Genomic DNA, 114,248 nt, shown 5'->3' on the forward strand with positions numbered 1-114,248 from the left:
CGGCTGAAATGGCTATCTCTTCTCCGCTGCTGGAAGATATCGATCTGTCCGGCGCACGCGGCGTGCTGGTTAACATTACTGCGGGCTTCGACCTGCGTCTGGATGAGTTCGAAACCGTGGGTAACACGATTCGTGCCTTTGCATCGGATAACGCAACTGTGGTTATCGGTACCTCTCTGGACCCGGATATGAACGACGAACTGCGCGTGACCGTTGTTGCGACTGGAATTGGTATGGACAAGCGTCCTGAAATCACTCTGGTGACCAACAAACAGGTACAGCAGCCGGTAATGGATCGTTACCAGCAGCACGGTATGGCGCCGTTGACGCAAGAGCAGAAACCGGTAGCGAAAGTGGTTAACGACAATACGCCGCAAACCACGAAAGAGCCGGATTATCTGGATATCCCTGCATTCCTGCGTAAGCAAGCTGATTAAGAATTAGCTGGAATTTGGGAATTGTGGCTCTTTGTGCTAAACTGGCCCACCGAATGTATAGTACACTTCGGTTGGATAGGTAATTTGGCGAGATTATACGATGATCAAACAAAGGACTCTTAAACGTATCGTTCAGGCGACTGGCGTCGGTTTGCATACCGGCAAAAAAGTCACCCTGACATTACGCCCTGCGCCGGCCAACACCGGGGTCATCTATCGTCGCACCGACTTGAATCCTCCGGTAGATTTCCCGGCCGATGCCAAATCTGTGCGTGATACCATGCTCTGTACGTGTCTGGTCAATGAGCATGATGTGCGGATTTCAACCGTAGAGCACCTTAATGCTGCTCTGGCGGGCTTAGGTATCGATAACATCGTTATTGAAGTTAACGCCCCGGAAATCCCGATTATGGATGGCAGTGCCGCTCCGTTCGTTTACCTGCTGCTTGATGCAGGTATTGAAGAACTGAGCAGCGCCAAAAAATTTGTTCGCATCAAAGAGACCGTTCGTGTCGAAGATGGCGATAAGTGGGCTGAGTTTAAGCCGTATAATGGTTTTACGTTGGATTTCACCATCGACTTTAACCATCCGGCGATCGACTCCAGCACGCAGCGCTACGCGATGAACTTCTCTGCGGATGCGTTCATGCGCCAGATCAGCCGCGCGCGTACTTTCGGCTTCATGCGTGATATCGAATATCTGCAGTCCCGCGGCCTGTGCCTGGGCGGCAGCTTCGATTGTGCCATCGTTGTTGACGATTATCGCGTATTGAACGAAGACGGCCTGCGTTTTGAAGACGAATTCGTTCGTCACAAAATGCTCGACGCGATTGGTGACTTGTTCATGTGTGGTCACAACATTATTGGTGCATTCACCGCGTATAAATCCGGTCATGCACTGAATAACAAACTGTTGCAGGCAGTCCTGGCAAAACAGGAAGCCTGGGAATATGTGACCTTCCAGGACGATGCAGAACTGCCGTTGGCGTTCAAAGCACCTTCGACTGTACTGGCATAACGACATACGCTGTCGCATAAATTCGACTGGTAAATCTGGCACTCTCTCCGGCCAGGTGAGCCAGTCGTTTTTTTATCTTCCGATTGCAAAACCACCTTATCTGAAGCGACTTTTTCCCCACCGACAGATTAAAACACCGTTCGATCGCTGCTTTCTTAAGCATATTTACCCGCGACTTGCTGTCATTACTGCTGTGGAGCGTACGCTTTAATGGTAATATTTATGCGCAAAAAAATGGTTTTGCATTTGTAACCCCAAACGCAGGGTATATCAGGTGGCAATAACGTGAGTGGAATACTGACGCGCTGGCGACAGTTAGGCAGACGGTACTTCTGGCCGCATCTCCTGTTGGGGATGGTCGCGGCTAGCTTTGGCCTGCCTGCGCTCGGTAATGCTGCTGAACCTAATACTCCCGCGAAGGCGACCGCCAGCAATCACGATCAATCTGCCAAAGTTAACTTTAGCCAGCTTGCTTTGCTGGAGGCGACCAATCGCCGCCCGAATTTTACCGTTGACTACTGGCACCAGCATGCCATTCGTACGGTCATTCGCCATCTTTCTTTTGCTATGGCTCCTCAGGCGCTGCCTGTTGCCGAAGAGCCGTTGCCAATCCAGGCGCACCATCTTGCGTTACTGAATACGCTCAGCGCGATGCTGACGCAAGAAGGCAGACCGCCCGCGACCGTGAGTCGCGTGACATATGCCCATTTTACCTCTCAGGCCGCATTTAGCGTTCCGGTCTGGATCAGCCAGCTGCAGGGTATCCGCGCTGGCCCTCAACGCCTCAGCTAAAAAAGAACCTTCCAACTTATAATTTTTGACTCCGCATCGCGGGGCGTTTGAGATTTTATTATGCTAATCAAATTATTAACAAAAGTATTCGGTAGCCGTAACGAGCGTACGCTGCGTCGTATGCGTAAAGTAGTCAATGTCATCAATGCAATGGAACCGGAGATGGAAAAACTCTCCGATGATGAACTGAAAGCGAAGACCGCTGAATTCCGCGCCCGTCTGGAAAAAGGCGCCAGCGTTGAAAGCCTGATCCCGGAAGCGTTCGCGGTGGTCCGCGAAGCGAGTAAGCGTGTGTTCGGCATGCGTCATTTCGACGTACAGCTGCTGGGTGGTATGGTGCTTAACGATCGCTGCATCGCAGAAATGCGTACCGGTGAAGGTAAAACCCTGACCGCAACGCTGCCAGCCTACCTGAACGCATTAAGCGGGAAAGGTGTACACGTGGTTACCGTGAACGACTACCTGGCTCAGCGTGACGCCGAAAATAACCGCCCGCTGTTTGAATTCCTCGGCATGACCGTGGGTATCAACATGTCTGGCCTGCCTGCGCCAGCCAAGCGTGAAGCCTACAATGCCGATATTACTTACGGTACCAACAACGAATACGGCTTTGACTACCTGCGCGACAACATGGCGTTTAGCCCGGAAGAGCGCGTTCAGCGTAAACTGCACTATGCGCTGGTCGATGAAGTCGACTCCATCCTGATCGATGAAGCGCGTACGCCGCTGATCATTTCCGGTCCGGCTGAAGACAGCTCGGAAATGTATAAAAAAGTGAACAAAATCATCCCGCACCTGATTCGTCAGGAGAAGGACGATTCCGACACGTTCCAGGGGGAAGGCCACTTCTCTGTTGATGAGAAAGCGCGCCAGGTCAACCTGACCGAACGTGGTCTGGTACTGATTGAAGAGCTGTTGGTTAACGAAGGCATTATGGATGAGGGCGAGTCGCTGTACTCTCCGGGCAACATTATGCTGATGCACCACGTGACTGCTGCACTGCGCGCGCACGTGCTGTTTACCCGCGACGTTGACTATATCGTGAAAGACGGCGAAGTTATCATCGTCGACGAACACACCGGTCGTACCATGCAGGGCCGCCGCTGGTCCGATGGTCTGCACCAGGCTGTTGAAGCCAAAGAAGGCGTAGATATCCAAAACGAGAACCAGACGCTGGCATCCATTACCTTCCAGAACTACTTCCGTTTGTACGAAAAACTGGCCGGTATGACCGGTACAGCAGATACTGAAGCCTTTGAATTCAGCTCCATCTACAAACTGGATACCGTTGTTGTGCCGACCAACCGCCCGATGATCCGTAAGGATTTACCGGATCTGGTGTACATGACTGAAGCGGAAAAAATTCAGGCGATCATTGAAGATATTAAAGAGCGTACCGCAAATGGCCAGCCGGTGCTGGTTGGTACTATCTCTATTGAAAAATCGGAAGTGGTTTCTAACGAGCTGAACAAGGCGGGTATCAAACACAACGTTCTGAACGCCAAGTTCCACGCCAACGAAGCCGCAATCGTCGCCCAGGCGGGTTATCCGTCCGCAGTGACTATCGCGACAAACATGGCGGGTCGTGGTACCGATATCGTGCTGGGTGGTAGCTGGCAGGCGGAAATTGCCGAGCTGGAGGACCCGACTCCAGAACAAATCGCGCAGATCAAAGCCGAGTGGCAGGTTCGCCATGATGCGGTGTTAGCTGCAGGCGGTTTACATATTATCGGTACCGAGCGTCACGAATCTCGTCGTATAGATAACCAGCTGCGTGGTCGTTCTGGTCGTCAGGGGGATGCGGGGTCTTCTCGTTTCTATCTGTCGATGGAAGATGCGCTGATGCGTATTTTTGCTTCTGACCGCGTGTCCGGCATGATGCGTAAACTGGGCATGAAGCCTGGTGAAGCGATTGAACACCCGTGGGTGACTAAAGCGATTGCAAACGCGCAGCGTAAAGTAGAAAGCCGCAACTTCGATATTCGTAAGCAACTGCTGGAATATGATGACGTTGCCAATGACCAGCGTCGCGCAATCTACACCCAGCGTAACGAACTGCTGGACGTAACTGACGTTAGCGAAACCATTAATAGCATCCGTGAGGATGTCTTCAAAGCGACGATTGACGCCTATATTCCGCCGCAGTCTCTGGAAGAAATGTGGGATATCCCGGGTCTGCAGGAACGTCTGAAAAACGACTTCGATCTGGAAATGCCTATTTCAGAGTGGCTGGATAAAGAGCCTGAGCTGCATGAGGAAACGCTGCGCGAACGTATTCTGGCAAACGCCATCGAAGTTTATCAGCGTAAAGAAGAAGTTGTGGGCGCGGAGATGATGCGTCACTTCGAAAAAGGCGTGATGCTGCAAACTCTCGATTCTCTGTGGAAAGAGCACCTTGCGGCGATGGACTACCTGCGTCAAGGTATCCACCTGCGTGGTTATGCGCAAAAAGATCCGAAGCAGGAATACAAGCGTGAATCCTTCTCTATGTTTGCATCAATGCTGGAATCACTGAAGTACGAAGTGATCAGTACCCTGAGCAAAGTTCAGGTACGTATGCCTGAAGAAGTAGAAGCGATGGAGCAGCAACGTCGTGAAGACGCTGAACGTTTAGCGCAGATGCAGCAGTTGAGCCATAAAGGTGACGATTCTGCCGCGGCAGAAGAGCTGGCAGCACAAACTGGCGATCGTAAAGTGGGTCGTAACGATCCGTGTCCTTGCGGTTCCGGGAAAAAGTACAAACAGTGCCATGGCCGTCTGAGCTAAGAAAGTAACTTACTGAAAAGGCGCAGAATTCTGCGCCTTTTTTATGGACTATAAAGATGAAAATACTGCAGATCGCCGTCGGGATTATTCGCAACCAGCACCATGAAATTTTTATAACCCAGCGTGCGGCTGATGCCCACATGGCAAATAAGCTGGAGTTCCCCGGCGGGAAAATTGAAGCAGGCGAAACGCCGGAGCAGGCGCTGATTCGCGAGTTACAGGAAGAAGTAGGCATTACGCCGACTCAAAGCTCACTGTTCGAAAAGCTGGAGTACCAGTTTCCGGACCGGCATATCACTCTGTGGTTCTGGCTGGTTGAAAGCTGGGAAGGCGAACCGTGGGGGAAAGAGGGGCAACCGGCGCAGTGGATTGCGCAAGATGCTCTGAATGCAGAAGATTTTCCGCCTGCGAATGCGCCGGTAATTGAAAAGCTGATTGCTGGATAAAGGTGTTCGTAGGCCGGATTAGGCAACCCCACCATCCGGCAAATTAGGGCGGGGTCGCTACGCTTGCCCGCCCTACGTTTTAGCTGAATTACTTCTGCTCTTCACTCCAGTCGTCGTTTTCCGACAGATCACCAGAGCTTGGGATACGTTTCTCTTCTGCGGCCCACTCACCCAGATCGATTAACTGGCAGCGCTTGCTGCAGAATGGGCGAAACGGGCTGACTTCACCCCACACTACGGGTTTGCCGCAGGTTGGGCAGTTGACGATGGTTTGTTCAGACATGTTGACTCCTTAACAGCACGCCAGATCAAAATCGAGACGCTCAGGCACCTGGCCATTCTCGCTATCCAGCGGCATAAAGCGAATAGCAAAGCGGCTCTTATGACCAGAAATTTGCGGATAAAGCTGCGAATCAAGCGGCAGCTGCAAGCGAAGCAGATCGGCATCTTCGCCGTTGTCCTGATAAAAACCATTCAAGCTGGTTTGCTTACGGAATGGCGCAGAGTTGCGAATTAAATCCAGCACCAGCGACAGTGCCTGATTGAGCGGATTCAGACTTGCAAGCCAGGTTTCAACCTGCGCGTCGCGATGCGACTGCGGTAGATGTAACCAAATATGCAGGGTCGGCAGATCGAAACTGCAGCATCCGCCAGGAATGCTTAAACGCTGACGTACAAGGCCAATCAGACGATCTTCGCGCAGCGTCTGTCCAATACGCGGAGCCGAAATCAGAATGCTGCCCGCGCTTTTTAACTGCTGGCGCAATGCGTCGATCCTGTTTTGATCGACGCCGGGAACTTCAACCCAGGCCTGGAGTTTACGCTGTTGTCTTTCCAGCTCTTTGAGGAGTTCGGTACGAACTTCGCCGCGTTCAAAGACATCCAGTAAGTCTCCGATGTTGCGGAAAAAATGCAGTGCGCCTGCATGGTCCGCTATGGGTACATTAACGGAGAGCTGTTGGATTAAAAACTCTATGCGCAGCCATGTACGCATCTTCTCATTGAGAGGGTGTTCAAAAAGGACCTGGGTGTGCATTACGGTTTTTCCTGTGAGACAAACTGCAACGCGCATTGCAAATAGAGCGCGTGCAGGCGGGCGACATCCGAGGCGATGGCCTCCGGTGCGCCATTATTATCAATAACATCGTCTGCCACGGCCAGACGCGCTTCGCGCGTTGCCTGGGCAGCAAGAATTTGTTCAACATGCTCACGCGTGACGTCATCGCGCTGCATAGTGCGTCTGAGCTGTGTCTCGGGGGTAACATCCACCACGAGTATGCGGTTGGCTTTTTTATACAGCGAATTTTCCACCAGCAAAGGTACAACCCACAACAGATAAGGGGAGGTTGCTTGCTGAAACTGGCGCTGCGTTTCCTGCTGAATAAGCGGATGGAGCAGGGCATTCAGCCAGCTTTTCTCCTCAGGACTGGAAAAAATGCGTTCGCGTAAAATGCGTCGCTGCAACGATCCGTCGGCAGCTATAACTTCGGTACCAAAATGTTCTTCGATCGTCTTAAGGGCTGGGGTGCCGGGTTCAACCACCTGGCGCGCAATAATATCTGCATCAATGACGTTTATTCCGAGGTCAGCGAACGCATTTGCAACGGTACTTTTACCACTGCCAATGCCGCCGGTTAAGGCTACCGTATACCTCATAGATGCAGATCCTGGAGTTTAAGTTTGATTATCAAACAGTTAAAAGTTAAGCGTGCGACGGCGAGGCTGCTGCAGGATTAACCTACTATTCGCCAGGTAAATTTATGGGATTGTAGCGTAAAAAAAGAGAATTTCGCAGTCTTGCGCGGCATTGATTAGTGCGTATGATAGCGTCACTGGAGTTGTGAGTTTCGATTTTTCGCCATTAACCCCAGGAATCCGCACATGCGTATCGAAGAAGATCTGAAGTTAGGTTTCAAAGACGTTCTTATCCGCCCTAAGCGTTCTACTCTCAAAAGCCGTTCCGATGTTGAGCTGGAACGTCAATTTACCTTTAAGCACTCAGGTCAGACCTGGTCCGGCGTACCGATTATTGCCGCGAACATGGACACTGTCGGGACGTTTGCCATGGCAACGGCGCTGGCATCCTTCGACATCCTGACTGCGGTACACAAACACTATTCTGTTGAAGACTGGGCTGCTTTCATCGCAGAGAGCTCTGCTGATGTGCTCAAACATGTAATGGTTTCAACCGGTACCTCTGATGCCGATTTCGAAAAAACCAAACAGATTCTGGCGCTCAACCCGGCGCTGAACTTTATCTGCATTGATGTGGCAAATGGCTACTCAGAGCATTTTGTTCAGTTTGTGTCGAAAGCGCGTGAAGCATGGCCGACAAAAACAATTTGTGCGGGCAATGTGGTTACTGGAGAAATGTGTGAAGAGCTGGTACTTTCCGGCGCGGACATTGTTAAAGTCGGCATTGGCCCGGGTTCTGTATGTACCACACGTGTAAAAACCGGCGTTGGCTACCCACAGCTTTCTGCGGTTATTGAATGTGCCGATGCAGCTCACGGTCTGGGCGGCATGATTGTCAGTGACGGCGGCTGCACAATGCCGGGTGACGTGGCAAAAGCGTTCGGCGGTGGCGCGGACTTCGTTATGCTCGGCGGTATGTTGGCCGGTCATGAAGAAAGCGGCGGCAAAATTGTTGAAGAGAACGGTGAGAAATTCATGCTGTTCTACGGCATGAGCTCTGAATCAGCCATGACGCGTCACGTCGGTGGTGTTGCACAATACCGCGCTGCGGAAGGTAAAACAGTTAAGTTGCCTCTGCGTGGCCCGGTTGATAACACTGCACGCGATATCCTTGGCGGCCTGCGTTCTGCCTGTACCTATGTCGGTGCATCTCGCCTGAAAGAACTGACCAAACGTACAACGTTTATTCGTGTACAGGAACAAGAAAACCGCGTTTTCAATAGCCTGTAAGAACAGGTAGGACTATGACATGCCGGATAAGCTGTGCGCCATCCGGCATTTGAATTTATCCCACCCCGCTCATCGCATCTCCTAAATGAAAAATCGGCAAATACATCGCAACGACCAGCGTACCGATTATCAGCCCCGTAATGACCAGTAACGCAGGCTCGAGTAGCGCAGCCAGATTCTCTGCCTGAGACAATGTTTTCTCGCCGTGGTGATGTGCGAGATTACGCAGCATTGTATCCAGCGAGCCGGAAGCCTCACCTGTTCTGACCAACTGTATGCACAATGGGCTGAATTCACCGCAATTTTTTAGCGCTAACCAGACCGGTTTTCCGGCGCTGATGTCGTGATGTACCTGCGCTAAGCGTTGCGACCAGAAAGGGTTGGCCAGCGTTTCAGTGACGCTCTCAAGGCCTTGCAGAAAAGGAATACCTGCATTTTGCGTTAACGCCAGAACAGTGAAGATCTGCGTGAGCTTTTGCCCTCTCACCATCGGCCCTATGACCGGGAAGCCGAGCAGCAATTTCTGGCGCAGAGTGAGCCAGTATGGCTTCTGCTTCATCAGGTGATATGCCGCACCCGCTATCAGGCTGAATGCTCCCGCCAGCCATCCCCATTGGCTGCTAAAATGCGCGATGGCAATAATCCACTGAGTGAGTACTGGTAGCGGGGTGTTAAACGTCTGGTAAATGGCGGCAAACTCAGGGAGTACAAACTGCAGCATCGCGAATACCACCATCACTGCCATCGTGATGATGAATATCGGATAGCGTAGGGCTTTTTTAACTTTATCCGCCAGCTGCTGTTGATTCTTCTGCTGGCGGGCGAGTTCAAAGCAGCAGTCGTCCAGCTTACCCGTAAGCTCTCCGGTACGGATCATTGCCTGATAAAGAGGCGGAAAAACGTGTTGCCACTGAGATAGCGAGGTGGAGAGAGAAATACCCTGTTCCATATCGTGAGCCAGCGTGCGCAGTAGCGCTTGCCATTGGCTGCTGGGATGCTGTTCAGCCAGCAAAGCTAAACTTGCCGAGAGTGTTAGCCCTGCTTTCAGCAACGTCGCCAGTTGATGTATGGTTTCAGCGCTTTTTTCACGGCTCCAGAGTGAGGCTTTGACACGCATACGATTAATGCGCAGCGGCGTAATATGCCGTTGCTCGAGAGCAAGCATCAATGAGGGGCGGGTATCGGCCCAAAGTACGCCTTCCAGTGGATTACCTTCGTTGCTAATACCTTGCCAGCGCCAAAGCAGTTTAGCTGACATGGGGCATGCCCAGTACGCGTACCAACTCTTCAAATGTTGTTAACCCTTGTTCGACGGCCTTGCAACCATTTTCGAAAAGCGTGCTCATCCCCAGTTGCTGAGCATTCGATTCCACTCCGTCTACGGACGTACCGTTGGCGATGCTCTGGCGCAATGCAGGTGTCACGGGGAGAACTTCAAACAATGCCGTACGGCCATAAAATCCGTGATAGCAATGTTGGCAGCCCGGAGCCTGCCAACGAGGCAGTGGCGTAGGCCAGATCGCTTCCGGGAGCATGATCGGCGTTTCCAGACGTTGTCGGCAATGGGGACACAATTTTCTCACCAACCGCTGCGCAATAACGAGCGTCAGCGCGGAGGCGATCATCCAGCGTGCAACCCCCATTTGCTGCAAGCGTATTAGTGTTTCTGTGGTGGAATTGGTATGCAGTGTTGATAGAACCAGATGACCGGTTTGTGCGGCTTTAAGGGCTATTTCAGCCGTTTCGCCATCACGGATTTCACCCACCATGATAATGTCGGGATCCTGGCGCAGCAGCGCGCGCAATACTCCCTGAAAAGTGAGACCGGCACGTGGATGAATTTGTGTTTGGTTAAGACCTGCGATCGGGATCTCGACTGGATCTTCCACGCTACAGAGGTTAACGTCCGGAGTGTTTCGGGTCTGCAGCGCACTGTACAGCGTGACCGTTTTACCGCTTCCGGTCGGTCCGGTGACCAGAATCAGCCCCTGAGGCTGCTGCAACGCTTGTGAAAATGCTGCCAGCTGCGTGTCCTGCATTCCCAGCGCGGTGATTTCCAGCGCTTGATCGACCTGATGCAGTAGCCGTAGCACCACTTTTTCGCCAAAGCGACAGGGCAGGGTGGCGATGCGAAACGAGACCGGCTCTCCTGAAATCTCAACGGTAAACTGGCCGTCTTGCGCAAGTCGGTGCTCGGCAATATCCAGACTGCCTAAAACTTTTAGTCTGGCAGTGATGGCGATACCCATCTCGGTCGTGACGTCCGGTAAAGCATGCAGTACGCCATCCACACGTAATCTGATGCGATAGTGATTTTCCGCAGGTTCAAAATGAATATCAGAAGCCCGTTGCACCAGAGCGGATTGAAACGTCTGATTCAGCAAATCTGCTGCGCTGGCGCTGCTTTTCGTGACCACTGCCGGGAGCATTTTCTGTGGCGTATGCGTGTGGCCTTCCATTTGTTGACGCGTCCAGCAGACGATGTCGATACGTCGGGTGGTGGCAAAATGCAGTGCGTCCAGCAATTCGTGGGACGGAGCGTCCACGACGGCGATGTGCACCACTTCATTGTCTGCATCCAGTAATATTCCCTGATGACGTTGGCACAGCGCCGTAAGTTGGGTGGTATTCATCTCTTTTCCTTAATTAATATCGAAACGGAAAACATCTTCACAGGCCTGTTGCAATGCGCTGTCATTCTGGATAACGCAGTTACGGCTCCAGCCGGTAATACCGTTGGCATTGTCCCAACCCGGCGTCATGGTGATGCTTAACCCGTTCAGGCTTTCTTGTCCGCTGAGGCTGACCACTCCTTTTTCAACGCTCATGGCGGAGACATAACGGGTGGTGGCTGGAGAAGGGATGCCATTCGTTCCGGCATCACAGGTTGTTGTTCCGCCATGCTCCAGCGCACAGAGCTCAACCGCCGTGCGATAGGGAACAAAGGTTTGCAGCATGTCTGTTAACGCGGCTTTGCGCAGATAGTTTTGATAAGCCGGAATACCGATGGCGCTAAGGATGGCAATAATGCCAATGACCACCATGAGTTCGATAAGTGTGAAGCCTCGTTGCTTGTCCATCGTTCGCTCCTTGAGTTAGCTGGCGCTACTTTGGCAAACGCTCGGGGTCACGGCGAGAGGCAAAAAACAGAACGGGAAGGCGGGTTCCGAGGATTTTTATGAAATTACAGAGTCAGACACCGTAGTTGCGAAGAGGCTCGAAGAAACAGCCGTATGGCGGCGTAAACGCTTATCCGGCCGATAGAAAAACCGGCGTGATGGGCCCGATAAGTGAAAGTACTATCGGGCTAAACCATCAGTAATTAGCGAAAACGCATAGAGAGATCGAGCGCGCGAACATGCTTGGTCAGCGCGCCAACAGAGATGAAATCCACGCCGGTTTCAGCAAATTCGCGCAGAGTTTCATGAGTGACGTTACCCGACACTTCCAGACGCGCCTGGCCGTTGGTGCGTTTTACCGCTTCCCGCATTTGGTCAGTTTCGAAGTTATCGAGCATGATGATGTCGGCCCCTGCTTTCAGCGCGTCATCCAGTTCATCCAGGCTTTCTACTTCGACTTCAACCGGCACATCCGGGTGCAGCCAGAAGGCTTTTTCAACGGCCTGACGTACCGAACCTGAAGCAATAATGTGGTTTTCTTTAATCAGGAAAGCGTCAGAAAGGCCCAGACGATGATTCGCGCCGCCGCCGCATAATACGGCGTATTTCAGCGCGGTACGTAGCCCCGGCAGAGTTTTACGTGTATCCAGCAGTTGGGTTTTTGTTCCCGCCAGCAGGTCGACATATTTACGCACCTCGCTTGCTACACCCGAAAGCGTCTGTACAAAATTAAGCGCGGTACGTTCGCCGGTTAGCAGCACGCGGGAAGGGCCGTCCAGTTCAAATAGCGGCTGATTGGCCTTAATGCTGTCGCCATCTTCGACATGCCAGGTGATGTTGACATCATCGCCAGCCAGTTGAATAAAGACCTCTTCCACCCAACGTTTTCCACAAAAAACGCCATCTTCGCGGGTGATCACGGTGGCGTGGGAGCGCATCTCCGCGGGTAAAAGCTGTGCGGTGATATCGTTATTGGCATCAACTTCTCCGCCTAAATCTTCACGCAGCGCCTGAGCTACAGCGGCAGGGATATCCAGATTTATGCGTTCCAACAGCGCGTCACGTCGGTAGTCAGGGTTATAGCGGCGAGGCGGCATGATAAAACTCCAAATTGCTAACGAATCATAAGGTGGAAACATGCTACCCTGAACCTGATATGAGCACCACCAATAAGGAGATTCTGCATGTTGTTAGACGAGGGCTGGCTGGCAGAGGCGCGACGCGTTCCCTCTCCTCATTACGATTGCCGCCCAGATGACGAAAACCCTTCTCTGCTGGTGGTGCATAATATCAGCCTGCCGCCCGGCGAGTTTGGCGGCCCGTGGATCGATGCGCTGTTTACGGGCACGATTGATCCCAATGCCCATCCTTATTTTGCCGGGATCTCCCATTTGCGCGTTTCGGCACATTGTTTAATTCGCCGTGACGGTGAAATTGTGCAGTATGTCCCCTTTGATAAACGCGCCTGGCATGCTGGCGTGTCGAACTATCAAGGCCGCGAACGCTGTAATGATTTCTCAATTGGTATTGAGCTGGAAGGGACGGATACGCTGGCCTATACCGATGCGCAGTATCAGCAACTGGCAGCCGTGACGAATGCCCTGATTACGCGTTATCCGGCCATTGCCAACAACATGACAGGACATTGCAATATTGCGCCCGAGCGTAAGACCGATCCCGGGCCCTCTTTTGACTGGGCAAGGTTTCGCGCCCTGGTCACCCCCTCGTCGCACAAGGAGATGACATGACGCTGTTTACAACATTACTGGTGTTGATTGTTGAACGCCTGTTTAAGCTGGGTGAGCACTGGCAGCTTGATCACCGGGTTGAAGCTTTTTTCCGCCGGGTGAAGCATTTTTCGATGATGCGTACGGTAGGCATGGCCCTTATTGCGATGGGGGTGACGTTCCTGCTGCTGCGCGCACTTCAAGGCCTGTTGTTTAACGTGCCTTTGCTGGTGGCGTGGATCTTAATTGGTTTGCTGTGCATCGGCGCTGGCAAGACGCGTCTTCATTATCATGCCTATCTGAACGCAGCTGCTCGCGATGACGCTCACGCCCGTGAAGCGATGGCCAGCGAGCTGACCCTGATTCATGGGATTCCGCCTGAGTGCGATGAGCGTGAGTTCTTGCGCGAACTGCAGAACGCGCTGTTATGGAACAACTTTCGCTTTTATCTGGCGCCGTTATTCTGGCTGATTGTCGGTGGCCCGTGGGGACCGGTGACGCTGGTGGGTTATGCCTTTCTACGTGCCTGGCAGTCCTGGCTGGCGCGCTATCAGACGCCACACCAGCGTTTGCAATCAGGTATCGATGCGATCCTGCATGTGCTGGACTGGATCCCGGTGCGCCTGGCGGGTGTCGTCTATGCGCTGCTGGGGCACGGCGAGAAGGCGTTGCCTGCCTGGTTTGCGTCGCTGGCGGATCTGCATACTTCGCAATATCAGGTGCTTACTCGCCTTGCGCAGTTTTCTTTGGCGCGTGAACCACATACCGATAAAGTCGCAACGCCAAAAGCCGCGGTTTCGATGGCGAAGAAGACCTCGTTTGTGGTGGTGGTGGTCATTGCCGTGCTGACCATTTATGGAACATTAATTTAAGCCATTATTAGTGGATGGCGCTGCGCTTATCCGTCGAGGAAAAAAGATTGGCCCGGTCACTTTGTGCTTGCGGGCCAATCTTTCAAAACGTATCAGCAGGTGGGATGCCAAAATCTGGCATCCCGTTTTCGTTCCAGCGCACCAGCTTCAGACGAGTGTGGCGGTTTGGGTCGTACAGCGGATCGCCCTCGATTTCAGTGTAATTTCTCGCGTGGTACACCAGCACATCTTCACCTTCCGGCGTTTGCGTAAAGCTGTTGTGCCCCGGCCCGTATTGGCGGTTTTCGTAGCTGGTGGTAAAGACCGGGCGCGGCGATTTGTGCCAGTTCTGCGGGTTGAGCGGATCGGCATTGAGATCAATCCACAATAATCCCATACAGTAGTTCTCATCGGTGGCGCTGGCGGAATAGCTGATAAACAGCTTGTCGCCGTGAACCATGACGGCCGGGCCTTCGTTGACCCAAAAACCCCGGCATTCCCAGTCATACTCTGGATGACTGAGCATTACCGGCTCGCTTTTAATCGTCCATGGATTTTCCAGTTCGGCGAGATAGATATTGGAGTTTCCGGCGATATCGGGGGATTTCTGCGCCCACAGATACCACTGTTTTCCCTGATGGTTAAAGGTAGTGGCATCAAGCGCGAAGGTATCAAACTGTGTTTTAATCTGTCCTTTCTCTGTCCATTGACCGGTCAGCGGATCGGCGTCTGCACATTCGAGCGCAAACATACGGTGCTGGAACATCCCCAGCTTGTCGAGCGCCTGTGTGTGGGCGGCGGCAAAATAGATGTACCACTTGCCTGCCAGATGATGGATCTCAGGTGCCCAGATCAGTTGGCTCATGGGGCCGTTTTCTGGTTTGCGCCAGACGACAACCGGGATAGCGGTGCGTAACCCTTCCAGCGAGTCCGCCCGGCGGATCTCCAGACGATCGTATTCGGGCACTGAAGCAATGAAATAGTAGTGGCTACCGTCACGTAAAATAAACGGGTCGGCACGCTGTTCAATAAAGGGATTTGGCCACTGATTCATTAGGCTTTCCTTACGTTTTCAGTCGTTTTTATATCGTGGTACTCATTCAGTTCACGGTAGTTGGCGCGGCGCTTTTCTAAATCTGTCTGGATTTGTTGCATAAACTCGCGGTCAACTTTCAGCAGACGAACTACGCCTGCGGTAATCAGATAGCCTACACCCGGTATGATGGTAAACAGCAGCATAATACCGTTAATGGCGGAGTCGCTTTGCGCTTTCGCCCCTGCGTCGTAGCCATACCAGGAGAGCAGGAAACCAACCATCGCTCCGGCAATCGCCAGGCCCAGTTTCAGGAAGAACAGGTTGCCGGAGAAGCTGATTCCGGTGATACGTTTACCGGTTTTCCACTCGCCGTAATCATCGACATCCGCCATCAGCGACCAGTGCAGTGGGGATGGGATCTGATGCAGAATGTTGAGCAGGAAGTAAAGCACCATAATCATCATGGTGGCTTTAGGATCGAAGAAGTAAAACGCGCCGGAGAAAATCGCCAGGATGATATTGGTCCAGAAGAAGACTTTCAGTTTGCACCAGCGATCGGTTAACACCTTCGCCAGCATGCTGCCGATCATCATGCCCACAACGCCAAGGCTGATAAACAGCGTTGCGAACTGCGTGCTTTGCTGCATAACCCAGGTTACGTAGTACATGGTGGCAGCCATGCGAATAAAGCCCGGACAGACGTTGCACAGGGTTAACAGCAGGATTTTTACCCACTGATCGTTCTTCCATACGTCTTTCAGGTCGGCTTTTAAATCGTCGTTAGTCGGGACGGCAGGACGTACGCGCTCACGGACGGTTGCAAAGCAAAACAGGAACATACACATGCCGATGAAGGCCAGCACTGCCATCGCCATCTGATAGCCTTTAGCTTTATCTTCCCCGCCAAACCAGTCCGCCATTGGCAGCAAGGTGAGGGAGAGCAGCAGGGTTGCAATTCCTACCAACACAAAGCGATATGACTGGCAGGCGACACGTTCCTTTGGATCGTTAGTGATGACGCTGCCGAGCGAGCAGTAAGGGATATTGATCGCCGTATAGGTGATAGAGAGCAGGAAGTAGGTGACGAACGCATAGATTACTTTGCTGTTATATGTCCACTCAGGGGTGGTAAACATGAGTACGCTAAATAATGCGTATGGGAAAGCCATCCACAAAAGCCATGGACGAAATCGACCATATTTGCTGCGGGTGCGGTCGGCCATCGCGCCCATAATAGGGTCGGTAACGGCATCTATAACGCGTACTGAGAGCAGTAACACGCCGACCAGGGCCGGTGCCAGGCCAAAAATATCTGTGTAAAAATAGTTAACAAACAACATGATGGCGCCAAAGATGATGTTGCATCCGGCGTCGCCCATTCCATAGCCGATCTTTTCTTTCACCGTGAGCTTACTGGTTTCCATCAACTGCACTCCATTAATAAGATATGGAGATAATTATTGTCTGGCAGAGGTGTTTTTGCGTTGCAGGATAACGCCAGTGATATGGACGAAACAGTCGTGAGTGGGAAAGTGTGAGGCAGGTAACAACCCCCACCTGATGCAGGTGGGGGGAGGGAGAATTAATGCGCTTTAGCTACTTTGGCGGTTTTCTGTTTGCACAAATAGCCGATGCCAAGAATGGCAATCCATACCGGGATTAAGTACACCGAAATCGCCATGCCCGGCGTCATCAGCATAATCACCAGCACTGCAGCCATGAAAATCAGACATACCCAGTTCCCAAGCGGATAGAGCAGCGCCGGGAAACGGGTGGTAACGCCTTGCTGCTGTTTGGCTTTGCGGAACTTCATGTGCGCCAGGCTAATCATTGCCCAGTTGATCACCAGTGCGGAAACCACTAGCGCCATCAGCAGGCCAAAGGCGGATTCCGGTGCCAGATAGTTGATCAGTACACACAGAGCCGTAACCAGCGCGGAGACCAGAATGGTGTTCACCGGTACGCCGCGTTTGTCGACGTTCATCAGCGCTTTTGGCGCGTTGCCCTGCTGTGCCAGACCGAACAGCATACGGCTGTTGCAGTATACGCAGCTGTTATAGACAGAAAGGGCAGCGGTCAGCACTACGATGTTCAGAGCATTGGCAACAAAGGTGTCGCCCAGCTCGTGGAAAATAAGGACAAACGGGCTGGTATCAGCCGTGACGCGCGTCCACGGCATCAGGGAAAGCAGAACAGCCAGCGAACCTACATAGAAAATCAGGATACGGTAGATAACCTGGTTGGTTGCTTTGGGAATGCTTTGCTCCGGGTTATCGGCTTCTGCTGCGGTGATCCCGACCAGCTCCAGCCCACCGAAAGAGAACATAATAATAGCCATCATCATCACCAGACCGGTGAAGCCGTGCGGCAGGAAGCCACCCTGACTCCACAGGTTACTGACGCTGGCCTGCGGGCCGCCGTTGCCGCTAAACAGCAACCAGCCGCCGAACAGAATCATCGCAACCACGGCAATGACTTTAATAATGGCGAACCAGAACTCCATTTCCCCAAACACTTTCACGTTGGTCAGGTTGATGGCGTTGATCAGCACGAAGAAGGCTGCAGCAGAAACCCAGGTGGGGATATCCGGATACCAGAACTGGATGTATTTACCTACGGCAGTCAGTTCAGCCATGGCAACCAGGACGTACAGTACCCAATAGTTCCAGCCAGAAGAGAAACCCGCGAAACCGCCCCAGTATTTATAAGCAAAGTGGCTAAAGGAGCCTGCAACCGGCTCTTCAACTACCATTTCACCTAATTGACGCATAATCAGAAAGGCGATAAAGCCGGCAATTGCGTAACCCAGAATAATACCCGGTCCTGCAGACTGGATAACGGATGCGCTACCGAGGAATAACCCGGTACCAATCGCGCCACCCAGCGCGATTAGCTGTATATGGCGGTTCTTAAGACCGCGCTTGAGCTGATCGCCATGCTGTTGACTTTCCATCATTAAACCTCGTGTGTGGTTTTACTCTTCATATTTCGAGTACTTATTTTTTGAACTACGCAGCAATGCGTGTGTAAGTTTGCAATTCCGTTTGTTGTATTTATTTGTTTACAGATGCTTTATTTAAAATGTTGCCTCAATGCTTTTGTCTTGATCAGAATAATGATATGCGAGCGCGAATGCACCTGCTTTATGCGGGCAAGATGACGAGTTGAATAAAAAGAAACCATTTGTAAATGCGAGTTTATCTACCACAAAATTTCCATTTTGAATTTTTATTCACTAATTGTGGCTAATGTGTCGATAAATAATCAGGTGAATCGGTTCAGATGAGATATTTTTTCGTTTCAATTCCGTTAAAACTACCCCGTGGTGGGTAAATTTAACATTTGTGCATAGTTACATGTTTGAAACGTTATTTCTGTAATGTTGTTAAAATATGCCCCCTTTACTGATTTCAATCAAAACCTGTATGGACAGAAGGTGAATACTTTGTTACTTTAGCGTCAAGAACATGAAATTGGTAAGACCAATTGACTCCGGGCAAATGGCTTAAGACAGGAAATCATGGCCTACAGCAAAATCCGCCAACCAAAACTCTCCGATGTGATTGAGCAGCAGCTGGAGTTTTTAATTCTTGAGGGGACACTTCGCCCCGGAGAAAAACTCCCACCGGAACGCGAGCTGGCAAAACAGTTCGACGTCTCCCGCCCCTCCTTACGCGAGGCGATCCAACGCCTTGAAGCGAAGGGGTTACTGCTTCGTCGTCAGGGCGGTGGCACTTTTGTTCAGAGCAGCCTGTGGCAGAGCTTTAGCGACCCACTGGTAGAGCTGCTCTCCGACCATCCTGAATCCCAGTTTGACCTGCTTGAGACGCGCCATGCGCTGGAAGGTATTGCAGCCTATTACGCTGCACTGCGCAGCACGGATGAAGACAAAACGCGTATCCGTGAACTCCACCATGCGATCGAGCTTGCTCAACAGTCCGGCGATCTTGACGGCGAATCTGACGCGGTACTCCAGTATCAAATTGCTGTCACCGAAGCGGCACATAATGTGGTGCTGCTCCATTTGCTAAGGTGTATGGAGCCGATGCTGGCCCAGAACGTTCGGCAAAACTTCGAATTGCTGTATGCGCGTCGCGAGATGCTGCCGCTGGTGAGCAGTCACCGTACCCGCATCTTTGAAGCAATTATCGCCGGGAAGCCTGAAGAAGCGCGTGAAGCGTCTCACCGTCACCTGGCGTTTATCGAAGAGATTCTGCTGGACAGGAGCCGTGAGGAAAGCCGTCGTGAACGCGCCTTACGCCGTCTGGAGCAACGAAAGAATTAGTGATTTTTCTGGCAGAACGTTAACCAGAAGATGTTGTAAATCAAGCGCTATCGAAAGGCGCGGCAACTAAACGCAGAACCTGTCTTATTACGCTCTCTGGTGAGAACGTAATGGGACAGGTTCCAGATAACTCAACGTATTAGATAGATAAGGAATACCCCCATGTCAGAACGTTTCCCAAATGACGTGGATCCGATCGAAACTCGCGACTGGCTACAGGCGATCGAATCGGTCATCCGTGAAGAAGGTGTTGAGCGTGCTCAGTATCTGATCGACCAACTGCTTTCAGAAGCTCGCAAAGGCGGCGTGAAAGTAGCGGCAGGTGCTGGGGCCAGCAATTATGTAAACACTATTGCCGTTGAAGATGAACCGGAATACCCGGGCAATCTGGAGCTGGAGCGTCGTATTCGTTCTGCTATCCGCTGGAACGCCATCATGACCGTACTGCGCGCGTCTAAAAAGGACCTCGAGCTGGGTGGCCACATGGCATCCTTCCAGTCCTCCGCAACGGTGTATGATGTTTGCTTCAACCACTTCTTCCGTGCACGCAACGAGCAGGATGGCGGCGATCTGGTTTACTTCCAGGGCCACATCTCTCCGGGCATCTACGCTCGCGCATTCCTGGAAGGTCGTCTGACTGAAGAGCAGATGAACAACTTCCGTCAGGAAGTACATGGCAAAGGCCTGTCTTCCTACCCGCACCCGAAACTGATGCCGGAATTCTGGCAGTTCCCGACCGTATCTATGGGTCTGGGCCCAATCGGTGCAATCTACCAGGCTAAATTCCTGAAATATCTGGAACACCGTGGCCTGAAAGATACCTCTAAACAAACCGTTTACGCCTTCCTGGGCGACGGCGAAATGGATGAGCCAGAATCTAAGGGTGCTATCACCATCGCGACCCGTGAGAAACTGGACAACCTGGTCTTTGTTATCAACTGTAACCTGCAGCGTCTTGACGGTCCGGTCACCGGTAACGGCAAGATTGTTAACGAACTGGAAGGCATCTTCGCGGGCGCTGGCTGGAACGTTATCAAAGTCATGTGGGGCGGTCGTTGGGATGAGCTGCTGCGTAAAGATACCAGCGGTAAACTGATCCAACTGATGAACGAAACCGTTGACGGCGACTACCAGACCTTTAAATCCAAAGATGGCGCATACGTACGTGAGCACTTCTTCGGTAAATACCCGGAAACCGCAGCTCTGGTTGCTGACTGGACTGACGAGCAGATTTGGGCTCTGAACCGTGGTGGTCACGATCCGAAGAAAGTCTACGCTGCACTGAAGAAAGCGCAGGAAACCAAAGGCAAAGCAACTGTAATCCTGGCCCATACCATCAAAGGTTACGGCATGGGTGACACCGCCGAAGGTAAAAACATCGCTCACCAGGTTAAGAAAATGAACATGGATGGCGTGCGTTATATCCGCGACCGTTTCAACGTTCCTGTGACCGATGAGCAGGTTGAAAACCTGTCTTACATCACCTTCCCGGAAGGTTCTGAAGAGCACACTTATCTGCACGCTCAGCGTCAGAAACTGCACGGCTATCTGCCTGCTCGTCAGCCGAACTTCACCGAGAAGCTGGAACTGCCTGCTCTGGAAGACTTCGGTGCGCTGCTGGAAGAGCAGAACAAAGAAATCTCCACCACTATCGCTTTCGTTCGTGCCCTGAACGTGATGCTGAAGAACAAGTCGATCAAAGATCGTCTGGTTCCGATCATCGCTGACGAAGCGCGTACTTTCGGTATGGAAGGTCTGTTCCGTCAGATCGGTATCTACAGCCCGAACGGTCAGCAGTACACCCCGCAGGACCGTGAGCAGGTTGCTTACTATAAAGAAGACGAGAAAGGTCAGATCCTGCAGGAAGGCATCAACGAACTGGGTGCTGGCGCATCCTGGCTGGCTGCTGCGACCTCCTACAGCACCAACGATCTGCCGATGATTCCGTTCTACATCTACTACTCCATGTTCGGGTTCCAGCGTATCGGTGACCTGTGCTGGCAGGCAGGCGACCAACAGGCTCGCGGCTTCCTGGTAGGGGGAACTTCTGGTCGTACGACGCTGAACGGCGAAGGTCTGCAGCACGAAGATGGTCACAGCCATATTCAGTCTCTGACTATCCCGAACTGTATCTCTTACGATCCGTCTTACGCGTACGAAGTTGCGGTCATCATGCACGATGGTCTGGAGCGTATGTACGGTGAGAAACAAGAGAACGTTTATTACTACATCACCACGCTGAACGAAAACTACCACATGCCGGCAATGCCAGCAGGTGCCGAGGAAGGTATCCGTAAAGGTATCTACAAACTCGAAACCCTCGAAGGTAAGAAAGGTAAAGTTCAGCTGCTGGGCTCCGGTTCTATCCTGCGTCACGTGCGTGAAGCAGCACAGATCCTGGCGAACGACTACGGTGTAGGTTCTGACGTTTACAGCGTAACCTCCTTCACTGAACTGGCGCGTGATGGCCAGGATTGTGAACGCTGGAACATGCTGCACCCGATGGAAACTCCGCGCGTTCCGTACATCGCTCAGGTGATGAACGACGCTCCGGCAGTGGCATCTACTGACTATATGAAACTGTTTGCCGAACAGGTTCGTACTTATGTACCGGCTGATGATTATCGCGTACTGGGTACTGACGGCTTCGGTCGCTCTGACAGCCGTGAAAACCTGCGTCACCACTTCGAAGTTGATGCTTCTTATGTGGTTGTAGCGGCCCTGGGCGAACTGGCTAAACGTGGCGAAATCGATAAGAAAGTGGTTGCTGACGCAATCATCAAATTCAACATCGATGCAGATAAAGTTAACCCGCGTCTGGCGTAAGAGGTAAAAGAATAATGGCTATCGAAATCAATGTACCGGACATCGGGGCTGATGAAGTTGAAATCACCGAGATCCTGGTCAAAGTGGGCGACAAAGTTGAAGCTGAACAGTCGCTGATCACCGTAGAAGGCGACAAAGCCTCTATGGAAGTTCCGTCTCCTCAGGCAGGTATCGTTAAAGAGATCAAAGTCTCTGTTGGCGACAAAACTGAGACCGGCAAACTGATCATGATTTTCGATTCCGCCGATGGTGCAGCAGCCGCTGCACCTGCTCCGGCAGAAGAGAAGAAAGAAGCAGCTCCGGCAGCAGCACCTGCTGCGGCAGCGGCGAAAGAAGTACACGTACCGGACATCGGCGGTGACGAAGTCGAAGTTACCGAGGTTATGGTTAAAGTGGGCGACACCGTTGCGGCTGAACAGTCTCTGATCACCGTTGAAGGCGATAAAGCGTCGATGGAAGTTCCGGCGCCGTTCGCGGGCACCGTTAAAGAGATCAAAATCAACACGGGCGATAAAGTGTCTACCGGTTCTCTGATTATGGTCTTCGAAGTTGCAGGCGCAGCGCCTGCTGCAGCACCGGCTCAGGCGGCAGCTCCAGCAGCAGCGGCGGCTCCGGCAGCTTCTGGCTCGAAAGAGGTTAACGTTCCGGATATCGGCGGTGACGAAGTTGAAGTCACTGAAGTGATGGTTAAAGTGGGCGATAAAATTGCCGCTGAGCAGTCACTGATTACCGTTGAAGGCGATAAAGCGTCGATGGAAGTTCCGGCACCGTTCGCGGGCACCGTGAAAGAAATCAAAATCAGCACCGGTGACAAAGTCAAAACCGGTTCTCTGATTATGATCTTCGAAGTTGAAGGCGCAGCACCTGCTGCCGCTCCAGCTGCCGCGGCTGCTCCAGCCTCTGCAGCTGCACCGGCTCAGGCTGCTAAACCAGCCGCAGCTCCGGCCGCGAAAGCGGAAGGTAAATCTGAGTTCGCTGAGAACGACGCTTATGTTCATGCAACGCCGCTGATTCGTCGCCTGGCGCGCGAGTTCGGTGTAAACCTGGCGAAAGTGAAAGGTTCTGGCCGTAAAGGTCGTATCCTGCGTGAAGACGTTCAGGCTTACGTGAAAGACGCTATCAAGCGTGCTGAAGCTGCTCCGGCAGCAGCAGGCGGCGGTATTCCGGGCATGCTGCCTTGGCCGAAAGTGGACTTCAGCAAGTTTGGTGAAATCGAAGAAGTGGAACTGGGCCGTATCCAGAAAATCTCTGGTGCTAACCTGAGCCGTAACTGGGTGATGATCCCGCACGTTACTCACTTCGACAAGACCGATATCACCGATCTGGAAGCGTTCCGTAAACAGCAGAACGCCGAAGCTGAAAAACGTAAACTGGATGTGAAATTCACGCCAGTGGTCTTCATCATGAAAGCCGTTGCCGCCGCTCTGGAACAGATGCCGCGCTTCAACAGCTCTCTGTCTGAAGACGGTCAGCGTCTGACCCTGAAAAAATACATCAACATCGGTGTCGCGGTAGATACGCCGAATGGTCTGGTTGTTCCGGTCTTCAAAGACGTGAACAAGAAGAGCATTACCGAGCTGTCTCGTGAACTGACCACCATCTCCAAGAAAGCGCGTGATGGCAAGCTGACCGCTGGCGAAATGCAGGGCGGTTGCTTCACCATCTCCAGCATCGGTGGCCTGGGTACGACCCACTTCGCGCCGATTGTGAACGCGCCGGAAGTGGCTATCCTCGGTGTCTCCAAGTCCTCTATGGAGCCAGTGTGGAACGGTAAAGAGTTTATGCCGCGTCTGATGATGCCGATTTCGCTCTCCTTCGACCACCGCGTAATCGACGGTGCTGATGGTGCGCGCTTTATCACCATCATCAACAACATGCTGTCTGACATTCGCCGCCTGGTGATGTAAGCGAAAAAGCCGGCCCGACGGCCGGCTTTTTTCTGGTAATCTCATGAAGTCAGTGAGGTTATTGTGCGAAAGACAAATCGGTTGCCGTTTGTTGTTTCAAAATTGTTAACAATTTTGTAAAATACGGGCGGATAGAACGACCCGGTGGACGACGGGTATAAATTAAGAGGTCATGATGAGCACTGAAATCAAAACTCAGGTCGTGGTACTTGGGGCAGGCCCTGCAGGTTACTCTGCTGCCTTCCGTTGCGCAGATTTAGGTCTGGAGACCGTCATCGTAGAACGTTACAGCACCCTCGGTGGTGTTTGTCTGAACGTCGGCTGTATCCCTTCTAAAGCGCTGCTGCACGTAGCAAAAGTTATCGAAGAAGCCAAAGCGCTGGCTGAACACGGTATCGTTTTTGGCGAGCCGAAAACCGATATCGACAAGATTCGTACCTGGAAAGAAAAAGTTATCACTCAACTGACCGGCGGTCTGGCGGGTATGGCCAAAGGCCGTAAAGTGAAAGTGGTTAACGGTCTGGGTAAATTTACCGGGGCAAACACCCTGGAAGTTGAAGGTGAAAACGGCAAAACCGTGATCAACTTTGACAACGCGATCATCGCGGCGGGTTCCCGTCCGATCGAACTGCCATTCATTCCGCATGAAGATCCGCGCGTGTGGGATTCCACCGATGCACTGGAACTGAAAACTGTTCCTAAGCGCCTGCTGGTAATGGGCGGCGGTATCATCGGTCTGGAAATGGGTACCGTGTACCATGCGCTGGGTTCAGAGATCGACGTGGTTGAAATGTTCGACCAGGTTATCCCGGCTGCCGATAAAGACGTGGTTAAAGTCTTTACCAAACGCATCAGCAAGAAATTCAACCTGATGCTGGAAACCAAAGTAACCGCCGTTGAAGCGAAAGAAGACGGTATCTACGTTTCTATGGAAGGCAAAAAAGCGCCTGCTGAAGCTCAGCGTTACGATGCAGTGCTGGTGGCTATCGGTCGTGTACCGAACGGCAAAAACCTCGACGCGGGCAAAGCTGGCGTGGAAGTTGATGACCGTGGCTTCATCCGCGTTGACAAACAGCTGCGTACCAACGTGCCGCACATCTTTGCTATCGGCGATATCGTCGGTCAGCCGATGCTGGCGCACAAAGGTGTTCACGAAGGTCACGTTGCCGCTGAAGTTATCGCCGGTAAGAAACACTACTTCGATCCGAAAGTTATCCCATCCATCGCATACACTGAACCAGAAGTTGCATGGGTTGGCCTGACTGAGAAAGAAGCGAAAGAGAAAGGCATCAGCTTTGAGACCGCCACCTTCCCGTGGGCTGCTTCTGGTCGTGCTATCGCTTCCGACTGCGCAGACGGTATGACTAAACTGATTTTCGACAAAGAATCTCACCGTGTTATCGGTGGTGCGATTGTCGGTACCAACGGCGGCGAGCTGCTGGGTGAAATCGGTCTGGCGATCGAAATGGGTTGTGATGCTGAAGACATTGCGCTGACCATCCACGCGCACCCGACTCTGCACGAGTCTGTGGGCCTGGCGGCAGAAGTGTTCGAAGGTAGCATCACCGACCTGCCAAACCCGAAAGCGAAGAAAAAGTAATCTTCCCGCTTTTGTGAAAACGCCTCTTCGGAGGCGTTTTTTTTGCCTGAAAGCTACCAGTTCTGGTAGTCATCTTATTGATATTTCCACTAAAAAAAATTGCGCAACTGCCGATACTTTTTTCGCCATTGTGTGGCTACTGGCCGCGCGGTTAAGAGGCTCTGGATTCTCTATTACACGAAAAAAGGAAATAACATGTCTTTAAAAAAAATCGCGGTTGTTGGCATGGTTGTCGCGACAATGACGCTGACTGGTTGTGGCGCGATGACCACCGCCGTTAAAAAACGTAATCTCGAAGTGAAAACGCAGATGAGTGAAACCATCTGGCTGGAGCCTTCCAGCGAGAAGACCGTCTACATTCAGGTAAAAAACACTTCTGATAAAGACATGAGCAACCTGCAAACCCTGCTGGCAAACGACCTGTCTGCGAAGGGCTATAAAGTGACCAGTTCACCAGACAGCGCTTACTACTGGGTACAGGCGAACGTACTGAAAGCGGACAAAATGGATCTGCGTGAAGCTCAGGGCTTCCTGAAGACCGGCTATGAAGGGGCAGCGGTGGGTGCTGCGTTGGGAGCGGGCATCACCGCCTATAACAGCAACTCCTCCGGCGCGGCGCTGGGCGTTGGCCTGGCGGCGGGGCTGATCGGTATGGCCGCGGATGCCATGGTAGAAGACGTGAACTACACCATGGTCACTGACCTGCAAATCTCTGAGCGCAGCAAAGCGAAAGTGACAACGGATAACGTTGCCGCACTGCGCCAGGGCACGTCCGGTATCAAGCTGCAAACCAGCAGCGCGCAGGGCGATCGCGCAAAATACCAGACCCGCGTCGTGTCTAATGCCAACAAAGTGAACCTGAAGTTCGAAGAAGCGAAACCGGTTCTGGAAGCGCAGCTGGCGAAATCCGTCGCTAACATCCTGTAATCTCTCGTGAGTTGGCCGGAGGGGGGGCGCTTCCCCGGCCAACTCACTATTTGACTGGCTTTCAGGGCGCTACGGGCTGCCAGTTTTTATCCAGATGATATGCGGTTAACGCCTCGGCTTTCTGCTGTGCATCAGCGCCGAGATCGGCCTGATAGACTTTATCATCACCGTTAATCATAAAACTCATAACGCCAGTGTGATCGTAGCTGACGGGCCAGGCAACCATCGCAAAGCCGCTGGTTTTATCGGGAAGGATACGGAAACGATAGCCGTGATAGCCCGTGCCAGGCTCTTGCGGACTAAAGGCCGGGCCAAGCGGGCTTGGCGCTTCGCCGGGCGAAACAGGCCAGTACAGACCATCTTTTTTCCCTTCAGAACTGACAATCTTTTGCGCGTATTTTTGGTTCATCGCAAAGTAGCTTTGCTGAGCATCTACATAGGCGTGTAATGCTTCAATAGCGGCAAGTTCGTTGCGCCCAATCTCACGGGTCAGGATCTCTTCAGCCGCTTCCTTGATATCAAATTGCCAGCCGGAAGCGGTTTTAACAACCGGGATCGGCAGTTGCCAGTCGCTGTCCCCGACCACCAGGTGCGCGGTATTGCCGTCGATGACAGTATTATGGCGGACCTTCCAGTCGCGCAGGAAGCGATCAACCGCATCAGGATCGACGCCTTCCGGTGGCAGAAACTCGCGCCAGTTTTCCCCGAGCAGGTTGTTCATCGCGCTTTCATTCTGCTCGCTTATCGCGGTTGCCAGGGCATCGGTCGCCTGGTCTGGTGTGCTGAAGGATTGCTGTGCCATCGCGGTGGTCGAAACCATGAATAACACCATTCCACTGAGTAGTTTATTTTTCATGTCGCTTCCCTTAACGATGACGGAATTCACGGTGTTCAGCACGGTCGCCGGATAGCTGGCGAGATGGCTGGTTGCGGGCGACCTGCCTGCTTTGAGCCCCTCGCTGCTGCTGCGCCTGCCAACTGGCGGAGCGACTGTCGTTGCCGCTCAGCGCATTGGCCCGCGGCTGGCTGGTCCGCTGTTGAAGATTGCGCTGCTGCACGTTGCGTTGCTGCGCTGGTTGCGTGACCCGTTTCTCTTGTCGCTGAGTGGCGGCCTGGCGATGTTCATGTTGCTGAGCGTTTGCCCGTTTTGCCGTTTGCGGTTTGGTATCGTAACCACGGTAGTTATTACGCTGGGAAATTTGCTTTAGCTGTTGGCTGGATGCCTGACGCTGGGCGTCTTTCGTTCCCGTACGCGCCGTCTGGGGGAAGGTTTTCCCCGTTGATTTTTCCATCTGGCTCAACGCTGCCTGACGCTGGCTATCACGGTTGACCGGTCTTTGCTGGGTTGAGCTTAGGCCCGTAGCCGTGTTAGTGGAGTGGAAGCGGTTATTGAGCTGGCTATTAGGGTACGGCACCCCTTCGCGATAGGCCGGGTTGTGCTGCCAGGTACGGTTGGCATCCGTCAGACGCTGTCCACTGATTTTATTGAAGTTATCAACGTTGATATTGATGTTGTTATCACCGTTGCGGTTATAGCCGCCATGGTTATCCCAGTCATCGTTATGATGGTGATCCCAGTCATCGTCGTCATCCCAGTCAATATTGCTGAAGATGGCATAAGTTGTGGCGACGCCGAGGCTGAAGCCTAAACCGTTAACGAAGCTGTTGCCAAACTGCTCGCCGGGCGTTGGCGGTAGATAGGTTGGCGGATAGGCGGTGTTCGGCCAGGTACCGTAAACCGTATTTGGGTTATAGGTGGGAACGTAAATTACCTGCGGGTCGGCGGATTCAATTTTGATTACCGTTGGGCTTGCTGAGGCGGCGGTCGTGGCTGTTGTGGTCGTTGACTCGCTGGTAACGGTTTTAGCCGGAGCTGCTTTGGCCACGGTGGTAACGGTCTGCTGCGGTGTAGATTGCAACGCTCCGGTCTGTTGCGCCAGCGCACGCAGGCGTTGAACGGAATCCATAACCTCTTTCGGCTGCGCAAGGAATGCATCGCCCAGGCTCTGTACCCACGGCGGATTTTCACCCATCAGCGACATCAACTGCGGAAACGCCACCAGCGATTTTACGCTGGGATCCCAGGGTTGGCTGGCAACGGCCTGAATGGCGGCATCACCCTGCATTTTGGGATTGTCTTTTGACCACTGCGCGGCCTGGATGACGTTGGCCGGGTAGGTTGAGGCCATCAAAATTTGCGACAGCAGTGAATCCGGATAGAGCGCGATAGGCGCAACCCACTGATCGATTTGTGCCGATGTGTACGTAGGGGCTGCGGTGGGCGCTGGTTGATCGGCCGGGGCAGGGGCCGCTACGGGAGCTGGAGCCGGTGCGGACGGTTGCTGTGCGACGGGGGCTGGAGTTACTGGCTCCGTTGCGCGACTTTTAACGAACATCACGCCAGAGGCGGCAAACAGCCCGGCACTGCACAGAAGGACAAGCAGATGTGGCTTAAAGGGCAACTTCATAAAATGACTCCAACGAGACAAGCGCTGTGCCGTGAGGCGTTCTGTTGCCGCGAGTATTATTCACCCGTGTTAGATAGTTTTGACTTTTATTGGGGATTCACCCGGCAGGTCCGGAAAAAGAGTGTGAAGATTTATTACACAATTATATCTGATGGCTGAAAAATCGCTGGAATATTCAGCATGTCGCGCTTGAAAATCAACCGTTTTACATCGTTTTTAGGGAGCCTAAATTACGCCCCGCCTTGTCGCTACACTATTCTTAACGATTCAGCCAATTTTTTATGTTGCTTTTTTGTAAACGGATTAACACTTAATGAAAATCCTGTTATTGTGCCTTACGCGGTACCGGGCATTTACCCTACTAACTACTGTCTCACAGGAGCGTGAAGAGAATCGCCCATCTACAAAAGCGCCGCATTATGACAATGAGAGCGAGGAGATATCGTCGTGCTAGAAGAATACCGTAAGCACGTAGCTGAGCGTGCTGCCCAGGGGATTGTGCCAAAACCGTTAGACGCAACCCAAATGGCCGCACTTGTCGAGCTGCTGAAGACCCCGCCTGTGGGCGAAGAAGAATTCCTGTTAGACCTGTTGATCAACCGCGTTCCTCCTGGCGTAGATGAAGCCGCTTATGTTAAAGCGGGTTTTCTCGCTGCCGTCGCGAAAGGCGACACCACCTCCCCGCTGGTGACTCCAGAAAAAGCCATTGAACTGCTGGGCACCATGCAGGGTGGTTACAACATTCATCCGCTGATCGACGCGCTTGACGACGCGAAACTGGCGCCGATTGCCGCCAAAGCGCTCTCTTCAACGCTGCTGATGTTCGATAACTTCTACGATGTAGAAGAAAAAGCCAAAGCGGGCAACGAATATGCGAAGCAGGTAATGCAGTCCTGGGCCGATGCCGAATGGTTCCTGAACCGTCCTGCTCTGGCTGAAAAAATCACCGTTACCGTGTTTAAAGTGACGGGTGAAACCAACACCGATGACCTCTCTCCGGCACCGGACGCATGGTCTCGCCCGGATATCCCTCTGCACGCGCTGGCGATGCTGAAAAACGCCCGTGAAGGTATCGAACCGGACCAGCCGGGCGCGGTAGGTCCGATCAAACAGATTGAAGAACTGCAGAAAAAAGGCTACCCGCTGGCGTATGTGGGTGACGTTGTTGGTACCGGCTCTTCGCGTAAATCTGCAACCAACTCCGTACTGTGGTTCATGGGCGATGATATCCCTCATGTACCGAACAAGCGCGGCGGCGGTCTGTGTCTCGGCGGCAAAATTGCACCTATCTTCTTCAATACCATGGAAGATGCGGGCGCACTGCCAATCGAAGTGGACGTTTCGAACATGAACATGGGCGACGTGATTGACGTTTACCCGTTCAAAGGAGAAGTGCGTAACCATGAAACCGGCGAATTGCTGGCAAGCTTTGAGCTGAAAACTGATGTGCTGATCGACGAAGTGCGCGCTGGTGGCCGTATTCCGCTGATCATCGGTCGTGGCCTGACCACCAAAGCGCGCGAAGCGCTGGGACTGCCGCACAGCGACGTATTCCGTCAGGCGAAAGACGTGGCGGAAAGCAGCCGCGGCTTCTCTCTGGCGCAGAAAATGGTGGGCCGCGCCTGCGGTGTGAAAGGTATCCGTCCGGGCGCGTACTGCGAACCGAAGATGACCTCCGTGGGTTCTCAGGATACCACCGGCCCGATGACCCGTGATGAACTGAAAGACCTGGCGTGCCTGGGCTTCTCTGCTGACCTGGTGATGCAGTCCTTCTGTCACACTGCCGCGTATCCAAAGCCGGTTGACGTGACCACGCACCACACTCTGCCGGACTTCATCATGAACCGTGGCGGCGTGTCGCTGCGTCCGGGCGATGGCGTAATCCACTCCTGGCTGAACCGCATGCTGTTGCCGGATACCGTCGGCACCGGCGGTGACTCCCATACTCGTTTCCCGATTGGCATCTCCTTCCCGGCGGGTTCTGGCCTGGTGGCGTTTGCTGCTGCGACCGGCGTGATGCCGCTGGATATGCCGGAATCCGTTCTGGTGCGTTTCAAAGGCAAAATGCAGCCGGGGATTACCCTGCGCGATCTGGTACACGCCATTCCGCTGTACGCGATCAAACAGGGTCTGCTGACCGTTGAGAAGAAAGGTAAGAAAAACATCTTCTCTGGCCGCATCCTCGAAATCGAAGGTCTGCCGGATCTGAAAGTGGAGCAGGCGTTCGAACTGACCGATGCCTCCGCTGAACGTTCCGCTGCCGGTTGTACCATCAAACTGAACAAAGAGCCGATCGTTGAGTATCTGAACTCTAACATCGTTCTGCTGAAGTGGATGATCGCTGAAGGTTACGGCGATCGCCGTACGCTGGAGCGCCGTGTGCAGGGGATGGAAAAATGGCTGGCGGATCCGCAATTGCTGGAAGCCGACGCTGACGCAGAATACGCGGCGGTGATCGACATCGATCTGGCGGATATCAAAGAGCCAATCCTGTGTGCACCGAACGATCCGGACGATGCGCGTCTGCTGTCTGACGTGCAGGGCGAGAAGATCGATGAAGTCTTCATTGGCTCCTGCATGACTAACATCGGCCACTTCCGTGCGGCGGGTAAACTGCTGGATGCACACAAAGGCCAGTTGCCGACGCGTCTGTGGGTGGCTCCGCCAACCCGTATGGATGCGGCGCAGCTGACCGAAGAAGGCTACTACAGCGTGTTTGGTAAGAGCGGTGCGCGTATTGAGATCCCAGGCTGTTCCCTGTGCATGGGTAACCAGGCGCGTGTGGCTGACGGCGCAACGGTGGTTTCGACCTCTACCCGTAACTTCCCGAACCGTTTAGGTACCGGGGCGAACGTCTACCTGGCTTCTGCGGAGCTGGCGGCGGTTGCGGCGCTGATTGGCAAACTGCCGACGGCGGAAGAGTATCAGACCTATGTGGCGCAGGTTGATAAGACGGCGGTGGATACTTACCGTTATCTGAACTTCGACCAGCTGTCTCAGTATACTGAGAAAGCCGATGGTGTGATTTTCCAGACCGCGGTGTAATACGCTAACGCGATTTGTGTAAAAACGCATCAATGCCCGGAGAAGTCTGCTTCTCCGGGCATTTTTATTTCTATTCCTTATACCCGCTACGCTTTTTTTCTGCCGCGCTGCTGCGATAATTACAGCAAGGTGCAATGCGGTATTGGCGCATTGCCGGGAGCAGAGGAAGACATTATGGATTACGAATTTCTGCGCGATATTACCGGAGTGGTAAAAGTGCGTATGTCTATGGGCCACGAGGTGGTGGGGCACTGGTTTAACGAAGAAGTGAAAGAGAACCTGGCCTTACTTGATGAAGTGGAACAGGCGGCGCATGCGGTGAAGGGCAGTGAGCGCTCCTGGCAGCGAGCAGGGCATGAATACACGCTCTGGCTGGATGGTGAAGAGGTGATGGTGCGCGCCAATCAACTGGAATTCTCCGGAGATGAAATGGAAGAGGGGATGAGCTACTACGACGAAGAGAGCTTTTCACTTTGCGGCGTAGAGGACTTTCTTCAGGTCGTGGCGGCTTATCGTGAATTTTTAAAGCAAAAATGATCTTCTTAGGGTTGTGTAATTAACTGGGAGGTTTTAAATTTAGACATCTTGTGAATTAACAAGATGTCTAAATTTTATGGATGAAAGTAAATCAGAAACAGGGATTATCAATCATGAGTTATCTAAAGATAAGTGGGTTTAAAAATAGTAAATGGGCTGTTACTGCGGTTCTTGTTTTTGTTAATTTTGTTTTCTTTGTTTTTTCGGCTTATTTGGATTCGCGGGCGTTTAATTTATATCAAGCATCCTCATTCATCATTGCATGGGGAGGGAATGCGTCTCCGTTAACCCTATCAGGTGAATACTGGAGACTTTTAAGTAGCATGTTTATGCATTTAAGTATTTTTCATTTTTTCTCTAATATGATTGCACTACTTGGGGTTGGTTTTTTGTTTGAAAACATGTTTTCACGTAGAGTTTTTATTGCTGTCTATATGTTATCTGGTATCGCTGGAGGGATATTAAGTGCTGTAGTTCATCGATATGAGTTGATAGTTAGTTGTGGAGCATCAGGAGCCATTCTTGGTATTACCGGCTATTTGCTAGCTTTTGGATTGTGTAACAAGATCGACCTTCCATTTTCTAAAATTTTCACCAATGTTATTATTGTAATATGTTTAGGATTATTTCTGCCTGTAGATAATATGGCACATTTGGGTGGTTTTGTTACTGGGTTCGTCTTAGGTGCCCTAAGTGTAGATGGGAAGACCCATTTTTTTAAAAAACCAGGCAAGGTTTCAATAATTCTGATCATGACAGTGTGTATAATTGAAGGTGCTGTGCTTGCTAAATATTCAATTCCTGAGAATATTAAGTTCGTTCGACTTTCTAGATTAGAGTTTATTGTGAAAGACATGCGAGAGGGCGCCCCAGACCAACCGATAGATTTTAGATTTTTTAACCAATGTGTTGATGCTAGTGTTGAAAGCGGAAGTATTGTTCGATCTGAACTAATCGACTGTGAAAAAATGAGGGGGTTGTTTTATAAATATGGCTTAAGAATTAAAGAGCGTATTGAAGAGGATTTGAATAATTGTATAAATATTACAGAGGATCTGCGTTCTGAAAAGATAAGTGAAACTGAAAAACATAGTATAGAAATAATTAGTAATTATTGCGTGGCCCGACAAAAACTTGTTAATATTTCTTTTAAAAATTATCCAAATTCATCTGTAGATATCAAAAAATATTTTGAAGCTGAACATCAATTTAACGAATCAGTGATCGTGAATGATAACTCTAGTAAAATATTTGAGAATATCCCTGAATTAATATTTAATGCTGTTTCTTTAGAGCGGTGCAGAACTACAATTTGTCGTCGGTGGTAATAAACAATTTTTGTCACAAGACCTGTGTTGAAAATCGGTATCTGAATGTGAAGTTAGATAAAATCACTTGTATATTATGGGGAGAGTAGATTTCGCGTATCTCTCTCCAGAGCAGACCGGTGATGACATTAGGTTCCTCTTCTCTAAACTCTTTCGGTTCAGTATGGGACGTGCAGTGCTGAAGGTAGATTTCTTTCAGTAAAATCTTAGTATGAAAGATATTTTCCTTGTTCACGTCGTAGGTGAAGTCGCGAACGTGGTACTTCACTCGGTATAGCGTCGTCCCCCCTCCTGATAATCAGCATATTCCTGGCATGGCTATGGGCCAATACAGGAACGTGGGCCATCATTTCATGATTCATAAACTCATCGCGCTCGGTGATTTGCACCACGCCATCCAGCAGCCAAAATCTTCGTTTTCAAAAATGATGTGATCTTGGTGATCCAAAGTAAACAATGACAGGGAATGCCCAGTCATTGTTTAAATAGACGTTTCAGTGGATAGAGGCTATTTAACGTAAGCCAACAGGCTCAGGGAGTCACGTGCCAGCGCTTTGCATTTCTTGGCCGTTGGGATGCCAATACCGCTGAGGTCGCGGTAGCTGTCTTCACCCAACGCTTTCATATTGAAGGTGTCGTAATTACTCAGGTCCCACTGGTTTTGCTGGGCAAAAAAGACCAGTGCGCGACGAATCTGCCCATTTGGCAAATTCTGGTATCCACAGTCATTTTTCAGAAAAACAAAAACTGCCGTTAAATCGGCCATATCTTCGGCTTCGGACTCACTAAGCGCGTAGCTGTTTGCGCATACGGCCATCAGGCTGCCGAACAAAACGGTTCTGAAAAACGTCTTCATTGCTTCTACCACTGCATCACGGAATTTAAACGTTAGCACACTGCGAGCGAAGCGACGACCTTTATTATTAGCCGTTTACTTGACCTTCCCGTAAGGGGAGGGCTTATGCTTAAAAGATAGCCTGCTTAAGCTGCTGAATATAAGGAAGTGATTATGCAACGTCGTGACTTTTTAAAGTACTCCGTGGCGCTGGGCGTCGCGTCAGCGTTACCTCTGTGGAGCCGGAGCGTATTTGCTGCAGACCGTCCCGCATTACCCATTCCAGACCTGTTAACCGCAGATGCCTCTAACCGTATGCAGCTGATCGTGCAAGCCGGACAGTCGAGTTTTACAGGTAAAACAGCCACGACCTGGGGATATAACGGCAGTTTGCTCGGGCCGGCGGTCAAGCTGAGTAAAGGGCAATCGGTGACGGTGGATATCCATAACCAACTTGCCGAAGAGACGACGTTGCACTGGCACGGGCTGGAAATCCCCGGTGAAGTCGACGGTGGCCCTCAAGGTATTATTCCGGCAGGTGGGAAACGTTCTGTGACCTTCACACCGGATCAGCGCGCGGCAACCTGCTGGTTCCACCCGCATCAGCATGGGAAGACCGGTCGTCAGGTGGCGATGGGCCTGGCCGGACTGGTGCTGATTGAAGATGAAGAGATTCGCAAGCTGCTGCTGCCTAAGCAGTGGGGCATTGATGATGTGCCGGTGATTATTCAGGATAAACAGTTCTCTGCTGATGGTCAGGTTAACTATCAACTGGACATCATGACCGCTGCCGTCGGTTGGTTTGGCGATACGCTGCTAACCAATGGGGCGATTTATCCTCAGCATGCTGCACCGCGCGGTTGGCTACGCCTGCGTCTGCTAAATGGTTGTAACGCACGCTCACTGAATATCGCGGCCAGCGACAATCGTCCTTTGTACGTTATTGCCAGCGACGGCGGACTGTTGGCGGAGCCAGTAAAAGTGACCGAACTTCCTATGTTGATGGGCGAACGCTTTGAAGTGCTGGTGGATGTGAGCGACGGTAAAGCGTTTGATCTGGTCACTCTGCCTGTGGGTCAGATGGGCATGGCGATTGCGCCATTTGATAAGCCGCATCCGGTGATGCGCGTTCAGCCGCTGCTGATTACCGCTTCCGGCACGTTGCCGGATACGCTGACATCCATGCCGGCGCTGCCATCGCTTGAGGGGCTGACGGTGCGCAAACTGCAATTATCGATGGACCCAATGCTCGACATGATGGGCATGCAAATGTTGATGAAGAAGTACGGCGCTCAGGCTATGGCGGGTATGGATCATGGCAAGATGATGGGCCATATGAATAATGACAATATGGGCCACGGGAACATGAAGCATGGCAATATGAACCACGGTGAGATGGGGAATATGCAACATGGCGACATGGGCAACATGAAGCATGGAACATTCGATTTCCATAATGCCAACCGGATTAATGGTCAGGCGTTTGATATGAATAAACCGATGTTTGCCGCGGCGAAAGGTCAACACGAACGCTGGGTGATTTCCGGTCAGGGCGACATGATGCTGCATCCGTTCCACATTCACGGCACGCAGTTCCGTATTCTGTCTGAAAATGGCAAAGCGCCTGCTGCGCACCGCGCGGGATGGAAAGATACGGTGCGGGTAGAGGGCGGCGTGAGCGAGGTGCTGGTGAAATTTGACCACGACGCGCCAAAGGAACATGCCTATATGGCGCACTGCCATTTGTTAGAGCATGAGGATACCGGGATGATGCTCGGTTTTACCGTATAAACAGCGGCGGATAGCGGTGGCGCTATCCGCTAAATGTTTATTCCAAAAACGGATTATTACTCTATCGTCGAGTAAAAGCATTCATATACTGATGAGGTTAATCACTCATCACGAGGTATTCATGACCCTTTTGCGTAAAGTACTGACGGCATCTTTTATTATGCTTCTGGCGGTTTCGGCACAGGCTGCGATGAAGATGGAACGTCAACAGATTTCAAAACTGAATTTAAGTCTCGAAATTCCGCAGACACTCACGCCGATGCCGGACGAAATGGCAAAAATCAAATACCCTTCTGAAAACCGTCCACAGGTGATTTACGGTGACGAACGCGGTAAAGCGTCTCTAGGTATTACCGCCGGGCGCAACGCGTTGCCTGCCGCTCAGTTGGATATGGCAAAGGATGCGACGCTGAAGATGCTGACCAACTTCAAGCCGCAGGCGGAACCTGTCACGGTTGATGGACATAAAGCGTGGCTGATTACTTTCCGTTCTCAAGCGCCGGATACTGAAATTCTCAATATGCTGCTGATTTCCTCGCAAAACGAGAAAGCGGTGCAGGTCTCCTTCAATATGACCAAAGATCTGGTGGCTCAGTATCAGGAAGCCGCAAAAGCGTCGTTACTGTCACTGAAGTTTGAATAAAAAAACGCCCGCTGATTAGCGGGCGTTGTCCATTTTACTTCGCGTCGTCCGGCAACGCATATGCCACAATATAATCGCCCATCTTGGTGCCAAATGAGCCGTGGCCCCCGGCGGATATCACCACATACTGCTTACCGTTAACTTCATACGTCATCGGCGTTGCCTGGCCGCCTGCCGGAAGCCGACCCTGCCACAGTTTTTCACCGTTGCTCATGTTGTATGCGCGCAGATAGTTATCGGCAGTCGCAGCTATAAACAGCACATTACCCGCGGTGGAGATAGGTCCACCCAGCATCGGCATCCCCATATTGAACGGCACCGGAACCGGCATTGGGAATGGCATGCTGTCCTGTGGCGTGCCAATGCGTTTTTTCCATACCACTTGATTGGTTTTCAGATCTACGGCGGAAATGTAGCCCCATGCTGGCTGTTTACACGGCAGGCCAAATGGTGAAAGGAATGGATTAAGCGTTACGCCGAACGGTACGCCGTACTGCGGCTGAATCCCGGACTCCGTGCCAGTACCTTTGGCATCTTTCGGCGGCTCCATCGGATTGCCGGGACCGCGTGGGATCAGCTTAGAAACGAACGGCAGCGCCATCGGGTTGGCAATGGCTACCTGACGGTTGGGATCAACGGAAATACCGCCCCATTCGAACATGCCGAGGTTACCCGGGAACACCAGAGTGCCTTGCTCTGAAGGCGGGGTAAAAATGCCTTCATAGCGCAGCTGGTGGAACATTACGCGGCACACCAACTGGTCAAACATGGTTGCGCCCCACATATCCGCACCACTGAGATCTTTTTGCGGACGGAAACTGAGATCGGAGAACGGCTGGGTTTTGCTGACATAATCACCTTTGGCTGCACCTTGCGGCACCGGTTTTTCCGGGGCAGGCACCACCAGTTCACCATTACGGCGATCGAGCACAAAGATATTACCGGTTTTTGCCGGGGCATAAATGACCGGGATTTTCTCTCCATTGACGTTGATATCCGCCAGGGTTGGCTGTGCCGGTAAATCCATATCCCACAGATCGTGGTGAACGGTCTGATAGCTCCAGGCCAATTTCCCGGTCGTGGCATTTAACGCCAGAATGGCGCTGGCGTAACGTTCCTGTTCCGGTGTGCGGTTACCGCCCCAGATATCCGGCGTGGTAACGCCCATGGGCAGATACACCAGATCCAGCTTAGCGTCGTAGGCCGCAGGCGCCCAAGAGTTGGGTGAGTTAAAGGTGAAGGTATGTTCATCTGACGGGATGAAATTAGGATCCTTGGCACCGGGATCAAACGCCCACAGAAGCTTGCCGTTATTGACGTCAAAACCACGTATCACCCCGGATGTTTCGCGGGTTGAGTAGTTATCGGTTACCGACCCGGCAATAACGATAGTTTTATCGGTGATTATCGGGGGAGACGTCGGTTCGTACAGGCCCGGTGAGGTATCCGGCATATTGGTCTGCAGATTCAAAATACCTTTATTGGCGAAGGTTTCGCACAGCTTGCCGGTCTCGGCATTCAAGGCAAACAGTCGACCATCATTGACCGGCAAAAGGATGCGGCGCGGACAGTCGGCCATCACCTCTGCAGAAGCTGTATCCGGTCTGGCTTCATGATAAGAAACGCCGCGACAGGTTACGTGCTGGAAGCTGGTATTGGTATTGAGTTGGGGATCGAAATGCCACTTCTCTTTCCCGCTGGCCGCATCCAGGGCGAACAGCCGCTGATGGGCGGTACACAGATAAAGAGTATCCCCCACTTTTATTGGCGTGACTTCATTGGTGATTTCACCGGGATCGTTGGGTTGTTTTAAATCCCCGGTACGAAATACCCAGGCTTCTTTCAACTGATGAACGTTGTCAGCGTTAATTTGTTTTAACGGTGAGTAGCGCTGACCTTCCTGATTGCGACCGTAAGCCGGCCAATCCTCGTCGGCAACCGCTGAGATTGCATCGGCCTGAGAGGTATCTGCACTCAGCGTGCCGTGAACCTCTTGTGGATCGTTGAAGCCAGCCCAGGTCAGGATACCGCCGCTAATCAGCAGGGCCACCACCAGCGCCGCTACTGCGCCACTGGAAGGGATAATCAGGCGATGCCAGACGAAAGGCAGGATAAGCCAGATACCAAAGAAGACCAGGATGTCGCTACGCGGCGTCAGCGCCCAGAAATCAAAGCCGACTTCCCAGACGCCCCAAATCATGGTGGCGAGAAGCAGGGCGGCATACAGCCAAAGGGCGGATCGGTTACTGCGCCACAGCAGGAGAGCCACACCGAGCATGGCAAGGCCCGCGATCGGGTAATACCAGGAGCCACCGATGGCGACCAGCCAGCCTCCACCTATCAGGAGATATAGTCCACAAAGTGCCGCAAACAGGGCGCTCAGGGTCACGATAAGCTGTTGAGAACGTACGTTGTTATTTGCCATAAAAAATACCATCACAGGTGTTATTTCTTTAATAGCAGTTAATTATAGGAGCTAAAACGCGTGATAAACGTCACATTATGAACTTTATCAACAGATGCCGCGTATGAATGCTTTTGCTGGTATACTGCGTGCCTTGCGCTTAGATGCTGACTTATTAAAAGTTAGCATTGAGTGATTTGTTTTTAAATCATATGGTTAGAGATATGAAACATACTGTTGAAGTCATGATCCCGGAAGCGGAGATCAAAGCGCGTATTGCTGAACTGGGACGCCAGATTAACGAACGTTACAAGGACAGCGGCAGCGATATGGTGCTGGTTGGTCTGTTACGCGGCTCATTTATGTTTATGGCCGACCTGTGCCGTGAAGTGCATGTCTCCCACGAAGTCGATTTCATGACTGCTTCCAGCTATGGCAGCGGAATGTCCACCACGCGCGATGTTAAAATCCTGAAAGACCTGGATGAAGACATTCGTGGCAAGGACGTGCTGATTGTCGAAGACATCATCGACTCCGGTAACACGTTGTCCAAAGTGCGTGAGATTCTGAGCCTGCGCGAGCCGAAATCCCTGGCTATTTGTACGCTGCTGGACAAACCTACCCGTCGTGAAGTGGATGTTCCGGTTGAGTTTATCGGATTCTCTATTCCAGATGAGTTTGTTGTCGGCTATGGCATTGACTATGCCCAGCGTTATCGCCATTTGCCGTACGTTGGCAAAGTGGTGCTGCTGGACGAGTAATGTCGGGAGCGCCTGATGGCGCTTTGCTTATTCGGCCTGCACGATACTTCCCCGCAGGCCGAAAAGCGACTTAAGCGTCGCTGCCGCTTGTTGGTATCTGCTTGTGATTGGTATGTTTCTGGCTGAGGTTAGACAGCCCCTGGCGATAGCGCTGCTCCAGCGTCTCGCGACTGGTGGCGGTGACGTCCAGATCGCGCAGCAGGCCATCATGAATACCGTAAGCCCAGCCGTGAATGGTAACTTTCTGACCGCGCTTCCAGGCTGAACGCATGATGGTTGAGTGGCCCAAGTTGTAGACCTGCTCCATTACATTCAGTTCGCACAGGGTGTCAATGCGACGTTCCTGCGGCATTTCGCCCAGCAGTGAACTGTGTTTAAACCAGATATCGCGAATATGCAGTAACCAATTATCAATCAGCCCCTGTTCTTTATTTTCAATAGCCGCCTGTACGCCACCACATCCATAGTGGCCGCAAATAATAATATGTTCCACTTCCAGCACATCCACCGCATACTGAACCACTGAGAGACAGTTCAGGTCGGTGTGAATAACCAGATTGGCAACATTACGGTGAACAAATAATTCACCCGGCTCAAGACCGGTTAAACGTTCTGCGGGAACGCGACTGTCGGAACATCCAATCCATAAAAAGCGCGGATTTTGTGCGTGAGTCAGCGTTTCAAAAAATCCGGGATCCTCTTCTACCAGCATCTTTGACCATAGCGCGTTGTTGCTGATGAGTGTATCTATGTCTTTCATGGAGGCTGTAACCAATTGAATTGCGTTGCGCTAATATAGGTTAACTCCTGATTTATTAAAACCAAATATCAAGCATTAGAATGTAAGGTAAGTAAAAAACCATGACCATTGCTCTGGAACTTCAACAACTTAAAAAAACCTATCCCGGTGGCGTTCAGGCGTTACGCGGAATAGATTTGCAAGTCGAAGCGGGGGATTTTTATGCGCTTTTGGGACCGAATGGCGCAGGCAAGTCCACCACCATCGGGATAATCAGCTCGCTGGTGAATAAAACCTCTGGGCGGGTGAGCGTCTTCGGATACGATCTTGAAAAAGATACCGTTAATGCGAAACGCCAGCTTGGTCTGGTACCGCAGGAGTTTAACTTTAACCCGTTTGAAACCGTGCAGCAGATCGTAGTCAACCAGGCGGGTTATTACGGCGTTGAGTATAAAGAAGCGGTCAAACGCAGCGAACTATATTTAAAGCAGCTCGATTTATGGGAAAAACGTAACGAGCGCGCGCGCATGCTCTCCGGCGGGATGAAACGCCGTCTGATGATTGCCCGCGCACTAATGCACGAGCCTAAATTACTCATCCTTGATGAACCGACGGCGGGGGTCGACATTGAGCTGCGTCGTTCAATGTGGGGTTTTTTAAAGGATTTAAACGACAAAGGCACCACGATTATTCTGACCACTCACTATCTCGAAGAAGCGGAAATGCTGTGTCGCAACATCGGCATTATTCAGCACGGCGAGCTGGTGGAAAACACCTCGATGAAGAGCCTGCTCTCTAAGCTGAAATCCGAGACCTTTATTCTCGATCTGGCACCGAAAAGCCCGCTGCCAAAACTGGAGGGCTATCAATACCGGCTGGTGGATACCTCCACGCTGGAAGTGGAAGTCCTGCGTGAACAGGGGGTCAACAGCGTGTTCTCACAGCTGAGCGCCCAGGGCATTCAGGTATTGAGTATGCGAAACAAAGCAAACCGACTGGAAGAACTGTTTGTTTCTCTGGTGCATGAAAAACAAGGAGATCGCGCATGATGCAGCTTTATTGGGTTGCGCTGAAAAGCATCTGGGCGAAAGAGATCCACCGCTTTATGCCAATCTGGGTCCAGACTCTGGTTCCTCCCGTCATTACTATGACGCTCTATTTTATTATCTTTGGTAACCTGATCGGCTCGCGTATCGGCGAAATGCATGGTTTTAGCTACATGCAGTTTATCGTGCCAGGGCTGATTATGATGGCGGTAATTACCAACTCGTACGCCAACGTGGCATCGTCATTCTTCAGCGCCAAGTTTCAACGCAACATTGAAGAGTTACTGGTCGCTCCGGTACCGACGCACGTGATCATCGCCGGCTTTGTTGGCGGCGGTGTGGCGCGTGGCCTGTGCGTAGGGATCCTGGTAACAGCGATTTCGCTGTTCTTTGTGCCGTTCCAGGTGCATTCCTGGGTCTTTGTGGCGCTTACGCTGGTGTTAACAGCGGTGCTGTTTTCGCTGGCCGGTCTGTTGAACGCGGTTTTCGCTAAAACCTTTGACGATATCAGCCTGATCCCAACCTTCGTGCTGACTCCGCTGACCTATCTGGGCGGCGTTTTCTATTCTTTAACGCTGCTGCCGCCGTTCTGGCAGGGACTGTCGCATCTGAACCCGATTGTCTACATGATTAGCGGTTTCCGTTACGGCTTCCTGGGGATCCACGATGTTCCGCTGGTCACGACCTTTGGCGTGCTGGTGGTGTTTATCGCGGCGTTTTATTTGCTGTGCTGGTACCTGATTCAGCGCGGACGCGGCCTGCGCAGCTAAGTCTTTCTTCCTCTCCTTCCCCGGGAGAGGAAGACTTTTGATGCTTATCACCATTACGGATTTATCACCCTGATAAACTACTTGCCTGCTAAGGAGGTAGGCAATGCTAGGTTGGGTAATTACCTGTCATGATGATAAGGCACAGGATATGCTGCATCGTCTGGAGAAAAAGTACGGCCCGTTGGTTCAATGCCAGGCGGTGAGTTTTTGGCGTGGGCTTAGCTCGAATATGCTAAGCCGCATGATGTGCCATGCCCTGCATGCTACAGACTCTGGCGAGGGTGTGATATTCCTGACGGATATGGCCGGGGCCGCGCCTTACCGCGTGGCTTCGTTAATGAGCCATAAACATCCCCAGTGTGAAGTGATTTCAGGTATCAGTTATCCATTGCTTGAACGAATGCTTTCGTCGCGGGAATCGATGAGCAGTTCTGCGTTTCGTGATAGCATCGTTGCGCTTGGCGGGCCCGAAGTCTCTAGCCTCTGGCATCAACAACAGAAAAATCCCCCCTTCGTGTTGAAGCATGATTTGTATGAGTATTAATCATTGGTATTGATGGCGCTTTTGCTACAATAGCCGGGGTTTCTCGCCTCGGTTATCTCATATGGTGATGCGCGTTCTGCTTGTTTTATTGCTCCTGTTTTCTGGCAGCATAGCTGCGGCTTTGCCTGCTCGCTACATGCAAACCACCGAAGCGGCCGCCGTGTGGGCGCAGATTGGCAACAAGATGGTGACGGTAGGAAATATTCGCGCCGGGCAGATCCTCGCCGTTGAGCCAATTGCGGCAGACTATTACGAATTTACCTTTGGTTTTGGTACCGGGTTTATTGATAAGGGGCATCTGGAGCCTGTGCAGGGGCGGCAGAAAGTCGATGATGGTCTGGGCGATCTCAATAAACCCCTCAGCAACCAAAGCCTGATCACCTGGAAAGATACGCCGGTTTATAACGCTCCGGATGTTGGTAGCGCCCCGTTTGGCGTGCTGGCGGATAATCTGCGTTATCCGGTTATCAGCAAGCTTAAAGACCGTCTCAACCAAACCTGGTACCAGATCCGTATTGGCGGCAGACTGGCCTATATCAGCGCTCTGGATGCGCAGGAAGACAACGGTATCCCGGTGTTAACCTATCACCATATTCTGCGCGATGAAGAGAATACCCGTTTTCGCCACACCTCCACGACAACCTCCGTACGCGCCTTCAGCAACCAGATGGCCTGGCTACAGGACCGCGGCTACACCACGTTGACGATGTACCAACTGGAAGGCTATGTTCGCAACAATATGAATCTCCCGGCGCGGGCGGTGGTGCTGACTTTTGATGATGGTCTGAAGTCGGTGAGTCGTTATGCTTACCCGATTCTGAAGCAGCACGGCATGAAGGCAACGGCGTTTATTATCTCCTCACGTATCAAGCGCCACCCGCAGAAGTGGGATCCGAAATCACTGCAGTTTATGAGCATCGCGGAACTGAATGAGATCAGGGACGTGTTTGACTTCCAGTCGCATACCCATTTTTTACATCGGGTTGATGCGAATCACCGGCCAATCCTGCTGAGTCGCAGCTATCACAATATTCTGTTTGATTTTGCCCGTTCGCGTCGGGCGTTGTCTCAGTTTAACCCTCACGTTCTTTATCTTTCTTACCCGTTTGGCGGCTATAACGCCACCGCAGTAAAAGCGGCAGGCGACGCGGGATTCCACATGGCGGTCACCACGGTGAGAGGGAAGGTTAAACCGGGGGATAATCCGTTCTTATTGAAAAGACTTTATATTTTAAGAACGGATTCGCTGGAGACGATGTCGCGGCTGATAAGTAATCAGCCGCAGGGGTAAGGGCTGTCAGGCAACCTGTACCGGAATGGCTTTCGCGGTGCGCTTCATTTCGTTGTCGCCTTCAAAATAGGCCACTTTCGGACGCCAGGTGCGGGCTTCTTCATCAGACATGGTGACGAAGCTGGCGATAATCACAATGTCGCCGACTTCAGCACAGTGTGCCGCTGCGCCGTTCACCGAGATGATTCTGGAGCCGCGTTCAGCCGCAATCGCGTAGGTTGAGAAACGTTTACCGTTGGTCACGTTCCAGATATCAATAGCTTCGTTTTCCAGAATACCAGAGGCATCGAGGAAATCCTGGTCGATGGCGCAGGAGCCTTCGTAGTGCAGGTCCGCCTGCGTGACTTTTACGCGGTGGAGCTTGCCTTGCAGCATGGTGCGAATCATAACTTCTATACCCTGTCGTTTACCTTGGCTAAGCAGGCACTACTGGCCTGCTTTGAGAAATTCTCAGGCAGTATTGCCTGATTTTTAACCCCTGTCTACTGGGCTAATGTAACGCTTTGATTATCGATCAGACGTGCCTGACCCAGCCAGGCGGCGGCCAGAATCACCGCGCGTTTACTGGTTTCCGTCAGCTCCAGCAGCGTGTCGGCATCACGAATCTGAATATCGTCGGCACGGAAGCCTTTTTCATTCAGTTCCTGCTCGGCAATGGCAATAATCTCTTCCTGGTCACGATGGCCGGCAAGCAGCTTTTCAGCGATGCCGTTCATCACTTTGTGCAGACCCGGCGCAATTTTTCGCTGCTCTGCGGTCAGATAACCGTTACGTGAGCTAAGCGCCAGACCGTCTTTGGCGCGAATAATCGGCACGCCAACGATCTCAATGTCATAACCCAGATCCGCCACCATTTTGCGGATCAGTGCGAGCTGCTGGAAATCTTTCTCGCCAAAGCAGGCGATATCAGGCTGGATCAGGTTAAACAGCTTGCTGACGATAGTGGAGACGCCACGGAAGTGGCCTGGACGGCTGGCGCCTTCCAGCATGGTGGAGAGACCGGGAACTTCAACGAACGTCTGGCCTTCCAGCCCCTGCGGGTAGATTTCCTCAACGGCAGGCGCAAAAACGTAATCGACTTTACGCTTGTTCAGCTTTTCACAATCTTCCTGCAGCGTGCGCGGATAGCGCACCAGATCGTCCGGTCGGTCAAACTGCATCGGGTTGACGAAAATGCTGACGATCACCACATCAGCCCGCGCTTTTGCCTCATCGACCAGCTTCATATGGCCGTCGTGCAGGTTGCCCATGGTGGGAACCAGAGCGACGCGTTTGCCTTCCTGACGCAGACGACGAATATGCTGGCGCAGCAGCGGCAGGGTTTCAATGATTAACACGACAAGACTCCTTGAGTTGCCTGAGGAACCGTAGGCCGGATAAGGCGTTTACGCCGCCATCCGGCAACATGCAGCGAACCGCCTGATGGCGCTACGCTTTTCAGGCCGATATATGGCCTGAAAAATTAGTGAAAACTGTGTTCTTCGCCCGGATAAACGCCGGACTCCACTTCAGCCATATACTGCCGCACTGCGGCGCGCATGTCGCCTGCTTCATTGAGGAAATTCTTCGCAAATTTCGGGATGTGGCCACCGGTAATACCAAAGGCATCGTGCATGACGAGGATTTGTCCATCGGTGACGTTACCAGCGCCGATTCCGATAACCGGAATCGACAGCGCTTCGGTGACACGCTTCGCCAGCTCAACCGGCACGCACTCCAGCACCAGCAACTGAGCGCCAGCGGCTTCTAAGGCCAGCGCGTCATCCAGCAATACCTGCCCGGCATCGCCGCGGCCCTGAATTTTATAGCCGCCGAAAATATTCACCGACTGCGGTGTTAATCCCAGATGACCGCAAACCGGTACGGCGCGTTCGGTGAGCATTTTTACCGTATCCGCCAGCCAGGCACCGCCTTCAATTTTGACCATATTAGCGCCCGCCCGCATCACCACCGCGGCGTTTTCAAATGCTTGTTCCGGCGTGGCGTAAGCCATAAATGGCAGGTCGGAGAGCAGCAGACAGTTGGGAGCGCCACGACGTACGGCACGAGTGTGGTAAGCAATATCTTCAACGGTGACCGGTAGGGTGGAGTCATGCCCCTGGATCGTCATGCCCAGTGAGTCGCCAACCAGCATCACATTAATGCCTTCGTCGGCAAATAACTTAGCGAAGCTGTAGTCGTAGGCGGTAATGGTCGCGAAGCGTTTTTTCTCTTGCTTGCATTTCTGCAGCAGTGAAATGGTGGTGGGTTTCATAACATTTCCTGATGATGAAAGTCATATTTATCGGCATTCTAACAGTCACATTCAGGGGGGCAATTGTTTTAAGCAACCGTTTGGCACTAAAGTAGTAAACGCTGAAGGGGAGAGGATACTTTACCAGTGTGCAGGTTTTGCTGCACCAAGATGGGTGAGGTGCTGATGCAGGCTGATACCCTCCGGGAAGATAAGCTCAGGTGCAATTTCAGCGAGCGGCCACAGCATAAAACCACGGTTTTTCATGTCGTAGTGCGGCACGGTCAGACGTTCGGTGTTAATCACTTCATTGCCAAACAGCATAATATCGAGGTCCAGAGTGCGCGGCCCCCAGCGTTCGGCTTTACGTACGCGTCCCTGTTGCAGCTCAATGCGTTGGGTATGATTAAGCAATTCTTCGGGAGCGAGAGTGGTTTCCAGCGCCACGGCAGCGTTCAGGTAATCTGGCTGATCCTGTGGGCCTAATGGCGGTGTGCGGTAAAAGGAGGAAACAGCGACGATACGGCTGTCGGGAATGTCGCCAATCGCTTTTACGGCAGCATTAACCTGCTCCAGAGGAGAGGCTAGATTACTGCCGAGAGCGATATAGGCGATGGTCACGCGGAACCTTCACGGCGCGGGGCGCGTTTACGCGGGCGACGATGACGACGGCGTTCTGGTTCTTCGTCGAGTTCGTTGAGCATGCCTTTTTGTTCCGGCGGTGCTGAAACCTGGAATTCTCCCCACCACTGCGCCAGACGCTGCAGTTCAGCGTTGTTTTCCACTTCGGCACGCAGGGCCAGCAGATCGTAAGCGGCGCGGAACTTCGGATGCTCCATCAGCTTCCAGGCGCGTTTGCCCTGGCGACGAGACATGCGTAGCTGCAACTGCCAGATATCACGGGTCAGCGAGGTCAGACGTTTCGGGATCGCCAGCGAGCGGCAGGCTTCATCCAGTACGTCGTTCATCGCCAGTGCGAAGGCATCGTAATAAGCCAGACCGCTTTCCTGGGCAATTTTCTGCGCAGCTTCCAGTAACGGATACCAGAACATGGCGGCGAACAAGAACGCCGGGTTAACGCGCATATCATTGTGGATGCGGTTATCGGTATTCTTCAGCACCTGAGCGATGATGCGTTCCATTGGGCTGTCACCGTCTTCGGTGAAATAGCGCGTAATGGTGGGGAACAGCGGCTGGAACAGGCTGTACTCACGCAGTTTTTTATAGGTTTCATACCCATAGCCCGCCTGTAACAGTTTGAGCGCTTCTTCAAACAGGCGTGCGGGGGGAATATCGTTAAGCAGTGTTGCCAGACGCGGGATTGGCTCAGCGGTTTCCGGGCTGATACGCATGTCGAGCTTGGCGGCAAAGCGCACGGCCCGCAGCATACGTACAGGGTCTTCGCGGTAGCGCGTTTCCGGATTACCGATCAGGCGAACGATGCCCTCTTCGAGATCCTGCATGCCACCAACGTAATCACGCACGGTGAAATCGGCCACGCTGTAATACAGGCTGTTAATCGTGAAGTCGCGACGCTGGGCATCTTCTTCGATGGAGCCGAAGATGTTGTCGCGCAGCAGCATACCGTTTTGTCCGCGCTGTGAGGTTGTGCGATCGGACTCGCTGCCTTCATGATGACCACGGAAAGTTGCCACTTCGATAATTTCCGGGCCAAACATGACATGGGCCAGACGGAAACGGCGACCAACCAGACGACAGTTACGAAACAGTTTTCGCACCTGATCTGGCGTGGCGTTAGTCGTGACATCAAAATCTTTCGGCTTTTTGCCCAGCAAAAGATCGCGTACGCCTCCGCCAACCAGCCATGCCTCGTATCCGGCCTTATTGAGCCTGTACATTACCTTCAGGGCATTTTCACTGATATCTTTGCGGGAGATAGAGTGCTGCTCACGCGGGATTACCGTCATATGTGGACGGGCAACGGCGAGCTCGGCCTCGCGCTCCTCGCGGCTTAGCACCTTGCGGCAAAAATTAGCGACTCGGGTAAAAATAGTGCACCTCGGTAGTGTCAAACTTCAATCAGAACAAGTGTTGCTGTGTAAAAATAGCGGCTAATCATAGCTCAGCATGATGCATTTGAGAATGGCGGATTTACGATCGCCGATTCTGGCACCGCTGTCAGACTCCAGTTTTCAATGGCAAACGTGAGAATCTGATCCACGCGCATCTCCTGCCACGGGATATCGGAGTGCTGGCCGAGAAAGCGCAGCGCAGCAACAATCACCGGGCGTGGATCGCCTTGCGGCAGTGCAGGTGCATGATTTTGTTTTGAAAGTTTAGCGCCTTGTTCGTTGAGCGCCAGCGGCAGATGAATATAGTCCGGCGCTTGCCAGCCGAACTGTTGATACAACGAAATTTGCCGTACCGTCGGTTCGATAAGATCGGCACCGCGCACAATTTCCGTCACGCCCTGGAAGTGGTCGTCCACCACCACCGCGAGGTTATAGGCAAACAGCCCGTCGCGACGGTGAATAATAAAATCTTCCCTTGCAAGCCGCGGATCAGCCTGAATCACACCGCGCAGTTGGTCCGTAAACTGCATCACCGGATGGCGTTGCTTAATGCGGACCGCCGCCTGTTCAGGCCCGTGGCGTAGCTCACGGCAATGACCGTCGTAAATACCGCCGACGCTTTGAATACGCGCGCGTGTACAGGTGCAGTAATAGCTCAGATCCTGCTGATGCAGCCAGGCTAGCGCCTCGCGGTAGGCGTCATGACGCTGGGATTGCCATAAAATATCGCCATCCCAGTGCAGCCCGTAATGTTCCAGCTGACGCAGAATCGTGTCTGCAGCACCGGGAACTTCACGAGGGGGGTCAATATCTTCAATGCGTACCCGCCAGATTCCGCGACGAGCACGAGCCTGCAGGTAACTCCCGAGGGCGGCAATCAGTGAACCAAAATGGAGTTCGCCAGAGGGGGAAGGGGCGAAGCGGCCAATATAATGTGAATCGCTCATTTTGCGGGCTAACAAATAATAAGGCGGGAGAAGCTCCCGCCTGAAGTAAACGTGGTAAAAATGACCGGAATTAACCTGCCATTTGTTTTTCGCGGATTTCTGCCAGCGTTTTACAGTCGATGCACAGATCGGCTGTCGGACGCGCTTCCAGACGGCGAATACCAATTTCTACGCCGCATGATTCGCAGTAGCCGAAATCTTCGTCTTCTACTTTCTTCAGCGTCTTCTCGATCTTTTTGATCAGTTTGCGCTCACGATCACGGTTACGCAGCTCAAGGCTGAATTCTTCTTCCTGTGCGGCGCGGTCCACCGGATCAGGGAAGTTAGCCGCTTCGTCTTGCATATGAGATACGGTGCGATCAACTTCATCCCTAAGTTGATTACGCCATGCCTCAAGAATACGCCTGAAGTGCGACAGCTGGGCTTCGTTCATATACTCTTCGCCCGGTTTCTCCTGGTACGGCTCCACCCCAGCGATGGCGAGAATACTCAGGGACGATGTTTTACGGTTTTGCCCTTCTTGCATGTTGCTTCTCCTTAACACGCACTATCGATCCCCATGTTCGGGGGAAAAATCAGGTCGCTATAAATAGCAGATGCTTTTCCGGATAGCAATTATCTAAACGTAACACTTGACAACCCTGTGAGGAAAAGCGTATTTGCCCACGCGCCCAGAATACTAATTAACCGAATGTTTACACCATTACAAGGTAATGGGCAACGGCTCTTTAAGAGTCATACCATGGGCAGAAAGTTCCGCTTTATAAACCAGAATTTCTACCCCCTTAAGCTGTGCTTCAACTAATAATTGCGCATATTTTGCATCGATATGGCGCGCGGGTGAAAACCGTGTAATGGCTGAATGCAACACCGCGAAAAATATCACCGCGCGCTTGCCTTCGGCCGCTACGCTCATCAATTCCCGAAGATGTTTCTGACCTCGTTCAGTGATGGCATCGGGAAAATAACCCTGATCTTTTTCCGCCAACGTGACTGATTTCACTTCAATATAGCAGTCAGGTCGGGAATCCGCCTGTAACAAAAAGTCGATGCGGCTCCCTTCGGCGCCGTATTTTACTTCACTTTTCAAGGTGCTGTAGTCTGAAACTTCCGAAATTAACGAACGCTGAATAGCCTCTTTCGTTAATCTATTGGCCCACAGCGTGTTAACACAAATAAGTGCACCGGATTGGGTTTGCGTTAATTCCCAGGTATGTGGATATTTTCGTTTGGTATTTTCTGATGTCGAATACCAGACAGTATCTCCCGGCGTTGCGCAGCCGGTCATCGCTCCCGTATTGGGGCAGTGTAGCGTTAACGTTGTGCCATCCGGTGTGATCACATCCGCTAAAAAACGCTTATAGCGCTGAATGAGCGTTGCAGGTTGTAAAGGTGGAGAAAATTGCATGAACAGTTCCTTTGATTATTCAGTCAGCGTCCAGCGTTGCAACTGCGTGTAACGCGTGCGTCCTCGCATGAATGAGGAGGAGTAAAGCCCAAACTCCGTTACCGGAAACGACCAGCCAAACCCAGGTGGGGGGATAGATACCGCGTGACCGGCGTCACGCAGCAGCGTGATATGCGGATGAAACGGCTGCGGGCTCTGGTGGCACCCACTGCGTGCGGCTTGTGCCCGCAACATGTTCGCCAACTGCAGCAGCCCGCGCGGCGGCTGACGCATTCCCAACCACACGACTCGCGAGCGCAGCCATTGCCCGGCATCGTCGAGTTTGAGCGTAAAACCCGGCTGGCGAATACGCCCTGCAAGCTGCGTTAACGCATACTGCTTCTCAGCGCTGACGTCGCCCAAAAAGGCGAGCGTCAGATGCAGATTATCGGCGGCGACGGGACGACCCGCTTCAGGGGGGAACTGCGCGGCCCGCCAATGGATTAACTGCTCCCGAACCTCGCCAGGCAATTCAATCGCAAAGAACAGCCTTTTTGGCTCAGACATGATGGATACTCGGTTATGAATTAACGCGATGCTACAATGCAGCGCGAAGAATGTTAACCCTCTGGAGTCATTTGTGACGTCGTTGCCCGTTGCCGCCGTAGTGCCTGAACTACTTACCGCCCTTGATGCCTCGTCGCAGATTTTGCTGACGGCGCCGACCGGTTCCGGGAAATCAACCTGGCTGCCGTTGCGACTCCTTGAACATCGCGGTATCAAGGGACGGATTATTTTGCTGGAGCCGCGGCGTCTGGCAGCACGCAATGTGGCGCAGCGGTTGGCGGAATTGCTGAATGAAAAGCCTGGCGAGACCGTGGGGTATCGCATGCGTGCGCAAAGTTGCGTAGGGCCGCAGACCCGCCTTGAGGTGGTGACGGAGGGGGTTCTGACGCGCATGATCCAGCGCGACCCCGAATTGACGGGCGTTGGGCTGGTCATCCTCGACGAATTTCACGAGCGGAGTTTGCAGGCCGACCTAGCGCTGGCGCTGTTGCTGGATGTGCAGCAAGGGCTGCGTGACGATCTGAAACTGTTGATCATGTCTGCCACTTTGGACAACGGGCGTTTGCAGCAGATGTTGCCCGATGCGCCGACGATCGTTTCTGAAGGCCGCGCATTTCCCGTTGAGCGACGATATCAGCCGTTGGCGGCGCATCTGCGTTTTGCTGAAGCGGTAGCGATAGCGACGGCAGAACTCCTGCGCCATGAAAGTGGGTCGCTGCTGCTGTTTTTACCGGGTGTAGGGGAAATCCAGCGCGTGCAGGAGCAACTGGCAACGCGTGTGGGCAGCGATGTGTTGTTGTGCCCACTGTACGGCGCGCTGACGCTTGCCGAGCAGCGTCAGGCGATTTTGCCCGCGCCGCAAGGCAAGCGCAAAGTGGTGCTGGCGACCAATATTGCCGAAACCAGCTTAACGATCGAAGGCATCCGGCTGGTGGTGGACTGCGCCCAGGAGCGCGTGGCGCGCTATGATGCGCGTACCGGTTTAACGCGACTGATTACCCAACGCATAAGCCAGGCCTCGATGACCCAGCGAGCGGGACGCGCGGGCCGTCTGGAACCCGGTATCTGCCTCCATTTGCTTGCCAAAGAGCAGGCGGAAAGAGCGGCGGCACAGGGAGAACCGGAGATTTTACAGAGCGACCTGTCCGGACTGCTGATGGAGTTACTGCAATGGGGATGCACCGACCCTGAGCAACTGAACTGGCTGGATACCCCGCCCGCCATCAACCTGCAGGCGGCAAAGCGGCTGCTGCAGATGCTGGGGGCGCTTGAGGGTGACAGGCTCAGCGCCAGGGGGCAGAAAATGGCGACGTTGGGTAACGACCCCCGTTTAGCGGCTATGCTGGTTAGCGCCAACAATGACAATGAAGCGGCAACGGCGGCAAAACTGGCTGCGATTCTGGAAGAGCCGCCGCGCGGTAGCAGTACCGATCTGGCTGTAGCGTTTTCACGAAATCAGCCCGCCTGGCAGCAGCGCAGCCAACAATTACTGAAACGGCTTAACGTTCGCAGCGGACAGCCGGACAGCGCGCTGCTCCCCTCATTACTGGCGCAGGCGTTTGCCGATCGGATCGCGCGTCGGCGCGGGCAGGAAGGGCGCTATCAACTGGCGAATGGCATGGGGGCAATGCTGGATGCCGATGACGCCTCCGGACGCCATGAATGGCTGATTGCGCCGCTGTTACTGCAGGGCAGCGCTTCGCCGGATGCGCGTATTCTGCTGGCTCTGCCGCTGGATATCGAGGTGCTGATACAGGCATGCCCTGAACTGCTACAACAATCTGACACCATCGAATGGGATGAAACTCAGGGAACGTTAAAAGCATTGCGTCGGTCGCGCATTGGCCAGCTAACGGTAAAAGTACAGGCGCTGGCCAAACCCTCGGAAGAGGAGTTGCACCTGGCGATGTTGAACGGCATTCGCGATAAAGGGCTAAGTGTGCTCAACTGGACGCCGGAAGCCGAGCAGTTTCGCCTGCGTCTGCAATGTGCGGCAAACTGGTTGTCAGAGTATAACTGGCCCGCGGTAGATGAGGATTCTCTGCTGGCGACGCTGGAGAGCTGGCTGCTGCCGCACATGAGCGGTGTGCACTCGTTACGTGCGTTAAAAGCGCTAAATGTGGGTCAGGCGTTGCGCGGTTTGCTGGATTGGTCAATGCTGCAACGTCTGGATAGTGAACTGCCAGCGCATTACACTGTGCCGACGGGAAGCCGGATTGCCATTCGCTATCATGAGGATAACCCTCCGGTATTGGCGGTTCGGATGCAGGAAATGTTTGGTGAAGCGAAGACCCCAACCATCGCCGAGGGGCGCGTGCCGCTGGTGCTGGAACTGCTGTCTCCGGCCCAACGACCGCTGCAGGTAACGAGTGATTTGAGCGCGTTCTGGCAGGGATCGTACCGTGAGGTGCAAAAAGAGATGAAAGGGCGCTATCCCAAACATGTCTGGCCGGACGATCCGGCGAATACCGCGCCAACGCGGCGAACAAAGAAGTATTCGTAATGAAACTGTAGGCCGGATAAAGCGAAGCCGTCATCCGGGATAAACACGGCAGTAAATTGAGAGATTTCTTCTTCTGTTAACTGACGGAAGAACAGAGAATCGGGCCCTTGCGCCTGAATGTTGCGGAGAAAAAGCATGGCGGGGAATGACCGCGAGCCAATTGGACGTAAAGGGAAACCCTCGCGTCCGGTGAAACAAAAGGTGAGCCGTCGTCAACTCAGAGATGAAGAGTATGACGACGATTATGATGATGATGACTATGAGGATGAAGAACCGATGCCGCGTAAGGGTAAAGGCAAAGGGCGTAAGCCTCGTGGTAAACGCGGCTGGTTCTGGCTGCTGGTAAAACTGTCGATTGTTTTTTTGGTGCTGATCGCCATTTACGGCGTTTATCTGGACCAAAAAATTCGCAGCCGTATAGATGGTAAAGTCTGGCAGCTTCCTGCGGCAGTATATGGCCGTATGGTTAACCTTGAGCCAGAAATGCCGATCGGCAAGAACGAGATGGTGAAACTGCTGGAGGCTACGCAGTATCGTCAGGTGACGAAGATGACGCGCCCTGGCGAATTCACCGTGCAGGCGAAAAGCATCGAGATGATCCGTCGTCCGTTTGATTTTCCGGACAGTAAAGAAGGGCAGGTGCGCGCGCGTCTGACCTTTGATGGCGACCATCTGGATACCATCGAGAATATGGATAACAACCGCCAGTTCGGTTTCTTCCGTCTCGATCCGCGACTGATTACCATGCTCTCTTCGCCTAACGGTGAGCAGCGCCTGTTTGTCCCGCGCAGTGGATTCCCGGATCTGCTGGTGGACACGCTGCTGGCGACCGAAGATCGTCACTTCTATGAGCATGACGGTATCAGCCTCTATTCCATTGGCCGTGCGGTGCTGGCGAACCTGACGGCGGGGCGCACGGTACAAGGGGCCAGTACGCTGACCCAGCAACTGGTGAAAAACCTGTTCCTGTCCAGCGAACGTTCCTATTGGCGTAAGGCCAACGAAGCCTATATGGCGCTGATCATGGATGCGCGTTACAGCAAAGACCGCATTCTTGAGCTGTACATGAACGAAGTCTATCTCGGTCAAAGCGGTGACAATGAGATCCGCGGCTTCCCGCTGGCGAGCCTCTACTACTTTGGCCGTCCGGTGGAAGAGCTGAGCCTCGACCAGCAGGCGCTGCTGGTAGGGATGGTTAAAGGGGCGTCAATCTATAACCCGTGGCGTAACCCGAAGCTGGCACTGGAGCGTCGTAACCTGGTGCTGCGCTTGCTACAACAGCAGCAGATTATCGACCAGGATCTGTATGACATGCTGAGTGCGCGTCCGTTAGGCGTACAGCCGCGTGGTGGGGTGATCTCACCGCAGCCCGCCTTTATGCAGATGGTGCGCCAGGAGCTACAGGCGAAGCTGGGCGATAAAGTTAAAGACCTCTCCGGCGTGAAGATTTTCACCACCTTTGATTCCGTGGCGCAGGACGCTGCAGAAAAAGCGGCGGTGGAAGGTATTCCGGTGCTGAAGAAACAACGTAAGCTGAGCGATCTGGAAACCGCGATTGTGGTGGTTGACCGCTTTAGCGGCGAAGTGCGTGCCATGGTCGGTGGGGCAGAACCGCAGTTCGCTGGTTATAACCGTGCGATGCAGGCACGTCGTTCGATTGGTTCTTTGGCTAAACCAGCGACCTATCTGACCGCGCTCAGCCAGCCGAAGCTGTATCGTCTGAATACCTGGATTGCCGATGCCCCGATTGCGCTGCGTCAGCCTAACGGCCAGGTGTGGTCGCCGCAGAACGATGACCGTCGCTATAGCGAAAGCGGAAAAGTGATGCTGGTGGATGCGTTAACGCGCTCAATGAACGTGCCAACGGTAAATCTGGGGATGGCGCTGGGCCTGCCTGCCGTAACCGATACCTGGCTGAAGCTGGGCGCGCCGAAAGATCAGCTTAATCCGGTTCCAGCCATGCTGCTGGGGGCGTTGAACCTGACGCCGATCGAAGTGGCGCAGGCGTTCCAGACTATCGCCAGCGGCGGGAACCGCGCGCCGCTGTCGGCGCTGCGTTCGGTGATTGCCGAAGATGGTACGGTGCTGTATCAGAGCTTCCCACAGGCCGAGCGTGCCGTTCCGGCGCAGGCGGCGTATATGACGCTGTGGACCATGCAACAGGTGGTTCAGCGTGGTACGGGCCGCCAGCTTGGCGCGAAATATCCTGGGCTTCATCTGGCAGGGAAAACCGGGACCACTAACAACAACGTGGATACCTGGTTTGCCGGGATCGACGGCAGCCAGGTAACCATCACTTGGGTGGGCCGTGATAACAACCAGCCAACCAAGCTGTACGGTGCCAGCGGTGCGATGTCGATTTATCAGCGTTATCTGGCTAACCAGACGCCAACACCGCTGGTGCTGACGCCGCCGGAAGATGTGGTGGATATGGGCGTGGACTACGACGGTAACTTCGTTTGTAGCGGGGGGATGCGTACGCTTCCGGTATGGACTACCGATCCTGATTCGCTGTGTCAGCAGGGTGAAATGATGCAACAGCCGACCGGGAATCCGTTCGATCAGTCAACGCCGCAGCAGCAGCCTCAACAGCAGCAGCAACAACCGGCGCAGCAGGAGAAGAAAGATAGCGATGGTGTCGCTGGCTGGATAAAGGATATGTTCGGCAGTAACTGATATTGCTCAAAACCCGCTTCGGCGGGTTTTTCTTCTTTGGTCCATTCTCAGGGCCGAATAACATTCCAGCCTAATTTATTAACCCTTTCTTTTCATCTGGTTATTTCTTAACCCCTCAGTTTTAGTAGGGACGCGTATTGCTTGCTATCTCGCCAGAGTTTCGAATATTATGCTGCCGTTATAATAATAATTCTCGTTTACGTTATCATTCACTTTCATCAGAGAAATACCAATGGCGCGTCTTAAAACTGCTCAGCCAAGTTCATCGCTGCGTAAAATCGCAGTAGTGGTAGCCACAGCGGTTAGCGGCATGTCTGTCTATGCACAGGCGGCGGTTGACCCGAAAGAAGAAACCATCACCGTAACTGCTGCTCCTGCCGCACAAGAAAGCGCATGGGGGCCAGCGGCAACCATCGCCGCACGACAGTCTGCTACGGCGACCAAAACTGACACCCCGATTCAAAAAGTTCCTCAGTCTATTTCAGTGGTCACCGCCGAAGAGATGGCGTTGCATCAGCCGAAATCAGTTAAAGAGGCGCTCAGCTACACGCCTGGCGTAGCCGTAGGTACCCGCGGCGCGTCTAACACCTATGACTACCTGATTATTCGCGGATTTGCCGCCGACGGCCAAAGTCAGAATAACTATCTGAATGGCCTGAAGATGCAGGGTAACTTCTACAACGATGCGGTAATCGACCCGTATATGCTGGAACGCGCTGAAGTGATGCGCGGTCCGGTTTCCGTTCTTTACGGAAAGAGTAACCCTGGCGGCTTGTTGAACATGGTCAGCAAACGCCCGACCACAGAGCCGTTAAAAGAAATTCAGTTCAAGATGGGCACTGACAGCCTGTTCCAGACCGGTTTTGACTTCAGCGATGCGCTGGATGACGATGGTGTGTACTCATACCGCCTGACCGGCCTGGCGCGTTCCGCGAATGCGCAGCAGCAGGGCGCGGAAGAACAACGCTACGCCATCGCGCCATCATTCACATGGCGTCCGGATGATAAAACGAACTTCACCTTCCTCTCCTACTTCCAGAACGAGCCAGAAACTGGCTATTACGGCTGGTTGCCGAAAGAGGGGACGGTGACTGAGCTGCCGAACGGCAAGCGTCTGCCTACCGATTTCAACGAAGGTGCGAACAACAATACCTACTCTCGTAACGAGAAGATGGTGGGCTACAGCTTCGACCACGAATTTAACGACACCTTTACCGTGCGTCAGAACCTGCGTTACGCGCAAAACAAGGTTTCGCAGAACAGCGTATATGGCTACGGTATGTGCTCTGATCCGCTCTATACAAAAGATCCGGCTAACAGTCCTTGCGCCAGCGTTCCTCAGTCCGAGTGGGCTCACACGCTGACTCGTCAGTATGTTGACGATAATGAGAAATTGCAGAACTTCGCTGTTGATACCCAGTTGCAGAGCAAATTCGCTACCGGTTCCGTGGATCACACATTGCTGACCGGCGTTGACTATATGCGGATGCGTAACGATATCAACTCCTGGTTTGGTTGGGCTGGTTCGGTAGCGCCTTCAGATATTTATAACCTTGATCGCAGCGACTTTGATTTTGGGGCGCATACTGGACCGGGCGCTCCCTACCGTGTTCTGAATAAACAGGAACAAACGGGCCTGTACGCTCAGGATCAGATGCAGTGGGATAAGGTGCTGGTCACTCTGGGCGGTCGTTACGACTGGGCTAAGCAGGACTCACTGAACCGTGTTTCTGGCGTGCTTGATTCCCGTGATGACAGACAGTTCACCTGGCGTGGCGGTGTTAACTACCTGTTCGACAACGGTGTGACTCCGTATTTCAGCTACAGCGAATCGTTTGAACCTAGTTCTCAGGTCGGGGAAAGCGGTAATATCTTTACTCCATCTAAAGGTAAGCAGTACGAAGCGGGCGTGAAGTATGTGCCGAGCGATCGTCCGATCGTGATCACCGGTGCTGTTTACCAGTTGACCAAAACCAACAACCTGATGGCCGACCCGAACGGATCATTCTGGTCAGTTGAAGGCGGTGAAATTCGCTCACGTGGTGTGGAAATTGAAGCGAAAGCGGCGCTGTCAGCCAGCGTTAACGTGGTCGGTTCTTATACCTATACCGATGCGGAGTACACCACTGACACCAACTACAAAGGTAACACGCCTGCTCAGGTGCCAAAACATATGGCATCACTGTGGGGGGATTACACCCTTTATGACGGCGCGCTTTCCGGGCTGACGTTGGGTACGGGTGTTCGTTATACTGGTTCCAGCTATGGCGATCCGGCAAACTCCTTCAAAGTGGGAAGCTATACGCTGGTGGATGCGTTAGTACGTTACGATCTGGCGCGCGTCGGCATGGCGGGTTCCAACGTGGCGCTGCATGTGAACAACCTGTTTGACCGTGAGTACGTCGCCAGCTGCTTCAATACCTATGGCTGCTTCTGGGGCGCAGAACGTCAGGTCGTTGCAACCGCAACCTTCCGTTTCTAATTTCTTTTTGGGCACGCTTTGCGTGCCCGTTTTACAAGTTGGCTGCTATGCAGGAAAACAGATCCCATCCCGACACCACTTTTGCGTTGCGTAATGTCTCCTTTCGTGTGCCTGGCCGCACGCTTTTGCATCCTCTCTCATTAACTTTTCCTGTGGGGAAAGTGACCGGCCTTATCGGTCACAACGGGTCCGGAAAATCGACGTTATTGAAAATGCTGGGACGTCATCAGCCGCCGTCGGAAGGTGAAATCCTGCTCGACGAACAGCCGCTGGAGAACTGGAGCAGTAAAGCGTTTGCCCGCAAGGTCGCCTATCTGCCGCAGCAGTTGCCGCAGGCCGAAGGGATGACGGTGCGTGAACTGGTGGCGATTGGCCGCTATCCGTGGCACGGGGCGCTGGGACGTTTTGGCGTTGCCGACAGAGAGAAAGTAGAAGAAGCTATTTCGTTGGTCGGCTTAAAACCGCTGGCGCACCGCCTGGTGGATAGCCTGTCCGGCGGAGAACGCCAGCGTGCGTGGATTGCCATGCTGGTGGCGCAGGACAGCCGCTGTCTGCTGCTTGATGAGCCGACTTCCGCGCTGGATATCGCTCATCAGGTTGACGTGCTGGCGCTGGTGCATCGCTTAAGCCAGCAGCGTGGGCTAACGGTGATTGCGGTGCTGCATGATATCAACATGGCGGCCCGCTACTGCGATTACTTAGTTGCGCTGCGCGGTGGTGAAATGATTGCGCAAGGAACGCCTGCTGAACTGATGCGCAGTGAAACTCTGGAACAGATTTACGGTATCCCGATGGGCATTTTGCCGCATCCGGCCGGTGCCGCACCCGTGAGTTTTGTCTATTAATGATTGAATTACATCATATTACCCGTCGGCGTCTGCTTACGGCGATGGCGCTCTCGCCGCTGCTGTGGCGGATGAATACGGCGTCCGCCGCGGCGATTGATCCGCAGCGTATTGTGGCGCTGGAATGGCTGCCGGTAGAGCTGTTGCTGGCGCTGGGTATTACGCCGTATGGCATTGCGGATATCCCTAACTACAAGCTGTGGGTCAGTGAGCCACCTCTACCGGACTCGGTGATTGATGTCGGGCTACGCACGGAACCCAATCTCGAACTGCTGACCGAAATGAAACCCTCGTTTCTGCTCTGGTCGGCAGGCTATGGTCCTTCCCCTGAAAAGCTGGCGCGTATTGCACCTGGTCGGGGATTTAACTTCAGCGACGGTAAAAAACCTCTGGTCGTTGCGCGACAATCGCTGCAGGAAATGGCGCAATTGTTCAATCTGCAGGCCTCTGCTGAACGCCATCTGACTGAGTACGATCGTTTTATTGCCAGCCTGAAGCCGCGCTTCATTCAACGCGGTGCGCGCCCTGTGCTTCTCACCTCCCTGCTTGATTCGCGGCATATGCTGGTGTTTGGCCCAAACAGCCTGTTTCAGGACGTGCTGGACGAATATGGGATCCCCAACGCCTGGCAGGGAGAGACAAACTTTTGGGGCAGCACTGCCGTGAGTATTGACCGTCTGGCTGCTTTTCAGGATGTCGATGTATTGTGCTTTGATCACGGCAACGATAAAGAGATGGCTGCACTGATGTCTACGCCGTTGTGGCAGGCGATGCCCTTTGTTCGCAGTGGACGTTTTCAGCGCGTGCCGGCCGTCTGGTTCTATGGCGCAACGCTATCGGCCATGCATTTTGCCCGCATTCTGGATAATGCGCTGGGAGGCAAAGCGTGAGTAAACGTATCGCGCTGTTCCCCATTCTCCTGCTGACGGTTCTGTTTGTTGCCGCCTGTTGGCTCACATGGGTTAACTTCTCCGTTGCGCTACCGCGCAGCCAATGGCAACAGGCTATCTGGTCACCGGATATCGATGCCATTAAACAGATGGTTTTCCACTACAGCCTGCTGCCGAGGCTGGCGATTTCGCTGTTGGTCGGGGCCGGGCTGGGACTGGTCGGCGTATTGTTTCAGCAGGTGCTGCGTAACCCACTGGCGGAGCCAACCACGCTAGGCGTTGCGACCGGTGCGCAGTTGGGCATTACCGTCACGACGCTGTGGGCTATTCCCGGTGCGCTCACCACGCAATTTGCTGCGCTGGCAGGTGCTTGTGTCGTTGGGGCGCTGGTGTTTGGCGTCGCCTGGGGTAAACGTCTTTCTCCGGTGACGTTAATCCTTGCCGGACTGGTGGTCAGCCTGTACTGCGGGGCGATTAACCAGTTGATGGTTATCTTCCATCACGATCAACTGCAAAGCATGTTTTTATGGAGCAGCGGCACGCTAACCCAAACCGACTGGAGCGGCGTACAGCGACTGTGTCCGCAACTGCTGGGCGGCGTGATGCTGACTCTGCTGCTGTTGCGTCCAATGACGCTGATGGGACTGGATGACGGCGTGGCGCGTAACCTCGGTCTGGCGTTGTCGCTGGCGCGCCTGGCGGCCTTATCGCTGGCGATTGTCATCAGCGCCTTGCTGGTTAACGCGGTTGGGATTATCGGCTTTATTGGCCTGTTTGCACCGCTGCTGGCGAAAATGCTCGGCGCGCGGCGTCTGTTGGCGCGTCTGATGCTGGCCCCGCTGATTGGTGCGTTGATCCTCTGGCTCTCTGACCAAATCATTCTGTGGCTGACCCGCGTATGGATGGAGGTCTCCACCGGTTCGGTGACGGCGCTGATTGGTGCGCCATTGCTGCTGTGGTTGTTGCCGCGCCTTAGAAGTATGAGCGCACCGGATATGAATGCCAGCAACCGTATCGCCGCGGAGCGTCAGAATGTACTGATGTTTGCGCTGGCGGGCGGGGTGGTTTTGCTGCTGACTCTGGTGGTGGCGCTGTCGTTTGGCCGCGATGCGCACGGCTGGACATGGGCCAGCGGCGCGATGCTGGATGAACTGATACCCTGGCGCTGGCCACGTATTCTGGCGGCGTTGATTGCCGGGGTGATGCTGGCGGTAGCGGGCTGTATTATTCAGCGTCTGACCGGAAACCCAATGGCTAGCCCGGAAGTTCTGGGCATTAGCTCCGGCGCGGCATTTGGCGTGGTGTTAATGCTGTTTCTGGTCCCCGGAAATGCCTTTGGCTGGCTGCTGCCCGCAGGGAGTCTCGGGGCTGCGGTCACCTTGCTTATCATTATGATTGCCGCCGGGCGCGGTGGTTTTTCGCCGCACCGTATGCTGCTGGCAGGGATGGCGCTCAGTACGGCGTTTACTATGTTGTTGATGATGCTGCAGGCCAGCGGCGATCCGCGTATGGCGGGCGTGCTGACCTGGATCTCCGGCTCAACTTATAACTCGACGGGCGAACAGGTACTGCGCACCGGAATTGTGATGGTTATCCTGCTGACGCTGACACCGCTGTGTCGTCGTTGGCTGACGATTTTACCGCTCGGCGGCGATACGGCGCGTGCGGTGGGTATGGCGATCACGCCGTCACGCGTGGGGTTACTGCTGTTGGCTGCGGGGCTAACGGCGACAGCAACCATGACCATTGGACCGTTGAGTTTTGTCGGGCTGATGGCTCCGCATATTGCCCGAATGATGGGTTTTCGTCGCGCGATGCCGCATATGCTGATTTCGGCGCTGGCGGGAGGTGTGCTGCTAGTCTTTGCTGACTGGTGCGGCAGGATGGTGCTGTTTCCGTATCAGATCCCGGCAGGATTACTGTCGACGTTTATTGGCGCGCCGTACTTTATCTATCTGCTACGTAAGCAGAGTCGCTGAGGTTTATCCCTTCTATTTAGGCTGCGTCGCCATTCGGCAATAAAAAAGCCGGGTGGCGGCTTCGCCTTACCCGGCCTAGGTTATTTCTGGACGTTCTCTTTTACAATTTCGCAAACACCCGGCGCGCGGCGTCGATGGTGTTATTGATATCGTTTTCACTGTGCGCGACGGACATAAAGCCCGCTTCGAAGGCGGACGGCGCCAGGTAAATCCCTTCATCCAGCATCATGTGGAAGAAACGCTTGAAGCGTTCAACGTCGCATGCCATCACATCCTGATAGCAGGTCACGGTTTCTGCATCGGTGAAGAAAATCCCGAACATCCCGCCCACATGGTTAACCACCAGCGGAATATTTGTTTCTGCGGCGGCTTCCAGCAGACCTTCCGCCAGGCGCGTCGTCAGTTCATTCAGCGTTTCATGAATACCCGGCTGGGCCACTTCGTTCAGACAAGCAAAGCCTGCCGCCATCGCAATCGGGTTACCTGAAAGTGTACCCGCCTGATAAACCGGACCGGTCGGCGCCAGCGCGTCCATCACATCACGGCGACCGCCGAATGCGCCAACGGGCATCCCGCCACCGATGATTTTGCCAAGGCAGGTCAGATCCGGAACGACGCCGTAATAATCCTGCGCACCGGCCAGCGCCACGCGGAAACCGGTCATGACTTCATCGATGATCAACAGTGCGCCAAACTCATCACACAGGGCACGCAGGCCCGGCAGGAATTCTGGCAGCGGCGGGATGCAGTTCATGTTGCCTGCGACCGGCTCAACGATAATGCAGGCGATCTCCTGCGGATACTGTTCAAATGCCGCACGAACTGAAGAGAGATCGTTGTAGGTGCAGGTCAGGGTGTGTTTCGCAAAATCGGCTGGAACGCCCGGGGAGTTTGGCTGACCCAGCGTTAACGCGCCGGAACCAGCTTTAACCAGCAGGCAGTCGGCATGACCGTGATAGCAGCCTTCAAATTTGATGATCTTATCGCGACCGGTGAAACCGCGCGCCAGACGGATTGCGCTCATCGTCGCTTCCGTACCGGAGTTCACCATACGCACCATATCCATGGTCGGCACAAGTTCAGTGACCAGCTCCGCCATTTTCACTTCCATCTCGGTTGGCGCGCCGAAGCTTAAACCGCGTTCTGCGGCTTCAATCACCGCATTGCGAATTGCCGGGTGGTTATGGCCCAGTACCATCGGTCCCCAGGAACCGACGTAATCGACATACGCTTTACCATCGACATCGTACAGATACGCGCCGTCCGCTTTTTCGATAAACAGCGGAGTACCACCCACGCCAGTAAAGGCGCGAACGGGGGAGTTAACGCCGCCAGGGATAAGTTCGCGTGCTGCGCTGTAGAGATTTTCAGACTTACTCATGGATGGGGTCCTGGTTCGTAGAAAAAGTAAATGCCCGCTATTCTAGTTATTCAGAGAAGGTTATGAAAGTTTTACGCATTTGAAACAATGCGATTTGCAGGGGATTTTCGTGAAATGTGCGAGTAGAATGCCGATTCCGTATTTGTATTACCAATTAATGATCATCTGATGAAGACTGACTCTCCCTCTTTTGAAGCACAACAAATTGTGCGTTTACGCCGCAGGGATCAAATCCGTCGACTCCTGGAACGCGACAAAACGCCGTTGGCGATCCTGTTGATGGCCGCCGTTGTCGGTACCGTGACGGGGCTTGTTGGCGTGGCATTTGAGAAAGCGGTGACCTGGGTGCAAAATCAGCGCATTGGCGCCCTGGCCCAGGTTGCGGACCATGCCATTCTGCTGTGGCCGCTGGCGTTTATTCTCTCTGCATTGCTGGCGATGGTCGGCTATTTTCTGGTTCGTAAATTTGCGCCGGAAGCGGGAGGCTCGGGGATCCCTGAGATTGAAGGCGCGCTGGAAGAGCTACGACCTGTGCGCTGGTGGCGCGTTCTGCCGGTGAAATTTATTGGCGGCATGGGCACGCTGGGAGCCGGTATGGTGCTCGGGCGAGAAGGGCCGACCGTACAGATAGGCGGGAACATTGGGCGCATGGTGCTGGATATTTTCCGCATGCGCAGCGCTGAAGCGCGACATACCCTGCTGGCCACCGGTGCGGCTGCGGGTTTGTCGGCGGCGTTTAATGCGCCTCTGGCGGGGATCCTGTTCATTATTGAAGAGATGCGCCCGCAGTTTCGCTATAACCTCGTCTCGATCAAAGCCGTGTTTACCGGCGTTATTATGTCGAGCATCGTGTTTCGTGTGTTCAACGGTGAAGCACCGATTATTGAAGTCGGGAAGCTGTCTAATGCACCGGTAAATACGCTGTGGCTGTATCTTGTACTCGGGCTTATTTTTGGCTGTGTCGGGCCGTTGTTCAACACCATGGTGTTGCGTACCCAGGATATGTTCCAGCGCTTCCACGGCGGTGAAATTAAAAAATGGGTGCTGATGGGCGGCGCGATTGGTGGCCTGTGCGGGATCCTGGGATTAATTAAACCGGAAGCGGCAGGAGGCGGGTTTAACCTGATTCCTATCGCCGCGGCGGGTAATTTTAGCGTCGGTTTACTGCTGTTTATATTTATTACCCGGGTGATCACCACGCTGCTGTGCTTCTCGTCCGGCGCGCCCGGAGGGATTTTTGCCCCGATGCTGGCGCTGGGTACGTTACTTGGCACCGCGTTCGGTATGGCCGCGGCGGCCTCTTTTCCACAGTATCATCTGGAGGCCGGAACCTTTGCCATTGCCGGAATGGGGGCTTTGCTGGCGGCTTCGGTACGTGCACCGCTAACCGGTATTGTACTGGTGCTGGAGATGACCGATAACTATCAGCTCATTTTGCCAATGATTATTACCTGTCTTGGCGCAACACTATTAGCCCAATTTATGGGTGGAAAGCCGCTATACTCGACTATCCTTGCCCGTACGCTGGCAAAACAGGAAGCGGAGCAAGCGGCAAAAAGCCAGAGTACCGCCGCTGGCGAGAATACTTGAACGAAATACCAGGGTATTAGATAATGGCCTTAACCATTGGGTTATAATTTGCCCAATTGCCAATGTCGTTTGGAGCAAAATATGAGTGATGACGTAGCGCTGCCACTGCAATTTACTGAAGCAGCAGCCAATAAAGTAAAAAGCCTGATCGCTGACGAAGATAACCCGAATCTGAAATTACGCGTGTATATCACCGGCGGTGGTTGCAGCGGTTTCCAGTATGGTTTCACCTTTGATGATCAGGTGAACGATGGTGATATGACCATTGAGAAACAAGGTGTGGGTCTGGTGGTTGATCCGATGAGCCTGCAATATCTGGTGGGCGGCGCGGTTGACTATACCGAAGGTCTGGAAGGTTCCCGCTTCGTTGTGACTAACCCCAATGCGAAAAGCACCTGCGGGTGTGGTTCTTCTTTCAGCATCTGATTGCTGCCTGTAATACCGATGTCTGATGGTGTAGGCCCGGTAAGCGTAGCGCCACCGGGCAATGTGCTGGTTGGCGGCGTAAACGCCTTATCCGGCCTACATGTTCTGCATCATCACATCAACGCCCGTTATCATCCAGAGCAAACGTCGGCAATTTCAAATGCCAGCGAATGGCGGCAAGCCTAATCAGCAGGGTGACGATCATCCCCATCATACTGGCGTTTTCCAGCGATACATTAAAGGTATAAAACGCTGTCGCATGCACGATCCCGCCGATAATACATGCCGTGGCGTAGATTTCGGTGCGCAGAATCATCGGGACTTCACGAGCTAACACGTCGCGAATGATCCCGCCGCCGACGCCGGTAATCACCCCCATACAGATCGCCACCAGGGGGCCCGTCCCTGCGAGAAATGCTTTATTGACGCCAATCCCCACGAACACCGCCAGGCCAACGGCATCCAGCACCGGAAGGATCCACTTCGGTAAACGTCGTGGCTGACGTACCAGCAGGATTGTCAGCATGCTGGTGATCATTGCCACCACCAGATCGGTGGGATCCTTAACCCAAAAAACCGGCCCATGATCCAGCGCCATATCGCGGATCGTTCCGCCGCCAACGGCGGTAACCACCCCGAGGACCAGGACGCCAAACGGGTCCATACGCAATTTTCCGGCCAGTAAGACGCCAGAGATAGCAAATACCGCGGTGCCGACAATATCCAGCCAATAGACGAGCATTTTTAAATCCTCACAACAGACCTGGTGGGGGCAGGCGCTAATTTATCTGTGAAAGCGCATTACAGAGTTGTTTTGCGGCGAGGATAATACGCGGGCTCGCGCGTTCGAACCAGTCACTATTAAGTGTAATAATGGGTATTTTTAGCTGGTTTCCCCAGTATTGTTCAATTTTCAGAGTTTCGCCTGGCCCTCCGGTTGCAACAATAGCCTGGGGCGCTCGTGCCAGGACCTGCTCACGGCTAACCTGTGGCCAGGGGACCCGACTGCCGGCAAAGATGTTTTCTCCACCGCATACCTCAAGAACTTCGTGCTGAATGGAGCCTTTTCCACTGGTAAACAGAGGATTTGCGCCAAACTGGAGAAACACGCGTTTTTTCGGTTTGTTGGCATACCGAGATTTTAGTAAAGCATAGTCATCAAGCATGGTTTGCGCCGCCTGTTTAGCCTGCTCAGGCTTTGGGCTCCACGCTGCCAGCTGGCGGAGCGCATCGGCGACCTGCTCGATGGTAACGGCGTCCACCCAGATGACCTTAATTCCCAGGGCGGTCAGTTGATTCACCTGCCGCTCAGCATTTCCCCCGCGCCAGGCGACGACTAAATCCGGTTTAAGCGCCACAATGCGTTCAAGGTTCATACCTTGCCAGGTGGAAACCTCCTCGATATTTTTGGCCGCTGGCGGGTAGTTTGAGTAGCTACTGACGCCTACGGGTGTAATGCCGGCGGCAAAGGCGAGTTCGGTATTGGCTGGAGAAAGCGTCACAACACGCGGTGCGGCGTACAGGAACGCCGGAAGAGTGAAAAGCAGGGCGACCAGCGCCCTGGAGAGTAATTTAGCCATGCGCCAGTTTCTGTACCAGCGTTTCAACCATCAGGCTTGACTGTTTCGCGGCAACAACCAGGAACTCGTCAAAGCTGAGATGGGACTGCTGATCGGCGACGTCAGAGATGGCGCGAACCACGACAAACGGCACATTGAAGTTATGGCAAACGTGCGCAATCGCGGTCGCTTCCATCTCAACGGCAATGGCCTGCGGGAAGTTATGCTTAATTTTAGCCAGGCCCACGGAGCCATTAATGAAGGCATCGCCGCTGACGATTAGTCCGCGAACGGCGTTCAGATTGAGTTGCGCAATGCAGGATTCTGCTGCAGCAATCAGCGCAGGATCGGCTTTAAAACCAGCCGGGCAGCCCGGTAACTGACCAAATTCATAGCCAAAGGCGGTAACGTCGGCATCGTGATAGCGCGCTTCGTCAGAAACCACAATATCGCCGACTTTCAGCGTAGAGGCCAGGCCGCCCGCGGAACCGGTGTTAATGATGGCATCCGGCTTGCAGCGTTCAAGCAGCAGCGTAGCGCCCAGCGCCGCCGCCACTTTACCGATACCTGATTTCAGTAGCGCAACCTCTGTACCGTTCAGTTGGCCGGTGTAAATTTCACAACCGCCGAGAGAGAGGGTCTGACGGTTTTCGATTTTGTCACGCAGCAGCGTAACTTCTTCTTCCATTGCACCAATGATGCCGATTTTCATAGATTTACTCGCGATAAGCCAGATTTGAGGGCATAGTCTATCATGCGCTTAAGGGGTAGCGCATTTCTCAGGCGGGAGAGGATATGGTACAGATCGATTTCCGAAAAAAAATAAACTGGCATCGTCGTTACCGTTCGCCGCAGGGCGTGAAGACGGAGCATGAGATCCTGCGTATTTTCGAAAGCGATCGTGGACGTATTATCAATTCTCCGGCTATTCGCCGACTGCAACAAAAAACCCAGGTCTTTCCGCTGGAGCGTAACGCGGCGGTGCGCACGCGGCTGACGCACTCGATGGAAGTTCAGCAAGTTGGGCGCTATATCGCTAAAGAGATCCTCAGCCGACTGAAAGAACTAAAACTGCTGGAGCAGTATGGTCTGGATGAACTGACGGGACCGTTTGAGAGTATTGTCGAAATGTCGTGCCTGATGCATGACATTGGCAATCCGCCGTTTGGTCATTTTGGTGAAGCGGCGATTAATGACTGGTTCCGCCAGCGGCTGTATCCCGCCGACGCGGAAAGTCAGCCCCTCAGCGACGACCGCTGCCTGGTGGCGGCGTTACGTTTGCGCGAAGGCGAAGAGTCGCTGAATGATATTCGCCGTAAGGTGCGCCAGGACCTGTGCCATTTTGAAGGTAATGCCCAAGGTATTCGTCTGGTGCATACTTTGATGCGTATGAATCTTACCTGGGCCCAGGTTGGTGGTATTTTAAAATATACCCGTCCGGCGTGGTGGCGTGGAAGTACGCCTACGACGCATAACTATTTAATGAAGAAACCGGGCTATTACCTTTCTGAAGAACCGTATATTGAACGGTTACGTAAAGAATTATCATTAGCGCCTTACAGTCGCTTTCCATTAACCTGGATTATGGAAGCTGCCGATGATATCTCTTATTGCGTGGCCGACCTGGAAGATGCCGTTGAGAAAAGAATCTTTAGCGTCGAGCAACTTTATCACCATCTGCATGAGGCGTGGGGGCACCACGAAAAAGGTTCCCTGTTTAGCCAGGTTGTTGAGAATGCCTGGGAGAAATCACGGTCAAATACATTAAGCCGGAGCACGGAAGATCAGTTCTTTATGTATTTACGCGTCAATACGCTGAATAAACTGGTGCCGTATGCAGCCCAGCGGTTTATTGATAATTTACCGCAGGTTTTTGACGGCAGCTTTAATCACGCGCTGTTAGAAGATGCCAGTAGCTTTAGTCAGTTGCTGGGGGTCTATAAAAATGTGGCGATAAAACACGTATTTAGTCATCCGGACGTTGAGCAGTTGGAATTGCAGGGGTATCGGGTGATCAGCGGGTTGCTGGAGATCTATCAGCCTTTATTAAAAATGTCCCAGTCAGATTTTACTGAGCTGGTCGACAATGAAAGAGTTAAACGTTTTCCTATCGAATCACGATTATTTCAGAAGTTGTCTACTCGCCATCGTCTTGCTTATGTCGAGGCGGTTAGTAAAATATCAACGGGTTGCGCTGAGTTTTCGGTAATGGAATATTATTATCGCTGCCGGCTGATTCAGGATTATATCAGCGGGATGACCGATCTGTATGCCTGGGATGAATATCGTCGCTTGATGGCCGTAGAACAATAAATACTCATTTGTAAAGACGGCCAATAAAATTTTACTTTTTCCTTAAACTCAATTCTGGAACTTAGCGTTATAAAACGACTCTGACGTATACAGCAATTTTGCGTTACCTGTTAATCGAGAACGAAACACATGAAAAAAACCACATTAGCAATGAGTGCACTGGCTCTGAGTTTAGGTTTGGCGTTGTCCCCCCTGTCTGCCACAGCGGCTGAGACGTCGTCTTCAGCAATGACCGCCCAACAGATGCCAAGCCTGGCCCCGATGCTCGAAAAAGTGATGCCATCGGTGGTAAGCATTAACGTCGAGGGGAGCACGACGGTAAATACGCCGCGTATGCCGCGTAATTTCCAGCAGTTCTTCGGTGATAATTCACCATTCTGCCAGGACGGTTCACCGTTCCAGAGTTCACCGTTCTGCCAGGGCGGCGCACCGGGCGCTGACAACGGCGGCGGCCAGCAGCAGAAATTTATGGCGCTGGGTTCCGGCGTAATTATTGATGCCGCGAAAGGGTATGTCGTGACCAACAACCACGTGGTGGATAACGCCACGGTGATTAAGGTTCAGTTGAGCGATGGCCGTAAATTTGATGCGAAGATCGTGGGTAAAGATCCGCGCTCCGATATCGCGCTGATCCAAATTCAGGACCCGAAAAACCTGACGGCGATTAAGCTGGCAGATTCCGACGCGCTGCGTGTGGGTGATTATACCGTAGCAATTGGTAACCCGTTTGGCCTCGGTGAGACCGTGACCTCCGGTATTGTTTCTGCGCTGGGCCGTAGCGGTCTGAACGCGGAAAACTACGAAAACTTTATTCAGACGGATGCCGCGATCAACCGGGGTAACTCCGGCGGCGCACTGGTCAACCTGAACGGTGAGCTGATCGGTATTAACACCGCGATCCTTGCGCCGGACGGCGGTAACATCGGTATTGGCTTTGCAATCCCGAGCAACATGGTGAAAAACCTGACGTCACAGATGGTTGAGTTTGGTCAGGTTAAACGCGGTGAGCTGGGTATTATGGGTACCGAGCTGAGCTCTGAGCTGGCGAAAGCGATGAAAGTTGATGCTCAGCGTGGCGCATTTGTCAGCCAGGTGATGCCGAACTCTTCCGCAGCGAAAGCAGGTATTAAAGCCGGGGATGTGATTACCTCCCTGAACGGTAAACCGATCAGCAGCTTCGCCGCCCTGCGTGCGCAGGTGGGTACGATGCCGGTAGGCAGCAAAATTAACCTTGGTCTGTTGCGTGACGGTAAACCGGTCACTGTGAATCTGGAACTGCAGCAGAGCAGCCAGACTCAGGTTGATTCCAGCTCTATCTTCAAAGGCATTGAAGGGGCTGATATGAGCAACAAAGGCCAGGACAAAGGGGTCGTGGTCAGCGAGGTGAAAGCGAATTCTCCGGCTGCACGGATTGGCCTGAAGAAAGGGGATGTGATTATCGGTGCGAACCAGCAGCCGGTGAAAAATATCGCCGAACTGCGCAAAATCCTCGACAGCAAACCGGCTGTACTGGCGCTGAACATTCAGCGTGGTGACAGCTCCATCTATCTGTTGATGCAGTAATCTCACTAAACCCCTTCCTGCACAGGAAGGGGTTTCTTTTTGTGATACTTCCCACAACTCCATACTTCTCCCTCTCGCTTTGTGCAGTTGCACAATGCCGCCGCTTATTATCTTCCCTATGCTTGAGCTCTGCTCACAGGAGGGGTTTATGGCTGGCTGGCATCTTGATACCAAAATGGCGCAGGATATCGTAGCGCGAACCATGCGCATCATTGATACCAATATCAACGTAATGGATGCCCGCGGGCGGATCATTGGCAGCGGCGATCGCGAACGAATTGGTGAATTGCACGAAGGCGCGCTGCTGGTGCTTTCACAAGGTCGGGTGGTCGATATTGACGATGCGGTAGCCCGGCATTTACATGGTGTGCGTCAGGGGATAAACCTGCCGCTGCGTCTGGAAGGCGAAATCGTTGGCGTTATCGGTCTTACTGGCGAGCCGGAACATCTGCGCAAGTATGGCGAACTGGTGTGCATGACCGCCGAAATGATGCTGGAACAGTCGCGTCTGATGCATCTGTTAGCGCAGGATAGCCGTCTGCGTGAAGAGCTGGTGATGAACCTGATTCAGGCGGAAGAGAATACCCCGGCACTGATGGAATGGGCACAGCGATTGGGCATTGATTTGAACCAGCCGCGCGTGGTGGCGGTAGTGGAGGTCGACAGCGGTCAGCTTGGCGTTGATAGTGCGATGGCGGAGCTACAGCAATTGCAGAACGCGTTGACTACACCCGAACGTAATAATCTGATTGCGATTGTTTCTCTGACCGAGATGGTGGTGCTGAAACCAGCCCTCAATCAGTTTGGCCGCTGGGACGCTGAAGATCATCGCAAGCGCGTTGAGCAACTGATTGCCCGCATGAAAGAGAATGGACAACTGCGTTTTCGCGTGTCGCTGGGCAACTATTTTACCGGGCCCGGCAGCATTGCCCGTTCGTATCGTACGGCGCGCACCACCATGATGGTCGGCAAGCAGCGGATGCCGGAAAGCCGGAGCTATTTCTATCAGGACTTGATGCTGCCGGTGCTGCTGGACAGCCTGCGCGGCGGCTGGCAGGCCAATGAGCTGGCGCGCCCGCTGGTAAGGCTGAAAGCGATGGATAACAACGGTTTGCTGCGTCGAACATTATCGGCATGGTTTCGACATAACGTTCAGCCGCTGGCGACCTCAAAAGCATTGTTTATTCACCGCAATACGCTGGAGTATCGCCTGAACCGTATTTCAGAGCTGACCGGGCTGGATCTGGGGAATTTTGACGATCGACTGCTGCTGTATGTGGCGTTGCAGCTGGATGAGCAGCATTGATTAATTGCCTGATAAGCGTAGCGCTATCAGGCAACAATCTACTTATTTGCGCGTCAGTTTTTCCAGATCGGCTTCAATCTCGCTGATCTTGTTGGTCACGACGCTTTCCAGATGACGTAAATCATCGAGGATCTTGCGTTTAAGATCGACTTCGCTGCGATCTCGCTGGCAGATCTGATCCAGTTCGTCGATCACGTAGCGCAGGTTGGGACTGATCTCCTGCACTTCTTTGTAACCCTGACCGACGCCATCGGCGACAACCGTTTTACGCTGACGGGGATATTTGAACTTCACGCTCTTGGCAAAAAACTCGCCTTTATCCTTCTGGAAATAGATTTTCAGGATATCGTTGTTGGCTTCTTGCCGCAGGCTGTAACGATCGATCTCTTCAGGATTAGTAATGCCCAGACTTTTCAGATTGTCATACATAGCGGTACCCTTAAGCTCACTATAACCATTGAATAATTAACGAAAAGCCTTGTTTATGCCACTCGCAGATGTAAAAAAAGCGGGCTAAGCCCGCTTTTTCAAATCGCTGTTAGTCGATGGTGCGTAACAGTTCGTTGATTCCCACTTTGCCACGCGTTTTGGCATCGACTTTCTTCACAATCACCGCGCAGTACAGGCTGTATTTGCCATCTTTCGACGGCAGGTTGCCGGAGACGACCACGGAGCCCGCTGGAACGCGGCCGTAATGCACTTCGCCGGTTTCGCGATCGTAAATACGGGTGCTCTGGCCGATATACACACCCATGGAGATGACGGAGCCTTCTTCGACGATCACGCCTTCAACCACTTCAGAGCGCGCGCCGATGAAGCAGTTGTCTTCGATGATGGTCGGGTTAGCCTGCAACGGTTCCAGTACGCCACCAATACCAACGCCACCGGACAGGTGTACATTCTTACCGATTTGCGCACAGGAACCCACTGTCGCCCAGGTATCAACCATCGTACCTTCATCAACATAAGCGCCGATGTTCACGTAAGACGGCATCAGCACGGTGTTACGGGCGATAAACGCGCCCTGACGCACTGCCGCAGGCGGAACCACGCGGAAACCTTCTTTCTGGAAGCGCGCTTCGTCGTAGTTGGCGAATTTCATCGGCACTTTATCGAAGTAACGGCTTTCCGCACCCTCGATAACCTGATTATCGTTAATACGGAAAGAGAGCAGGACCGCCTTTTTCAGCCACTGATGCGTGACCCACTGACCCTCAATCTTTTCTGCGACGCGCAGTGCACCGGAATCCAGTAAAGAAATAACCTGATTCACCGCTTCGCGGGTTACGGTATCTACATTTGCCGGAGTAATGTCGGCACGGCGCTCGAAAGCGGACTCAATAACGTTCTGTAACTGCTGCATTGTTAAACTCTTTCCATAATAAATAAAAACATTACCCTTTATCGTTTGGATTGAGGGCCTCTGTCAACCGTTGATGCACTTCCTGCTGCAGCTCATTATTAAGGGCGCGCCGGTCGGCGGTGGCGATTATGAATAAATCTTCTACTCGCTCGCCAATAGTTGTAATTCGGGCGCCATGCAGCGAAATTCCCAGATCGGCAAAAATCTGCCCAACCCGCGCCAGCAGTCCTGGCTGGTCGAGAGCGATAAGCTCAAGAAATGATTTTCGGTCGGTATGGGTCGGCAGAAAAGTGACCTCGGTATCGACGGTAAAGTGACGTAATTTTGCCGGCTGTCGACGCGGTTGCGGCGGCTGCCAGCTACGCTGGGTGATCGCCTGTTCCAGCCCAAAACGGATCGCTTCGTGTCGGTCTGACGACAGCGGGCTACCGTCTGGTTCCAGCACAATGAACGTATCCATCGCCATCCCATCGCGGGTGGTGAAAATCTGCGCATCGTGGACGCTAAGGTTGCGCCTGTCCAGTTCGGCGCAGACGGCAGCAAACAGGTAAGGGCGGTCAGGGCTCCAGATGAAAATTTCCGTCCCGCCTCGCGTGGCCTGCGGGCTGAGCAGGATCAGCGGCTTGCTGAGATCGTGTTGCAGCAGATGACGTGCATGCCAGGCCAGCTGATTTGGGCTGTGACGTACGAAATAGTTGGCGCGACAGCGCGACCAGATATGGTGTAGCGCTTCTTCATCAATGTTGTCCATGCGCAGTAGCGCCAGCGCCTGAAGCTGATGATGGCGTACGCGCTCACGCATATCCGGCGTGTTTTGCATCCCGCGCCGTAACTGTTTCTCCGTCGCGAAGTACAGCTCGCGCAGCAAGCTTTGCTTCCAGCTATTCCACAGCGTTTCGTTGGTGGCGCAAATATCTGCGACGGTCAGGCACACCAAAAAGCGCAGACGATGTTCCGTTTGCACCTCTTCGGCGAATTGCTTAATGACTTCGGGATCCTGAATATCGCGGCGTTGAGCGGTAACCGACATCAGCAAATGCTGGCGCACCAGCCACACGATCAGTTGCGTTTCGCGGGAGTTCAGACCGTGCAGTTCGGCGAATTTGAGCACATCCTGGGCGCCGAGAACCGAGTGATCGCCGCCGCGACCTTTGGCGATATCGTGGAACAGCGCGGCAATCAGAATCAGCTCCGGCTGTCGTAGACGCGGCCACAGATCCACGCACAGCGGATGGCGCTGACGGGTCTCTTCGTTAGCAAAACTTTCCAGCTTGAGCATTACGCGAATGGTGTGTTCATCCACCGTATAGGCATGAAACAGGTCAAACTGCATTTGGCCGACAATATGCGACCATTGCGGCATATAGGCCCACAACACGCTGTGGCGATGCATAGGCAGCAGGCCGCGACTCACCGCGCCCGGATGGCGCAACATACTGAGAAACAGCGAACGCGCTTCCGGGATGTAGCACAGCGGCTGCGTTAAATGACGGCGGGCATGACGTAAATGGCGCAGCGTAGTGGAGTAAATTCCGCTGATCGCGCTATTACGCACCATGATGTAAAACATCCGCAATATTGCTTCGGGTTTGCGAATAAACAGGTCGTCGTCGCGCAGATCAATCAACGTGCCGCGCAGTTGAAAGTCGTCATCAATCGGACGTGGTTTTTCATCGGCGGGCAGGGCGAGGATCGCCTCGTCGAACAGTTGCAACAGCATGTGGTTCAGTTCGCTGACCCGCCGTGTGACGCGGAAATAGTCTTTCATCATCCGCTCGATAGGCTCGTTGCCTTCACCGCCGTAGTTCAGGCGTTGCGCCACGCTGAGCTGACGATCAAACAGCAGACGGTTGTCGTAACGACTAACGACCAGATGCAGGGCAAAGCGAATACGCCACAGGATATGCAAACATTCATTCAGCTCGGCACGTTCTGCCTGCGTCAAAAAGCCGAAACCGACCATTTCATCCAGTGAGGTGGCGCCAAAATGGCGGCGGGCCACCCATTGCAGGGTATGAATATCGCGCAGGCCGCCGGGGCTACTTTTGATATCCGGCTCCAGGTTGTAGCTGGTGCCGTGATAGCGCTGGTGGCGCTGATTCTGCTCTTCAACTTTGGCAGCGTAAAACTTATCGGACGGCCAGAAACCTTCGCTAAAAATATGCTTTTGTAGCTCAAGAAACAGCGCCACATCACCAATCAGCAGGCGTGTTTCAATCAGGTTGGTGGCGACGGTTAAATCTGACAATCCTTCCAGCAGACACTCTTCCAGCGTGCGTACGCTGTGCCCAACCTCGAGCCTCACGTCCCATAGCAGCGTTAACAGTTCGCCAACTTTTTCGGCCTGCGCGTCTGGTAGCTTTTTACGACTCAGGATCAGCAGGTCAATATCGGAAAGCGGATGCAGTTCGCCGCGCCCGTAACCTCCAACGGCAACCAGCGCCAGGTCGGCAATTTGCCCGAAACCGGCTTCAATCCACAGACGTTGCAGTAACTGGTCAATAAATTCGGTGCGGGCCTCAATCAGCTGTTCTGCGGAAATCCCGCTGTCAAACGCGTCACCTAACCAGTGTTGGAAAGTGTCGATATGCGCTTTAATGCCGGGGCAGTTGAGATCGTGCTGCGGCCAGGTTCCGGGGTTCTGCGGTTGGCCTGGCAGGGTGGGGAGGGCAGTATTTGCGTGTTGTTCAGGAAGAGTATTCATTATGCGCCACCCATTAAAAAAGCCGGATGACGGCGTGAACGCCTTACCCGGCCTACGAAGTAGTACAATTTGTAGGCCTGATAAGATGCGGGTGCATCGCCATCAGGCAAAACATTATTCGTCGTGTGTGATGATCGCCGGGATGGTGTCATCCTTGCGTAATGTCAGAATTTCACAGCCTTTTTCCGTCACCACAATAGTATGCTCGTACTGAGCAGACAAGCTCCGATCTTTGGTTTTCACCGTCCATCCGTCTTTCATGGTGCGGATGCGGTAATCACCGGCATTCAGCATGGGTTCTACGGTGAAGGTCATGCCTGGCTGCAGTACCACACCGCCGTCGTCTGCATCGTAGTGCAGAACCTGCGGCTCTTCATGGAAGCCGCGACCGATGCCGTGACCGCAATATTCACGGACCACAGAGAAGCCTTCGCCTTCCGCGTATTTCTGAATCGCAGCGCCCAGCGTGCGCAGGCGAATACCTGGTTTTACCATCCGCAGCGCCAGATACAGGCTTTCCTGCGTGACGCGGCACAAACGCTCGCCCAGAATGGTTGGTTTGCCGACGATGAACATTTTCGAGGTATCACCGTGGAACTCGTCTTTAATCACGGTTACGTCGATGTTGACGATATCGCCGTCTTTCAGGAGCTTGGCGTCGTCCGGGATCCCATGGCACACCACTTCATTAATAGAGATGCACACGGACTTCGGATAACCGTGATAGCCCAGGCAGGCGGAAATGGCCTGCTGCTCATTCACGATGTAGTCATTACAGATGCGATCCAGTTCGCCGGTGCTGACGCCTGGCTTAACAAACGGTTCGATCATTTCCAGTACATCGGCGGCCAGACGGCCAGCGATGCGCATTTTTTCGATTTCTTCAGGGGTCTTGATTGAGATAGCCATGAATTCTGTCCATCAGTGCCGATGATATCGGCAATAATTGTTTAAGTGGTGCCAATGGTATCAGTCCGGCATACATGCTGCCAAATTGAGAATCATTCTGAACTTCGCCTTTCGTGCCACAGGTGTGTTGGCTGAAATTTTTCACTCCAGTCGCTTACTGCATGTAAGCGCCCGGAGATGCAAAAAATTGGCTGCCTCCCTGTAACACGAAATTCATCGTTCATTCAGCATGCACCGCCAACAATTATTGGTGTCGGTAGCGTATTTGTGGTATAAAGCGCGCCGGACTTCCGATCCATTTGAAGACTACACACGATGGACGGGAGCGACAAATCTCACTTTGTGTAACAACACACACGTATCGGCACATATTCCGGGGTGCCCTTTGGGGTCGGTAATATGGGATGCGTGGAGGCTTAACCCCAACTTTTATATATAGAGGTTTTAATCATGGCAACTGTTTCCATGCGCGACATGCTCAAGGCTGGTGTTCACTTCGGTCACCAGACCCGTTACTGGAACCCGAAAATGAAGCCGTTCATCTTCGGTGCGCGTAACAAAGTTCACATCATCAACCTTGAGAAAACTGTACCGATGTTCAACGAAGCTCTGGCTGAACTGAACAAGATCTCTGCTCGTAAAGGTAAAATCCTTTTCGTTGGTACTAAACGCGCTGCAAGCGAAGCGGTGAAAGAAGCTGCTAACAACTGCGACCAGTTCTTCGTGAACCATCGCTGGTTGGGCGGCATGCTGACTAACTGGAAAACCGTTCGTCAGTCCATCAAACGTCTGAAAGATCTGGAAACTCAGTCTCAGGACGGTACTTTCGAAAAGCTGACCAAGAAAGAAGCGCTGATGCGTACTCGTGAGCTTGAGAAACTGGAAAACAGCCTGGGCGGTATCAAAGACATGGGCGGTCTGCCGGACGCTCTGTTCGTAATCGATGCTGACCACGAGCACATTGCTATCAAAGAAGCAAACAACCTGGGTATCCCAGTATTTGCTATCGTTGATACCAACTCTGATCCGGACGGTGTTGACTTCGTTATCCCGGGTAACGACGACGCAATCCGTGCTGTGACCCTGTACCTGGGCGCTGTAGCTACTACCGTTCGTGAAGGCCGTTCTCAGGATCTGGCTTCCCAGGCGGAAGAAAGCTTCGTAGAAGCTGAATAATAAGGCACGCTCGTTCGAGCCCCCTTATAAACCAGGTAGTATCACGTTTGGTTAGGGGCCCTTTAGGCCCCTTTTTCACTTTTAAATCTGTGCGGTTTCATGCCGGGCAGATCAAATCTTCCGAGGATTTTAGAATGGCTGAAATTACCGCATCCCTGGTAAAAGAGCTGCGTGAGCGTACTGGCGCAGGCATGATGGATTGCAAAAAAGCACTGACTGAAGCTAATGGCGACATCGAGCTGGCAATCGAAAACATGCGTAAGTCCGGCGCAATCAAAGCGGCGAAAAAAGCAGGCAACGTTGCTGCTGACGGCGTAATCAAAACCAAAATCGACGGCAACATCGCTTTCATTCTGGAAGTTAACTGCCAGACTGACTTCGTTGCTAAAGATGCTGGTTTCCAGGCATTTGCTGACAAAGTACTGGACGCTGCCGTTGCTGGCAAAATCACTGACGTTGAAGTTCTGAAAGCGCAGTTCGAAGAAGAACGTGTTGCTCTGGTTGCTAAAATCGGTGAGAACATCAACATCCGTCGCGTTGCTTCCCTGGAAGGCGAAGTTCTGGGTAACTACCAGCACGGTGCTCGTATCGGTGTTCTGGTTGCTGCAACTGGCGCTGACGAAGAGCTGGTTAAACAGCTGGCAATGCACGTTGCTGCAAGCAAACCAGAATTCGTTAAGCCGGAAGACGTTTCTGCTGAAGTGGTAGAGAAAGAATACCAGGTTCAGCTGGACATCGCGATGCAGTCTGGTAAGCCGAAAGAAATCGCAGAGAAAATGGTTGAAGGCCGTATGAAGAAATTCACCGGCGAAGTTTCTCTGACCGGCCAGCCTTTCGTTATGGAGCCGAGCAAATCTGTTGGTCAGCTGCTGAAAGAGCACAATGCTGACGTAACTGGCTTCATCCGCTTTGAAGTGGGCGAAGGCATCGAAAAAGTTGAGACTGACTTTGCAGCAGAAGTTGCTGCGATGTCCAAGCAGTCTTAATTTTTAAAGGAGCCGCCTGAGGGCGGCTTCTTTTTGTGTCTGGCTTGTAAATTCAGCGAACCGCTATAGTGGTCATGCTGAAAAGCGACATACAATGTCGCCGGAATTAATTCATCTCATTCGTTGACAGTCTCAGGAAAGAAACATGGCTACCAATGCAAAACCCGTCTACAAACGTATTCTGCTTAAGTTAAGTGGCGAAGCTCTGCAAGGTTCAGAAGGCTTCGGTATTGATGCAAGCATCCTTGACCGTATGGCTCAGGAAATCAAAGAGCTGGTTGAGCTGGGTATCCAGGTTGGCGTAGTGATTGGTGGTGGTAACCTGTTCCGTGGCGCTGGTCTGGCGAAAGCAGGGATGAACCGCGTTGTGGGCGACCACATGGGCATGTTAGCCACCGTCATGAACGGTCTGGCGATGCGCGATGCGCTTCACCGCGCCTATGTGAACGCTCGCTTGATGTCCGCAATTCCTCTGAATGGCGTGTGTGATAACTACAGCTGGGCGGAAGCAATCAGCCTGCTGCGTAACAACCGCGTTGTTATTTTGTCTGCGGGTACTGGCAATCCGTTCTTCACTACCGACTCTGCGGCTTGCCTGCGTGGTATTGAAATTGAAGCGGATGTGGTACTGAAAGCCACCAAAGTCGATGGCGTATTTACGGCTGACCCGGCTAAAGATCCAACGGCGACTATGTACGAACAGTTGACCTATGCTGAAGTACTGGATAAAGAGCTGAAAGTGATGGATCTTGCGGCGTTTACACTGGCTCGTGACCACAAATTACCGATTCGTGTCTTTAACATGAACAAACCGGGTGCGCTGCGCCGTGTTGTTATGGGTGAAAAAGAAGGCACGTTAATCACGGAATAATTCCCGTTGCGGCTAAATGCAGGTAATATTCCGCTTTAATGTCGCGGGATACGTCCCTCAAAATTAATCAAGACTATACTTGTCACATCTTGCGTGGTGGGTATGGTCTGACTGAAACAAGCTTTCAAGGATTCGTAACGTGATCAACGATATCAGAAAAGATGCTGAAGTACGCATGGACAAATGCGTCGAAGCGTTCAAAAACCAAATCAGCAAAATTCGCACGGGCCGTGCTTCTCCTAGCCTGCTGGATGGTATTGTCGTGGAATATTACGGCACACCGACCCCGCTGCGCCAGCTGGCAAGCGTAACGGTTGAAGATTCCCGTACCCTGAAAATCAACGTGTTCGACCGTTCTATGGGGCCAGCCGTTGAGAAAGCAATTATGGCTTCCGACCTCGGTCTGAATCCAAGTTCTGCGGGTTCCGACATCCGCGTTCCGCTGCCGCCGCTGACTGAAGAACGTCGTAAAGATCTGACCAAGATCGTGCGTGGCGAAGCTGAAGGCGCGCGCGTTGCCGTACGTAACGTACGCCGCGATGCCAACGACAAAGTGAAAGCGTTATTGAAAGAAAAAGAGATCAGCGAAGATGACGATCGCCGTTCTCAGGACGACGTACAGAAACTGACTGACGCAGCTATCAAGAAAGTTGATGCGGCGCTGGCAGAGAAAGAAACGGAACTGATGCAGTTCTGATTCGCCTGTACGCTAAAAACGCCGCTTAGAAGGCCTGAGAAGGCTGGATGGCGGCGTTTTGCTTTTTTCTGTCTATATACTCTAAATATTCGAGTTGCAGGAAGGCGGCGACGCAGGGCATCCCCGGGAGCGTACACCCGTGCGTGACAGGGGTGAACGAGGAGAGCCAACGTACATGCAACTTGAAATATGACGAGTAAAATTCTTCTGGATGTCTGATGAAGCAATTAACCATCCTGGGATCAACCGGTTCCATTGGTTGCAGTACGCTGGATGTAGTACGCCATAACCCGGAAAAATTTCGCGTTGCTGCGTTGGTGGCGGGTAAAAATGTCGTCCGTATGGTTGAGCAATGTCTGGAATTTTCTCCTCGCTATGCGGTAATGGACGATGAAAAAAGCGCTGCGTTGGTAAAAGCAGCTCTGCTGGAGCAGGGCAGTCGTACTGAGGTTATGAGCGGGCAGCAGGCTGCCTGTGATATGGCTGCGCTGGATGATGTTGATCAGGTTATGGCGGCGATTGTCGGCGCGGCGGGCTTGCTACCGACGCTGGCGGCAATCCGCGCGGGCAAAAGCATTTTGCTGGCGAATAAAGAGTCTCTGGTGACCTGCGGGCGTCTGTTTATGGACGACGTGCAACGCCACAAAGCACAGCTTTTGCCGGTAGATAGCGAACATAACGCGATTTTTCAGAGTTTACCGCAACCTATCCAACACAATCTGGGATACGCTGACCTTGAGCAAAATGGCGTCATATCAGTTTTGCTTACCGGGTCTGGTGGCCCTTTCCGTGAAACGGCATTGCGCGATCTGGTTTCTATGACCCCCGATCAGGCATGTCGTCATCCGAATTGGTCGATGGGACGAAAAATCTCTGTCGATTCAGCCACCATGATGAATAAAGGTCTGGAATACATTGAAGCGCGTTGGTTATTTAATGCCAATGCAAGCCAGATGGAAGTGCTGATTCACCCGCAGTCGGTTATTCATTCGATGGTGCGTTATCAGGATGGTAGCGTTCTGGCGCAGTTGGGGGAACCTGATATGCGTACACCTATTGCTCATACGATGGCATGGCCAGAACGAGTGACGTCCGGCGTTAAGCCTGTCGACTTTTGCAAGCTCAGTGCGTTGACGTTTTCCGCACCTGATTACCAGCGTTATCCATGCCTGAAACTGGCGATGGACGCGTTTGAGCAAGGGCAGGCGGCGACGACCGCTTTGAACGCAGCGAATGAAATTACCGTTGCCGCATTCCTGGCGCAGCAGATCCGATTTACCGATATTGCTGACCTGAATTTATCCGTACTGGATAAGATGGATTTGCAGGAGCCACAGAGCGTTGATGACGTGCTGAAGGTTGATGCTATCGCGCGGGAAGTCGCCAGAAAAGAAGTGATGCGACGCTCAAGCTGATGATAATCCCTCCTCGGAGAATCGCGCTATTTGTTAGCGTTGGGCTTCAGTGATATAGTCTGCGCCACTCGATCGCGGGTATTTGTTTTTTTTCGGTCGGGTAAGCCGTGGTTTGACACGGCTTTTTTGTGGATGCACAAAATCATTCAGGTTGCATCAAGGTGGCAAGTGGATGAGTCCCCTGGAGCATACAAAGAGTATGTGACTTGGGCGAAGATCACAGCCAACGAAGGAGCAGCCTGAAGGATGAAGCGCAAAAGGCTTCAGTATTCCTGAGTACCGTATAATCCTTTCAGGGACTAAAAACGCGTTATGTTGTCTGCAACTAAACCATTAAGCGAAAATTTGCCAGCACATGGTTGTCGCCATGTAGCAATTATCATGGATGGCAATGGCCGCTGGGCGAAAAAGCAAGGGAAGATTCGCGCCTTTGGACATAAGGCCGGAGCAAAGTCCGTCCGCCGGGCTGTCTCTTTTGCTGCCAATAACGGTATTGATGCGTTAACGCTGTATGCCTTTAGCAGTGAGAACTGGAACCGACCTGCGCAGGAAGTGAGCGCGTTAATGGAGCTGTTTGTGTGGGCGCTTGATAGCGAAGTGAAAAACCTGCACCGCCATAACGTACGTCTGCGTATTATCGGGGATATCAGTCGATTTAACTCACGTTTGCAAGAACGGATTCGCAAATCAGAAGCGATTACCGCCCAGAATACCGGGTTGACGCTAAATATTGCAGCGAATTACGGTGGACGGTGGGATATAGTCCAGGGAGTCAGACAACTGGCACAACAGGTGCAGGACGGTCTGCTGCGTCCAGAGCAAATCGATGAAGAGATGCTGGGGCAGCAAATTTGTATGCATGAACTGGCTCCTGTGGATTTAGTGATAAGGACTGGGGGAGAGCATCGAATTAGTAATTTTCTGTTGTGGCAAATTGCCTATGCCGAACTTTACTTTACGGATGTTCTCTGGCCCGATTTCGATGAACAAGACTTTGAAGGTGCGCTGCATGCCTTTGCTAATCGTGAGCGTCGTTTCGGCGGCACCGAGCCCGGTGATGAAAAAGCCTGATGGGGGTCGCTTTTGCTGAAGTATCGCCTGATTTCTGCTTTTGTTTTAATACCCGTTGTCATCGCGGCGCTGTTTTTGCTGCCGCCGGTGGGGTTCGCCATTGTTACGCTGGCCGTCTGTATGCTGGCCGCCTGGGAATGGGGACAGTTAAGCGGTTTTACCACGCGTACGCAGCGAGTCTGGCTGGCTGTTTTGTGCGGGCTACTGCTGGCACTGATGCTATTTTTGTTGCCGGAATACCATCGCAATATTCATCAGCCGCTGGTTGAAGTATCGCTGTGGGCGTCGCTGGGCTGGTGGGTCGTGGCGCTGTTACTGGTGCTGTTTTATCCCGGCTCTGCGTCGGTCTGGCGTAATTCCAAAACATTACGCATAATTTTCGGCGTGTTAACCATAGTCCCTTTCTTTTGGGGAATGCTGGCGCTACGTGCATGGCACTATGATGAGAATCATTATAGTGGCGCGCTATGGCTGCTGTATGTCATGATCCTCGTCTGGGGAGCGGACTCGGGTGCCTATATGTTTGGTAAGCTGTTTGGCAAACATAAGCTGGCGCCGAAGGTTTCTCCTGGTAAAACCTGGCAGGGTTTTATTGGCGGACTCGCCACTGCGGCCGTGATCTCATGGGGTTATGGCATGTGGGCGAATCTTGAGGTTGCGCCTGTCACCTTGCTTATTTGCTCCATCGTTGCAGCCCTGGCCTCCGTGCTGGGTGACCTGACCGAGAGTATGTTTAAGCGTGAAGCAGGTATTAAGGACAGTGGTCACTTAATACCAGGACACGGCGGTATTTTGGATCGTATTGATAGCCTGACGGCTGCGGTACCGGTCTTTGCCTGCCTGTTGTTACTGGTATTCAGGACGCTCTAACGGATGGTCTTATGCTGAGTATTCTCTGGAATCTGGCTGCATTCATCGTTGCACTTGGTGTGCTTATCACCGTGCATGAATTTGGTCATTTCTGGGTTGCACGGCGCTGCGGAGTCCGCGTCGAACGCTTTTCCATTGGCTTTGGAAAAGCGCTTTGGCGGCGTACCGATAAATCAGGTACGGAATACGTCATCGCTTTGATTCCCCTCGGTGGTTACGTCAAGATGCTGGATGAGCGTGCTGAACCGGTCGCACCGGAGCTGCGCCATTACGCTTTCAACAATAAAACGGTTGGACAACGCGCAGCCATCATTGCCGCAGGTCCGATTGCCAACTTCCTTTTTGCTATTTTCGCGTATTGGCTGGTGTTTATCATCGGTGTCCCTGGTGTTCGTCCGGTTGTTGGTGAAATAACACCCAACTCGATTGCCGCACAGGCGCAAATTCAGCCGGGTACGGAACTAAAAGCGGTTGATGGTATCGAAACCCCTGATTGGGATGCCGTGCGATTACAACTGGTATCCAAAATTGGCGATGAACATACGACTCTCAGCGTGGCGCAGTTTGGCAGCAACCAGCGGCAGGACAAAACGCTGGATTTACGCCATTGGGCATTTGAGCCAGACAAAGAGGATCCTGTTTCCAGTTTAGGGATTCGCCCACGCGGTCCGCAGATTGAATCGGTACTGTCAGAAGTGCAGGTAAACTCCGCTGCAAGTAAGGCGGGTTTGCAAGCTGGCGACAGGATCGTTAAAGTCAATGGTCAGCCGCTGACGCAATGGATGACGTTCGTGACGCTGGTGCGCGATAATCCGGATAAGCCGTTAGCGCTAGATATTGAAAGACAAGGAAGTTCCTTGTCTTTAACGTTAACCCCAGATTCAAAACAGGTTAACGGGAAGGCAGAGGGTTTTGCGGGCGTGGTGCCTAAAGTTATTCCTCTGCCTGATGAGTATAAGACTGTACGCCAGTATGGGCCATTCAGCGCCATCCTCGAAGCCTCGGATAAAACGTGGCAGTTGATGAAGCTGACGGTCAGTATGCTGGGAAAATTGATTACCGGTGATGTAAAACTGAACAACCTCAGTGGGCCGATTTCTATCGCCCAGGGGGCTGGGATGTCAGCGGAGTTCGGGGTTATTTATTACCTGATGTTCCTTGCGCTTATCAGCGTGAACTTAGGGATAATCAACCTGTTTCCGTTGCCCGTTCTTGACGGGGGGCATCTGCTGTTCCTGGCGATTGAAAAGCTGAAGGGCGGTCCGGTATCCGAGCGGGTTCAAGACTTTAGTTATCGCATTGGCTCTATCTTGCTGGTGTTGTTAATGGGGCTTGCACTTTTCAATGATTTCTCTCGGTTGTAAGAGAGTGTTAGGAAGAACGCATAATAACGATGGCGATGAAAAAGTTGCTCATAGCGTCGCTGCTGTTTAGCAGCGCCACCGTATACGGTGCTGAAGGGTTCGTAGTGAAGGACATTCATTTCGAAGGCCTACAGCGAGTCGCCGTTGGTGCGGCTCTCCTCAGTATGCCGGTGCGCACAGGCGACACGGTTAATGATGAAGACATCAGTAATACCATTCGTGCTCTGTTCGCCACCGGTAACTTTGAGGATGTCCGCGTCCTGCGCGATGGTGATACCCTTCTGGTTCAGGTAAAAGAACGTCCGACGATTGCCAGCATCACTTTCTCCGGTAACAAATCGGTGAAAGATGACATGCTCAAGCAAAACCTCGAGGCTTCTGGTGTGCGTGTTGGCGAGTCTCTGGATCGCACCACGCTAGCCGATATCGAAAAAGGGCTGGAAGATTTCTACTATAGCGTCGGTAAGTACAGCGCCAGTGTGAAAGCGGTGGTAACGCCGTTGCCGCGTAACCGCGTTGACCTCAAGCTGGTCTTCCAGGAAGGCGTTTCGGCGAAGATCCAACAGATCAATATCGTCGGCAACCATGCTTTCTCGACCGACGAACTGATCTCTCACTTCCAACTGCGTGATGAAGTGCCGTGGTGGAACGTGGTGGGCGATCGTAAATACCAGAAACAGAAACTGGCGGGCGATCTTGAAACCTTGCGCAGCTACTATCTGGATCGCGGTTATGCTCGCTTCAATATCGATTCCACCCAGGTTAGCCTGACGCCGGATAAAAAAGGTATCTACATTACCGTTAACATCACTGAAGGCGATCAATACAAGCTTTCAGGGGTACAGGTGAGCGGTAATCTGGCTGGGCACTCCGCCGAAATTGAGACCCTGACCAAAATCGAGCCAGGCGAACTCTATAACGGCACCAAAGTGACCAAAATGGAAGATGATATCAAGAAGCTTCTGGGTCGCTATGGCTATGCCTATCCGCGCGTACAGTCGCAACCTGAAATCAACGACGCCGACAAAACCGTTAAATTACGCGTAAACGTGGATGCAGGTAACCGTTTCTACGTGCGTAAGATTCGTTTTGAAGGTAACGACACCTCTAAAGATTCCGTTCTGCGTCGCGAAATGCGCCAGATGGAAGGTGCCTGGTTGGGTAGCGATCTGGTCGATCAGGGTAAAGAGCGTCTGAACCGTCTGGGTTACTTTGAAACTGTCGATACCGATACTCAGCGTGTACCGGGTAGCCCGGATCAGGTTGATGTGGTCTATAAGGTCAAAGAGCGTAACACCGGTAGCTTTAACTTCGGCGTTGGTTACGGTACTGAAAGCGGCGTGAGCTTCCAGGCTGGCGTTCAGCAAGATAACTGGTTAGGTACCGGTTATTCAGTCGGCATCAACGGCACCAAAAACGACTATCAGACCTATACTGAGTTGTCTGTCACCAACCCATATTTCACCGTTGATGGGGTGAGCCTTGGTGGTCGCGTTTTCTACAATGACTTTAAAGCGGATGATGCAGACCTGTCCGACTATACCAACAAAAGTTATGGTACTGACGCAACGCTCGGCTTCCCGATCAACGAATACAACACCTTGCGTGCGGGTGTGGGTTATGTGCATAACTCCTTGTCTAACATGGATCCACAGGTTGCAATGCAACGTTATCTGGTTTCAATGGGTAAGGATCCTGACGCTGATAGCTTTAAATCAGACGATTTCACCTTCAACTATGGGTGGACATATAACAAGCTGGACCGTGGGTACTTCCCAACGGAAGGTACGCGTGTCAACCTGAACGGTAAAGTAACCATTCCGGGTTCTGACAACGAATACTACAAAGCGACGTTGGATACCGCGACCTATGTGCCGATCGATGACGATCACAAATGGGTTGTTCTGGGTCGCACGAAGTGGGGCTATGGTGACGGCATCGGCAGCAAAGAGATGCCGTTCTACGAGAACTTCTATGCCGGTGGTTCCAGCACCGTGCGTGGTTTCCAGTCCAACACCATCGGTCCAAAGGCTGTCTATTTACCGGCTAATCGTTATAACAACGATAGCGATTACGATAACGAATGTGACGCCACCAATACTTCACCGTGTAAATCGGATGATGCGGTAGGCGGTAACGCCATGGCTGTCGCCAGCCTGGAATTTATTACCCCGACGCCGTTTATCAGCGACAAGTATGCCAACTCGGTCCGTACCTCATTCTTCTGGGATATGGGTACCGTTTGGGATACGAACTGGGATTCAGCTAAGTACTCTGGTTATCCGGACTACAGCGATCCGAACAATATCCGTATGTCAGCGGGTATCGCTTTACAATGGATGTCCCCATTGGGGCCGTTGGTTTTCTCCTACGCCCAGCCGTTCAAGAAGTACGATGGAGACAAAGCGGAACAGTTCCAGTTTAACATTGGTAAAACCTGGTAATTGTTCTTCGCAAAGGAATGTAGTGGTAGTGTAGCGATGACTTTAGGCGATCTTGCATGGGATCGCCTGGCCACGCAAAGAACTGTACCTTCGGGTGCAAATGGGATGGTAAGGAGTTAATTGTGAAAAAGTGGTTATTAGCTGCAGGTCTCGGTTTAGCGATGGCAACGTCCGCACAGGCTGCTGACAAAATTGCAATCGTCAACATGGGTAGCTTGTTCCAACAGGTTGCACAGAAGACGGGCGTTTCTGCTACGCTGGAAAACGAGTTCAAAGGCCGTGCCAGCGAACTGCAGCGTATGGAATCTGATCTGCAATCTAAAATGCAGCGTCTGCAATCCATGAAAGCGGGTAGCGATCGTACTAAGCTGGAAAAAGACGTCATGGCTCAGCGTCAGACTTTCTCTCAGAAAGCTCAGGCTTTTGAGCAGGATCGTGCGCGTCGTTCCAACGAAGAACGTGGCAAACTGGTTACTCGTATCCAGACAGCTGTGAAATCTGTTGCTAACAGTCAGAGCATCGATCTGGTTGTTGACGCAAACACCGTTGCATACAACAGCAGCGATGTAAAAGACATCACCGCTGACGTACTGAAACAGGTTAAATAAGTAATGCCTTCAATTCGACTGGCTGATTTAGCAGAGCAGTTGGATGCAGAATTACACGGTGATGGCGATATCGTCATCACCGGCGTAGCGTCCATGCAATCTGCGCAAACTGGCAATATCACGTTCATGGTGAATCCTAAGTACCGTGAACACTTAGGCACATGCCAGGCTTCTGCCGTTGTGATGACGCAGGACGATCTTCCTTTTGCTAAGAGTGCAGCGCTGGTAGTGAAGAATCCCTACCTGACCTATGCACGTATGGCGCAAATCTTAGATACCACGCCGCAGCCCGCACAAAACATTGCACCGAGTGCAGTGATCGATGCGACGGCGAAGCTAGGTAATAATGTTTCTGTGGGCGCAAATGCGGTCATTGAGTCTGGCGTAGAACTGGGCGATAACGTCGTTATCGGCGCAGGCTGCTTCGTCGGAAAAAATACTAAAATCGGCGCAGGTTCACGCTTGTGGGCGAATGTGACGATTTACCACGACATTCAGATCGGTGAGAATTGCCTGATCCAGTCCAGCACTGTCGTCGGATCTGATGGATTTGGTTACGCGAACGATCGCGGTAACTGGGTGAAGATCCCGCAGCTTGGTCGCGTGATTATTGGCGATCGCGTCGAGATCGGCGCTTGTACCACCATTGACCGTGGTGCGCTGGACGATACTGTGATCGGTAATGGTGTTATCATTGATAACCAGTGCCAGATTGCGCATAACGTTGTGATTGGCGACAATACGGCGGTAGCCGGTGGCGTCATTATGGCGGGTAGCCTGAAGATTGGCCGTTACTGCATGATTGGCGGCGCCAGCGTGATCAATGGGCATATGGAAATATGCGATAAAGTCACGGTTACTGGCATGGGTATGGTGATGCGTCCTATCACCGAATCTGGCGTCTATTCCTCAGGCATTCCGCTACAGCCCAATAAGGTATGGCGTAAAACAGCTGCACTGGTGATGAATATTGATGATATGAGCAAGCGTCTCAAAGCGATTGAGCGCAAGGTTAATCAACAAGACTAAAGCACCGTTTTTGCATGTCTGACTTTTCGGCCTGTCCCATTCATACGATTGCGACAGGCCGTGTTATTATTGCCTTTTAGTATATTTTGACAGGAAGAGTATTTTGACTACTAACACTCATACTCTGCATATTGAAGAGATTTTAGAACTTCTGCCGCACCGTTTTCCGTTTCTGCTGGTTGACCGCGTGCTGGATTTTGAAGAAGGTCGTTTTCTGCGCGCAGTGAAAAATGTATCTGTTAACGAGCCTTTCTTCCAGGGCCACTTCCCGGGTAAACCTATTTTCCCAGGCGTACTGATTCTGGAAGCAATGGCGCAGGCCACCGGTATCCTTGCGTTTAAAAGCGTAGGGAAACTGGAACCAGGTGAACTGTACTATTTTGCGGGTATTGACGAAGCGCGCTTTAAGCGTCCTGTCGTGCCAGGCGATCAGATGATCATGGAAGTGACTTTCGAGAAAACGCGCCGCGGCCTGACCCGTTTTAAAGGGGTTGCGCTGGTCGACGGTAAAGTTGTGTGCGAAGCAACGATGATGTGTGCCCGTAGCCGGGAGGCCTGATACGTGATTGATAAATCCGCCTTTATTCACCCAACTGCCATTGTGGAAGAAGGCGCCAGCATTGGCGCTAACGCTCACATTGGCCCATTTTGTATTGTTGGACCCCATGTTGAAATTGGTGAGGGTACCGTACTGAAGTCTCACGTTGTCGTGAATGGCCATACAAAAATTGGTCGCGATAACGAGATCTATCAGTTTGCCTCCATCGGTGAAGTTAACCAGGATCTGAAATATGCTGGTGAACCGACCCGCGTGGAAATTGGCGATCGCAACCGCATCCGCGAAAGCGTCACCATTCATCGTGGCACAGTGCAGGGCGGTGGAGTGACGAAGGTGGGCAGCGATAACTTACTGATGATTAATGCGCACGTCGCGCATGATTGTACGGTAGGCAACCGCTGTATTCTGGCGAATAACGCCACGCTTGCCGGGCATGTGTCGCTGGATGATTTTGTTATCATCGGCGGCATGACTGCGGTGCATCAGTTCTGCATCATCGGCGCGCATGTGATGGTTGGCGGCTGTTCTGGCGTTGCTCAGGACGTGCCTCCGTACGTTATCGCCCAGGGCAACCACGCAACGCCATTTGGCGTCAATATCGAAGGTCTGAAGCGTCGTGGATTCACCCGCGAAGCGATTACCGCGATTCGTAATGCCTACAAAGCGTTGTACCGTAGCGGTAAAACGCTGGAAGAAGTGAAACCGGAAATCGCGGAACTGGCGAAACAGTACCCTGAAGTTCAGGCTTTCAGCGACTTCTTTGAGCGCTCAACGCGTGGTCTGATTCGTTAATGACTGAGCAGCGTCCTTTAACGATTGCCCTCGTCGCCGGAGAAACCTCCGGCGATATTCTTGGTGCAGGGTTAATTCGTGCACTCAAGGCTCGCGTTCCCAATGCGCGTTTTGTTGGCGTGGCGGGTCCGCTGATGCAGGCCGAAGGCTGTGAAGCCTGGTACGAAATGGAAGAGCTGGCGGTAATGGGCATTGTTGAAGTGCTCGGACGCCTGCGCCGTTTACTGCATATTCGCGCCGATCTCACTCGCCGATTCACCGACTTAAAGCCGGATGTTTTCGTCGGTATTGATGCGCCTGATTTCAATATTACCCTCGAAGGGAATTTGAAAAAGCAGGGCATTAAAACCATTCATTACGTCAGCCCCTCTGTGTGGGCCTGGCGACAGAAACGCGTTTTCAAAATAGGCAGATCCACCAATATGGTGCTGGCCTTTCTGCCTTTCGAAAAAGCGTTTTATGACAAATTTAACGTCCCGTGCCGCTTTATCGGTCATACCATGGCAGATGCCATGCCGTTGGACCCGGATAAAAACGCGGCTCGCGATGTTCTGGGTATTCCCCATGACGTTCACTGCCTGGCGCTATTGCCAGGAAGCCGTGGCGCAGAAGTGGAGATGCTCAGCGCCGATTTTCTGAAAACGGCGCAGTTGTTACGCCAGCATTATCCAGATCTCGAAGTGGTAGTGCCGTTGGTGAATGCCAAACGTCGCGAGCAGTTTGAGCGCATTAAAGCTGAAGTTGCACCGGAGCTTTCCGTACATCTGCTTAATGGGATGGGACGTGAAGCGATGGTTGCCAGCGATGCCGCACTTCTGGCTTCCGGCACTGCTGCGCTGGAATGTATGCTGGCAAAATGCCCGATGGTGGTTGGCTATCGTATGAAACCTTTCACCTTTTGGCTGGCAAAGCGTCTGGTGAAGACCGATTACGTTTCGCTACCTAACCTGCTGGCGGGAAGAGAACTGGTTAAAGAGCTGTTGCAGGAAGAGTGCGAACCGCAGGCGCTGTCGCAAGCGCTGTTGCCGTTGCTGGCGAATGGCAAAACCAGCCATGCAATGCACGACACATTCCGTGAACTGCATCAGCAGATCCGTTGCAACGCTGATGAGCAGGCGGCGGATGCGGTCCTGGAGTTAGCGCAATGATTGAATTTGTATATCCGCATACGCATTTAGTGGCGGGTGTAGATGAAGTTGGACGTGGTCCTTTAGTCGGCGCGGTCGTCACTGCCGCCGTCATTCTGGATCCGGCTCGCCCTATTATCGGTCTTAACGACTCAAAAAAACTGTCGGAAAAACGTCGCCTGGCGCTATTCGATGAGATTAAAGAAAAAGCGTTAAGCTGGAGCCTGGGGCGTGCTGAACCACATGAAATCGACGAGTTGAATATTTTACATGCCACCATGTTGGCCATGCAGCGTGCGGTTGCGGGTCTACATATAGCGCCGGAATACGTACTGATCGACGGCAATCGTTGCCCGGCATTACCGGTGCCATCGATGGCGGTGGTAAAAGGTGATAGCCGTGTGGCGGAGATTAGCGCGGCGTCGATACTGGCAAAAGTTACTCGTGATGCTGAAATGGCGGCCCTGGATACGGTGTTCCCGCAGTATGGCTTTGCACAGCACAAAGGCTATCCAACCGCTTTTCATCTGGAAAAGTTGGCAATGCATGGCGCAACAGAGCACCATCGCCGTAGTTTTGGCCCCGTCAAACGCGCACTGGGACTCACGTCCTGATTCTTGTGTCGAAGGAATCTGAAGATGTCTGAACCTCGTTTCGTCCACCTGCGGGTGCACAGCGACTACTCCATGATCGATGGGCTGGCGAAAACCGGGCCGCTGGTGAAAAAGGCGGCCGCGTTAGGCATGCCTGCGCTGGCGATCACCGATTTTACCAACCTGTGTGGTCTGGTGAAGTTTTACGGAGCGGGTCACGGTGCGGGTATCAAGCCGATAGTTGGCGCAGATTTTCATGTCCGTAGCGAGCTGCTGGGCGATGAACTCACGCAGCTCACCGTGCTGGCCGCAAACAATACTGGCTATCAGAACCTGACGTTGTTGATATCGAAAGCCTATCAGCGTGGTTATGGCGCAGAAGGGCCGGTCATCGACCGGGATTGGCTGGCCGAGTTAAAAGAAGGTTTGATTTTGCTCTCCGGCGGCCGCATGGGCGACGTTGGGCGCAGCCTGCTGCGCGGTAATAGCGCACTGGTTGATGAGTGCGTAGCGTTTTACGAAGAACATTTTCCAAATTGCTATTTCCTCGAGCTTATCCGTACCGGCAGGCAAGATGAAGAAAATTATCTGCATGCAGCGGTAGAACTGGCGGAAAGGCGTGGTCTTCCGGTGGTGGCGACCAACGATGTTCGTTTCCTTGAAACCGGTGATTTTGACGCGCATGAAATCCGCGTGGCAATCCACGACGGGTTCACCCTTGACGACCCGAAACGCCCGCGTAATTATTCGCCGCAGCAGTACATGCGTAGCGAAGATGAGATGTGCGAGCTGTTTTCCGATATTCCGGAAGCGCTGCAAAACACCGTTGAGATAGCTAAGCGCTGTAACGTGACGGTACGTCTGGGTGAGTATTTCCTGCCACAGTTCCCGACCGGTGATATGACCACCGAGGATTTCCTCGTGGCGAAATCGCGCGAAGGTCTGGAAGAGCGTCTGGCGTTTTTGTTCCCGGACCCTGAAGTTCGCGCCCAGAAGCGCCCGCCTTATGACGAACGTCTGGAAGTTGAACTTAAAGTTATCAACCAGATGGGATTTCCTGGCTACTTCCTGATCGTGATGGAATTTATCCAGTGGTCGAAAGATAACGGCGTACCGGTAGGCCCGGGACGTGGTTCCGGTGCCGGCTCGCTTGTTGCCTATGCGCTGAAAATTACCGACCTGGATCCGCTGGAATTTGACCTGCTGTTCGAACGATTCCTGAACCCGGAACGTGTCTCAATGCCCGACTTCGACGTTGACTTCTGTATGGAGAAACGCGACCGGGTAATTGAACACGTGGCGGAAATGTACGGTCGTGATGCGGTTTCGCAGATTATTACCTTCGGTACGATGGCGGCCAAAGCGGTTATCCGCGACGTGGGGCGCGTGCTGGGACACCCGTACGGCTTCGTGGACCGTATTTCGAAACTGGTGCCGCCCGATCCGGGCATGACGCTGGCAAAAGCCTTTGAAGCCGAACCCCAACTGCCGGAAATCTATGAGGCAGATGAAGAGGTTAAAGCGCTGATCGATATGGCGCGTAAGCTGGAAGGTGTCACGCGTAACGCCGGTAAACACGCCGGTGGTGTAGTTATCGCGCCGACCAAAATTACCGATTTTGCGCCGCTGTACTGCGATGAACAGGGGCTGCACCCGGTTACTCAGTTTGATAAGAACGACGTGGAATATGCCGGCCTTGTGAAGTTCGACTTCCTCGGCCTGCGTACGCTCACCATCATCAACTGGGCGCTGGAAATGATTAACGCGCGCCGTGAAAAGAACGGCGAGCCGCCGCTGGATATCGCCGCTATCCCGCTGGATGACAAGAAAAGCTTCGACATGCTGCAACGCTCGGAGACCACGGCGGTCTTCCAGCTTGAATCCCGCGGCATGAAAGATCTTATCAAACGTCTGCAGCCTGACTGCTTCGAAGATATGATCGCCCTGGTGGCCCTGTTCCGTCCTGGTCCGCTACAGTCGGGGATGGTAGATAACTTTATCGACCGTAAGCATGGTCGCGAAGAGATTTCCTACCCGGACGTACAATGGCAGCATGAGTGTCTGAAACCGGTACTGGAGCCGACCTACGGCATTATCCTGTATCAGGAACAGGTTATGCAAATTGCCCAGGAGCTGTCCGGATATACCCTTGGCGGTGCGGACATGTTGCGTCGTGCGATGGGTAAGAAAAAGCCGGAAGAGATGGCTAAGCAGCGCGGCACCTTTGAAGAAGGGGCGAAAAAGCGCGGCGTCGACGGCGAACTGGCGATGAAAATCTTTGACCTGGTGGAGAAATTCGCCGGTTACGGATTTAACAAATCGCACTCCGCTGCCTATGCGCTGGTCTCTTACCAGACGCTATGGCTGAAGGCGCATTACCCCGCCGAGTTTATGGCGGCGGTAATGACCGCCGATATGGATAACACCGAGAAAGTGGTCGGGCTGGTGGATGAATGCTGGCGTATGGGGCTCAAAATCCTGCCGCCGGATATCAACTCCGGGCTTTATCATTTTCACGTGAATGATGATGGCGAAATTGTCTATGGCATCGGCGCGATAAAAGGCGTGGGTGAAGGGCCAATTGAAGCTATTATTGAGGCGCGCAACGAAGGCGGTTACTTCCGCGAGCTGTTTGATCTCTGTGCGCGCACGGACATCAAAAAACTCAACCGCCGGGTGCTGGAAAAGTTAATCATGTCCGGGGCGTTTGACCGCCTTGGTCCGCATCGTGCGGCGCTGATGAATTCGCTCAACGATGCGCTAAAAGCCGCCGATCAGCATGCGAAAGCCGAGGCAACGGGTCAGGCGGACATGTTTGGCGTGCTGGCTGAAGAGCCGGAACAAATTGAACAGTCTTATGCTAACTGTACACCGTGGCCGGAGCAGGTGGTATTAGAAGGGGAACGTGAAACGTTAGGGCTTTACCTGACGGGACACCCCATCAACCAGTATTTAAAAGAAATTGAGCGCTATGTTGGAGGCCACAGGCTGAAAGACATGCATCCGACAGAACGTGGTAAAGTCACCACGGCTGCGGGGCTCGTCATTGCTGCGCGGGTAATGGTCACCAAGCGCGGCAATCGTATCGGCATCTGTACCCTGGATGACCGTTCCGGGCGTCTGGAAGTTATGTTGTTTACCGATGCTCTGGATAAATACCAGCAATTGCTGGAAAAAGACCGCATACTTATCGTCAGCGGACAGGTCAGCTTTGATGACTTCAGCGGCGGGCTTAAAATGATGGCCCGTGAAGTCATGGATATTGACGAAGCCCGGGAAAAATATGCTCGCGGGCTTGCTATCTCGCTGACGGACAGGCAAATTGATGACCAGCTTTTAAACCGACTCCGTCAGTCTCTGGAACCCCACCGCTCGGGGACAATTCCAGTACATCTCTACTATCAGAGGGCGGATGCACGTGCGCGATTGCGTTTTGGCGCAACGTGGCGTGTCTCTCCGAGCGATCGTTTGCTAAACGATCTCCGTGGCCTTATTGGTTCGGAGCAGGTGGAACTGGAGTTTGACTAATACAGGAATACTATGAGTCTGAATTTCCTTGATTTTGAACAGCCGATTGCAGAGCTGGAAGCAAAAATCGATTCTCTGACTGCGGTTAGCCGTCAGGATGAGAAACTGGATATTAACATCGATGAAGAAGTGCATCGCCTGCGTGAAAAAAGCGTAGAGCTGACGCGTAAAATCTTCGCCGATCTTGGCGCATGGCAGGTAGCCCAGCTGGCGCGCCATCCACAGCGTCCGTACACCCTGGATTATGTCCGCCTGGCATTTGATGAATTTGATGAGCTGGCGGGCGATCGTGCCTATGCGGATGATAAAGCTATTGTCGGCGGCATCGCGCGTCTGGATGGCCGTCCGGTAATGATCATTGGTCATCAGAAAGGCCGTGAGACCAAAGAAAAAATTCGTCGTAATTTCGGCATGCCGGCACCGGAAGGCTATCGCAAAGCGCTGCGTCTGATGGAAATGGCCGAGCGTTTCAATATGCCGATCATTACTTTCATCGACACCCCTGGGGCTTATCCGGGCGTGGGCGCGGAAGAACGTGGTCAGTCTGAAGCGATTGCGCGCAACCTGCGTGAAATGTCGCGTCTGAGCGTACCGGTAATCTGCACCGTTATTGGTGAAGGTGGTTCCGGCGGCGCGCTGGCGATCGGCGTAGGCGATAAAGTGAATATGCTGCAATACAGCACCTATTCCGTTATCTCCCCGGAAGGTTGTGCCTCCATTCTGTGGAAAAGCGCCGACAAAGCGCCGCTGGCCGCAGAAGCGATGGGGATTATCGCGCCGCGTCTGAAAGAGCTGAAGCTTATCGACTCTATCATCCCGGAACCGCTGGGCGGCGCGCACCGCAACCCGGAAGTGATGGCTGCGTCCCTGAAAGCACAACTGCTGGCCGATCTCGCCGACCTCGACGTGTTAAGCAAAGATGATTTGAAAAACCGTCGTTACCAGCGTCTGATGAGCTACGGTTACGCGTAAACTGCATTAATTCTGAAAAGGGCCACAACGCTGTGGCCCTTTTTTTTACCTGTGGTTTCACCAGGCTATGATTAACTAAGGTTTTTCCAGGAGGATCGCATGAATATCATTGCCGTCATGGGACCGCATGGCGTCTTTTATAAAGATGAGCCCATCAAGGAACTTGAGCGTGCGCTGCAACAGCAGGGGTTTCAGATTATCTGGCCGCAGAATAGCGTCGACCTGCTTAAGTTTATCGAACATAACCCACGAATTTGCGGTGTCATTTTTGACTGGGATGAATACAGTCTGGATCTGTGCAGTGACATCAACCAGCTCAACGAGTATCTCCCGCTCTACGCCTTTATTAATACCCATTCGACGATGGATGTCAGCGCGCACGACCTGCGCATGGCGCTGTGGTTTTTTGAGTATGCGCTGGGCCAGTCTGAAGATATTGCAACCCGCATCCGTCAGTACACCAGCGAATACCTCGATAACATCACGCCTCCTTTCACCAAGGCGCTGTTTACCTATGTGAAGGAAGGAAAGTACACCTTCTGCACGCCCGGACATATGGCGGGAACGGCGTATCAGAAAAGCCCGGTCGGCTGCCTGTTCTATGATTTCTTTGGCGGCAATACGCTGAAGGCCGACGTGTCTATTTCCGTGACTGAACTCGGATCGCTGCTGGATCATACCGGCCCGCATCTGGAAGCGGAGGAGTATATCGCGCGCACCTTTGGCGCCGAGCAGAGCTATATGGTGACCAACGGCACCTCGACGTCGAACAAGATTGTCGGCATGTATGCCGCGCCTTCAGGCAGTACGCTACTGATTGATCGCAACTGCCATAAGTCGCTGGCACATTTGCTAATGATGAGCGATGTGGTGCCAATCTGGCTGAAGCCTACGCGCAATGCGCTGGGGATCCTCGGCGGTATACCTCGTCGGGAATTCACCCGCGCAAGCATTGAACGCAAGGTAGAAGAGACCCCTCAGGCACTATGGCCGGTACACGCGGTGATCACCAACTCCACCTATGACGGTCTGTTGTATAACACCAACTGGATCAAGCAAACCCTGGATGTGCCCTCCATTCATTTTGATTCTGCCTGGGTGCCGTATACCCATTTTCACCCGATCTATCAGGGGAAAAGTGGGATGAGCGGCGAACGGGTGCCGGGGAAAGTGATTTTTGAAACCCAGTCAACCCACAAGATGCTGGCGGCACTATCACAGGCTTCTCTGATCCACATTAAGGGCGACTACGACGAAGAGACGTTCAACGAAGCCTTTATGATGCACACTTCCACTTCCCCGAGCTACCCGATTGTCGCGTCGATAGAAACGGCGGCGGCAATGCTGCGTGGCAATTCAGGCAAGCGGTTAATCAATCGTTCGGTGGAGCGGGCGCTGCATTTCCGTAAAGAAGTGCAGCGGCTACGCGAAGAGTCGGATGGCTGGTTCTTTGATATCTGGCAGCCGGAAAGGGTAGATGAGGCGGAGTGCTGGCCGGTAGCGCCTGGTGAAGACTGGCACGGATTTGTTGATGCTGACGCCGACCATATGTTCCTCGACCCGGTGAAGGTCACCATTCTTACGCCGGGAATGGATGAACAGGGAAATATGAGTGAAGAGGGGATCCCTGCGGCGCTGGTGGCGAAATTCCTTGATGAGCGCGGCGTCGTTGTCGAGAAAACGGGACCGTATAATCTGTTGTTCCTGTTCAGTATTGGCATTGATAAAACCCGGGCGATGGGGCTACTGCGCGGCCTGACGGAATTTAAACGCTCGTACGATCTGAATTTACGCGTGAAAAATATGCTGCCGGATCTGTATGCCGAGGATCCCGATTTCTATCGTAATATACGTATTCAGGATCTGGCGCAGGGGATCCATAAGCTGATCCGCCAGCACGATCTCTCCGGGCTGATGCTGCGGGCATTTGATACCTTACCGGAAATGAAAATGACCCCGCACCAGGCCTGGCAGCGGCAGATCAAAGGTGAGGTCGAAACGGTGGCGCTCGATCAACTGGTGGGGCGCATTTCTGCCAATATGATTCTGCCTTATCCTCCCGGTGTGCCGCTCTTGATGCCCGGGGAAATGATCACGGCCAAAAGTCGGGCTGTACTCGATTTTCTGCTGATGTTGTGTTCAGTGGGCCATCACTATCCTGGATTTGAAACCGATATCCATGGCGCTAAACTGGGTGAAGATGGCGTGTATCGCGTGCGAGTCCTAAAAATGGCATGACGACTTGCGTGAACCCATTACGCACGAGTAACGTGCTGGCAGAAAAACGAAAGAGGCGATGACGCTATGCTGGGATTAAAACAGGTTCACCATATTGCCATTATTGCGACGGATTACGCGGCGAGTAAGGCATTTTACTGTGATGTGCTGGGCTTTACGCTAATCAGCGAAGCCTACCGGGAAGAACGTGACTCGTGGAAGGGTGATCTGGCATTGAACGGTCAGTATGTGATTGAGCTTTTTTCTTTTCCATTTCCGCCTTGCCGTCCGAGCCGACCGGAAGCCTGCGGTTTACGACATCTGGCGTTCAGCGTAGATGACGTGGAAAAAGCGATCGCGCATCTGGAAGCTCACCACGTGAAGTGCGAATCCGTGCGTATCGATCCGTTTACCGGCAAACGCTTTACGTTTTTTAACGATCCGGACGGATTACCGCTCGAACTGTACGAGCTGTAAGTCTTATCATTGTGGCATTAGCCCGGCAATGTGCCGGGCAATGCCATTGTAAGTAACCATCATGACGACACTCACGCTGAACACTTCACTGCTAAATTCTCAATCGATTCTGGTCACCTTTAGCGGCGGGCTGGACTCCACCGTGCTGCTGCATCAGCTGGTACTGTGGCGAGCGCAAAATCCTGAGGTTGCCTTGCGTGCAATCCATATTCATCACGGATTAAGCCCGCAGGCAGACAGTTGGGTGCAACACTGTGAGTCGGTATGCGCACAGTGGCAGGTGCCGCTGGTGGTTGAACGGGTCCAACTTGAGGATGATGGTCTGGGCATCGAAGCTCAGGCGCGACGCGCGCGCTATCAGGCATTTGCGCAGACCTTACTACCGGGTGAAGTGCTGATGACCGCCCAGCATCTCGACGACCAGTGTGAAACCTTTCTACTGGCGCTTAAGCGCGGCAGTGGTCCTGCCGGGCTTTCCGCCATGGGCGAAAGCTCACCATTTGCCGGAACCCAACTGATTCGACCGCTGCTGGCGCAAACGCGAGAGGCGCTTGAAGTATGGGCGCGACAGCATGAATTATGCTGGATCGAAGATGAAAGTAATCAGGATGATGCCTACGATCGCAATTTTCTCAGATTGCGCGTTACCCCGTTGCTCCAACAACGATGGCCGCACTTCGCGCAAGCCGCAGCCCGTAGCGCCGCGCTGTGCGCCGAGCAGGAGAGTTTACTGGATGAACTGCTGGCCAATGATTTAGCCGACTGCGTGACTGCCCAAGGCACGCTGTTACTGGCACCGTTAATGATGATGAGTGGCGTGCGGCGTGCCGCTCTGCTTCGTCGCTGGCTGGCGGGGTTAAATGCGCCGATGCCTTCCCGGGACGGGCTGGAACGTATCTGGCAGGAAGTGGCGTTGGCGCGAGAAGATGCTTCCCCCTGTTTTCGTCTAGGAGAATATGAGGTCCGTCGCTATCAGTCACAGCTATGGTGGGTTAAATCGGTCGACGGGCAAAGCGAAACAGTCATCCCGTGGTCATGCCGGGAAACGCCGTTGACGCTGCCAGCCGGGTTAGGCTCGGTGCAGCTAATCTCTGCTGGCGAATTGCGCATGCCGCAAGCAGGTGAAGCCGTCAGTATTCGTTTTAAAGCGCCAGGCGTATTGCATATTGTCGGGCGTAACGGTGGACGTAAATTAAAGAAAATCTGGCAGGAGCAGGGGATCCCGCCCTGGCGACGAGATACCACGCCGTTGTTGTTTTACGGTGAAACGTTGATTGCGGCTGCGGGTGTTTTTGTGACGCGTGAGGGGGCGGCGGTAGATGAAGAAGGTATGAGTCTGATTTGGCATGCCTGATGGCGGTGCGATTATCAGGCCTGGTCATTTAGGCCTGATAAGGCGCAAGAAAAGCTAAGATTCGCTGACGACCACGGTACCGATTTGCGGGTGGCTGAAGCTGGCAATTTTATCGAGACGAAGCTCCCGGGTTTCACCTGCGACATCTGCGACCAGATACTCCACGTTTTTGCGTGAAACCAGGTCATTCGCTTTCGCCTGCAAAACTTCGCCATCTTTTAGCGCCAGCGTCAGTAACAAATGGTTCTGGCAGGCGAGTTCAAGATTGTCGTAATCATCACAATTGATGGGTTGATACGTTTCATTCATTGACATAATCGCTCACCAGTAAGTTGGCGGCAGCATAGGCCGCTTTTTCCCTGACCGACTCTGGAAGGGCGCTGTCTGCCGCCACTTCATTAAGCACCTTCAATACGCAACCCAGCGCATCCGGGATATACCCTAAGTCTCCGCTGGCGATTTCCGCGTACCGCTTGCGTATTAACTCACAATATTTTTCCACATGCCCTCCTGTCAGCACTCTGACTTAACCGTGGATGCAAGTCTAAGCCTACGAAGATAAACTCTGTTTAGCAAGGTGACTATACCATACTCATTCAAGCAATATCAGCGCCTTGATTGAGGAGCTGTTAGCAGCCTTTTGCCGCAGTTTTCGCTACAATGAGCGCCTGATTCGAAAGGAGTTCTCTCATGGCGCTTAAAGCGACAATTTATAAAGCCGTCGTCAACGTAGCGGATCTCGACCGCAACCAGTTCCTTGACGCGGCCTTGACGCTGGCGCGTCATCCCTCTGAAACCCAGGAGCGCATGATGCTGCGCCTGCTGGCCTGGATTAAATATGCCGATAAACGGTTGCAGTTCACGCGTGGCCTGAGTGCTGAAGACGAGCCTGAAGCATGGCTGCGTAACGACCATCTGGGCATCGATCTCTGGATTGAACTGGGTCTGCCGGATGAGCGTCGTATTAAAAAAGCCTGTACCCAGTCTGGTGAGGTTGCTCTGTTTACTTACAACAACCGTGCGGCCCAGATCTGGTGGCAGCAAAACCAGAACAAGTGTGCGCAGTTTAAAAATCTCACCGTGTGGTATCTGGATGATGAACAGCTGGCGCAACTGAGTGATTTTGCTGGTCGTACAATGGCGCTGCAGGCAACTATCCAGGATGGCGCTATCTGGCTGTCTGATTCTCAGAACAATCTGGAAATTCATCTGACCGCGTGGCAGCCGCGTTCATGATTGTTATCTCCCGAAACGTCTCTATCCCTGACAGTGAGCTGGAAATCACGGCGATTCGGGCACAGGGCGCGGGCGGTCAGCACGTTAACAAGACCTCCACGGCTATCCATTTGCGCTTTGACATTCGGGCCTCAGGCCTGCCAGAGTATTACAAGGAGCGTCTGCTGGCCGCCAGCCATCATCTGATTAGCAGCGATGGCGTTATTATCATAAAGGCGCAGGAATACCGTAGCCAGGAGCTAAATCGGGAAGCGGCAATCTCCCGACTGGTGGCGGTGATAAAAGAATTAACCGCGGTGCAAAAAAGCCGACAGGCAACACGTCCTACGCGCGCCTCGAAAGAGCGCAGGTTGTCATCGAAGGCGCAAAAATCCACAGTGAAAGCACTGCGTGGGAGAGTTCGTCGAACGCAAGACTGACGAGCGGGAATAAAAAATTATAAGGAATTCATAGTGAAAACAGCAATATTGTCCGTGGTCGCTGCATGCACGCTTTTTTCCTTGATCGGCTGTAACAACCGTACTGAAGTCGATGTACTACAGCCGACGCGGGCGGCTGAATTAAAACCGATGCAGCAAAGCTGGCGTGGCATTTTGCCTTGCGCGGACTGCGAAGGAATTGAAACCTCTCTGTTTCTGGAAAAAGACGGCACATGGGTGATGAACGAACGCTATCAGGGCGTGCGGGATGAACCGTCCTCCTTTGCCTCTTATGGTACATGGGCGCGCACTGCCGATAAGCTGGTGCTGACTGACAGCAAAGGTGAAAAGTCGTACTACCGGGCAAAAGGTGAAGCGCTGGAGATGCTCGATCGTGAAGGTAACCCGATTGAGTCACAGTTCAACTACACGCTTGAGCCAGTTTCCGCCAGCTTACCGGTGACGCCAATGCCGATGCGGGGGATGTACTTCTATATGGCTGACGCGGCAACCTTCACTGATTGTGCGACGGGTAAAAGAGTCTCTGTCGCGAACAATGCACAACTGGAGCGAGATTATCTGACTGCGCGTGGTGCAACGGATAAGGCAGTTCTGCTTACTGTGGAAGGGCACTTCACGATGGAAGAAAATCCTGATACAGGCACGCCAGTGAAAACCTTAAGAGCGGATAAAGAAATTAAGTTTATCCCTGGCCAGAGTTGCGATGATTAATCTGCAGCTTATAAAAACTGTCCGGCGATCGCCCGGACAGTTTTTCCTTATCGGATCAATCCAACAAAACGGCTGGTTTTGATATAAATCCCTAACTTCAGGTGGCCGATATACTGTAGCTGCGTTTCAGACTTAAACGCGGAAATGTCACCTTCGCGCATATGCATCAGGTCGGAAGGGCTAATCCAACCCGGCTGCGCCATTGTTAGCGGGTGCCCGGCTGTGGCAAACGCATCGGTTACGAATTCGGAGCAAAACCACGCCTTCTTTTCTCCTTCGCTGGTATTGTTCAACTGTGCTTTTGCCAGCCCGCTGACGCATTGCTGGCGAAAATCCTCTGAGAAAGGATTCAATGAACATATTTGCCGGGTCACCATAAACGGAATAAATTCGACGATGCCGCGGTAGTTATAGCCGCTATCTTTGATTTTATAAGCGAATGTTTTGATTTCTTCGGCCTGCTGCGGTGTGAGGTTGGGGACCCGCAGAGCAAAAAGCTTATCGCTGTGATTTTCAGCCTTTTTAAGCGAAATGATTTGTACTCCCGCCCCGGTCGCTTCGGCAACTTCATTATCGCCAAGGTAAACGGCGACATGGCTGACAGAAGAGGTGCTGAACGCGCGAATACCAAATGAGGTCACCCCAAGACTAGAGGAAAACAGCAGGTCGCCCGGCCGGAGGTCGGTATCCGTAATTTCATGCAGCGCTTGATCGGTAAATGAGCTTTGATGCTGGAGTTTTATCTCCCATTTCTTTGCCTGGGCATCAACAGCGGTTGCTGATGAATTTTGCTGACTGACGTCAATCGTGCAGGCTGAAAGCAGAAGAACGAAGGGGAGGAGCAGGCGGTAATACGCCGTTGGTTTAGCCATTTTATACAATCCATGTAAAAAAGGCCCTGATCCTCAGGGCCTTGTGCTGGTATTAGCCTTTAATAGCTTTGACCAGGTAGTCGACGATGTCGCCGGTTTTAATCAGCTCTTTCTCGCCGTTACGACGGTATTTGTATTCGATATCGTCGTTGTCGAGGTTACGGTCGCCCAGCACGATGGTATGCGGAATACCGATGAGCTCCATATCAGCAAACATCACGCCTGGACGCTCTTTACGATCGTCCATCAGCACTTCAATACCCTGCGCGCGCAGCTCCGCGTACAGCTTCTCAGCCAGCTCCTGCACACGGTAGGATTTGTGCATGTTCATCGGCAGAATAGCAACCTGGAACGGGGCAATGGCGTCTGGCCATACAATGCCGCGATCGTCGTAGTTCTGTTCAATCGCGGCAGCCACAACGCGAGTGACCCCAATACCGTAGCAGCCCATGGTCAGCGTCTGGTTACGACCATCTTCTCCCTGAACGGCGGCTTTCATCGCTTCAGAGTACTTGGTACCCAATTGGAAGATGTGGCCCACTTCGATACCGCGTTTGATCATCAGCGTACCTTTGCCATCCGGGCTTGGATCGCCGGCGACCACGTTACGAATGTCAGCCACTTCCGGGGTGGCCACGTCACGATCCCAGTTGATACCGAAATAGTGTTTACCGTCGATGTTGGCACCGGCAGCAAAATCGCTCATTACCGCAACGGTACGGTCGATAACCACCGGAATCGGCATGTTCACCGGACCCAGAGATCCAGGACCTGCTTTAACCAGCGCACGAATTTCTTCTTCGGTGGCGAAGGTCAGCGGGCTGGCAACCTGCGGCAGTTTTTCCGCCTTGACTTCGTTCAGCTCGTGATCGCCACGAACCAGCAGCGCAACCAGCGGGTAGCTGCTGCCTTCAACCGCTTTCACCAGCAGGGTTTTCACGGTTTTCTCGATAGGCAGGTTGAATTGTTCAACCAGCTCGGCGATGGTTTTAGCGTTCGGCGTATCAACCAGCGTCATTTCCTGCGTTGCAGCGGCGCGCGGTTCTTTCGGTGCAACAGCTTCGGCAAACTCGATATTTGCCGCATAGTCGGAAGAGTCAGAGAAGATCACATCGTCTTCACCGCTCTGCGCCAGCACCTGGAATTCGTGAGAGGCGCTGCCGCCGATAGAACCGGTATCCGCTTGTACCGCACGGAAATCCAGCCCCATACGGCTGAAGATTTTGCTGTACGCAGCGTACATCGCGTCGTAGGTTTCCTGCAGAGATTCCTGAGAGGTGTGGAAAGAGTAGGCATCTTTCATCAGGAATTCGCGGGAACGCATCACGCCGAAGCGCGGACGCACTTCGTCACGGAATTTAGTCTGGATCTGATAGAAGTTCAGCGGCAGCTGTTTGTAAGAGCTCAGCTCATTACGGATCAGGTCGGTGATCACTTCTTCATGCGTTGGGCCGAGTACGAACGAACGATCGCCACGGTCAGCAATACGCAGCAGTTCCGGGCCGTATTGTTCCCAACGGCCGCTCTCTTCCCACAGTTCAGAAGGCTGAACGACCGGCATCAACACCTCGATCGCACCGGCGTTGTTCATCTCTTCACGCACGATGTTTTCGACTTTTTTCAGGACGCGCACGCCGGTCGGCAGCCAGGTATATAACCCAGAGGCCAGCTTGCGGATCATCCCGGCGCGCAGCATCAGCTGGTGGCTGATGACCTCGGCGTCGGCAGGTGTCTCCTTCAGAGTGGAGAGCAGATATTGGCTAGTACGCATGTTGTTACGGTTCCAGTTGAACGATCGAACAGGCTCAAAATGAGCCTGGCACAAAACAAAAGTGGTTTAGTTTACCAGCGAGAAGGGGATGTCAAAAGAGTACGCGATGCAAATTAGCGGGCTTCCAGAGCAAAGACCTCAAATCCTGACGGTGTCACGCGCCAGCGGACGTTAAAGTCCAGCAACCAGACGGCATAGGTTTTGCCTTCTTCCTCGTTTTTACGGTAGGCAGGACGCGGATCCTGCGCCAGCACTTCGGCAATAAACTGACGAAGATGCGGGTAACGCTGTTCGAGCTTTGGTAGTTGCTCAGCGAGCTCTTCACTGAACGTCACGTCTACACTGGCCTGCGGCGCGTCCTGAGCATAGCTGGCGCGAGCATCAGGCAGCGATTCGGCAAACGGCAGATACGGTTTTATATCCACTACCGGCGTGCCATCAACAAGATCCAGCCCGCCGAGCTCAAGGATTACATGCTCTTTATGGCAACGGATGCCCCGCAGCTCAACCAACGACATGCCAACAGGGTTCGGACGAAACGTTGAACGCGTGGCAAAGACGCCCATTCTGGCATTGCCGCCAAGACGGGGAGGGCGCACGGTTGGACGCCATCCACCTTCCATTGTCTGGTGAAAAACAAAAATCACCCACAAATGGCTGAAGGCTTCCAGGCCGCGAACGGCATCGGCCTGGTTATAAGGTGCGAGCAAATGCAGTTCACCGTTGGCACTTTTCACCAGACCCGGCTGGCGTGGAACGGCGAACTTTTCTTTATAAGGTGAGCGGATAACGCCTATTTGCTCGAACTGAAAATGGCTCATTTCGCCGAAATGTTCAGTGCAGAACCGATGCAAACCGCCTGGCGATAGCAACCCGGCGTTCCGCTGGTTACTTCGCAACTGTGCAGCAATACCGCATTTGCTTTCATTTTAGATGCGTTAATCTGCATGCGTTTGCGTGCGGTTGGAATGCTCGGTGGAGAATCCTGGTTGGATGCCTGGCAGGATTCGCCGCTGACTTCGCCGAGATCGCGGAACGGTTTGCCAACTAAATCTTCAGCGTTAGTAATGATTCTTACTGGCGCCGCGCGCGGTGCTTTGGGTTTTTCCGGCTCCGCTTTAGGCGGGGTAGCGGTGCTTTGAACGGGTTCAACAGGGGATCTGCTTAACATAGAACAGCCGCTCAGCATGAGTGCTACTAAACAGATCGGTAAAGCACGCATAATATTTCCTCAATGAATGATCTAAACGTCAGATATTGAATCAGGTGCTTGCATAAATGACAAGACGGGCAAGCGCCCGTCCTGATGATATTACAGATTCTGGAAACAGCCTAAAATTACCAGCCCTTAACAGCACCGCCGTTGAAGACTTTGTTTGCTGCTTCGTACACTTCGTCAGACTGGTATGCCTGAACGAATTTCTTCACATTCTCAGCATCTTTATTGTCTTCACGAGTCACGATCAGGTTTACGTACGGAGAATCTTTATCTTCAACAAAGATACCGTCTTTAGCCGGGGTCAGGCCGATCTGGCTGGCGTAGGTCGTGTTGATGACCGCCAGTGCGATTTGCGCATCGTCCAGGGAACGCGGCAACTGCGGCGCTTCCAGTTCAACCAGCTTCAGGTTTTTCGGGTTTTCAATCACGTCCAGCGCGGTCGGCAGCAGACCAACACCGTCTTTCAGTTTGATTAAGCCCACTTTTTGCAGCAGCAGCAGGGAGCGGCCAAGGTTAGTCGGATCGTTTGGAATCGCGACCTGAGAGCCTTCCTGCAACTCATCCAGTGATTTGATTTTTTTAGAGTAGCCCGCAATCGGGTAAACAAAAGTATTACCTGCGGCAACCAGTTTGTAGCCGCGATCTTTGATCTGTTGATCCAGGTACGGTTTGTGCTGGAAGGCGTTAGCATCGATATCGCCTTTGCTCAGCGCTTCGTTAGGCAGGACGTAATCGTTAAACGTGACCAGCTCAACGTCCAGACCGTATTTTTCTTTAGCCACTTTCTGCGCGACTTCTGCGACCTGCTGCTCTGCGCCAACAATAACGCCCACTTTGATGTGGTTAGGATCTTTTTCATCCTGACCGCAACCCACAAGTGCCAGAGAACCGATCAGGGCTCCAACTGCCGCAAAGGTTTTGAATTTGAACGCCATGCTTATTTCCTTTTCTTAATGAGTTTTTAGTGTTGTGTGCAACGTTATTTGTGCGTGACAGCCCGGACGATGCGATCGCCGGATAACTGAATTAAATAAACCAGAACGACGAGCAATACCAGCACTGTATTCATGACGGTAGCGTTGTAGCCAATATAACCGTACTGATAACCAATCTGGCCAAGACCACCGGCACCGACGGCACCGCCCATCGCGGAATACCCCACCAGCGTGATAAGGGTGATGGTGGCCGCATTGACCAGTCCAGGCAGTGCTTCTGGTAGTAATACCTTACGTACAATTTGCAGCGGCGTGGCGCCCATTGCACGGGAGGCCTCAATCAGCCCGGTCGGGATTTCGAGCAGCGCGTTTTCCACCATACGGGCGATAAACGGCGCGGCGCCGACGGTCAGCGGGACGATAGCGGCCTGCAGCCCAATAGAGGTGCCAACGATCATGCGGGTGAACGGAATCATCCACACCAGCAAGATAATGAACGGGATGGAACGGAAAATATTCACCAGTGCAGAGAGCGTGCGGTAGAGCTTCGCGTTCTCAATGATTTGCCCCGGCCGCGTTACGTACAGCAACACGCCAACCGGCAGGCCAATCACAAAACCAAAAAAACCGGACACAAAGGTCATTGCCAGCGTTTCCCATACGCCGCGAACCAGTAGCCACATCATCGGCTCAGACATAACCCAGTACCTCTACTTTTACATGGTGTTCCTGCAACCAGTTAATGGCCGCTTGTGTATCTTCCTGTGTGCCGTGCATTTCAGTCAGCATGATGCCGAACTTCACGCCGCCGGCGTAATCCATCTGCGCGCTAATAATGTTGTTATTCACGTTAAAACGACGGGCCGTCTCCGAAAGTAATGGCGCATCAACCGAATGACCGGTGAATTCCATGCGCAGCATTGGCACGCTGTCTGCTTCTGGCTTTGCTTTTAAACGTTCCAGATAATCTTCCGGGATATCCAGGTGTAGCGTGGACTGGATAAATTTCTGTGCCAGCGGCGTTTTCGGGTGGGAGAACACTTCGCTGACGGTGTCCTGCTCAATCAGCTCACCATTACTGATGACCGCCACGCAGTCACAAATGCGTTTTACAACGTCCATCTCATGGGTAATCAGCAGAATGGTGAGTCCCAAACGACGGTTAATGTCTTTCAATAATTCCAGAATCGAGCGGGTTGTTGCCGGATCGAGTGCGCTGGTGGCTTCATCACACAGCAACACTTTTGGATTGCTGGCCAGCGCACGCGCAATCGCCACTCGCTGTTTTTGTCCACCGGAAAGGTTGGCTGGGTAGCTGTCGTGCTTGTCGCCAAGGCCGACTAAATCCAGCAGTTCTGTTACACGGCGTTTGATCTCTTCCTTTGGCGTGTTATCCAGTTCCAGCGGCAGCGCGACGTTGCCAAACACGGTACGGGAAGAAAGCAGGTTAAAGTGCTGGAAAATCATGCCAATTTGACGGCGAGCTTTAGTCAGCTCGGATTCAGAAAGCGTCGTCAGCTCCTGACCGCCAACCTGAACACTGCCTTCGGTTGGGCGTTCAAGTAAGTTAACGCAGCGAATGAGCGTACTTTTACCGGCACCGGAGGCGCCAATGACGCCATAAATCTGCCCGGCAGGAACGTGCAGGCTGACTTTATTTAGCGCCTGAATGGTGCGAGTCCCCTGCTGGAACACTTTGGTGATATTCGAAAGTTTAATCATTGGTTATTTATTATCATAATTAAGTTAGCCGTGGCATTTTCGTCTGTCTGTGACGGTCGAAGCCGTCAACAAGATGGATGTTAAGGCATCCAGACGTCTAAATCAATCTAGCTTTGCACGATGAGCACTTTCTTGCCCGCCGAAACATGCGATACTAGAGCCACATGCCTTATTCAGGAGCTATAAAAGGTGGCAAAATCTGTACCCGCAATTTTTCTCGACCGCGACGGCACCATTAATGTGGACCACGGTTACGTACATGAGATTGACGAGTTCGAGTTTATCGACGGCGTTATTGATGCCATGCGTGAACTTAAAAATATGGGTTACGCGCTCATTATCGTGACAAACCAGTCTGGTATCGCTCGTGGCAAATTTACTGAGGCACAGTTTGAAACGTTGACCGAATGGATGGACTGGTCGCTGGCCGATCGCGACGTTGATTTGGATGGTATCTACTATTGCCCGCATCATCCGCAGGGCACAGTAGAAGAGTATCGTCAGGTCTGCGACTGTCGTAAACCGCATCCTGGAATGTTGATCTCCGCCCGAGACTTCCTGCATATCGATATGGCCGCTTCCTATATGGTAGGCGACAAGATAGAAGATATGCAGGCAGCAGCAGCGGCGAATGTTGGAACGAAGGTTCTGGTGCGCACGGGCAAACCTGTTACGCCGGAAGCAGAAAATGCGGCAGATTTGGTCATAAATAGTCTGGCAGACCTGCCAATGGCGATAAATAAGCAGCAAAAGTAAGCGCAATGGATAAAAGGTGAGCGGTTGAAACAAAAATGCATTTTTCCGCTTGTCTTCCTGAGTCGACTCCCTATAATGCGCCTCCATCGACACGGCGGATGTGAATCACTTCACACAAACAGCCGGTTCGGTTGAAGAGAAAAACCTGAAAATGAGGGTTGACTCTGAAAGAGGAAAGCGTAATATACGCCACCTCGCGACAGAGCGCTAAAGCGCGTCGCAACTGCTCTTTAACAATTTATCAGACAATCTGTGTGGGCACTCGAAGATACGGATTCTTAACGTCGCAAGACGAAAAATGAATACCAAGTCTCTGAGTGAACACGTAATTCATTACGAAGTTTAATTCACGAGCATCAAACTTAAATTGAAGAGTTTGATCATGGCTCAGATTGAACGCTGGCGGCAGGCCTAACACATGCAAGTCGAACGGTAGCACAGAGGAGCTTGCTCCTTGGGTGACGAGTGGCGGACGGGTGAGTAATGTCTGGGAAACTGCCCGATGGAGGGGGATAACTACTGGAAACGGTAGCTAATACCGCATAACGTCGCAAGACCAAAGAGGGGGACCTTCGGGCCTCTTGCCATCGGATGTGCCCAGATGGGATTAGCTAGTAGGTGGGGTAACGGCTCACCTAGGCGACGATCCCTAGCTGGTCTGAGAGGATGACCAGCCACACTGGAACTGAGACACGGTCCAGACTCCTACGGGAGGCAGCAGTGGGGAATATTGCACAATGGGCGCAAGCCTGATGCAGCCATGCCGCGTGTATGAAGAAGGCCTTCGGGTTGTAAAGTACTTTCAGCGAGGAGGAAGGTGTTGTGGTTAATAACCACAGCAATTGACGTTACTCGCAGAAGAAGCACCGGCTAACTCCGTGCCAGCAGCCGCGGTAATACGGAGGGTGCAAGCGTTAATCGGAATTACTGGGCGTAAAGCGCACGCAGGCGGTCTGTCAAGTCGGATGTGAAATCCCCGGGCTCAACCTGGGAACTGCATCCGAAACTGGCAGGCTAGAGTCTTGTAGAGGGGGGTAGAATTCCAGGTGTAGCGGTGAAATGCGTAGAGATCTGGAGGAATACCGGTGGCGAAGGCGGCCCCCTGGACAAAGACTGACGCTCAGGTGCGAAAGCGTGGGGAGCAAACAGGATTAGATACCCTGGTAGTCCACGCCGTAAACGATGTCGACTTGGAGGTTGTGCCCTTGAGGCGTGGCTTCCGGAGCTAACGCGTTAAGTCGACCGCCTGGGGAGTACGGCCGCAAGGTTAAAACTCAAATGAATTGACGGGGGCCCGCACAAGCGGTGGAGCATGTGGTTTAATTCGATGCAACGCGAAGAACCTTACCTACTCTTGACATCCAGAGAAGTTTGCAGAGATGCGAACGTGCCTTCGGGAACTCTGAGACAGGTGCTGCATGGCTGTCGTCAGCTCGTGTTGTGAAATGTTGGGTTAAGTCCCGCAACGAGCGCAACCCTTATCCTTTGTTGCCAGCGGTTCGGCCGGGAACTCAAAGGAGACTGCCAGTGATAAACTGGAGGAAGGTGGGGATGACGTCAAGTCATCATGGCCCTTACGAGTAGGGCTACACACGTGCTACAATGGCATATACAAAGAGAAGCGACCTCGCGAGAGCAAGCGGACCTCATAAAGTATGTCGTAGTCCGGATTGGAGTCTGCAACTCGACTCCATGAAGTCGGAATCGCTAGTAATCGTGGATCAGAATGCCACGGTGAATACGTTCCCGGGCCTTGTACACACCGCCCGTCACACCATGGGAGTGGGTTGCAAAAGAAGTAGGTAGCTTAACCTTCGGGAGGGCGCTTACCACTTTGTGATTCATGACTGGGGTGAAGTCGTAACAAGGTAACCGTAGGGGAACCTGCGGTTGGATCACCTCCTTACCTTAAAGAA

The 114,248-nt window shown here is 52.8% G+C and carries 99 protein-coding genes, 1 rRNA gene and 2 pseudogenes (1 of these 102 only partly in view); 60 read left to right on the forward strand and 42 right to left on the reverse strand.

What is annotated here, in order from left to right:
* The 5 genes from ftsZ to mutT form a co-directional block, all read left to right on the forward strand.
* Positions 1–437: the 3' portion of a cell division protein FtsZ gene (gene ftsZ, locus OGV65_RS01685; RefSeq protein WP_003018753.1), read on the forward strand. The gene continues 715 nt to the left of window position 1, outside the view; 437 of the gene's 1,152 nt are visible here — the last part of the coding sequence; the start codon falls outside the window, past its left edge; its stop codon occupies positions 435–437.
* Between the two features lie 100 nt (positions 438–537).
* The gene (lpxC, locus tag OGV65_RS01690; protein ID WP_006686706.1) at positions 538–1,455 is read left to right on the forward strand and encodes a UDP-3-O-acyl-N-acetylglucosamine deacetylase; all 918 of its coding nucleotides are present in this window, start codon (positions 538–540) and stop codon (positions 1,453–1,455) included.
* 285 nt (positions 1,456–1,740) lie between these two features.
* Positions 1,741–2,247, forward strand: a complete 507-nt coding sequence (gene secM / locus OGV65_RS01695; protein WP_029139762.1) for a secA translation cis-regulator SecM — start codon at positions 1,741–1,743, stop codon at positions 2,245–2,247.
* Positions 2,248–2,307: 60 nt separating this feature from the next.
* On the forward strand, positions 2,308–5,013 hold the full coding sequence (secA, locus tag OGV65_RS01700) for a preprotein translocase subunit SecA (protein ID WP_016151702.1): 2,706 nt from the start codon (positions 2,308–2,310) through the stop codon (positions 5,011–5,013).
* 56 nt (positions 5,014–5,069) lie between these two features.
* Complete coding sequence (mutT, locus tag OGV65_RS01705; RefSeq protein ID WP_046275370.1) at positions 5,070–5,459, forward strand: 8-oxo-dGTP diphosphatase MutT; 390 nt, start codon at positions 5,070–5,072, stop codon at positions 5,457–5,459.
* 88 nt (positions 5,460–5,547) lie between these two features.
* On the opposite strand, the gene yacG is transcribed toward mutT, so the two are convergent.
* Genes yacG through coaE form a run of 3 tightly spaced genes read right to left on the reverse strand, consistent with a single transcriptional unit; the run spans position 5,548 to position 7,115 of the window.
* A complete protein-coding gene (gene yacG / locus OGV65_RS01710) occupies positions 5,548–5,742 on the reverse strand; it encodes a DNA gyrase inhibitor YacG (RefSeq protein WP_016151704.1) in 195 nt (64 codons plus the stop codon).
* Positions 5,743–5,751: 9 nt separating this feature from the next.
* A complete protein-coding gene (gene zapD / locus OGV65_RS01715; RefSeq protein ID WP_016151705.1) occupies positions 5,752–6,495 on the reverse strand; it encodes a cell division protein ZapD in 744 nt (247 codons plus the stop codon).
* Positions 6,495–7,115, reverse strand: a complete 621-nt coding sequence (coaE, locus tag OGV65_RS01720; RefSeq protein ID WP_286454533.1) for a dephospho-CoA kinase — start codon at positions 7,113–7,115, stop codon at positions 6,495–6,497. Before coaE ends, zapD begins: the two co-directional genes overlap by 1 nt.
* Positions 7,116–7,340: 225 nt before the next feature.
* Here coaE and OGV65_RS01725 point away from each other — a divergent pair, with 225 nt between their 5' ends.
* Positions 7,341–8,384, forward strand: coding sequence for a GMP reductase (locus OGV65_RS01725; protein ID WP_003829510.1), 1,044 nt, complete (start codon positions 7,341–7,343; stop codon positions 8,382–8,384).
* A 55-nt stretch (positions 8,385–8,439) separates the two neighbouring features.
* On the opposite strand, the gene hofC is transcribed toward OGV65_RS01725, so the two are convergent.
* The 4 genes from hofC to nadC form a co-directional block, all read right to left on the reverse strand.
* Positions 8,440–9,642, reverse strand: coding sequence for a protein transport protein HofC (gene hofC, locus OGV65_RS01730; RefSeq protein WP_286454534.1), 1,203 nt, complete (start codon positions 9,640–9,642; stop codon positions 8,440–8,442).
* Positions 9,632–11,017: a type II secretion system protein GspE gene (gene gspE / locus OGV65_RS01735; RefSeq protein WP_286454535.1), complete on the reverse strand. Its 1,386-nt coding sequence runs from the start codon at positions 11,015–11,017 to the stop codon at positions 9,632–9,634. The genes hofC and gspE overlap by 11 nt, the downstream gene beginning before the upstream one ends.
* 9 nt (positions 11,018–11,026) lie before the next feature.
* Positions 11,027–11,464: a prepilin peptidase-dependent pilin gene (ppdD, locus tag OGV65_RS01740; protein WP_016151710.1), complete on the reverse strand. Its 438-nt coding sequence runs from the start codon at positions 11,462–11,464 to the stop codon at positions 11,027–11,029.
* A 242-nt stretch (positions 11,465–11,706) separates the two neighbouring features.
* Positions 11,707–12,600 (reverse strand): carboxylating nicotinate-nucleotide diphosphorylase, encoded by an 894-nt coding sequence (nadC, locus tag OGV65_RS01745; protein ID WP_016151711.1) that lies wholly within the window; start codon positions 12,598–12,600, stop codon positions 11,707–11,709.
* Positions 12,601–12,687: 87 nt separating this feature from the next.
* On the opposite strand from nadC, the gene ampD reads away from it, so the two are divergent.
* Together ampD and ampE are read left to right on the forward strand one after the other, a co-directional pair.
* Entirely contained in the window at positions 12,688–13,251 is a 564-nt protein-coding gene (gene ampD, locus OGV65_RS01750) for a 1,6-anhydro-N-acetylmuramyl-L-alanine amidase AmpD (RefSeq protein WP_286454536.1), read from the forward strand.
* Positions 13,248–14,102 carry a beta-lactamase regulator AmpE gene (ampE, locus tag OGV65_RS01755; RefSeq protein ID WP_016155697.1) on the forward strand — a complete coding sequence of 285 codons (855 nt, stop codon included), beginning with the start codon at positions 13,248–13,250 and terminating at the stop codon, positions 14,100–14,102. The genes ampD and ampE overlap by 4 nt, the downstream gene beginning before the upstream one ends.
* 82 nt (positions 14,103–14,184) lie before the next feature.
* Here ampE and OGV65_RS01760 read toward each other — a convergent pair whose 3' ends face one another.
* The 3 genes from OGV65_RS01760 to aroP form a co-directional block, all read right to left on the reverse strand.
* Complete coding sequence (locus tag OGV65_RS01760; RefSeq protein WP_286454537.1) at positions 14,185–15,135, reverse strand: glycoside hydrolase family 43 protein; 951 nt, start codon at positions 15,133–15,135, stop codon at positions 14,185–14,187.
* Positions 15,135–16,541 carry a glycoside-pentoside-hexuronide (GPH):cation symporter gene (locus OGV65_RS01765; RefSeq protein ID WP_016151715.1) on the reverse strand — a complete coding sequence of 469 codons (1,407 nt, stop codon included), beginning with the start codon at positions 16,539–16,541 and terminating at the stop codon, positions 15,135–15,137. The genes OGV65_RS01760 and OGV65_RS01765 overlap by 1 nt, the downstream gene beginning before the upstream one ends.
* Positions 16,542–16,699: 158 nt before the next feature.
* The gene (gene aroP, locus OGV65_RS01770) at positions 16,700–18,073 is read right to left on the reverse strand and encodes an aromatic amino acid transporter AroP (RefSeq protein ID WP_085951098.1); all 1,374 of its coding nucleotides are present in this window, start codon (positions 18,071–18,073) and stop codon (positions 16,700–16,702) included.
* 564 nt (positions 18,074–18,637) lie between these two features.
* Here aroP and pdhR point away from each other — a divergent pair.
* The 5 genes from pdhR to traT all read left to right on the forward strand — a co-directional run bounded on the left by pdhR (position 18,638) and on the right by traT (position 26,662).
* Positions 18,638–19,402 (forward strand): pyruvate dehydrogenase complex transcriptional repressor PdhR, encoded by a 765-nt coding sequence (gene pdhR / locus OGV65_RS01775; protein WP_003018699.1) that lies wholly within the window; start codon positions 18,638–18,640, stop codon positions 19,400–19,402.
* A gap of 162 nt (positions 19,403–19,564) precedes the next feature.
* Entirely contained in the window at positions 19,565–22,228 is a 2,664-nt protein-coding gene (gene aceE / locus OGV65_RS01780) for a pyruvate dehydrogenase (acetyl-transferring), homodimeric type (RefSeq protein WP_016151717.1), read from the forward strand.
* 14 nt (positions 22,229–22,242) lie between these two features.
* Positions 22,243–24,135 (forward strand): pyruvate dehydrogenase complex dihydrolipoyllysine-residue acetyltransferase, encoded by a 1,893-nt coding sequence (gene aceF / locus OGV65_RS01785; protein WP_016151718.1) that lies wholly within the window; start codon positions 22,243–22,245, stop codon positions 24,133–24,135.
* A gap of 175 nt (positions 24,136–24,310) precedes the next feature.
* The gene (gene lpdA / locus OGV65_RS01790) at positions 24,311–25,735 is read left to right on the forward strand and encodes a dihydrolipoyl dehydrogenase (protein ID WP_016155701.1); all 1,425 of its coding nucleotides are present in this window, start codon (positions 24,311–24,313) and stop codon (positions 25,733–25,735) included.
* Positions 25,736–25,930: 195 nt separating this feature from the next.
* Positions 25,931–26,662, forward strand: coding sequence for a conjugal transfer complement resistance protein TraT (gene traT / locus OGV65_RS01795; protein WP_043018444.1), 732 nt, complete (start codon positions 25,931–25,933; stop codon positions 26,660–26,662).
* A 61-nt stretch (positions 26,663–26,723) separates the two neighbouring features.
* Here the strand turns inward: traT and OGV65_RS01800 are convergent, their stop codons facing one another.
* Entirely contained in the window at positions 26,724–27,518 is a 795-nt protein-coding gene (locus OGV65_RS01800; RefSeq protein WP_016155703.1) for a DUF2950 family protein, read from the reverse strand.
* A gap of 10 nt (positions 27,519–27,528) precedes the next feature.
* Positions 27,529–29,130, reverse strand: coding sequence for a DUF3300 domain-containing protein (locus tag OGV65_RS01805; RefSeq protein ID WP_286454538.1), 1,602 nt, complete (start codon positions 29,128–29,130; stop codon positions 27,529–27,531).
* Between the two features lie 447 nt (positions 29,131–29,577).
* On the opposite strand from OGV65_RS01805, the gene acnB reads away from it, so the two are divergent.
* The 3 genes from acnB to OGV65_RS01820 all read left to right on the forward strand — a co-directional run bounded on the left by acnB (position 29,578) and on the right by OGV65_RS01820 (position 34,040).
* Positions 29,578–32,175 carry a bifunctional aconitate hydratase 2/2-methylisocitrate dehydratase gene (gene acnB / locus OGV65_RS01810; protein ID WP_016151723.1) on the forward strand — a complete coding sequence of 866 codons (2,598 nt, stop codon included), beginning with the start codon at positions 29,578–29,580 and terminating at the stop codon, positions 32,173–32,175.
* 174 nt (positions 32,176–32,349) lie between these two features.
* The gene (yacL, locus tag OGV65_RS01815; RefSeq protein WP_016155706.1) at positions 32,350–32,712 is read left to right on the forward strand and encodes a protein YacL; all 363 of its coding nucleotides are present in this window, start codon (positions 32,350–32,352) and stop codon (positions 32,710–32,712) included.
* 113 nt (positions 32,713–32,825) lie between these two features.
* Positions 32,826–34,040 (forward strand): rhomboid family intramembrane serine protease, encoded by a 1,215-nt coding sequence (locus OGV65_RS01820; RefSeq protein ID WP_141875916.1) that lies wholly within the window; start codon positions 32,826–32,828, stop codon positions 34,038–34,040.
* Positions 34,041–34,288: 248 nt separating this feature from the next.
* Here the strand turns inward: OGV65_RS01820 and OGV65_RS01830 are convergent.
* Positions 34,289–34,485, reverse strand: a pseudogene (locus tag OGV65_RS01830) (polyamine aminopropyltransferase); the annotation flags it as partial.
* A 63-nt stretch (positions 34,486–34,548) separates the two neighbouring features.
* Complete coding sequence (locus OGV65_RS01835) at positions 34,549–34,896, reverse strand: YacC family pilotin-like protein (RefSeq protein ID WP_003018667.1); 348 nt, start codon at positions 34,894–34,896, stop codon at positions 34,549–34,551.
* Between the two features lie 153 nt (positions 34,897–35,049).
* On the opposite strand from OGV65_RS01835, the gene cueO reads away from it, so the two are divergent.
* Both cueO and OGV65_RS01845 read left to right on the forward strand, forming a co-directional pair.
* On the forward strand, positions 35,050–36,666 hold the full coding sequence (gene cueO, locus OGV65_RS01840) for a multicopper oxidase CueO (protein WP_286454539.1): 1,617 nt from the start codon (positions 35,050–35,052) through the stop codon (positions 36,664–36,666).
* Positions 36,667–36,787: 121 nt separating this feature from the next.
* Complete coding sequence (locus tag OGV65_RS01845; RefSeq protein WP_286454540.1) at positions 36,788–37,309, forward strand: hypothetical protein; 522 nt, start codon at positions 36,788–36,790, stop codon at positions 37,307–37,309.
* Between the two features lie 34 nt (positions 37,310–37,343).
* Here OGV65_RS01845 and OGV65_RS01850 read toward each other — a convergent pair whose 3' ends face one another.
* A complete protein-coding gene (locus OGV65_RS01850) occupies positions 37,344–39,734 on the reverse strand; it encodes a glucose/quinate/shikimate family membrane-bound PQQ-dependent dehydrogenase (protein ID WP_217124769.1) in 2,391 nt (796 codons plus the stop codon).
* Positions 39,735–39,937: 203 nt separating this feature from the next.
* On the opposite strand from OGV65_RS01850, the gene hpt reads away from it, so the two are divergent.
* Positions 39,938–40,474, forward strand: coding sequence for a hypoxanthine phosphoribosyltransferase (hpt, locus tag OGV65_RS01855; protein WP_016151732.1), 537 nt, complete (start codon positions 39,938–39,940; stop codon positions 40,472–40,474).
* 70 nt (positions 40,475–40,544) lie between these two features.
* On the opposite strand, the gene can is transcribed toward hpt, so the two are convergent.
* Positions 40,545–41,234: a carbonate dehydratase gene (gene can / locus OGV65_RS01860; RefSeq protein WP_016151733.1), complete on the reverse strand. Its 690-nt coding sequence runs from the start codon at positions 41,232–41,234 to the stop codon at positions 40,545–40,547.
* Positions 41,235–41,335: 101 nt separating this feature from the next.
* Here can and OGV65_RS01865 point away from each other — a divergent pair, with 101 nt between their 5' ends.
* The 4 genes from OGV65_RS01865 to OGV65_RS01880 all read left to right on the forward strand — a co-directional run bounded on the left by OGV65_RS01865 (position 41,336) and on the right by OGV65_RS01880 (position 44,864).
* A complete protein-coding gene (locus tag OGV65_RS01865) occupies positions 41,336–42,262 on the forward strand; it encodes an ABC transporter ATP-binding protein (protein ID WP_046275357.1) in 927 nt (308 codons plus the stop codon).
* Positions 42,259–43,029 (forward strand): ABC transporter permease, encoded by a 771-nt coding sequence (locus OGV65_RS01870; protein ID WP_286454541.1) that lies wholly within the window; start codon positions 42,259–42,261, stop codon positions 43,027–43,029. The genes OGV65_RS01865 and OGV65_RS01870 overlap by 4 nt, the downstream gene beginning before the upstream one ends.
* 103 nt (positions 43,030–43,132) lie before the next feature.
* Positions 43,133–43,573 (forward strand): PTS sugar transporter subunit IIA, encoded by a 441-nt coding sequence (locus OGV65_RS01875; protein ID WP_016151735.1) that lies wholly within the window; start codon positions 43,133–43,135, stop codon positions 43,571–43,573.
* 61 nt (positions 43,574–43,634) lie between these two features.
* Complete coding sequence (locus OGV65_RS01880; protein WP_016151736.1) at positions 43,635–44,864, forward strand: polysaccharide deacetylase family protein; 1,230 nt, start codon at positions 43,635–43,637, stop codon at positions 44,862–44,864.
* Positions 44,865–44,870: 6 nt separating this feature from the next.
* On the opposite strand, the gene panD is transcribed toward OGV65_RS01880, so the two are convergent.
* The 9 genes from panD to thpR all read right to left on the reverse strand — a co-directional run bounded on the left by panD (position 44,871) and on the right by thpR (position 52,031).
* On the reverse strand, positions 44,871–45,251 hold the full coding sequence (gene panD / locus OGV65_RS01885) for an aspartate 1-decarboxylase (protein ID WP_000621526.1): 381 nt from the start codon (positions 45,249–45,251) through the stop codon (positions 44,871–44,873).
* Positions 45,252–45,346: 95 nt separating this feature from the next.
* On the reverse strand, positions 45,347–46,201 hold the full coding sequence (panC, locus tag OGV65_RS01890) for a pantoate--beta-alanine ligase (RefSeq protein ID WP_016151737.1): 855 nt from the start codon (positions 46,199–46,201) through the stop codon (positions 45,347–45,349).
* A gap of 125 nt (positions 46,202–46,326) precedes the next feature.
* Positions 46,327–47,118 carry a 3-methyl-2-oxobutanoate hydroxymethyltransferase gene (gene panB / locus OGV65_RS01895; protein WP_094760753.1) on the reverse strand — a complete coding sequence of 264 codons (792 nt, stop codon included), beginning with the start codon at positions 47,116–47,118 and terminating at the stop codon, positions 46,327–46,329.
* A 120-nt stretch (positions 47,119–47,238) separates the two neighbouring features.
* On the reverse strand, positions 47,239–47,718 hold the full coding sequence (folK, locus tag OGV65_RS01900) for a 2-amino-4-hydroxy-6-hydroxymethyldihydropteridine diphosphokinase (protein WP_049269196.1): 480 nt from the start codon (positions 47,716–47,718) through the stop codon (positions 47,239–47,241).
* Complete coding sequence (gene pcnB, locus OGV65_RS01905; protein WP_203457720.1) at positions 47,715–49,109, reverse strand: polynucleotide adenylyltransferase PcnB; 1,395 nt, start codon at positions 49,107–49,109, stop codon at positions 47,715–47,717. Before pcnB ends, folK begins: the two co-directional genes overlap by 4 nt.
* Positions 49,110–49,180: 71 nt before the next feature.
* Positions 49,181–50,077, reverse strand: a complete 897-nt coding sequence (gluQRS, locus tag OGV65_RS01910; RefSeq protein WP_181221214.1) for a tRNA glutamyl-Q(34) synthetase GluQRS — start codon at positions 50,075–50,077, stop codon at positions 49,181–49,183.
* A 70-nt stretch (positions 50,078–50,147) separates the two neighbouring features.
* Positions 50,148–50,603, reverse strand: coding sequence for an RNA polymerase-binding protein DksA (dksA, locus tag OGV65_RS01915; protein WP_003018625.1), 456 nt, complete (start codon positions 50,601–50,603; stop codon positions 50,148–50,150).
* A gap of 177 nt (positions 50,604–50,780) precedes the next feature.
* Entirely contained in the window at positions 50,781–51,485 is a 705-nt protein-coding gene (gene sfsA / locus OGV65_RS01920) for a DNA/RNA nuclease SfsA (RefSeq protein WP_016151742.1), read from the reverse strand.
* Positions 51,486–51,500: 15 nt separating this feature from the next.
* Positions 51,501–52,031: an RNA 2',3'-cyclic phosphodiesterase gene (gene thpR, locus OGV65_RS01925; RefSeq protein ID WP_286454542.1), complete on the reverse strand. Its 531-nt coding sequence runs from the start codon at positions 52,029–52,031 to the stop codon at positions 51,501–51,503.
* Positions 52,032–52,104: 73 nt separating this feature from the next.
* On the opposite strand from thpR, the gene hrpB reads away from it, so the two are divergent.
* The 6 genes from hrpB (at position 52,105) to fhuB (ending at position 63,406) form a co-directional block, all read left to right on the forward strand.
* Positions 52,105–54,534, forward strand: a complete 2,430-nt coding sequence (gene hrpB, locus OGV65_RS01930) for an ATP-dependent helicase HrpB (protein WP_286454543.1) — start codon at positions 52,105–52,107, stop codon at positions 54,532–54,534.
* A gap of 135 nt (positions 54,535–54,669) precedes the next feature.
* On the forward strand, positions 54,670–57,210 hold the full coding sequence (gene mrcB / locus OGV65_RS01935; protein ID WP_016151745.1) for a bifunctional glycosyl transferase/transpeptidase: 2,541 nt from the start codon (positions 54,670–54,672) through the stop codon (positions 57,208–57,210).
* Between the two features lie 232 nt (positions 57,211–57,442).
* On the forward strand, positions 57,443–59,692 hold the full coding sequence (gene fhuA / locus OGV65_RS01940) for a ferrichrome porin FhuA (RefSeq protein WP_049269202.1): 2,250 nt from the start codon (positions 57,443–57,445) through the stop codon (positions 59,690–59,692).
* Positions 59,693–59,739: 47 nt separating this feature from the next.
* Positions 59,740–60,537, forward strand: a complete 798-nt coding sequence (gene fhuC / locus OGV65_RS01945) for a Fe3+-hydroxamate ABC transporter ATP-binding protein FhuC (protein ID WP_003845793.1) — start codon at positions 59,740–59,742, stop codon at positions 60,535–60,537.
* Positions 60,537–61,427 carry a Fe(3+)-hydroxamate ABC transporter substrate-binding protein FhuD gene (fhuD, locus tag OGV65_RS01950; RefSeq protein ID WP_019078397.1) on the forward strand — a complete coding sequence of 297 codons (891 nt, stop codon included), beginning with the start codon at positions 60,537–60,539 and terminating at the stop codon, positions 61,425–61,427. The genes fhuC and fhuD overlap by 1 nt, the downstream gene beginning before the upstream one ends.
* Entirely contained in the window at positions 61,424–63,406 is a 1,983-nt protein-coding gene (gene fhuB / locus OGV65_RS01955) for a Fe(3+)-hydroxamate ABC transporter permease FhuB (RefSeq protein WP_286454544.1), read from the forward strand. Before fhuD ends, fhuB begins: the two co-directional genes overlap by 4 nt.
* 100 nt (positions 63,407–63,506) lie before the next feature.
* Here fhuB and hemL read toward each other — a convergent pair whose 3' ends face one another.
* Positions 63,507–64,787 (reverse strand): glutamate-1-semialdehyde 2,1-aminomutase, encoded by a 1,281-nt coding sequence (gene hemL, locus OGV65_RS01960; RefSeq protein ID WP_204552757.1) that lies wholly within the window; start codon positions 64,785–64,787, stop codon positions 63,507–63,509.
* Positions 64,788–64,955: 168 nt separating this feature from the next.
* Between hemL and clcA the strand changes: the two genes are divergently transcribed.
* The 3 genes and pseudogenes from clcA to erpA all read left to right on the forward strand — a co-directional run bounded on the left by clcA (position 64,956) and on the right by erpA (position 66,803).
* Positions 64,956–66,377, forward strand: a complete 1,422-nt coding sequence (gene clcA / locus OGV65_RS01965; protein ID WP_019078400.1) for a H(+)/Cl(-) exchange transporter ClcA — start codon at positions 64,956–64,958, stop codon at positions 66,375–66,377.
* Between the two features lie 23 nt (positions 66,378–66,400).
* Positions 66,401–66,466: pseudogene (gene yadW, locus OGV65_RS01970) on the forward strand (small protein YadW).
* Positions 66,459–66,803 (forward strand): iron-sulfur cluster insertion protein ErpA, encoded by a 345-nt coding sequence (gene erpA, locus OGV65_RS01975; protein ID WP_003018581.1) that lies wholly within the window; start codon positions 66,459–66,461, stop codon positions 66,801–66,803. The pseudogene yadW and the gene erpA overlap by 8 nt, the downstream one beginning before the upstream one ends.
* Before the next feature lie 118 nt (positions 66,804–66,921).
* On the opposite strand, the gene OGV65_RS01980 is transcribed toward erpA, so the two are convergent.
* The 3 genes from OGV65_RS01980 to mtnN are packed head-to-tail and all read right to left on the reverse strand — an operon-like array spanning position 66,922 to position 69,074.
* On the reverse strand, positions 66,922–67,545 hold the full coding sequence (locus tag OGV65_RS01980) for a TRIC cation channel family protein (protein WP_006686772.1): 624 nt from the start codon (positions 67,543–67,545) through the stop codon (positions 66,922–66,924).
* A gap of 37 nt (positions 67,546–67,582) precedes the next feature.
* On the reverse strand, positions 67,583–68,383 hold the full coding sequence (btuF, locus tag OGV65_RS01985) for a vitamin B12 ABC transporter substrate-binding protein BtuF (RefSeq protein WP_016155723.1): 801 nt from the start codon (positions 68,381–68,383) through the stop codon (positions 67,583–67,585).
* Positions 68,376–69,074 (reverse strand): 5'-methylthioadenosine/S-adenosylhomocysteine nucleosidase, encoded by a 699-nt coding sequence (gene mtnN / locus OGV65_RS01990; protein ID WP_016151752.1) that lies wholly within the window; start codon positions 69,072–69,074, stop codon positions 68,376–68,378. The genes btuF and mtnN overlap by 8 nt, the downstream gene beginning before the upstream one ends.
* Before the next feature lie 83 nt (positions 69,075–69,157).
* Here mtnN and dgt point away from each other — a divergent pair, with 83 nt between their 5' ends.
* The 3 genes from dgt (at position 69,158) to cdaR (ending at position 73,544) form a co-directional block, all read left to right on the forward strand.
* On the forward strand, positions 69,158–70,675 hold the full coding sequence (gene dgt, locus OGV65_RS01995; RefSeq protein WP_200108410.1) for a dGTPase: 1,518 nt from the start codon (positions 69,158–69,160) through the stop codon (positions 70,673–70,675).
* A 129-nt stretch (positions 70,676–70,804) separates the two neighbouring features.
* Positions 70,805–72,238, forward strand: coding sequence for a serine endoprotease DegP (gene degP / locus OGV65_RS02000; protein ID WP_016151754.1), 1,434 nt, complete (start codon positions 70,805–70,807; stop codon positions 72,236–72,238).
* 148 nt (positions 72,239–72,386) lie between these two features.
* Positions 72,387–73,544 (forward strand): DNA-binding transcriptional regulator CdaR, encoded by a 1,158-nt coding sequence (gene cdaR / locus OGV65_RS02005; protein ID WP_016151755.1) that lies wholly within the window; start codon positions 72,387–72,389, stop codon positions 73,542–73,544.
* A 42-nt stretch (positions 73,545–73,586) separates the two neighbouring features.
* Here cdaR and OGV65_RS02010 read toward each other — a convergent pair whose 3' ends face one another.
* The 4 genes from OGV65_RS02010 to map form a co-directional block, all read right to left on the reverse strand.
* Positions 73,587–73,973, reverse strand: coding sequence for a DUF3461 family protein (locus OGV65_RS02010; RefSeq protein WP_003018562.1), 387 nt, complete (start codon positions 73,971–73,973; stop codon positions 73,587–73,589).
* Between the two features lie 109 nt (positions 73,974–74,082).
* Positions 74,083–74,907, reverse strand: coding sequence for a 2,3,4,5-tetrahydropyridine-2,6-dicarboxylate N-succinyltransferase (gene dapD / locus OGV65_RS02015; RefSeq protein WP_003829186.1), 825 nt, complete (start codon positions 74,905–74,907; stop codon positions 74,083–74,085).
* Between the two features lie 31 nt (positions 74,908–74,938).
* Positions 74,939–77,611 (reverse strand): bifunctional uridylyltransferase/uridylyl-removing protein GlnD, encoded by a 2,673-nt coding sequence (gene glnD, locus OGV65_RS02020; RefSeq protein WP_016151756.1) that lies wholly within the window; start codon positions 77,609–77,611, stop codon positions 74,939–74,941.
* Positions 77,612–77,725: 114 nt separating this feature from the next.
* Complete coding sequence (gene map / locus OGV65_RS02025) at positions 77,726–78,520, reverse strand: type I methionyl aminopeptidase (RefSeq protein WP_016155726.1); 795 nt, start codon at positions 78,518–78,520, stop codon at positions 77,726–77,728.
* Positions 78,521–78,970: 450 nt separating this feature from the next.
* Here map and rpsB point away from each other — a divergent pair, with 450 nt between their 5' ends.
* The 20 genes from rpsB (at position 78,971) to tilS (ending at position 102,670) form a co-directional block, all read left to right on the forward strand.
* A complete protein-coding gene (gene rpsB, locus OGV65_RS02030) occupies positions 78,971–79,696 on the forward strand; it encodes a 30S ribosomal protein S2 (RefSeq protein ID WP_016151758.1) in 726 nt (241 codons plus the stop codon).
* Positions 79,697–79,830: 134 nt separating this feature from the next.
* Positions 79,831–80,682: a translation elongation factor Ts gene (gene tsf / locus OGV65_RS02035; RefSeq protein ID WP_003018551.1), complete on the forward strand. Its 852-nt coding sequence runs from the start codon at positions 79,831–79,833 to the stop codon at positions 80,680–80,682.
* A gap of 145 nt (positions 80,683–80,827) precedes the next feature.
* Positions 80,828–81,553 (forward strand): UMP kinase, encoded by a 726-nt coding sequence (gene pyrH, locus OGV65_RS02040; RefSeq protein WP_005132114.1) that lies wholly within the window; start codon positions 80,828–80,830, stop codon positions 81,551–81,553.
* 139 nt (positions 81,554–81,692) lie between these two features.
* The gene (gene frr, locus OGV65_RS02045; protein WP_016151760.1) at positions 81,693–82,250 is read left to right on the forward strand and encodes a ribosome recycling factor; all 558 of its coding nucleotides are present in this window, start codon (positions 81,693–81,695) and stop codon (positions 82,248–82,250) included.
* A gap of 218 nt (positions 82,251–82,468) precedes the next feature.
* Positions 82,469–83,665: a 1-deoxy-D-xylulose-5-phosphate reductoisomerase gene (gene ispC, locus OGV65_RS02050; protein WP_016155727.1), complete on the forward strand. Its 1,197-nt coding sequence runs from the start codon at positions 82,469–82,471 to the stop codon at positions 83,663–83,665.
* Between the two features lie 312 nt (positions 83,666–83,977).
* Positions 83,978–84,736 carry a (2E,6E)-farnesyl-diphosphate-specific ditrans,polycis-undecaprenyl-diphosphate synthase gene (ispU, locus tag OGV65_RS02055; RefSeq protein ID WP_003018543.1) on the forward strand — a complete coding sequence of 253 codons (759 nt, stop codon included), beginning with the start codon at positions 83,978–83,980 and terminating at the stop codon, positions 84,734–84,736.
* A 12-nt stretch (positions 84,737–84,748) separates the two neighbouring features.
* Positions 84,749–85,606, forward strand: coding sequence for a phosphatidate cytidylyltransferase (gene cdsA, locus OGV65_RS02060; RefSeq protein WP_016151762.1), 858 nt, complete (start codon positions 84,749–84,751; stop codon positions 85,604–85,606).
* Positions 85,607–85,617: 11 nt separating this feature from the next.
* Complete coding sequence (gene rseP, locus OGV65_RS02065) at positions 85,618–86,970, forward strand: sigma E protease regulator RseP (protein ID WP_016151763.1); 1,353 nt, start codon at positions 85,618–85,620, stop codon at positions 86,968–86,970.
* Positions 86,971–86,999: 29 nt separating this feature from the next.
* Entirely contained in the window at positions 87,000–89,414 is a 2,415-nt protein-coding gene (gene bamA, locus OGV65_RS02070; RefSeq protein ID WP_016151764.1) for an outer membrane protein assembly factor BamA, read from the forward strand.
* Between the two features lie 122 nt (positions 89,415–89,536).
* Entirely contained in the window at positions 89,537–90,022 is a 486-nt protein-coding gene (gene skp / locus OGV65_RS02075; RefSeq protein ID WP_016151765.1) for a molecular chaperone Skp, read from the forward strand.
* Positions 90,023–90,025: 3 nt separating this feature from the next.
* Positions 90,026–91,051, forward strand: coding sequence for a UDP-3-O-(3-hydroxymyristoyl)glucosamine N-acyltransferase (gene lpxD, locus OGV65_RS02080; RefSeq protein ID WP_279263561.1), 1,026 nt, complete (start codon positions 90,026–90,028; stop codon positions 91,049–91,051).
* Positions 91,052–91,154: 103 nt separating this feature from the next.
* The gene (gene fabZ, locus OGV65_RS02085) at positions 91,155–91,610 is read left to right on the forward strand and encodes a 3-hydroxyacyl-ACP dehydratase FabZ (RefSeq protein WP_003018528.1); all 456 of its coding nucleotides are present in this window, start codon (positions 91,155–91,157) and stop codon (positions 91,608–91,610) included.
* A gap of 3 nt (positions 91,611–91,613) precedes the next feature.
* Positions 91,614–92,402 carry an acyl-ACP--UDP-N-acetylglucosamine O-acyltransferase gene (gene lpxA, locus OGV65_RS02090; RefSeq protein ID WP_003018525.1) on the forward strand — a complete coding sequence of 263 codons (789 nt, stop codon included), beginning with the start codon at positions 91,614–91,616 and terminating at the stop codon, positions 92,400–92,402.
* Positions 92,402–93,550, forward strand: coding sequence for a lipid-A-disaccharide synthase (gene lpxB, locus OGV65_RS02095; RefSeq protein WP_047498529.1), 1,149 nt, complete (start codon positions 92,402–92,404; stop codon positions 93,548–93,550). Before lpxA ends, lpxB begins: the two co-directional genes overlap by 1 nt.
* Positions 93,547–94,143 (forward strand): ribonuclease HII, encoded by a 597-nt coding sequence (rnhB, locus tag OGV65_RS02100; protein ID WP_047406069.1) that lies wholly within the window; start codon positions 93,547–93,549, stop codon positions 94,141–94,143. The genes lpxB and rnhB overlap by 4 nt, the downstream gene beginning before the upstream one ends.
* A 24-nt stretch (positions 94,144–94,167) precedes the next feature.
* Positions 94,168–97,650, forward strand: coding sequence for a DNA polymerase III subunit alpha (dnaE, locus tag OGV65_RS02105; RefSeq protein ID WP_016151769.1), 3,483 nt, complete (start codon positions 94,168–94,170; stop codon positions 97,648–97,650).
* Between the two features lie 12 nt (positions 97,651–97,662).
* The gene (gene accA, locus OGV65_RS02110; protein ID WP_003018513.1) at positions 97,663–98,622 is read left to right on the forward strand and encodes an acetyl-CoA carboxylase carboxyl transferase subunit alpha; all 960 of its coding nucleotides are present in this window, start codon (positions 97,663–97,665) and stop codon (positions 98,620–98,622) included.
* Between the two features lie 99 nt (positions 98,623–98,721).
* Positions 98,722–100,860, forward strand: a complete 2,139-nt coding sequence (gene ldcC, locus OGV65_RS02115; protein WP_286454545.1) for a lysine decarboxylase LdcC — start codon at positions 98,722–98,724, stop codon at positions 100,858–100,860.
* 66 nt (positions 100,861–100,926) lie between these two features.
* Complete coding sequence (locus OGV65_RS02120; RefSeq protein WP_016151771.1) at positions 100,927–101,316, forward strand: VOC family protein; 390 nt, start codon at positions 100,927–100,929, stop codon at positions 101,314–101,316.
* A 61-nt stretch (positions 101,317–101,377) separates the two neighbouring features.
* Positions 101,378–102,670: a tRNA lysidine(34) synthetase TilS gene (gene tilS, locus OGV65_RS02125; RefSeq protein WP_286454546.1), complete on the forward strand. Its 1,293-nt coding sequence runs from the start codon at positions 101,378–101,380 to the stop codon at positions 102,668–102,670.
* Between the two features lie 54 nt (positions 102,671–102,724).
* On the opposite strand, the gene rof is transcribed toward tilS, so the two are convergent.
* Both rof and OGV65_RS02135 read right to left on the reverse strand, forming a co-directional pair.
* Entirely contained in the window at positions 102,725–102,985 is a 261-nt protein-coding gene (rof, locus tag OGV65_RS02130; protein WP_047417117.1) for a Rho-binding antiterminator, read from the reverse strand.
* Positions 102,972–103,172 carry a YaeP family protein gene (locus OGV65_RS02135; protein WP_003018499.1) on the reverse strand — a complete coding sequence of 67 codons (201 nt, stop codon included), beginning with the start codon at positions 103,170–103,172 and terminating at the stop codon, positions 102,972–102,974. Before OGV65_RS02135 ends, rof begins: the two co-directional genes overlap by 14 nt.
* Positions 103,173–103,360: 188 nt before the next feature.
* Here OGV65_RS02135 and OGV65_RS02140 point away from each other — a divergent pair, with 188 nt between their 5' ends.
* The 3 genes from OGV65_RS02140 to nlpE are packed head-to-tail and all read left to right on the forward strand — an operon-like array spanning position 103,361 to position 105,057.
* The gene (locus OGV65_RS02140; RefSeq protein WP_286454547.1) at positions 103,361–103,906 is read left to right on the forward strand and encodes a YaeQ family protein; all 546 of its coding nucleotides are present in this window, start codon (positions 103,361–103,363) and stop codon (positions 103,904–103,906) included.
* The gene (gene arfB / locus OGV65_RS02145; protein WP_016151775.1) at positions 103,903–104,325 is read left to right on the forward strand and encodes an alternative ribosome rescue aminoacyl-tRNA hydrolase ArfB; all 423 of its coding nucleotides are present in this window, start codon (positions 103,903–103,905) and stop codon (positions 104,323–104,325) included. Before OGV65_RS02140 ends, arfB begins: the two co-directional genes overlap by 4 nt.
* A 30-nt stretch (positions 104,326–104,355) precedes the next feature.
* The gene (gene nlpE / locus OGV65_RS02150; RefSeq protein ID WP_087121852.1) at positions 104,356–105,057 is read left to right on the forward strand and encodes an envelope stress response activation lipoprotein NlpE; all 702 of its coding nucleotides are present in this window, start codon (positions 104,356–104,358) and stop codon (positions 105,055–105,057) included.
* Positions 105,058–105,104: 47 nt separating this feature from the next.
* On the opposite strand, the gene OGV65_RS02155 is transcribed toward nlpE, so the two are convergent.
* The 7 genes from OGV65_RS02155 to metN form a co-directional block, all read right to left on the reverse strand.
* Entirely contained in the window at positions 105,105–105,929 is an 825-nt protein-coding gene (locus OGV65_RS02155; protein ID WP_053389214.1) for a YaeF family permuted papain-like enzyme, read from the reverse strand.
* 52 nt (positions 105,930–105,981) lie between these two features.
* Entirely contained in the window at positions 105,982–107,700 is a 1,719-nt protein-coding gene (gene proS, locus OGV65_RS02160) for a proline--tRNA ligase (protein WP_016151778.1), read from the reverse strand.
* A 113-nt stretch (positions 107,701–107,813) separates the two neighbouring features.
* A complete protein-coding gene (gene tsaA, locus OGV65_RS02165; protein ID WP_016155737.1) occupies positions 107,814–108,521 on the reverse strand; it encodes a tRNA (N6-threonylcarbamoyladenosine(37)-N6)-methyltransferase TrmO in 708 nt (235 codons plus the stop codon).
* Positions 108,518–108,922: an envelope stress sensor lipoprotein RcsF gene (gene rcsF, locus OGV65_RS02170; protein WP_016151780.1), complete on the reverse strand. Its 405-nt coding sequence runs from the start codon at positions 108,920–108,922 to the stop codon at positions 108,518–108,520. The genes tsaA and rcsF overlap by 4 nt, the downstream gene beginning before the upstream one ends.
* A gap of 116 nt (positions 108,923–109,038) precedes the next feature.
* A complete protein-coding gene (gene metQ, locus OGV65_RS02175; RefSeq protein ID WP_006686809.1) occupies positions 109,039–109,854 on the reverse strand; it encodes a methionine ABC transporter substrate-binding lipoprotein MetQ in 816 nt (271 codons plus the stop codon).
* 44 nt (positions 109,855–109,898) lie between these two features.
* Positions 109,899–110,552 carry a methionine ABC transporter permease MetI gene (locus OGV65_RS02180; RefSeq protein WP_003018471.1) on the reverse strand — a complete coding sequence of 218 codons (654 nt, stop codon included), beginning with the start codon at positions 110,550–110,552 and terminating at the stop codon, positions 109,899–109,901.
* Positions 110,545–111,576 carry a methionine ABC transporter ATP-binding protein MetN gene (metN, locus tag OGV65_RS02185; RefSeq protein ID WP_016151782.1) on the reverse strand — a complete coding sequence of 344 codons (1,032 nt, stop codon included), beginning with the start codon at positions 111,574–111,576 and terminating at the stop codon, positions 110,545–110,547. Before metN ends, OGV65_RS02180 begins: the two co-directional genes overlap by 8 nt.
* Before the next feature lie 189 nt (positions 111,577–111,765).
* Between metN and gmhB the strand changes: the two genes are divergently transcribed.
* Positions 111,766–112,332 carry a D-glycero-beta-D-manno-heptose 1,7-bisphosphate 7-phosphatase gene (gene gmhB / locus OGV65_RS02190; RefSeq protein ID WP_259688175.1) on the forward strand — a complete coding sequence of 189 codons (567 nt, stop codon included), beginning with the start codon at positions 111,766–111,768 and terminating at the stop codon, positions 112,330–112,332.
* Positions 112,333–112,696: 364 nt separating this feature from the next.
* Positions 112,697–114,238: ribosomal RNA gene (locus tag OGV65_RS02195) — 16S ribosomal RNA — on the forward strand.
* Positions 114,239–114,248: the final 10 nt, after the last annotated feature.

This window comes from Citrobacter sp. Cb004, assembly GCF_030337065.1.
Lineage (GTDB): Bacteria > Pseudomonadota > Gammaproteobacteria > Enterobacterales > Enterobacteriaceae > Citrobacter > Citrobacter braakii.

What these genes read in the sequence shown, in the direction of transcription:
- OGV65_RS01820 (WP_141875916.1), top strand. Translation starts at nt 32,826, where the DNA reads ATGAGTTATCTAAAGATAAGTGGGTTTAAAAATAGTAAATGGGCTGTT.
- nadC (WP_016151711.1), bottom strand. Translation starts at nt 12,600, where the DNA reads ATGCCGCCTCGCCGCTATAACCCTGACTACCGACGTGACGCGCTGTTG.
- hofC (WP_286454534.1), bottom strand. Translation starts at nt 9,642, where the DNA reads ATGTCAGCTAAACTGCTTTGGCGCTGGCAAGGTATTAGCAACGAAGGT.
- OGV65_RS01725 (WP_003829510.1), top strand. Translation starts at nt 7,341, where the DNA reads ATGCGTATCGAAGAAGATCTGAAGTTAGGTTTCAAAGACGTTCTTATC.
- panD (WP_000621526.1), bottom strand. Translation starts at nt 45,251, where the DNA reads ATGATTCGCACCATGCTGCAAGGCAAGCTCCACCGCGTAAAAGTCACG.
- yacG (WP_016151704.1), bottom strand. Translation starts at nt 5,742, where the DNA reads ATGTCTGAACAAACCATCGTCAACTGCCCAACCTGCGGCAAACCCGTA.
- map (WP_016155726.1), bottom strand. Translation starts at nt 78,520, where the DNA reads ATGGCTATCTCAATCAAGACCCCTGAAGAAATCGAAAAAATGCGCATC.
- mrcB (WP_016151745.1), top strand. Translation starts at nt 54,670, where the DNA reads ATGGCGGGGAATGACCGCGAGCCAATTGGACGTAAAGGGAAACCCTCG.
- OGV65_RS01870 (WP_286454541.1), top strand. Translation starts at nt 42,259, where the DNA reads ATGATGCAGCTTTATTGGGTTGCGCTGAAAAGCATCTGGGCGAAAGAG.
- OGV65_RS01845 (WP_286454540.1), top strand. Translation starts at nt 36,788, where the DNA reads ATGACCCTTTTGCGTAAAGTACTGACGGCATCTTTTATTATGCTTCTG.
- OGV65_RS02140 (WP_286454547.1), top strand. Translation starts at nt 103,361, where the DNA reads ATGGCGCTTAAAGCGACAATTTATAAAGCCGTCGTCAACGTAGCGGAT.
- metN (WP_016151782.1), bottom strand. Translation starts at nt 111,576, where the DNA reads ATGATTAAACTTTCGAATATCACCAAAGTGTTCCAGCAGGGGACTCGC.
- mutT (WP_046275370.1), top strand. Translation starts at nt 5,070, where the DNA reads ATGAAAATACTGCAGATCGCCGTCGGGATTATTCGCAACCAGCACCAT.
- secA (WP_016151702.1), top strand. Translation starts at nt 2,308, where the DNA reads ATGCTAATCAAATTATTAACAAAAGTATTCGGTAGCCGTAACGAGCGT.
- aceE (WP_016151717.1), top strand. Translation starts at nt 19,565, where the DNA reads ATGTCAGAACGTTTCCCAAATGACGTGGATCCGATCGAAACTCGCGAC.
- tilS (WP_286454546.1), top strand. Translation starts at nt 101,378, where the DNA reads ATGACGACACTCACGCTGAACACTTCACTGCTAAATTCTCAATCGATT.
- zapD (WP_016151705.1), bottom strand. Translation starts at nt 6,495, where the DNA reads ATGCACACCCAGGTCCTTTTTGAACACCCTCTCAATGAGAAGATGCGT.
- OGV65_RS02155 (WP_053389214.1), bottom strand. Translation starts at nt 105,929, where the DNA reads ATGGCTAAACCAACGGCGTATTACCGCCTGCTCCTCCCCTTCGTTCTT.
- gspE (WP_286454535.1), bottom strand. Translation starts at nt 11,017, where the DNA reads ATGAATACCACCCAACTTACGGCGCTGTGCCAACGTCATCAGGGAATA.
- dgt (WP_200108410.1), top strand. Translation starts at nt 69,158, where the DNA reads ATGGTACAGATCGATTTCCGAAAAAAAATAAACTGGCATCGTCGTTAC.
- ldcC (WP_286454545.1), top strand. Translation starts at nt 98,722, where the DNA reads ATGAATATCATTGCCGTCATGGGACCGCATGGCGTCTTTTATAAAGAT.
- lpxC (WP_006686706.1), top strand. Translation starts at nt 538, where the DNA reads ATGATCAAACAAAGGACTCTTAAACGTATCGTTCAGGCGACTGGCGTC.
- btuF (WP_016155723.1), bottom strand. Translation starts at nt 68,383, where the DNA reads ATGGCTAAATTACTCTCCAGGGCGCTGGTCGCCCTGCTTTTCACTCTT.
- rcsF (WP_016151780.1), bottom strand. Translation starts at nt 108,922, where the DNA reads ATGCGTGCTTTACCGATCTGTTTAGTAGCACTCATGCTGAGCGGCTGT.
- OGV65_RS01760 (WP_286454537.1), bottom strand. Translation starts at nt 15,135, where the DNA reads ATGAATCAGTGGCCAAATCCCTTTATTGAACAGCGTGCCGACCCGTTT.
- lpxD (WP_279263561.1), top strand. Translation starts at nt 90,026, where the DNA reads ATGCCTTCAATTCGACTGGCTGATTTAGCAGAGCAGTTGGATGCAGAA.
- ampE (WP_016155697.1), top strand. Translation starts at nt 13,248, where the DNA reads ATGACGCTGTTTACAACATTACTGGTGTTGATTGTTGAACGCCTGTTT.
- sfsA (WP_016151742.1), bottom strand. Translation starts at nt 51,485, where the DNA reads ATGCAATTTTCTCCACCTTTACAACCTGCAACGCTCATTCAGCGCTAT.
- lpdA (WP_016155701.1), top strand. Translation starts at nt 24,311, where the DNA reads ATGAGCACTGAAATCAAAACTCAGGTCGTGGTACTTGGGGCAGGCCCT.
- traT (WP_043018444.1), top strand. Translation starts at nt 25,931, where the DNA reads ATGTCTTTAAAAAAAATCGCGGTTGTTGGCATGGTTGTCGCGACAATG.
- metQ (WP_006686809.1), bottom strand. Translation starts at nt 109,854, where the DNA reads ATGGCGTTCAAATTCAAAACCTTTGCGGCAGTTGGAGCCCTGATCGGT.
- accA (WP_003018513.1), top strand. Translation starts at nt 97,663, where the DNA reads ATGAGTCTGAATTTCCTTGATTTTGAACAGCCGATTGCAGAGCTGGAA.
- dapD (WP_003829186.1), bottom strand. Translation starts at nt 74,907, where the DNA reads ATGCAGCAGTTACAGAACGTTATTGAGTCCGCTTTCGAGCGCCGTGCC.
- OGV65_RS01875 (WP_016151735.1), top strand. Translation starts at nt 43,133, where the DNA reads ATGCTAGGTTGGGTAATTACCTGTCATGATGATAAGGCACAGGATATG.
- clcA (WP_019078400.1), top strand. Translation starts at nt 64,956, where the DNA reads ATGAAGACTGACTCTCCCTCTTTTGAAGCACAACAAATTGTGCGTTTA.
- OGV65_RS01980 (WP_006686772.1), bottom strand. Translation starts at nt 67,545, where the DNA reads ATGCTCGTCTATTGGCTGGATATTGTCGGCACCGCGGTATTTGCTATC.
- can (WP_016151733.1), bottom strand. Translation starts at nt 41,234, where the DNA reads ATGAAAGACATAGATACACTCATCAGCAACAACGCGCTATGGTCAAAG.
- ampD (WP_286454536.1), top strand. Translation starts at nt 12,688, where the DNA reads ATGTTGTTAGACGAGGGCTGGCTGGCAGAGGCGCGACGCGTTCCCTCT.
- fhuD (WP_019078397.1), top strand. Translation starts at nt 60,537, where the DNA reads ATGATTGAATTACATCATATTACCCGTCGGCGTCTGCTTACGGCGATG.
- OGV65_RS01880 (WP_016151736.1), top strand. Translation starts at nt 43,635, where the DNA reads ATGGTGATGCGCGTTCTGCTTGTTTTATTGCTCCTGTTTTCTGGCAGC.
- rof (WP_047417117.1), bottom strand. Translation starts at nt 102,985, where the DNA reads ATGTCAATGAATGAAACGTATCAACCCATCAATTGTGATGATTACGAC.
- OGV65_RS02180 (WP_003018471.1), bottom strand. Translation starts at nt 110,552, where the DNA reads ATGTCTGAGCCGATGATGTGGCTACTGGTTCGCGGCGTATGGGAAACG.
- cueO (WP_286454539.1), top strand. Translation starts at nt 35,050, where the DNA reads ATGCAACGTCGTGACTTTTTAAAGTACTCCGTGGCGCTGGGCGTCGCG.
- OGV65_RS01850 (WP_217124769.1), bottom strand. Translation starts at nt 39,734, where the DNA reads ATGGCAAATAACAACGTACGTTCTCAACAGCTTATCGTGACCCTGAGC.
- OGV65_RS01865 (WP_046275357.1), top strand. Translation starts at nt 41,336, where the DNA reads ATGACCATTGCTCTGGAACTTCAACAACTTAAAAAAACCTATCCCGGT.
- OGV65_RS01765 (WP_016151715.1), bottom strand. Translation starts at nt 16,541, where the DNA reads ATGGAAACCAGTAAGCTCACGGTGAAAGAAAAGATCGGCTATGGAATG.
- OGV65_RS01835 (WP_003018667.1), bottom strand. Translation starts at nt 34,896, where the DNA reads ATGAAGACGTTTTTCAGAACCGTTTTGTTCGGCAGCCTGATGGCCGTA.
- yacL (WP_016155706.1), top strand. Translation starts at nt 32,350, where the DNA reads ATGGATTACGAATTTCTGCGCGATATTACCGGAGTGGTAAAAGTGCGT.
- glnD (WP_016151756.1), bottom strand. Translation starts at nt 77,611, where the DNA reads ATGAATACTCTTCCTGAACAACACGCAAATACTGCCCTCCCCACCCTG.
- OGV65_RS02120 (WP_016151771.1), top strand. Translation starts at nt 100,927, where the DNA reads ATGCTGGGATTAAAACAGGTTCACCATATTGCCATTATTGCGACGGAT.
- hpt (WP_016151732.1), top strand. Translation starts at nt 39,938, where the DNA reads ATGAAACATACTGTTGAAGTCATGATCCCGGAAGCGGAGATCAAAGCG.
- lpxB (WP_047498529.1), top strand. Translation starts at nt 92,402, where the DNA reads ATGACTGAGCAGCGTCCTTTAACGATTGCCCTCGTCGCCGGAGAAACC.
- degP (WP_016151754.1), top strand. Translation starts at nt 70,805, where the DNA reads ATGAAAAAAACCACATTAGCAATGAGTGCACTGGCTCTGAGTTTAGGT.
- rnhB (WP_047406069.1), top strand. Translation starts at nt 93,547, where the DNA reads ATGATTGAATTTGTATATCCGCATACGCATTTAGTGGCGGGTGTAGAT.
- proS (WP_016151778.1), bottom strand. Translation starts at nt 107,700, where the DNA reads ATGCGTACTAGCCAATATCTGCTCTCCACTCTGAAGGAGACACCTGCC.
- tsaA (WP_016155737.1), bottom strand. Translation starts at nt 108,521, where the DNA reads ATGAGCCATTTTCAGTTCGAGCAAATAGGCGTTATCCGCTCACCTTAT.
- rpsB (WP_016151758.1), top strand. Translation starts at nt 78,971, where the DNA reads ATGGCAACTGTTTCCATGCGCGACATGCTCAAGGCTGGTGTTCACTTC.
- OGV65_RS01805 (WP_286454538.1), bottom strand. Translation starts at nt 29,130, where the DNA reads ATGAAGTTGCCCTTTAAGCCACATCTGCTTGTCCTTCTGTGCAGTGCC.
- aceF (WP_016151718.1), top strand. Translation starts at nt 22,243, where the DNA reads ATGGCTATCGAAATCAATGTACCGGACATCGGGGCTGATGAAGTTGAA.
- dksA (WP_003018625.1), bottom strand. Translation starts at nt 50,603, where the DNA reads ATGCAAGAAGGGCAAAACCGTAAAACATCGTCCCTGAGTATTCTCGCC.
- mtnN (WP_016151752.1), bottom strand. Translation starts at nt 69,074, where the DNA reads ATGAAAATCGGCATCATTGGTGCAATGGAAGAAGAAGTTACGCTGCTG.
- cdaR (WP_016151755.1), top strand. Translation starts at nt 72,387, where the DNA reads ATGGCTGGCTGGCATCTTGATACCAAAATGGCGCAGGATATCGTAGCG.
- bamA (WP_016151764.1), top strand. Translation starts at nt 87,000, where the DNA reads ATGGCGATGAAAAAGTTGCTCATAGCGTCGCTGCTGTTTAGCAGCGCC.
- gluQRS (WP_181221214.1), bottom strand. Translation starts at nt 50,077, where the DNA reads ATGAGCGATTCACATTATATTGGCCGCTTCGCCCCTTCCCCCTCTGGC.
- fhuA (WP_049269202.1), top strand. Translation starts at nt 57,443, where the DNA reads ATGGCGCGTCTTAAAACTGCTCAGCCAAGTTCATCGCTGCGTAAAATC.
- coaE (WP_286454533.1), bottom strand. Translation starts at nt 7,115, where the DNA reads ATGAGGTATACGGTAGCCTTAACCGGCGGCATTGGCAGTGGTAAAAGT.
- OGV65_RS02010 (WP_003018562.1), bottom strand. Translation starts at nt 73,973, where the DNA reads ATGTATGACAATCTGAAAAGTCTGGGCATTACTAATCCTGAAGAGATC.
- arfB (WP_016151775.1), top strand. Translation starts at nt 103,903, where the DNA reads ATGATTGTTATCTCCCGAAACGTCTCTATCCCTGACAGTGAGCTGGAA.
- fhuC (WP_003845793.1), top strand. Translation starts at nt 59,740, where the DNA reads ATGCAGGAAAACAGATCCCATCCCGACACCACTTTTGCGTTGCGTAAT.
- ispC (WP_016155727.1), top strand. Translation starts at nt 82,469, where the DNA reads ATGAAGCAATTAACCATCCTGGGATCAACCGGTTCCATTGGTTGCAGT.
- aroP (WP_085951098.1), bottom strand. Translation starts at nt 18,073, where the DNA reads ATGATGGAAAGTCAACAGCATGGCGATCAGCTCAAGCGCGGTCTTAAG.
- ppdD (WP_016151710.1), bottom strand. Translation starts at nt 11,464, where the DNA reads ATGGACAAGCAACGAGGCTTCACACTTATCGAACTCATGGTGGTCATT.
- erpA (WP_003018581.1), top strand. Translation starts at nt 66,459, where the DNA reads ATGAGTGATGACGTAGCGCTGCCACTGCAATTTACTGAAGCAGCAGCC.
- OGV65_RS01800 (WP_016155703.1), bottom strand. Translation starts at nt 27,518, where the DNA reads ATGAAAAATAAACTACTCAGTGGAATGGTGTTATTCATGGTTTCGACC.
- dnaE (WP_016151769.1), top strand. Translation starts at nt 94,168, where the DNA reads ATGTCTGAACCTCGTTTCGTCCACCTGCGGGTGCACAGCGACTACTCC.
- panB (WP_094760753.1), bottom strand. Translation starts at nt 47,118, where the DNA reads ATGAAACCCACCACCATTTCACTGCTGCAGAAATGCAAGCAAGAGAAA.
- rseP (WP_016151763.1), top strand. Translation starts at nt 85,618, where the DNA reads ATGCTGAGTATTCTCTGGAATCTGGCTGCATTCATCGTTGCACTTGGT.
- pyrH (WP_005132114.1), top strand. Translation starts at nt 80,828, where the DNA reads ATGGCTACCAATGCAAAACCCGTCTACAAACGTATTCTGCTTAAGTTA.
- thpR (WP_286454542.1), bottom strand. Translation starts at nt 52,031, where the DNA reads ATGTCTGAGCCAAAAAGGCTGTTCTTTGCGATTGAATTGCCTGGCGAG.
- pdhR (WP_003018699.1), top strand. Translation starts at nt 18,638, where the DNA reads ATGGCCTACAGCAAAATCCGCCAACCAAAACTCTCCGATGTGATTGAG.
- ispU (WP_003018543.1), top strand. Translation starts at nt 83,978, where the DNA reads ATGTTGTCTGCAACTAAACCATTAAGCGAAAATTTGCCAGCACATGGT.
- hemL (WP_204552757.1), bottom strand. Translation starts at nt 64,787, where the DNA reads ATGAGTAAGTCTGAAAATCTCTACAGCGCAGCACGCGAACTTATCCCT.
- tsf (WP_003018551.1), top strand. Translation starts at nt 79,831, where the DNA reads ATGGCTGAAATTACCGCATCCCTGGTAAAAGAGCTGCGTGAGCGTACT.